The 115,343-nt window shown below is 39.2% G+C and carries 102 protein-coding genes and 2 tRNA genes (1 of these 104 running past the window's edge); 61 read left to right on the top strand and 43 right to left on the bottom strand.

From position 1 onward, the window contains the following. The 15 genes from ACKTS5_RS18740 to ACKTS5_RS18670 form a co-directional block, all read left to right on the top strand. Window positions 1–478, top strand: partial view of a c-type cytochrome gene (locus tag ACKTS5_RS18740; RefSeq protein WP_408045421.1) — the end only. It extends 818 nt beyond the left edge of the window; 478 of the gene's 1,296 nt are visible here — the last part of the coding sequence; its start codon lies beyond the left edge, outside the window; the stop codon is at window positions 476–478. Between the two features lie 31 nt (window positions 479–509). After that, window positions 510–3,728: a TAT-variant-translocated molybdopterin oxidoreductase gene (locus tag ACKTS5_RS18735; RefSeq protein ID WP_408045420.1), complete on the top strand. Its 3,219-nt coding sequence runs from the start codon at window positions 510–512 to the stop codon at window positions 3,726–3,728. Between the two features lie 26 nt (window positions 3,729–3,754). After that, window positions 3,755–5,155, top strand: a complete 1,401-nt coding sequence (gene nrfD, locus ACKTS5_RS18730) for an NrfD/PsrC family molybdoenzyme membrane anchor subunit (RefSeq protein ID WP_408045419.1) — start codon at window positions 3,755–3,757, stop codon at window positions 5,153–5,155. Beyond that, window positions 5,145–5,672 carry a DUF3341 domain-containing protein gene (locus ACKTS5_RS18725; protein WP_408045418.1) on the top strand — a complete coding sequence of 176 codons (528 nt, stop codon included), beginning with the start codon at window positions 5,145–5,147 and terminating at the stop codon, window positions 5,670–5,672. Before nrfD ends, ACKTS5_RS18725 begins: the two co-directional genes overlap by 11 nt. Before the next feature lie 10 nt (window positions 5,673–5,682). Further along, a complete protein-coding gene (locus ACKTS5_RS18720) occupies window positions 5,683–6,228 on the top strand; it encodes a c-type cytochrome (RefSeq protein ID WP_408045417.1) in 546 nt (181 codons plus the stop codon). A 24-nt stretch (window positions 6,229–6,252) separates the two neighbouring features. Further along, on the top strand, window positions 6,253–7,878 hold the full coding sequence (locus tag ACKTS5_RS18715; protein WP_408045416.1) for a quinol:cytochrome C oxidoreductase: 1,626 nt from the start codon (window positions 6,253–6,255) through the stop codon (window positions 7,876–7,878). 33 nt (window positions 7,879–7,911) lie between these two features. Further along, on the top strand, window positions 7,912–8,922 hold the full coding sequence (locus ACKTS5_RS18710; RefSeq protein ID WP_408045415.1) for a cytochrome c oxidase subunit II: 1,011 nt from the start codon (window positions 7,912–7,914) through the stop codon (window positions 8,920–8,922). 30 nt (window positions 8,923–8,952) lie between these two features. After that, window positions 8,953–10,722, top strand: a complete 1,770-nt coding sequence (locus tag ACKTS5_RS18705) for a cytochrome c oxidase subunit I (protein ID WP_408045414.1) — start codon at window positions 8,953–8,955, stop codon at window positions 10,720–10,722. Window positions 10,723–10,872: 150 nt separating this feature from the next. Further along, a complete protein-coding gene (gene ruvB, locus ACKTS5_RS18700) occupies window positions 10,873–11,904 on the top strand; it encodes a Holliday junction branch migration DNA helicase RuvB (protein WP_408045413.1) in 1,032 nt (343 codons plus the stop codon). Window positions 11,905–11,919: 15 nt separating this feature from the next. After that, entirely contained in the window at window positions 11,920–13,650 is a 1,731-nt protein-coding gene (locus ACKTS5_RS18695; protein ID WP_408045412.1) for a SulP family inorganic anion transporter, read from the top strand. Window positions 13,651–13,664: 14 nt separating this feature from the next. Then, window positions 13,665–15,068, top strand: coding sequence for an MBL fold metallo-hydrolase (locus ACKTS5_RS18690; protein ID WP_408045411.1), 1,404 nt, complete (start codon window positions 13,665–13,667; stop codon window positions 15,066–15,068). Between the two features lie 8 nt (window positions 15,069–15,076). After that, complete coding sequence (locus ACKTS5_RS18685) at window positions 15,077–15,466, top strand: rhodanese-like domain-containing protein (RefSeq protein ID WP_408045410.1); 390 nt, start codon at window positions 15,077–15,079, stop codon at window positions 15,464–15,466. After that, on the top strand, window positions 15,459–15,725 hold the full coding sequence (locus ACKTS5_RS18680; RefSeq protein WP_408045409.1) for a heavy-metal-associated domain-containing protein: 267 nt from the start codon (window positions 15,459–15,461) through the stop codon (window positions 15,723–15,725). The genes ACKTS5_RS18685 and ACKTS5_RS18680 overlap by 8 nt, the downstream gene beginning before the upstream one ends. Window positions 15,726–15,900: 175 nt before the next feature. Then, window positions 15,901–16,383, top strand: coding sequence for an RNA polymerase sigma factor (locus tag ACKTS5_RS18675; protein ID WP_408045408.1), 483 nt, complete (start codon window positions 15,901–15,903; stop codon window positions 16,381–16,383). Next, window positions 16,367–16,990: a hypothetical protein gene (locus ACKTS5_RS18670; protein WP_408045407.1), complete on the top strand. Its 624-nt coding sequence runs from the start codon at window positions 16,367–16,369 to the stop codon at window positions 16,988–16,990. The genes ACKTS5_RS18675 and ACKTS5_RS18670 overlap by 17 nt, the downstream gene beginning before the upstream one ends. A gap of 54 nt (window positions 16,991–17,044) precedes the next feature. Here the strand turns inward: ACKTS5_RS18670 and ACKTS5_RS18665 are convergent, their stop codons facing one another. Together ACKTS5_RS18665 and ACKTS5_RS18660 are read right to left on the bottom strand one after the other, a co-directional pair. Next, window positions 17,045–18,232 (bottom strand): pyridoxal phosphate-dependent aminotransferase, encoded by a 1,188-nt coding sequence (locus ACKTS5_RS18665; protein WP_408045406.1) that lies wholly within the window; start codon window positions 18,230–18,232, stop codon window positions 17,045–17,047. A 26-nt stretch (window positions 18,233–18,258) separates the two neighbouring features. Beyond that, window positions 18,259–19,350, bottom strand: coding sequence for a fatty acid desaturase family protein (locus ACKTS5_RS18660; protein WP_408045405.1), 1,092 nt, complete (start codon window positions 19,348–19,350; stop codon window positions 18,259–18,261). A gap of 144 nt (window positions 19,351–19,494) precedes the next feature. On the opposite strand from ACKTS5_RS18660, the gene rsmG reads away from it, so the two are divergent. Both rsmG and trhA read left to right on the top strand, forming a co-directional pair. Continuing rightward, window positions 19,495–20,124 (top strand): 16S rRNA (guanine(527)-N(7))-methyltransferase RsmG, encoded by a 630-nt coding sequence (gene rsmG / locus ACKTS5_RS18655; RefSeq protein WP_408045404.1) that lies wholly within the window; start codon window positions 19,495–19,497, stop codon window positions 20,122–20,124. A gap of 3 nt (window positions 20,125–20,127) precedes the next feature. Then, window positions 20,128–20,751 (top strand): PAQR family membrane homeostasis protein TrhA, encoded by a 624-nt coding sequence (trhA, locus tag ACKTS5_RS18650; RefSeq protein WP_408045403.1) that lies wholly within the window; start codon window positions 20,128–20,130, stop codon window positions 20,749–20,751. A 52-nt stretch (window positions 20,752–20,803) separates the two neighbouring features. Here the strand turns inward: trhA and pruA are convergent, their stop codons facing one another. After that, complete coding sequence (pruA, locus tag ACKTS5_RS18645) at window positions 20,804–22,429, bottom strand: L-glutamate gamma-semialdehyde dehydrogenase (protein WP_408045402.1); 1,626 nt, start codon at window positions 22,427–22,429, stop codon at window positions 20,804–20,806. Window positions 22,430–22,570: 141 nt separating this feature from the next. On the opposite strand from pruA, the gene ACKTS5_RS18640 reads away from it, so the two are divergent. Genes ACKTS5_RS18640 through ACKTS5_RS18625 form a run of 4 tightly spaced genes read left to right on the top strand, consistent with a single transcriptional unit; the run spans window position 22,571 to window position 27,071 of the window. After that, entirely contained in the window at window positions 22,571–23,269 is a 699-nt protein-coding gene (locus ACKTS5_RS18640) for an NRDE family protein (protein WP_408045401.1), read from the top strand. Window positions 23,270–23,326: 57 nt separating this feature from the next. Continuing rightward, complete coding sequence (locus tag ACKTS5_RS18635; RefSeq protein WP_408045400.1) at window positions 23,327–23,998, top strand: hypothetical protein; 672 nt, start codon at window positions 23,327–23,329, stop codon at window positions 23,996–23,998. A gap of 7 nt (window positions 23,999–24,005) precedes the next feature. After that, window positions 24,006–25,724: a hypothetical protein gene (locus tag ACKTS5_RS18630; protein WP_408045399.1), complete on the top strand. Its 1,719-nt coding sequence runs from the start codon at window positions 24,006–24,008 to the stop codon at window positions 25,722–25,724. Between the two features lie 3 nt (window positions 25,725–25,727). Next, window positions 25,728–27,071: a hypothetical protein gene (locus ACKTS5_RS18625; protein ID WP_408045398.1), complete on the top strand. Its 1,344-nt coding sequence runs from the start codon at window positions 25,728–25,730 to the stop codon at window positions 27,069–27,071. Here the strand turns inward: ACKTS5_RS18625 and ACKTS5_RS18620 are convergent. From ACKTS5_RS18620 to ACKTS5_RS18610, 3 genes are read right to left on the bottom strand one after another with little or no spacing between them, the layout of a single operon-like run. Beyond that, a complete protein-coding gene (locus ACKTS5_RS18620; protein WP_408045397.1) occupies window positions 27,068–28,195 on the bottom strand; it encodes a DUF3667 domain-containing protein in 1,128 nt (375 codons plus the stop codon). The two genes, ACKTS5_RS18625 and ACKTS5_RS18620, sit on opposite strands and share 4 nt — an antisense overlap. 2 nt (window positions 28,196–28,197) lie before the next feature. Further along, complete coding sequence (gene apaG, locus ACKTS5_RS18615) at window positions 28,198–28,584, bottom strand: Co2+/Mg2+ efflux protein ApaG (RefSeq protein WP_408045396.1); 387 nt, start codon at window positions 28,582–28,584, stop codon at window positions 28,198–28,200. 51 nt (window positions 28,585–28,635) lie between these two features. Continuing rightward, complete coding sequence (locus tag ACKTS5_RS18610) at window positions 28,636–29,850, bottom strand: type IX secretion system plug protein (RefSeq protein ID WP_408045395.1); 1,215 nt, start codon at window positions 29,848–29,850, stop codon at window positions 28,636–28,638. A 161-nt stretch (window positions 29,851–30,011) separates the two neighbouring features. Between ACKTS5_RS18610 and ACKTS5_RS18605 the strand changes: the two genes are divergently transcribed. From ACKTS5_RS18605 to ACKTS5_RS18565, 9 genes are all read left to right on the top strand, one after another. Next, complete coding sequence (locus ACKTS5_RS18605; RefSeq protein WP_408045394.1) at window positions 30,012–31,364, top strand: Na(+)-translocating NADH-quinone reductase subunit A; 1,353 nt, start codon at window positions 30,012–30,014, stop codon at window positions 31,362–31,364. Window positions 31,365–31,367: 3 nt separating this feature from the next. Beyond that, on the top strand, window positions 31,368–32,564 hold the full coding sequence (locus ACKTS5_RS18600) for an NADH:ubiquinone reductase (Na(+)-transporting) subunit B (protein WP_408045393.1): 1,197 nt from the start codon (window positions 31,368–31,370) through the stop codon (window positions 32,562–32,564). Between the two features lie 2 nt (window positions 32,565–32,566). Then, window positions 32,567–33,307, top strand: coding sequence for a Na(+)-translocating NADH-quinone reductase subunit C (locus ACKTS5_RS18595; protein WP_408045392.1), 741 nt, complete (start codon window positions 32,567–32,569; stop codon window positions 33,305–33,307). A gap of 2 nt (window positions 33,308–33,309) precedes the next feature. Next, the gene (locus ACKTS5_RS18590) at window positions 33,310–33,954 is read left to right on the top strand and encodes an NADH:ubiquinone reductase (Na(+)-transporting) subunit D (RefSeq protein ID WP_408045391.1); all 645 of its coding nucleotides are present in this window, start codon (window positions 33,310–33,312) and stop codon (window positions 33,952–33,954) included. A 50-nt stretch (window positions 33,955–34,004) separates the two neighbouring features. Continuing rightward, window positions 34,005–34,742 (top strand): NADH:ubiquinone reductase (Na(+)-transporting) subunit E, encoded by a 738-nt coding sequence (nqrE, locus tag ACKTS5_RS18585; protein ID WP_408045390.1) that lies wholly within the window; start codon window positions 34,005–34,007, stop codon window positions 34,740–34,742. A 2-nt stretch (window positions 34,743–34,744) separates the two neighbouring features. After that, on the top strand, window positions 34,745–36,052 hold the full coding sequence (gene nqrF / locus ACKTS5_RS18580; RefSeq protein ID WP_408045694.1) for an NADH:ubiquinone reductase (Na(+)-transporting) subunit F: 1,308 nt from the start codon (window positions 34,745–34,747) through the stop codon (window positions 36,050–36,052). Window positions 36,053–36,545: 493 nt separating this feature from the next. Then, a complete protein-coding gene (locus tag ACKTS5_RS18575; RefSeq protein WP_408045389.1) occupies window positions 36,546–37,904 on the top strand; it encodes a DEAD/DEAH box helicase in 1,359 nt (452 codons plus the stop codon). Beyond that, the gene (locus ACKTS5_RS18570) at window positions 37,904–38,266 is read left to right on the top strand and encodes a Na(+)-translocating NADH-quinone reductase subunit F (RefSeq protein WP_408045388.1); all 363 of its coding nucleotides are present in this window, start codon (window positions 37,904–37,906) and stop codon (window positions 38,264–38,266) included. Before ACKTS5_RS18575 ends, ACKTS5_RS18570 begins: the two co-directional genes overlap by 1 nt. A gap of 326 nt (window positions 38,267–38,592) precedes the next feature. Further along, the gene (locus ACKTS5_RS18565; protein ID WP_408045387.1) at window positions 38,593–39,156 is read left to right on the top strand and encodes a uracil-DNA glycosylase family protein; all 564 of its coding nucleotides are present in this window, start codon (window positions 38,593–38,595) and stop codon (window positions 39,154–39,156) included. An 8-nt stretch (window positions 39,157–39,164) separates the two neighbouring features. On the opposite strand, the gene polA is transcribed toward ACKTS5_RS18565, so the two are convergent. Continuing rightward, complete coding sequence (gene polA / locus ACKTS5_RS18560) at window positions 39,165–41,966, bottom strand: DNA polymerase I (protein ID WP_408045386.1); 2,802 nt, start codon at window positions 41,964–41,966, stop codon at window positions 39,165–39,167. Between the two features lie 104 nt (window positions 41,967–42,070). Here polA and ACKTS5_RS18555 point away from each other — a divergent pair, with 104 nt between their 5' ends. Together ACKTS5_RS18555 and ACKTS5_RS18550 are read left to right on the top strand one after the other, a co-directional pair. After that, on the top strand, window positions 42,071–43,294 hold the full coding sequence (locus ACKTS5_RS18555; protein ID WP_408045385.1) for a metallophosphoesterase: 1,224 nt from the start codon (window positions 42,071–42,073) through the stop codon (window positions 43,292–43,294). An 86-nt stretch (window positions 43,295–43,380) separates the two neighbouring features. After that, complete coding sequence (locus tag ACKTS5_RS18550; RefSeq protein WP_408045384.1) at window positions 43,381–43,674, top strand: thioredoxin family protein; 294 nt, start codon at window positions 43,381–43,383, stop codon at window positions 43,672–43,674. On the opposite strand, the gene ACKTS5_RS18545 is transcribed toward ACKTS5_RS18550, so the two are convergent. Continuing rightward, window positions 43,671–44,303 (bottom strand): polysaccharide deacetylase family protein, encoded by a 633-nt coding sequence (locus tag ACKTS5_RS18545; RefSeq protein ID WP_408045383.1) that lies wholly within the window; start codon window positions 44,301–44,303, stop codon window positions 43,671–43,673. The two genes, ACKTS5_RS18550 and ACKTS5_RS18545, sit on opposite strands and share 4 nt — an antisense overlap. 4 nt (window positions 44,304–44,307) lie before the next feature. Next, window positions 44,308–47,424, bottom strand: coding sequence for a glycosyltransferase family 117 protein (locus ACKTS5_RS18540; protein ID WP_408045382.1), 3,117 nt, complete (start codon window positions 47,422–47,424; stop codon window positions 44,308–44,310). Window positions 47,425–47,598: 174 nt separating this feature from the next. Here ACKTS5_RS18540 and ACKTS5_RS18535 point away from each other — a divergent pair. Further along, window positions 47,599–47,669 (top strand) — tRNA-Gln (locus ACKTS5_RS18535). A gap of 62 nt (window positions 47,670–47,731) precedes the next feature. Then, window positions 47,732–47,802 (top strand) — tRNA-Gln (locus ACKTS5_RS18530). Between the two features lie 490 nt (window positions 47,803–48,292). On the opposite strand, the gene ACKTS5_RS18525 is transcribed toward ACKTS5_RS18530, so the two are convergent. Both ACKTS5_RS18525 and ACKTS5_RS18520 read right to left on the bottom strand, forming a co-directional pair. Beyond that, window positions 48,293–48,952: a hypothetical protein gene (locus ACKTS5_RS18525; protein ID WP_408045381.1), complete on the bottom strand. Its 660-nt coding sequence runs from the start codon at window positions 48,950–48,952 to the stop codon at window positions 48,293–48,295. Continuing rightward, entirely contained in the window at window positions 48,952–49,209 is a 258-nt protein-coding gene (locus ACKTS5_RS18520) for a hypothetical protein (RefSeq protein ID WP_408045380.1), read from the bottom strand. Before ACKTS5_RS18520 ends, ACKTS5_RS18525 begins: the two co-directional genes overlap by 1 nt. Before the next feature lie 454 nt (window positions 49,210–49,663). Between ACKTS5_RS18520 and ACKTS5_RS18515 the strand changes: the two genes are divergently transcribed. Continuing rightward, the gene (locus ACKTS5_RS18515; RefSeq protein WP_408045379.1) at window positions 49,664–52,099 is read left to right on the top strand and encodes a DUF4114 domain-containing protein; all 2,436 of its coding nucleotides are present in this window, start codon (window positions 49,664–49,666) and stop codon (window positions 52,097–52,099) included. A gap of 62 nt (window positions 52,100–52,161) precedes the next feature. On the opposite strand, the gene ACKTS5_RS18510 is transcribed toward ACKTS5_RS18515, so the two are convergent. Continuing rightward, window positions 52,162–52,506, bottom strand: a complete 345-nt coding sequence (locus ACKTS5_RS18510) for an arsenate reductase family protein (RefSeq protein ID WP_408045378.1) — start codon at window positions 52,504–52,506, stop codon at window positions 52,162–52,164. Window positions 52,507–52,554: 48 nt separating this feature from the next. Here ACKTS5_RS18510 and ACKTS5_RS18505 point away from each other — a divergent pair, with 48 nt between their 5' ends. The 5 genes from ACKTS5_RS18505 (at window position 52,555) to ACKTS5_RS18485 (ending at window position 56,057) form a co-directional block, all read left to right on the top strand. After that, window positions 52,555–53,010, top strand: coding sequence for a DinB family protein (locus ACKTS5_RS18505; protein ID WP_408045377.1), 456 nt, complete (start codon window positions 52,555–52,557; stop codon window positions 53,008–53,010). Between the two features lie 32 nt (window positions 53,011–53,042). Next, on the top strand, window positions 53,043–54,191 hold the full coding sequence (locus ACKTS5_RS18500) for a cystathionine gamma-synthase (protein ID WP_408045376.1): 1,149 nt from the start codon (window positions 53,043–53,045) through the stop codon (window positions 54,189–54,191). Between the two features lie 311 nt (window positions 54,192–54,502). Further along, window positions 54,503–54,874: a Fur family transcriptional regulator gene (locus ACKTS5_RS18495; protein WP_408045375.1), complete on the top strand. Its 372-nt coding sequence runs from the start codon at window positions 54,503–54,505 to the stop codon at window positions 54,872–54,874. Window positions 54,875–54,924: 50 nt separating this feature from the next. Then, window positions 54,925–55,518, top strand: a complete 594-nt coding sequence (locus tag ACKTS5_RS18490; protein ID WP_408045374.1) for a TetR/AcrR family transcriptional regulator — start codon at window positions 54,925–54,927, stop codon at window positions 55,516–55,518. Between the two features lie 53 nt (window positions 55,519–55,571). Next, window positions 55,572–56,057: an acyl-CoA thioesterase gene (locus ACKTS5_RS18485; protein ID WP_408045373.1), complete on the top strand. Its 486-nt coding sequence runs from the start codon at window positions 55,572–55,574 to the stop codon at window positions 56,055–56,057. A gap of 74 nt (window positions 56,058–56,131) precedes the next feature. Here the strand turns inward: ACKTS5_RS18485 and ACKTS5_RS18480 are convergent, their stop codons facing one another. Genes ACKTS5_RS18480 through panB form a run of 5 tightly spaced genes read right to left on the bottom strand, consistent with a single transcriptional unit; the run spans window position 56,132 to window position 59,080 of the window. Beyond that, complete coding sequence (locus ACKTS5_RS18480; RefSeq protein ID WP_408045372.1) at window positions 56,132–56,401, bottom strand: TM2 domain-containing protein; 270 nt, start codon at window positions 56,399–56,401, stop codon at window positions 56,132–56,134. Between the two features lie 32 nt (window positions 56,402–56,433). Then, entirely contained in the window at window positions 56,434–56,823 is a 390-nt protein-coding gene (locus tag ACKTS5_RS18475) for a VOC family protein (RefSeq protein ID WP_408045371.1), read from the bottom strand. Further along, window positions 56,820–57,284 carry a DUF1801 domain-containing protein gene (locus tag ACKTS5_RS18470; RefSeq protein WP_408045370.1) on the bottom strand — a complete coding sequence of 155 codons (465 nt, stop codon included), beginning with the start codon at window positions 57,282–57,284 and terminating at the stop codon, window positions 56,820–56,822. The genes ACKTS5_RS18475 and ACKTS5_RS18470 overlap by 4 nt, the downstream gene beginning before the upstream one ends. 28 nt (window positions 57,285–57,312) lie before the next feature. Beyond that, window positions 57,313–58,248 (bottom strand): 2-hydroxyacid dehydrogenase, encoded by a 936-nt coding sequence (locus ACKTS5_RS18465; protein ID WP_408045369.1) that lies wholly within the window; start codon window positions 58,246–58,248, stop codon window positions 57,313–57,315. 13 nt (window positions 58,249–58,261) lie between these two features. Continuing rightward, entirely contained in the window at window positions 58,262–59,080 is an 819-nt protein-coding gene (gene panB, locus ACKTS5_RS18460; RefSeq protein ID WP_408045368.1) for a 3-methyl-2-oxobutanoate hydroxymethyltransferase, read from the bottom strand. Between the two features lie 127 nt (window positions 59,081–59,207). On the opposite strand from panB, the gene ACKTS5_RS18455 reads away from it, so the two are divergent. The 5 genes from ACKTS5_RS18455 to ACKTS5_RS18435 all read left to right on the top strand — a co-directional run bounded on the left by ACKTS5_RS18455 (window position 59,208) and on the right by ACKTS5_RS18435 (window position 62,208). Then, window positions 59,208–59,681 carry a nuclear transport factor 2 family protein gene (locus ACKTS5_RS18455; protein WP_408045367.1) on the top strand — a complete coding sequence of 158 codons (474 nt, stop codon included), beginning with the start codon at window positions 59,208–59,210 and terminating at the stop codon, window positions 59,679–59,681. After that, window positions 59,681–60,601, top strand: a complete 921-nt coding sequence (locus ACKTS5_RS18450) for a TolB-like translocation protein (RefSeq protein ID WP_408045366.1) — start codon at window positions 59,681–59,683, stop codon at window positions 60,599–60,601. Before ACKTS5_RS18455 ends, ACKTS5_RS18450 begins: the two co-directional genes overlap by 1 nt. A 15-nt stretch (window positions 60,602–60,616) precedes the next feature. Next, entirely contained in the window at window positions 60,617–61,189 is a 573-nt protein-coding gene (locus ACKTS5_RS18445) for a sigma-70 family RNA polymerase sigma factor (protein ID WP_408045365.1), read from the top strand. 3 nt (window positions 61,190–61,192) lie between these two features. Further along, window positions 61,193–61,453 (top strand): hypothetical protein, encoded by a 261-nt coding sequence (locus ACKTS5_RS18440; RefSeq protein WP_408045364.1) that lies wholly within the window; start codon window positions 61,193–61,195, stop codon window positions 61,451–61,453. A 113-nt stretch (window positions 61,454–61,566) separates the two neighbouring features. Next, window positions 61,567–62,208 (top strand): O-methyltransferase, encoded by a 642-nt coding sequence (locus ACKTS5_RS18435; protein WP_408045363.1) that lies wholly within the window; start codon window positions 61,567–61,569, stop codon window positions 62,206–62,208. Window positions 62,209–62,226: 18 nt separating this feature from the next. Here ACKTS5_RS18435 and ACKTS5_RS18430 read toward each other — a convergent pair whose 3' ends face one another. From ACKTS5_RS18430 to ACKTS5_RS18395, 8 genes are all read right to left on the bottom strand, one after another. After that, entirely contained in the window at window positions 62,227–62,508 is a 282-nt protein-coding gene (locus ACKTS5_RS18430; protein ID WP_408045362.1) for a Sec-independent protein translocase subunit TatA/TatB, read from the bottom strand. Window positions 62,509–62,600: 92 nt separating this feature from the next. Continuing rightward, entirely contained in the window at window positions 62,601–62,894 is a 294-nt protein-coding gene (locus ACKTS5_RS18425) for a FoF1 ATP synthase subunit delta/epsilon (protein WP_408045361.1), read from the bottom strand. Window positions 62,895–62,908: 14 nt separating this feature from the next. Then, entirely contained in the window at window positions 62,909–64,420 is a 1,512-nt protein-coding gene (gene atpD / locus ACKTS5_RS18420; RefSeq protein WP_408045360.1) for a F0F1 ATP synthase subunit beta, read from the bottom strand. Window positions 64,421–64,599: 179 nt separating this feature from the next. Continuing rightward, window positions 64,600–65,958 carry an OmpA family protein gene (locus ACKTS5_RS18415; protein WP_408045359.1) on the bottom strand — a complete coding sequence of 453 codons (1,359 nt, stop codon included), beginning with the start codon at window positions 65,956–65,958 and terminating at the stop codon, window positions 64,600–64,602. 118 nt (window positions 65,959–66,076) lie between these two features. Further along, entirely contained in the window at window positions 66,077–67,270 is a 1,194-nt protein-coding gene (gene kbl, locus ACKTS5_RS18410) for a glycine C-acetyltransferase (protein ID WP_408045358.1), read from the bottom strand. Window positions 67,271–67,321: 51 nt separating this feature from the next. Continuing rightward, window positions 67,322–70,453 (bottom strand): UvrD-helicase domain-containing protein, encoded by a 3,132-nt coding sequence (locus ACKTS5_RS18405; RefSeq protein WP_408045357.1) that lies wholly within the window; start codon window positions 70,451–70,453, stop codon window positions 67,322–67,324. 96 nt (window positions 70,454–70,549) lie between these two features. Then, window positions 70,550–71,386, bottom strand: coding sequence for a ZIP family metal transporter (locus ACKTS5_RS18400; RefSeq protein ID WP_408045356.1), 837 nt, complete (start codon window positions 71,384–71,386; stop codon window positions 70,550–70,552). 28 nt (window positions 71,387–71,414) lie between these two features. Then, window positions 71,415–72,077 carry a metal-dependent transcriptional regulator gene (locus ACKTS5_RS18395; protein WP_408045355.1) on the bottom strand — a complete coding sequence of 221 codons (663 nt, stop codon included), beginning with the start codon at window positions 72,075–72,077 and terminating at the stop codon, window positions 71,415–71,417. Window positions 72,078–72,182: 105 nt separating this feature from the next. Between ACKTS5_RS18395 and ACKTS5_RS18390 the strand changes: the two genes are divergently transcribed. The 4 genes from ACKTS5_RS18390 (at window position 72,183) to ACKTS5_RS18375 (ending at window position 79,089) form a co-directional block, all read left to right on the top strand. Next, a complete protein-coding gene (locus ACKTS5_RS18390) occupies window positions 72,183–74,414 on the top strand; it encodes a TonB-dependent receptor (protein WP_408045354.1) in 2,232 nt (743 codons plus the stop codon). A gap of 3 nt (window positions 74,415–74,417) precedes the next feature. Continuing rightward, window positions 74,418–74,906 carry a thioredoxin family protein gene (locus ACKTS5_RS18385; protein WP_408045353.1) on the top strand — a complete coding sequence of 163 codons (489 nt, stop codon included), beginning with the start codon at window positions 74,418–74,420 and terminating at the stop codon, window positions 74,904–74,906. Between the two features lie 134 nt (window positions 74,907–75,040). After that, window positions 75,041–77,791, top strand: a complete 2,751-nt coding sequence (locus ACKTS5_RS18380) for a TonB-dependent receptor (protein ID WP_408045352.1) — start codon at window positions 75,041–75,043, stop codon at window positions 77,789–77,791. A 95-nt stretch (window positions 77,792–77,886) separates the two neighbouring features. Further along, window positions 77,887–79,089 carry a hypothetical protein gene (locus tag ACKTS5_RS18375; RefSeq protein ID WP_408045351.1) on the top strand — a complete coding sequence of 401 codons (1,203 nt, stop codon included), beginning with the start codon at window positions 77,887–77,889 and terminating at the stop codon, window positions 79,087–79,089. Between the two features lie 51 nt (window positions 79,090–79,140). Here ACKTS5_RS18375 and ACKTS5_RS18370 read toward each other — a convergent pair whose 3' ends face one another. From ACKTS5_RS18370 to ACKTS5_RS18350, 5 genes are all read right to left on the bottom strand, one after another. After that, a complete protein-coding gene (locus tag ACKTS5_RS18370) occupies window positions 79,141–79,956 on the bottom strand; it encodes a DNA/RNA non-specific endonuclease (protein ID WP_408045350.1) in 816 nt (271 codons plus the stop codon). Further along, window positions 79,953–80,399: an acyl-CoA thioesterase gene (locus ACKTS5_RS18365; RefSeq protein WP_408045349.1), complete on the bottom strand. Its 447-nt coding sequence runs from the start codon at window positions 80,397–80,399 to the stop codon at window positions 79,953–79,955. The genes ACKTS5_RS18370 and ACKTS5_RS18365 overlap by 4 nt, the downstream gene beginning before the upstream one ends. A 72-nt stretch (window positions 80,400–80,471) precedes the next feature. Beyond that, window positions 80,472–81,548, bottom strand: coding sequence for an ABC transporter permease (locus ACKTS5_RS18360; RefSeq protein WP_408045348.1), 1,077 nt, complete (start codon window positions 81,546–81,548; stop codon window positions 80,472–80,474). Between the two features lie 263 nt (window positions 81,549–81,811). Then, window positions 81,812–83,506 carry a lysine--tRNA ligase gene (gene lysS / locus ACKTS5_RS18355; RefSeq protein ID WP_408045347.1) on the bottom strand — a complete coding sequence of 565 codons (1,695 nt, stop codon included), beginning with the start codon at window positions 83,504–83,506 and terminating at the stop codon, window positions 81,812–81,814. Window positions 83,507–83,770: 264 nt separating this feature from the next. Next, window positions 83,771–84,274 carry a DUF456 domain-containing protein gene (locus tag ACKTS5_RS18350; RefSeq protein ID WP_408045346.1) on the bottom strand — a complete coding sequence of 168 codons (504 nt, stop codon included), beginning with the start codon at window positions 84,272–84,274 and terminating at the stop codon, window positions 83,771–83,773. 136 nt (window positions 84,275–84,410) lie between these two features. Between ACKTS5_RS18350 and ACKTS5_RS18345 the strand changes: the two genes are divergently transcribed. The 6 genes from ACKTS5_RS18345 (at window position 84,411) to ACKTS5_RS18320 (ending at window position 90,148) form a co-directional block, all read left to right on the top strand. Beyond that, complete coding sequence (locus ACKTS5_RS18345; protein ID WP_408045345.1) at window positions 84,411–84,782, top strand: BlaI/MecI/CopY family transcriptional regulator; 372 nt, start codon at window positions 84,411–84,413, stop codon at window positions 84,780–84,782. 259 nt (window positions 84,783–85,041) lie between these two features. Next, window positions 85,042–86,562: a M56 family metallopeptidase gene (locus tag ACKTS5_RS18340; RefSeq protein ID WP_408045344.1), complete on the top strand. Its 1,521-nt coding sequence runs from the start codon at window positions 85,042–85,044 to the stop codon at window positions 86,560–86,562. A gap of 10 nt (window positions 86,563–86,572) precedes the next feature. Then, window positions 86,573–87,826 carry a tetratricopeptide repeat protein gene (locus ACKTS5_RS18335; RefSeq protein WP_408045343.1) on the top strand — a complete coding sequence of 418 codons (1,254 nt, stop codon included), beginning with the start codon at window positions 86,573–86,575 and terminating at the stop codon, window positions 87,824–87,826. Between the two features lie 36 nt (window positions 87,827–87,862). Then, window positions 87,863–88,342 carry a hypothetical protein gene (locus ACKTS5_RS18330; protein ID WP_408045342.1) on the top strand — a complete coding sequence of 160 codons (480 nt, stop codon included), beginning with the start codon at window positions 87,863–87,865 and terminating at the stop codon, window positions 88,340–88,342. Window positions 88,343–88,443: 101 nt separating this feature from the next. Beyond that, complete coding sequence (locus ACKTS5_RS18325) at window positions 88,444–89,361, top strand: ABC transporter ATP-binding protein (protein ID WP_408045341.1); 918 nt, start codon at window positions 88,444–88,446, stop codon at window positions 89,359–89,361. A 4-nt stretch (window positions 89,362–89,365) separates the two neighbouring features. Beyond that, complete coding sequence (locus ACKTS5_RS18320; protein WP_408045340.1) at window positions 89,366–90,148, top strand: ABC transporter permease; 783 nt, start codon at window positions 89,366–89,368, stop codon at window positions 90,146–90,148. On the opposite strand, the gene ACKTS5_RS18315 is transcribed toward ACKTS5_RS18320, so the two are convergent. The 3 genes from ACKTS5_RS18315 to ACKTS5_RS18305 all read right to left on the bottom strand — a co-directional run bounded on the left by ACKTS5_RS18315 (window position 90,126) and on the right by ACKTS5_RS18305 (window position 92,796). Further along, window positions 90,126–90,665, bottom strand: coding sequence for a hypothetical protein (locus ACKTS5_RS18315; RefSeq protein WP_408045339.1), 540 nt, complete (start codon window positions 90,663–90,665; stop codon window positions 90,126–90,128). The two genes, ACKTS5_RS18320 and ACKTS5_RS18315, sit on opposite strands and share 23 nt — an antisense overlap. Before the next feature lie 68 nt (window positions 90,666–90,733). Further along, on the bottom strand, window positions 90,734–91,279 hold the full coding sequence (locus ACKTS5_RS18310) for a Crp/Fnr family transcriptional regulator (RefSeq protein ID WP_408045338.1): 546 nt from the start codon (window positions 91,277–91,279) through the stop codon (window positions 90,734–90,736). Next, on the bottom strand, window positions 91,279–92,796 hold the full coding sequence (locus ACKTS5_RS18305) for a GH3 auxin-responsive promoter family protein (protein ID WP_408045337.1): 1,518 nt from the start codon (window positions 92,794–92,796) through the stop codon (window positions 91,279–91,281). The genes ACKTS5_RS18310 and ACKTS5_RS18305 overlap by 1 nt, the downstream gene beginning before the upstream one ends. Before the next feature lie 123 nt (window positions 92,797–92,919). Here ACKTS5_RS18305 and ACKTS5_RS18300 point away from each other — a divergent pair, with 123 nt between their 5' ends. Continuing rightward, on the top strand, window positions 92,920–93,711 hold the full coding sequence (locus ACKTS5_RS18300) for a DUF2797 domain-containing protein (RefSeq protein ID WP_408045336.1): 792 nt from the start codon (window positions 92,920–92,922) through the stop codon (window positions 93,709–93,711). A 55-nt stretch (window positions 93,712–93,766) separates the two neighbouring features. Here ACKTS5_RS18300 and ACKTS5_RS18295 read toward each other — a convergent pair whose 3' ends face one another. After that, the gene (locus ACKTS5_RS18295) at window positions 93,767–95,467 is read right to left on the bottom strand and encodes a formate--tetrahydrofolate ligase (protein WP_408045335.1); all 1,701 of its coding nucleotides are present in this window, start codon (window positions 95,465–95,467) and stop codon (window positions 93,767–93,769) included. 204 nt (window positions 95,468–95,671) lie between these two features. Between ACKTS5_RS18295 and secDF the strand changes: the two genes are divergently transcribed. The 3 genes from secDF (at window position 95,672) to obgE (ending at window position 100,923) form a co-directional block, all read left to right on the top strand. Then, window positions 95,672–98,680, top strand: a complete 3,009-nt coding sequence (gene secDF / locus ACKTS5_RS18290) for a protein translocase subunit SecDF (protein ID WP_408045334.1) — start codon at window positions 95,672–95,674, stop codon at window positions 98,678–98,680. Window positions 98,681–98,768: 88 nt separating this feature from the next. Beyond that, on the top strand, window positions 98,769–99,887 hold the full coding sequence (locus ACKTS5_RS18285; RefSeq protein ID WP_408045333.1) for an adenylate kinase: 1,119 nt from the start codon (window positions 98,769–98,771) through the stop codon (window positions 99,885–99,887). Between the two features lie 46 nt (window positions 99,888–99,933). Then, entirely contained in the window at window positions 99,934–100,923 is a 990-nt protein-coding gene (obgE, locus tag ACKTS5_RS18280; protein WP_408045332.1) for a GTPase ObgE, read from the top strand. A gap of 50 nt (window positions 100,924–100,973) precedes the next feature. Here the strand turns inward: obgE and ACKTS5_RS18275 are convergent, their stop codons facing one another. The 7 genes from ACKTS5_RS18275 to ACKTS5_RS18245 all read right to left on the bottom strand — a co-directional run bounded on the left by ACKTS5_RS18275 (window position 100,974) and on the right by ACKTS5_RS18245 (window position 109,115). Beyond that, entirely contained in the window at window positions 100,974–102,098 is a 1,125-nt protein-coding gene (locus ACKTS5_RS18275) for a T9SS type A sorting domain-containing protein (protein ID WP_408045331.1), read from the bottom strand. Between the two features lie 27 nt (window positions 102,099–102,125). After that, window positions 102,126–102,614: a C40 family peptidase gene (locus ACKTS5_RS18270; protein WP_408045330.1), complete on the bottom strand. Its 489-nt coding sequence runs from the start codon at window positions 102,612–102,614 to the stop codon at window positions 102,126–102,128. An 18-nt stretch (window positions 102,615–102,632) separates the two neighbouring features. Next, complete coding sequence (locus ACKTS5_RS18265; RefSeq protein ID WP_408045329.1) at window positions 102,633–103,139, bottom strand: C40 family peptidase; 507 nt, start codon at window positions 103,137–103,139, stop codon at window positions 102,633–102,635. Further along, the gene (gene lpxB / locus ACKTS5_RS18260) at window positions 103,136–104,257 is read right to left on the bottom strand and encodes a lipid-A-disaccharide synthase (RefSeq protein ID WP_408045328.1); all 1,122 of its coding nucleotides are present in this window, start codon (window positions 104,255–104,257) and stop codon (window positions 103,136–103,138) included. Before lpxB ends, ACKTS5_RS18265 begins: the two co-directional genes overlap by 4 nt. 19 nt (window positions 104,258–104,276) lie before the next feature. Further along, window positions 104,277–104,564, bottom strand: a complete 288-nt coding sequence (locus ACKTS5_RS18255; protein WP_408045327.1) for a hypothetical protein — start codon at window positions 104,562–104,564, stop codon at window positions 104,277–104,279. After that, window positions 104,552–105,322 carry a 5'/3'-nucleotidase SurE gene (gene surE, locus ACKTS5_RS18250; RefSeq protein WP_408045326.1) on the bottom strand — a complete coding sequence of 257 codons (771 nt, stop codon included), beginning with the start codon at window positions 105,320–105,322 and terminating at the stop codon, window positions 104,552–104,554. The genes ACKTS5_RS18255 and surE overlap by 13 nt, the downstream gene beginning before the upstream one ends. A gap of 433 nt (window positions 105,323–105,755) precedes the next feature. Further along, window positions 105,756–109,115: a hypothetical protein gene (locus ACKTS5_RS18245; protein WP_408045325.1), complete on the bottom strand. Its 3,360-nt coding sequence runs from the start codon at window positions 109,113–109,115 to the stop codon at window positions 105,756–105,758. Window positions 109,116–109,649: 534 nt separating this feature from the next. On the opposite strand from ACKTS5_RS18245, the gene ACKTS5_RS18240 reads away from it, so the two are divergent. Continuing rightward, window positions 109,650–111,770, top strand: coding sequence for a carboxy terminal-processing peptidase (locus ACKTS5_RS18240; RefSeq protein ID WP_408045324.1), 2,121 nt, complete (start codon window positions 109,650–109,652; stop codon window positions 111,768–111,770). A 71-nt stretch (window positions 111,771–111,841) separates the two neighbouring features. On the opposite strand, the gene ACKTS5_RS18235 is transcribed toward ACKTS5_RS18240, so the two are convergent. Both ACKTS5_RS18235 and ACKTS5_RS18230 read right to left on the bottom strand, forming a co-directional pair. Next, on the bottom strand, window positions 111,842–113,092 hold the full coding sequence (locus ACKTS5_RS18235; RefSeq protein WP_408045323.1) for a mechanosensitive ion channel family protein: 1,251 nt from the start codon (window positions 113,090–113,092) through the stop codon (window positions 111,842–111,844). A 5-nt stretch (window positions 113,093–113,097) separates the two neighbouring features. Then, the gene (locus ACKTS5_RS18230; protein WP_408045322.1) at window positions 113,098–113,802 is read right to left on the bottom strand and encodes a queuosine precursor transporter; all 705 of its coding nucleotides are present in this window, start codon (window positions 113,800–113,802) and stop codon (window positions 113,098–113,100) included. Window positions 113,803–113,861: 59 nt separating this feature from the next. Between ACKTS5_RS18230 and fabD the strand changes: the two genes are divergently transcribed. Next, entirely contained in the window at window positions 113,862–114,749 is an 888-nt protein-coding gene (gene fabD / locus ACKTS5_RS18225) for an ACP S-malonyltransferase (protein ID WP_408045321.1), read from the top strand. Window positions 114,750–115,343 lie beyond the last annotated feature (594 nt).

The following is a 115,343-nucleotide window of genomic DNA, read 5'->3' as shown; positions in this document are numbered from 1 at the left end:
TGCGAATGTTTGTATGAACTGTCACAAAAATATTTCTGAAGTAGCAGATGATACCCGTGTTGTCATGGAAGATCGCGTGCTAGGGAAGAAAGAATTAGATAAGGAAATCGCTAAGATTTACGAAGCAGTAGGATGGGATGCAGATAACCTGGAGTATACAGGAAAAACCAAGCCTATCAAATGGGTTAGAGTTCACAATTTACCAGATTTCGCATACTTTAACCACTCTCAGCACGTAACTGTAGCAGGAGTTAAATGTCAAAAGTGTCACGGTCCAGTAGAAACTATGGAAGAAGTATACCAGTTCTCTCCATTGACTATGGGATGGTGTATTGACTGTCACAAGGAAACTAAAGTTGACTTGAAAGGAAATGAGTACTACGCTAAAATTCACAAAGAATTGGCTGCTAAGTACGGGGTAGAGCAAGTAACAATTGCGCAGTTAGGAGGAAAAGAGTGTGGTAAGTGCCACTATTAATCAATTAGAAAGTAGAAAAACACGTATATAAATGGCTTCAAACAAAAAATACTGGCAAAGTGTTGAGGAACTAAAAGGTAGTTCTATTGTTGAAACGCTACGTAACAATGAGTTTGTACAGGATATCCCTACAGACGAGTTTTTAGGTGATAAAGAGACTTTAGAAACATCGTCAACTTCACGTAGAGATTTCTTAAAATATGTTGGATTTACCACGGCAGCAGCTTCGTTGGCAGCTTGTGAAGGTCCCGTAAGAAAGTCAATCCCTTATGTAGTACAACCTAATGATATCGTTGTAGGAGTTGCAGATTGGTATGCTACTACAATGGCAGATGGGTTTGATTTCGCAAACGTATTAGTAAAAACAAGAGAAGGGCGTCCTATTTTAGTGATGCCAAACAAAGAGGCAGGAGCAGATATCAACGCGAGAACGGTGGCATCTATTTTGTCTTTATACGATGAGAAATTACGCTTAAAAGAGCCTGTAAAAGCTGGTGAGAACACCACTTGGGAGGCTGCTGATAAGGCGATCATTGCTCAATTAGAGTCTTTTAAAGAGACGAACCAACCTGTGGTTTTATTAACAGGTACCTTGGCGAGTCCTTCTACTGAGAAGGTAATCGCTGATTTTATCGCAAAATATCCAAATGTAAAGCACGTAACTTATGACGCTGTTTCTGAGAATGCAACGTTAGAAGCGTTTGAAGCAATGTACGGAAAGCGCGCTTTGCCAAATTACGATTTTAGCGATGCAAAAGTAATTGCTTCGGTAGGAGCAGACTTCTTAGGAGATTGGCAAGGTGGTTTTGAAAAGAGCTACTTAGACGGAAGAAAAGTGAAGTCTGGTAAAATGTCTTACCACGTGCAGTTAGAGGCTAACATGTCGTTAACAGGTGCAAATGCTGACAGACGTATCGTTTTAAAGCCTTCACACCAAGTGTACGCTTTAATTACCTTATACAACGAGATTACAGGAGCTAACTTAGCAACCAAAGCAACGAAAGCTGATAAGCAAATCAAAGCGTTGGCTGTTGAGTTAAAGAAAGCTGGATCAAAAGGAGTAGTAGTTACCGGATTGAATGACAAAAACGCACAGTTACTTGCTTTTGCAATTAACAAGGCGTTACAAAGTGATATCATCGACGTAAATACGCCGTTGTACACGCGTCAAGGTAACGATACAGAGGTAGCGCAGTTAGTAGCTGATATGAATGCTGGAAAAGTTGCTGGTTTAATCACTTATAACGTGAATCCAGTATACACGCTACCAAATGCAACTGAGTTTGTTGCAGGACTTAAGAAATTAAAATTGTCAGTTGCTTTAGCAACACAAAACGACGATACGGCAGTTGCCATGAACTATAGCTTACCAACACCTCACTATTTAGAATCTTGGGGAGATGTAATGGTAGAAGAAGGTTCATACGGTTTAATGCAGCCAACAATCCAACCTATTTTCAATACGCGTCAACTTCAGGATATCTTATTAAAGTGGTCAGGTAGTACTGTTAACTACTACGATACTTTAAAAGAATTCTGGGCAACCAATGTTTTAGGAGGTAAATCTTGGAACCAAGCCTTGCACGACGGAGTATTCAAAGTAGCATTACCAGAAGTAGAAGCACCGGCAGAATTACCTGTTGTTGATATCGCACAAGTGGCATCAGCATTATTAGCTGCAAATAAGGAGTCTGACTTCGAATTGAACTTATTTACGTCAGTAGCTTTAGGAGATGGTAAACAAGCGAACAACCCATGGTTGCAAGAATTACCAGATCCGTTAACAAGAGCTTCTTGGGATAACTACCTAACCATGTCGATGACAGATGCGAAGAAGTTAGATTTTGATAATCCAGTAAAAGATAACGGAGCCATTGACGGAAACTACGCGGAGCTTACGGTAAACGGTGTTACTGTTACGGTACCGGTAATCGTTCAACCAGGTCAGGCGCCAGGATCATTCGGAATGGCACTTGGATACGGTAGAACACACGGATTAAAGAAAGAAATGCAGGTAGGTGTTAATGCATACCCGCTTTATAAAGATGGTAAGAACGTTCAATACAACGTTAGTATCAAAAAGGTTTCAGGATGGCATAAGTTTGCTTGTATTCAGGTACAAAGTACTCTAGCAGGTCGTCACGATATCTTGAGAGAAGCATCGTTAAAAGATGTAAACAATACTTCATTAGATCCTAAGCACACTTGGAACAAGCCGTTCATGGTGTCTTATGACCACAAAGAAGTTGAAGGAAGTACGATTGACTTATGGGACGAGCACGATCGTTCTATCGGACACCACTTCAAATTATCGATTGATTTAACTTCATGTACTGGTTGTGGTGCCTGTGTAGTAGCGTGTCACGCTGAAAACAACGTACCAGTTGTAGGTAAAGATGAAGTTCGTGTAGGTAGAGATATGCACTGGTTGCGTATCGATCGTTACTACTCATCAACAGTACAGAACGATATGACGCTTGACGAGTTTAAAGCGGCTTACAAGGAAAAATTAAGAGAGAAATACGCAACCTTAGCTACTGCTGAAAAGTACAAAGATTTAGATATCGAAGCTAAAGTTGAAAAGGAAATGTCTAGCATTGCTGATCAGGAGCTTGAAAGAAAGTATACTGAAGACGTGTTAGGATTGAGTAAAGGTGATTTATTTGATGCCTTGGAAAACCCAGCTGAGAATCCTCAGGTAGCTTTCCAACCAATGATGTGTCAGCACTGTAACCACGCTCCATGTGAGACGGTATGTCCAGTAGCAGCTACATCACACGGTCGTCAAGGGCAAAACCAAATGGCATACAACCGTTGTGTAGGAACGCGTTACTGTGCGAACAACTGTCCGTATAGAGTTCGTCGTTTCAACTGGTTTAACTATGCTAATAACGATGAGTTTGATTTCAACATGAACAACGAATACGGTAAAATGGTATTGAACCCAGACGTTGTTGTTCGTTCTCGTGGAGTTATGGAAAAATGTTCTTTCTGTATCCAGTCAACTCAAGAAGTAATCTTAAGAGCTAAGAGAGAAAATAGAGCCGTAAGAAAAGACGAGTTTAACGATGCTTGTGCTTGTTCTGCAGCTTGTTCTTCAGGAGCTATGGTATTTGGAGATGTTAACAATCCGGAAGATCCAGTAACTCCATTAGTAGAGGATAAGAGAGCTTTCCACGTGTTAGACTACATCGGTGCGCAACCAAACGTAGTGTATCAAGTGAAAGTAAGAAATACAAACGAAGCTTAATAATAAAATAAACAAGTATATAGATTATGTCGTCTCATTACGAATCATCTTATAGAGAACCTTTAGTGTTAGGTGACAAGAGTTACCATGATATCACAGAGGATATTGCAAGGCCTATTGAAGGTAAAGCAAACAAAAATTGGTATATAGCATTCTATATCTCTTTAGTGGCAATGCTTTGGGGATTTGGATGTATCTTTTACACCGTTGGAAAAGGTATCGGTGTATGGGGATTGAGTAAAAACATCGGATGGGCCTGGGATATCACCAACTTCGTATGGTGGGTAGGTATCGGTCACGCCGGAACCCTGATTTCAGCGGTATTGTTGTTATTCCGTCAAAAGTGGAGAATGGCAATTAACCGTTCTGCCGAGGCGATGACTATCTTCGCCGTATTCCAGGCAGGGTTGTTCCCAATCATTCACATGGGACGTCCTTGGAATGGTTACTGGGTATTGCCTATTCCTAACCAATTCGGATCGTTATGGGTTAACTTTAACTCGCCATTATTATGGGACGTATTCGCGATTTCTACCTATTTATCGGTATCATTAGTATTCTGGTGGACTGGTTTATTACCTGATTTCGCAATGATCCGTGATAGAGCAGTGAAGCCTTTCCAAAAGAAAATTTACGCTTTATTATCATTCGGATGGTCTGGTAGAGCTAAAGACTGGCAACGTTTCGAAGAAGTATCATTGGTATTAGCTGGTTTAGCAACGCCATTGGTATTATCGGTACACACCATTGTATCGTTTGACTTCGCAACTTCTGTAAACCCAGGATGGCACTCGACTATCTTCCCTCCTTACTTCGTTGCTGGGGCGATCTTCTCAGGATTCGCAATGGTACAAACCTTATTAGGAGTAATGCGTAAGGTAACCAATATGGAAGCCTATATTACGCGTTTACACGTGGAATACATGAACATCGTAATCATCTTAACAGGTGGTATCGTAGCCGTAGCTTATGCAACTGAATTCTTCATCGCTTGGTATACAGGATCTCCTTATGAGAACTATACCTACTTATCGTTTGGTGCAGAAGCAGGTGCGTACGGATGGGCATTCTGGTCATTAATGATCTTTAATATTATGATTCCACAAGTTTTGTGGTTCAAGAAAATGAGAAGAAGCTTTATCGTTTCTTTCTTAGTTTCGATCGCGATCAACATCGGTATGTGGTTTGAGCGTTTTGACATTATCGCAATTGTATTAAGTAAGGGACAATTACCTTCGACTTGGTGGCGTTTTGAGCCTACCTTCGTCGATGTAGGTATCTTCATAGGAACTATCGGATTCTTCTTTGTATTATTCTTATTATACGCAAGAACATTCCCGGTAATAGCACAGGCTGAAGTAAAGACTATTTTGAAATCTTCAGGAGAGAATTTTAAAAAAATAAGAGAGGAAAACAATGAGCACTAATAAAGTAATTCACGCATTATACAATGATGATGACATCTTAATGGATGCTGTTAAAAAGGTAAGAGCAGAACATCATCATATTGAAGAGGTTTTTACACCTTTTCCAGTACACGGATTAGATAAGGCTTTAGGTTTAGCACCTACGCGTTTAGCGATTACTGCCTTCTTATATGGAATTACTGGTACCGCAGTGTCAACTTGGTTGACCTGGTATACCATGATTGCTGACTGGCCTCAAGATATCGGTGGTAAGCCGAGTTTCTCTTGGCTAGAGAACATGCCAGCATTTGTTCCAATCTTATTCGAATTAACGGTTTTCTTCGCAGCCCACTTAATGGTAATCACCTTCTTTATGAGAAGTAGATTATGGCCGTTTAAAGAAGCGGAAAACCCAGATCCAAGAACTACAGATGATCACTTCTTAATGGAAATTCCAGTAGAAGGGAATGAAGACGAGTTAAAAGCTTTATTAGAAAGCACAGGAGCTGTAGAAATTAACGTAGTAGAAAAGCATTAATAAGGAAGATATGAAAAGTTTAAAATTTGTTTTAGCTTTAGTAGTGATTGCAAGTAGTATTTCTTGTAATAACAAAAGAAAACCACAGGTACAGTATATGCCTGATATGTATGTTTCTGTTCCTTATGATGCCAATGGACCTACGTCTGCAGGTGGTAAAATTGTAGATAGATTACCAGTTGCTGGTACAGTTAGCAGAAACGGTATTGTCGCTTATGATATTCCGAATACCAATGAGGGGTACGAAAAGGCAAAAGCTGAGTTAAAGAATCCATTAGCTAAGGACGAAAAGAACTTGGAAAAAGGGAAGGAACTTTATACTATTTATTGTGCGGCATGTCACGGTAAAAAAGGAGATGGAAACGGAGTATTATCTCAAAGAGATAAATTCAGTGGTATCCCTAATTACAAGGACAGAGATTTAACTGAAGGAAACATTTACCACGTTATCATGTACGGTAAAAACCTTATGGGATCTCATGCTTCTCAACTTAGCTATAAAGAGCGTTGGCAAGTAGTACAATACGTTGAGAAATTAAGAAGCGAATTAAAATAAGTCTATAATAGATAGTTTAAAGATATGTATCAGTTTACAGGAAAATTAAAAATATTTGCACTTGCTCTAATGGTTTTAGGGGTGTTGGGTACGGTTTATAACTTCGCAACCACTCCAAAAAACTTCCAGGAAGTTGAAAAGATATTGAATGATCAAGCTGCGCATCACGGAGGTCACGGAACAGCTCATGCTGCACCTGAACACAAAGAAGAGGCGCACGAGGAAGCTGCTCACAAAGAAGAAACTCACAAAGAGGAGGCAACGCACGAAACTGCTGCGCACGACACTAAGGAGGAGCATGCTGATGTAGCACATGATAGTACTAAGGTTGCAGAAACGGCACATGCAGAGGCTGCAACTACAGAGCACGCTGCAGATACTACTGCTGCTGCTCATCATACAGAAGATGCTCATGCAACTGCTGATAAGGCAGAAGTAAAGCACGCAGCTGTTGCTGCTCACGCTACGCATGACGACGCGCACGAAAAACACGTGGAACACGTAGAGCACGTAATGCACCAAATGCAAAACAGACCTTGGTCTGCATTTTACGTAGCGATGTTATTCTTTTTAGGAATTTCATTGTTGGTAATGGCATTTTACGCAGCTCAACGCGTTGCACATGCGGGATGGTCAGTAGTGTTATTTAGAGTAATGGAAGCAATCACCAACAACATTCACTACGTGAGTGCAATCATGGTGGTATTCATTATCTTAACCGCGATGCACATGAACCACTTATTCCCATGGATGGGTGAAGGTGTTGTAGATCCATTAAGCGATAACTACGATCCAATTATCGATCGTAAGAGCTGGTGGATGAATGTTCCAGGATGGACGATTAGAAGTATTTTCTACATCGCTGTTTGGAATGCATTGCGTTTTATTATCAGAAAGAAATCAATTCAACAAGATAACGGAGACTTAAAATTGCACAAGCAAATCTATAACATGAGTGTTGGGTTTGCAGCGTTCTTCATGGTTTCTGAATCAATGATGTCTTGGGATTGGATTATGGGGATTGACCCTCACTGGTTCTCTACCTTATTCGGATGGTATGTATTGGCTACGTTGTTAGTGTCAGCATTAACAGTGATCGCGTTAGTAACTATTTACTTGCGTTCAAAAGGAGCTTTACCATTTGTAAACGATAGTCACATCCACGATTTGGCGAAGTTTATGTTCGGTTTCTCTGTATTCTGGACGTATTTATGGTTCGCTCAGTTCATGTTAATTTGGTATGCTGATATGCCAGAAGAAACTACGTACTACGCACAGCGTTTTAACGAGTACCAATTACCGTTTATCGGAATGGTAGTATTGAACTTTATCTTCCCAGTATTATTATTAATCAACAGTGACTTTAAGAGCATTCCTTGGTTGGTAATTTTAGGAGGAGTAGTTATCTTAATCGGACACTACATTGATTTATTCGTGATGATCATGCCTGGAACTGTAGGAGGTCAATGGGGATTCGGAATTGGTGAATTAAGTGCGATATTATTCTTTATCGGATTGTTTATCTTTGCAACGTTTAGCGCTTTCGCGAAGGCAGCTCCACTAGCAAAAGGAAATCCGTTTATTCACGAAAGTGAAACACACCATTACTATAATATCGAACACAGAGGAGAAGATAGTAATCATCATTAATTAATAAATTAAAACAATAATAGTTTAGATATTATGCTCGCTTTATTTTACATTTTTATAGCAGTTGCATTGGGAGTAAGCTTTTGGCAGATCACCCGTATTATGAATTTCCGTTCGGTAATTGCTACTGATAAAGACAATGACACACAGGGAAAGTTAGCCATAGGATTCCTAGCATTCCTTTATGCAATGATGATTTACTGTTTAATTGCAATGAATGTTTACTTGTTGCCAGAATCTGCTTCTATTGAAGGAGAACACGACGATAGGTTATTCAATATTACCTTTATCTTAATTGGGGTAGTGCAGTTTGGTATGCAGTTTTTAATCTTTTTCTTCTCGTACAAGTACCGAGGAAACAAAGACAAGAAAGCTTTATTCTATGCAGATAGTCACAAATTAGAGTTGTTGTGGACAACCATTCCTGCGGTTACGATTGTATTGTTAATCGGTTACGGTTTATGGCAGTGGAACAACATCATGTACGTTGGTGATGATGAAAACCCAATTGTTATCGAAGTATACTCACAACAGTTCCGTTGGGATGCTCGTTATGCCGGTGCTGATAACGAATTAGGATTAGGAAACGTGAACTTTATCAAAGGAGTGAATACTATGGGTGTTGACATGTCTGACCCAAAAGCTCAAGATGATAAACAAGTAACGGAATTATACTTACCTAAAGGAAAGAAGATCTTATTCAAGTTCCGTTCGCAAGATGTGTTGCACTCTGCGTACATGCCTCACTTTAGAGCGCAAATGAACTGTGTTCCTGGTATGGTAACTCAATTCGCATTTACACCGAAATACACTACGGAAGAAATGCGTCAGAATCCTGAAGTAATCGCTAAAACTAACGGAATTAATAAAATACGTGCCGCTAAAGGTGAAGAAGAGTTATACGAGTTTAACTACTTATTACTTTGTAATAAAATTTGTGGAGCTTCTCACTACAACATGCAGATGAAAATTACTGTTGTAGAAGAGGATCAATACAACAAGTGGTTAGCTGATCAGAAAACCTTAGCGCAAGTAATTAAATAAGATATTTTTAAAATATATAAAGTATAGATTATGTCAGATCATCATCACAAGGAAACATTTGTAACGAAATACATTTTCAGTACAGATCACAAAATGATCTCGAAGCAGTTCTTGGTAACAGGAATGTTCATGGGTATCATTGGGGTATTTATGTCTATGTTATTCCGTTTGCAAATTGCATGGCCAGAGACTTCGTTCTCTATTATCGAGGCCTTTTTAGGTAGCCACCAAACAGACGGGGTTATGGACCCTGATATGTATTTGGCTTTAGTTACGATTCACGGTACCATCATGGTATTCTTCGTATTGACAGCCGGGTTGAGTGGAACCTTTTCAAACTTATTGATTCCATTACAGATTGGAGCACGTGATATGGCTTCAGGATTTTTAAACATGGTTTCTTATTGGTTGTTCTTCTTATCTTCTGTAGTTATGGTTGTTTCTCTTTTCGTAGAGGCAGGACCAGCATCAGCAGGATGGACAATCTACCCACCATTATCTGCATTGCCACAAGCAATTCCAGGTTCTGGTACGGGAATGACGTTATGGTTAGTATCGATGGCGATCTTTATCGCATCTTCGTTAATCGGATCGTTGAACTATATCGTAACTGTGTTGAACTTACGTACAAAAGGAATGAAAATGACGAGATTGCCTTTGACTATGTGGGCGTTCTTTATCACAGCTATCATCGGTGTGATTTCATTCCCAGTATTATTGTCGGCAGCCTTGTTATTGATCTTCGATAGAAGTTTTGGTACTTCGTTCTATTTATCGGATATCTTTATCTCGGGAGAGGTATTGCACTACCAAGGTGGATCACCAGTATTATTTGAACACTTATTCTGGTTCTTAGGACACCCAGAAGTATATATTATCTTATTACCTGCTCTTGGGTTAACGTCAGAGATTATTTCGACCAATGCGCGTAAACCAATTTTCGGTTACCGTGCGATGATCGGTTCTATTATGGCTATTGCCTTCCTTTCTACGATTGTATGGGGTCACCACATGTTCGTATCTGGAATGAACCCATTCTTAGGATCAGTGTTTACCTTTACTACGGTATTAATTGCAATTCCTTCGGCAGTAAAAGCATTTAACTATGTGACTACCTTATGGAAAGGTAATTTACAAATGAACCCAGCTATGTTGTTCTCTATCGGATTAGTATCGACGTTCGTAACAGGAGGATTGACAGGATTGGTATTAGGAGATTCTGCATTGGATATCAACGTACACGATACGTATTTCGTAGTGGCACACTTCCACTTAGTAATGGGAGTATCTGCATTGTTCGGAATGTTCGCAGGTATCTATCACTGGTTCCCTAAAATGTACGGTCGTATGATGAATAAGACTATGGGATACTGGCACTTCTGGATCACGATTATCTCTGCATATGGAGTATTCTTCCCAATGCACTTTATCGGATTAGCTGGTTTACCACGTCGTTATTATACCAATACGAACTTCCCAATGTTTGACGACTTAGCGGATATCAACGTGTTCATGACAGTAATGGCGATTATCGGTGGATTTGCTCAAATCATTTTCTTAGCAAACTACTTTATCTCTATCTACCGCGGACAAAAGGCTACGCAAAACCCTTGGAATGCCAATACTCTTGAGTGGACTACTCCAGTAGAGCACATTCACGGAAACTGGCCTGGGCCAATTCCTGAAGTTCACAGATGGGCTTACGATTACAGTAAGACTGACGAGAGCGGAGAGTACGTACACGGTAAAGATTTCGTATTACAGACTACACCGTTATTAGAAGGCGAAGAGCCATCTTAATAACCACACTATATTAGAAAAAGCCTTTCCTTGTGAAAGGCTTTTTTTTTGTGCTATCTTGTGGGGTAGCGAAGGCTTAACAATAGCACCGGTTCATTCGTAACTTATATTACAGAGTGAACTTATTATTTACAGTATATTTGTAATTGTATGAATGAGCATTTAAATCCAGAAAAAGACCATTATTCTAACGAAGAACTCGATGTAGAAAAGAAGTTGCGTCCGCTGTCCTTTGATGATTTTACAGGACAAGATCAGGCTATTGAGAATTTGAAGATTTTCGTTGAGGCTGCCAATCAGCGTGATGAAGCCTTAGATCATACCCTATTCCACGGACCACCGGGATTAGGTAAAACGACCCTAGCGCATATTTTGGCAAATGAGTTGAACGCAGGAATTAAAGTTACTTCAGGTCCTGTGTTGGACAAACCTGGTGATTTAGCAGGCCTCTTGACGAATTTGGAGGAACGTGATGTTTTGTTTATCGACGAGATTCACCGTTTGAGCCCTATAGTAGAAGAGTACTTGTATTCGGCAATGGAGGACTTTAAAATTGATATAATGATAGAGTCTGGCCCCAATGCCAGAACCGTTCAAATTAACTTGGAACCTTTTACGCTGGTGGGGGCAACAACGCGATCGGGATTGCTGACAGCTCCTATGCGGGCTCGTTTTGGTATCAGTAGTCGTTTGCATTATTATTCGACAGAGTTATTGAGTACCATTATTCAACGAAGTGCACAAATTTTACGAGTGCCTATTTCTATGGAAGCAGCCATTGAAATTGCTGGACGAAGTAGAGGAACTCCGCGTATTGCCAATGCATTGCTTCGCAGGGTGCGTGATTTTGCACAAATTAAAGGAGATGGTCGCATTACCATAGAAATCGCTAAATACGCTTTAAAAGCATTGAATGTAGATGCCCATGGTTTGGATGAAATGGATAATAAAATATTGACCACCATCATTGAAAAGTTTAAGGGCGGCCCCGTAGGTCTTACTACTCTCGCAACTGCAGTTGCCGAGAATGCGGAAACCATAGAAGAGGTTTATGAACCGTTTTTAATTCAACAAGGATTTATAATGAGGACGCCGAGAGGTAGGGAAGTGACAGATTTGGCTTATCAGCACCTCGGAAAAATCAGAGGTGTTTCAGGAGCTGGACAAGGAGAATTATTTTAATAGATACCTTAGAAAATGAATAAGATTCAAAACTTGATACCTATACTCGATTGGCTACCTAAGTACAAAAGGTCGCAATTGTTCGGAGACATCCTAGCAGGTATTACCGTAGGAATTGTTCTTATTCCCCAAGGAATAGCCTATGCACTTATTGCGGGCTTACCACCGATTTACGGATTGTATGCAGCCTTGATGCCTCAATTGGTATATGCTGTTTTTGGATCGTCTAGGCAGGTGGCTATTGGGCCCGTTGCCATGGATTCACTCATCGTTGCAACAGGAGTGTCTACTTTGGCACTGGCAGGATCGGAAAGTTATATTGCCATTAGTATTTTGTTGGCCTTGCTCGTCGGAAGTATACAGTTTGCGATGGGGGTATTTCAACTGGGTTTCGTGGTTAACTTTTTGTCGAGACCGGTGATCACAGGGTTTACTTCGGCTGTAGCGCTGATTATTGGACTCAATCAATTTAGGAATCTGTTCGGAGTCGATTTTGTTCAAAGCGATCAAATTCACGTTCTCCTACAAGATATCAGCACGAGAATCGGTGAATTGCATGTGCCGACCACAGTAATTGGCTTGGTAGCCTGTGGAATTATCGTATTCTTTAGACGTTTAAATAGAAAAATTCCCAATGCCCTTATTGTCGTGGTGTTTGGGATCGTAACGGTACGTTATTTCGGTGCGAATTGGGAGGGGATTGCCATCGTTAAAGAAATTCCATCGGGATTGCCTGGTTTTGCGATGCCGGTTATTGATATTGCCTTAATTCGCGAATTGATGCCCATTGCATTGACCTTAGTGATGGTAGGGTACCTAGAAACGATTTCTATTGGGAAAACCCTAGAATCTAAACAAGATGAATACAGAATACGTCCCAATCAAGAACTGATTGCATTAGGACTGAGTAATATTGTAGGCTCACTCTTTAAAGCCTACCCGTCGGCATCTAGTTTTTCTCGTTCTGCTATCAATGCAGAATCGGGCGGGAAAACAGGAATAGCGGCGTTGACCGCTGCCATATTAGTGGTCTTGACCTTACTGTTTTTGACACCGGTATTTTACCACCTCCCGAAAACAGTACTCGCTTCGATTATCGTCGTTGCGGTTTTTAACTTAATCAATGTAAAAGAAGCTCGGCGCCTGTGGAGGGCCGATAACCTCGATTTTTGGTTGTTGTTGGCCACCTTTTTAGCCACGCTTTTTTTGGGTATTGAGTACGGTATCATTACCGGAGTTGGACTGTCGTTGGTCTTATTGATCTTCAGAACTTCCCGACCTTATGTTACCGAATTGGGCAAAGTACCAGAATCTGACTTTTTTAGAAATAAAAATAGATTTAAGGAGGTTATTTTGGAACCTGAAATTTTGGTGTTCCGTTTTGACGCACAATTGTTTTACGCCAATGCCAGTTATTTCAGAGATCGACTCGACGAAATGGTGTTGGATAAAGGAAAGCAATTGCAATTAATTGTACTCGATGCAGAGAGTATTAATAGGGTAGATAGTAGTGGTGTTGAAATGTTGAAAGACAGAATTCGCTATTATCGAAAACGCGGGGTTACGTTCTATTTTGCTGGCGTAAAAGGTCCCGTAAGAGATGCTTTGTTCAGAGGAGGACTTTTGGAAGAAGTGAGCTTAGATCACTTTTTTATGAGAGCGAATGGAGCAGTACTATTTTTTAAAACAGGAGATAATATTAATCAAAGAAAATACGCTCAGTACATTCATCAGGCGTATCAATAAGTGAAAAGTGAATTATGAAGATAGAACAAATTTATACAGGTTGTCTAGCGCAGGGAGCTTATTACGTAGAGAGTAATGGTGAAGTAGCCATTATTGATCCTTTACGTGAAGTTCAATCCTACATAGATACTGCCGAAAAGAACAACGGAACTATAAAATACATATTCGAAACCCATTTTCATGCCGATTTCGTAAGCGGTCATGTTACCTTGGCTGAAAAAACTGGGGCTACCATCGTTTACGGACCTACGGCGGCACCTAAGTACGATGCACATATCGCTACTGATGGAGAGGTGTTTCAGCTAGGAGATATCAGTATTACCGTGTTGCATACGCCAGGTCATACCATGGAGAGTACCACCTATTTGTTGAAGGATGCCGAAGGAAATAATCATGCGATCTTTAGTGGGGACACCCTGTTTTTAGGAGATGTTGGACGTCCGGATTTAGCACAGAAGGCGGCGAGCATGACTCAAGAAGAATTGGCTGGGTTATTGTACGACAGTCTGCGTACTAAAATCATGACGCTTGAAGATGATGTTGTGGTGTATCCAGCACATGGTGCTGGTTCTGCTTGTGGGAAGAACCTAAGTAAAGAAACAGTGGGGACCATAGGAGAACAGAAAAAAACAAACTACGCGTTGCGCAAAGACATGACCAAAGAAGAGTTTGTAGTAGAGGTTACAGAGGGCTTGTTACCTCCACCTGCTTACTTTCCACTCAATGTTAAAATGAATAAAGAAGGCTATCAGTCTATCGACGATGTTTTAAAAGCTGGATCCAAGGCGTTATCTGTTGCTGAGTTTGAAAAAGTAGCCAATGAGAATAGCGCAGTTATCCTCGATGTACGCCATCAATCGGAATTTATTAAAGGATTTGTACCTCAAGCGATATTTATTGGCTTAAAAGGAACCTTTGCCCCTTGGGTTGGTGCGTTGATCAAAGATGTTTCGCAACCGATTGTGTTAATTACACCGGTAGGAGAAGAGGAAGCGACAATTACCCGCCTTTCACGCGTTGGTTTTGACAACGTTTTAGGGTATTTAGACGGTAGTTTTGAGAGTTGGGCTGCTGCCGGAAAAGAGATAGACTCACTGGAATCAGTTTCTGCCGAAACCATGGCCGCAGATCATGGAAAACTACCCATATTTGACGTTCGAAAGCCTGGTGAATACGAAAATGAACACGTAGTGGATGTACCTAATACACCGCTTGACTTTATCAACGATCACCTAACGGAATTTCCGGAAAACCAACCGTTTTACGTGCACTGTGCCGGAGGGTACCGTTCGGTAATTGCAGCTTCAATACTTAAGGCGAGGGGAATTCACGGAGTGATTGATGTTGCGGGTGGATACAAAGCCATCAAAGAAACCGCTGTGACTAGAACGGCAACAGTATGTCCGAATTCACAATAAATTTAGATATGAAGTTTAGACAATTCATAGCAGTATTGCTTTTACAGTTAGGTTTGTTCAGTTGTACTGGGCAGCAAGCAGGAGTTCGTGAGGTAAGTGTCACTGCCTTGGCAGAACAATTACAGAAAGTAGAATCGATGCAACTCGTCGATGTTAGAACGTCACAGGAATGGGCAGCTGGAGGTATTGACGGAGCTCTTCAAATAGAAGTCACCGCTGACGATTTTGAACAGAAGGCACTGCAACTTCTCGATAAAGAGCAACCAGTGTACCTGTATTGTCGATCTGGTGGACGAAGTATGAAAGCAGCGAAAATACTAGCTTCAAAAGGTTTTGAAGTTTACAATGTTGCTGGTGGTTATACAAAATGGAAACAAAAAAACGCGACACATGAATAGTGAAATATACATAGAAAATTTAAAGTGTGGCGGCTGCGCTGCTACCATTACCAAAGGATTGCAATCTATTGATGGAGTGCAGGCTGTCTCTATTTCAGTAGAAGACGCAAAGGTAGTCTTAGATGCAGAAGCTGCATCGCTCCCAGCGGTAAAAGCAAAATTATCGAGTATGGGATATCCGGAAGTCGGAGATAAAAATACTGTCCTGCACAAAGCGAAATCTTTTGTTAGTTGTGCGACTGGAAAAATGAATAGTTAACAATTAACTAGAAAAAAGGGAGGTTTTTTATACCTCCCTTTTTTTGTGCCTTACTCCCAGTGTTATCGGGTAAAGGGATGGTAATAGCAAAGCGGTGAATGGAGGTGGATTGAAAAAAATCACTAGTTGTTGTAATATTTTTAAAACTGAGATTACTAACTGATAAAACCAAATTTTGAGTAACGATTTTTATACGACATCGATAGTGCCCTATGCGGGAATCATTATCAAAATCTGCCGAGCGTACACGGATTCTCAGGAAGATTTTGAAGACTTTTATCAGGAAGCTTGTTTGCAAATTTGGAAGAGTAGAACAGCTTTCCAAGAGAAATCAAAGTGGTCTACCTGGGTATATCGAATTACCTTGAACGTGTGTCTAACACTTCGTAAAAAGCAGAATAGAAAACCGTATAACAACGATGTGATTCCGGAACTTTCAGAGCAGAATACCGCATTTGAAAACGAGCATTTAAATTTGTTATACGGAGCTATCAAGCAATTATCGGAGGTTGATAGAGCGATTATTTTACTGTATTTAGAAGAAAATCCTTACAAAGAAATTGCTGTAATTATTGGAACTAGCGCTAACAATATTGCAGTTCGTATCAACAGAATAAAAAAACAATTAAAGACTTTATTAGATGGAAAAATCAATTGAGAAAATATGGAACGAAGCCTTTGTTGAAGAGCAGGCGTTAATCGCTCCAAAAGTAAACGATTTGTACAATAAAAAATCCAAATCCCTAATTCATAAAATACAACGCACCTACGAAATAGATAACAAAGGCTTGATTCCTATGGCGATTTTAGTAGCCGGAGGGATGGCGGCATTTTCCGAAGCCATTATCGGTTTTTACGGCGCTTTTTTGATCTTGTGCTTGTATTTTTTTAACAGGCGGTTGCTCAAGCAATTCGATATGATTGACGTAAAATCAGACAACCTTACTTATTTAAAGAACTACAAGAAGGTCATGATGTCGATTATAAAAGCGACTAAAAAGATGTTTATGTACGCCCTTCCTGTGGCCGTATTGTCCATCTTTGTTTTGGCTCATAGCATTAGTGAGCAGAGCTTTTTATCTAAATTTATCACCCGAGATATGAACTTCCTGCAAATTGTGGGTATCGGAGTAGTGTTAGGGGTTTTGATCTCTATTTTTTGCACCTTGGTGTATATGATTTCGACTAAAATACTATACGCAACACTCGTTTCAAAGCTCGATGCGATTATTGCCGAATTGGAAGAACTCAGAGAAGACTTATAAAAAAAGGGATGCTTACAGCATCCCTTTTTAGTATGTGAAATTTGAATGTTGGGGTTATCCCACAACTTCTTGTATGCGTTTTACAGCTTCTCGCAATTGTTCTTCTGAAGCAGCGTACGATAAGCGGATACAGTTAGGAGCTCCAAAGGCTTCTCCAGTAACGGTAGCTACATTCGCTTCTTCCAATAATAACATTGAAAAGTCATTGGCATTGGCAATGGTTTTATTGCGGATGGTTCTTCCGAAGAAACCAGAAATATCTGGGAAAATGTAGAAGGCTCCCTCCGGAACGTTGAGTTTAAACCCGTCAATAGCTCCTAAGAGTTCCAACATCATATCTCTTCGTTTCTTAAACTCATCGACCATGTATTGCACGGCACTTGGTTCAGCAGAAACCGCTGTAATAGCTGCGCGTTGCGCTATACAGTTTGTTCCCGAAGTAATTTGTCCTTGCATTTTGGTACAAGCTTTGGCAATCCATGCAGGAGCACCGATAAACCCAATTCTCCATCCTGTCATGGCAAATGCTTTTGCTAAACCATTTACGGTAATGGTACGGTCGTACATGCTTTCGATGGCAGCAAAACTAAACAACGGACTTCCGTAGTTGATGTGTTCGTAAATCTCATCAGACAAGATGTAAATCTGCGGGTGTTTTTCTAATACCGCCGCAAGTGCTCTGTATTCAGCCTCGCTGTAAATAGTACCACTCGGGTTGTTTGGCGAGTTAAAAAAGATCATCTTCGTCTTAGGAGTAATCGCTGCCTCTAACTGTTCAGGAGTAATTTTGAAATCGTTCTCGATACTCGATGGGATTTCCACAAATTTTGCTTCACAAAGGGTAGCGATAGCAGAATAACTCACCCAATATGGAGCCGGAAGTAATACTTCATCTCCTGGGTTTAACAATACCTGCGCTACGTTGGCAATAGACTGCTTAGCTCCGGTAGAAACTACAATTTGATTTGGGGCGTAGTTCAAGTTGTTGTCGCGATTAAACTTCGTGCAAATCGCCTCTTTTAACTCTGCGTAACCATCTACGGGAGTGTATGAGTTGTAGTCCTGTTGGATAGCTTCTATTGCTGCGTCCTTGATAAAGTCAGGAGTGTTAAAATCAGGTTCTCCTAAACTCAAGCTGATGATGTCTTTTCCTTCAGCCTTTAATTCTCTCGCTTTAGCGGCCATGGCTAAAGTTTGTGAAACAGGTAAACTGTTAATTCTGTTTGATAATGCGTTTGACATTGTTTGTTATTAATTGTGTTGTTGATTTATGCCAATTGAGGTTTTTTTCCCAATTCGGCAAGGTGTTTGAAGTGCTCGATAATAGCCCTTCTCGTCGTTTTATATTCGTTGTATGGCAAGTTGAACTCTTCAGCAGTTTCCTTGACAATTTTCGCTAATTTCTTGTAGTGAATATGTGAAATATGCGGAAAAATATGATGCTCAACCTGGTGGTTTAACCCTCCGGTGTAGAAATTGATTAACCAATTTTTAGGAGCGAAGTTCGCCGTGGTGTACAATTGGTGAATTGCCCAAGTATTTTTCATATTCCCATTTTCGTCTGGAAGAGGCATTTCAGTTTTTGGTACTACGTGCGCCAATTGGAAAATAACACTTAAAATAATTCCAGCGGTATAGTGCATTACAAAAAAGCCGATGAGTACTTTCCACCATGCAATGTTGAGTACAGCAATCGGTAGTACGAGCCAAAGTGCGTAATACACGAGTTTAGAAATGACCAATTTGGTCCATTCCGTAGCTGGGCTCGGAAAACTTCCGTACGAAAGTTTGCGCTTCAAATAGCTGCGCATCTGTTTAAAATCAGTAGTAATGGCCCAGTTAATGGTTAAAAGTCCGTAGAGAAATACGGAATAGTACTTTTGAAACTTGTGTATCCACAACCATTTAGCGTGCTTTGAAAAACGGATAATTCTACCAGCGTCAATATCTTCGTCATGGTCTTGGATATTGGTGTAGGTATGGTGGAGTACATTGTGCTGTACCTTCCAGTTGTACACGTTTCCAGCGAGGATATAAATACTACTTCCCATTAATTTGTTTACCCATTTGTTGCTCGAAAAAGATTCGTGGTTGGCATCGTGCATTACGTTCATTCCAACTCCAGCCATACCAACTCCCATGACTACAGTTAATAGTAGCTTAACCCATTGTGATAAGTCTATGGTGAGGATGATGATAAAGGGGATGAGGAAAAGCCCAAACATTACGATGGCCTTCGAGTACAACTTCCAATTTCCTGTTCGTTTTAAATTATTCTCTTTAAAGTAATTATTCACTCGTTTGTTAAGTGTCCTAAAAAACTTTTGCTTGTCTATGCGTGAGAAGTTTATTGTCTTCATTTGTCGTTTGTTATGAAAAGCAAAAATAAACGTTTTTGCCAGATGGCTAGTGCCTTCCCAGTACTTTTTAACATTTATAAGTTCTTTTGCTTAAAAATTAACAATACGAATTTGTTTTTTATTTTTGCAGTGAAAAATCGAGGCATGGAGATCATTAAAAAATACTTTCCGAATTTATCGGAACAACAACTGGAGCAATTTGCGAAATTACAAGAACTTTACCAGGATTGGAACTTGAAAATCAACGTGGTTTCACGTAAGGATATTGACGAGCTGTACTTACGACACGTACTGCACTCGTTGGGAATTGCAAAGGTGATGCAGTTTGCTCCGGGGAGTAGCATTATGGATGTAGGAACGGGAGGAGGATTTCCAGGAATTCCCTTGGCAATCATGTTTCCTGAGTGTAAGTTTCACTTAGTAGACTCTATCGGGAAGAAAATTAAAGTAGTTAATGAAGTTGCTGAAGGCTTAGGGCTAGAAAACGTAAAAACAACCCATGGTAGGGTTGAGGAAGTTCCGGAAACTTATGATTTTATCGTAAGTAGAGCCGTTGCCCAAATGGAAACTTTTCACCGTTGGATCAAAAATAAGGTACACAAAAAACATCAAAACGAGTTAAAAAATGGTATCTTGTATCTCAAGGGTGGTGATTTATCAGAAGAGTTAGCAAAGTTTCCGAAAGCCGTTATTTACGATTTACCGTCGTATTTTGAAGAGGATTTCTTTGAAACGAAAAAGGTAGTTTACCTACCCGTCAAATACAAAGGATAGCTTATGAGTACACAAACAGCAGTTGAAGAAAAGTTAAACGCTTGGTCTCACGGAGTGGGAGCAGTGTTGGGAATAGTGGGCTTGTTTGTGTTATTAGCCAACAGTGATCACAAGCCTTGGAGTTTGTTTAGCATATGGGTATACGGAGTGTCTATGATTGTATTGTTTACGGCATCGACGCTGTACCATGCAGTTCAATCTGAAGCGCGCAAACACCTATTTCGCATTGTAGATCACCTGAGTATCTACCTGTTGATTGCAGGAACCTATACGCCAGTGCTACTCTTACTCCTATTACACAGTAAGGGATGGACTCTGTTTTACGGAGTGTGGGGGATTGCGCTAGTCGGAATAGTACTAAAGCTCTTTTTTACGGGTAAATTTGAGGTAGTTTCAACACTGCTATACCTGGTTATGGGATGGTTAATAGTATTTGATTTTGAAGCATTGGTGAATGCTATTCACCCTGATGGACTGGCCCTATTAATTGCAGGTGGTATTTTTTACACGGTGGGGATCGTATTCTACGCGATTAAAAAAATCCCTTACCACCATGTAATTTGGCACTTCTTTGTTTTAGGAGGAGCCGCCTGCCATTACTTTATGATATTAAATTACGTGATATAAAAAAAAACCAAGCTAAATGCTTGGTTTTTTTTATGATTGATTAAGTCGTTTCTTATCCTAAGAAAGGGTAACGGTAATCCGTTGGAGAAACAAAAGTTTCTTTGATTAATCTCGGAGATACCCAACGCAATAAGTTTTGAGCAGATCCTGCCTTATCATTCGTTCCTGAAGCACGTGCTCCACCAAATGGTTGCTGTCCTACAACAGCTCCTGTTGGCTTGTCGTTGATATAGAAGTTACCAGCACAGTTTTCCAATGCTTTTGTCGCTTCTGCAATAGCGTAACGGTCTGTAGAGAATACAGCTCCTGTCAATGCGTACTCAGAGGTTCCATCTACTAATTCTAAGGTTGCTGACCAATCGGCATCTTCGTATACGTAAATAGTAACTACAGGACCGAACAATTCAGTTTCCATAGTAGTGTACTTTGGATTCGTAGTTAAGATAACAGTTGGCTCTACAAAGTAACCTTTTGATTTGTCGTAGTTACCTCCAGCGATGATCTCAGCATCAGCATCGTTTTTCGCTTGGTCAATATACTTCGCTAATTTGTCAAACGATCCTTCGTGAATTACAGCAGTAATGAAGTTACTCATATCTTCTGGTGATCCCATTTTGAAAGAAGCGATATCTTCTTTTACAAAATCTAATACCTCAGTAGCTATTGATTTTGGTAAGTACACTCTTGAAGCAGCTGAACACTTTTGTCCTTGGAATTCAAAAGCACCGCGAGAAATACCTGTTGCTACTTGACGTGGATTTGCAGAAGGATGTGCAACGATAAAGTCTTTTCCTCCAGTTTCTCCTACGATACGTGGATATGTTTTGTAAGTGTGGATGTTTTCACCTATTTTTTTCCAAAGTTCTTTGAATACATAAGTCGATCCAGTGAAGTGGATTCCTGCGAAATCTGGAGACGATAATACAACGTCAGTGATTTCAACGGGATCTCCGTAAATTACATTGATAACTCCGTCAGGAACTCCTGCTTCTTTAAAGATGTCAACAATTACTTTCGCTGAGTAAATTTGACTATCTGAAGGCTTCCAAACAACTACGTTCCCCATCATGGCAGCAGATGCTGGTAAGTTCGCAGCAATAGCCGTAAAGTTAAATGGAGTAATAGCGTATACAAATCCTTCTAAAGGACGGTATGATACACGGTTCCAAATACCGTCGTCAGAATTTGGTTGCTCGTTGTAGATGTCAGACATGTACTCTACGTTGAAACGCAAAAAGTCAATTAACTCACAGGCAGCGTCAATCTCTGCTTGGTGAATGGTTTTTGACTGGGCAATCATGGTTGCAGCATTAATTTTTGCACGGTAAGGTCCGGCAATTAATTCGGCAGCGCGCAAGAAAATTGCAGCTCTTTGCTCCCATGGCATTTGCGCCCAAGCAGCACGAGCTTCTAAGGCATTGGCGATAGCTTTTTCAGCATGGCTCTTGTCTCCTACGTGGTACTGACCAACCACGTGTTGGTGATCGTGTGGAGGCGTCATGTTACGCGTGTTTCCAGTGCGTACTTCTTCTGAACCGATGTACATTGGTACATCAACAGATCCGTTGAAGTATTCTTTGTACTGTTTTGCAACAGCTTCTCTCTCTGGTGAACCCGGAGCATACCCTTTTACCGGCTCATTAATGGCAGTGGGTACTTGAAAAAAACCTTTTCCCATTTTTGTATGTTGTTTGTTATTAAATTTATTTCTTTGTACGAAAGTCTAGTGTCATCTAGACTAGTAGCCCACAAAGTTACACTTATTTTTAGTAAATATGAGTCGGTTTTTACGTCTTATTTATACAAATGATAATACCTTATGTGTACAGTAACCTATTTACCTTTAGAAAATAACGATTTTATATTGACTTCTAACCGCGATGAAGATCCTCATCGAGTAACTGTTCCGCCAAAACAGTATACAGAAAACGGGATTGCAATAGAGTATCCAAAAGATAAAGTTGCCGGAGGTACTTGGATTGGTTTACGCAGGGATCAACGATTGATTTGCCTATTAAATGGAGGCTTTGTTAAGCATCAAAGAGCCCAATCGTACCGTATGAGTCGTGGGTTGGTGGTAAAACAGTTGCTTACAGCAGTAGATGCCGTTGCAGCTGTTGAAGCTTTTGATTTTGAAGGTATTGAGCCTTTTACCATCGTGCTCGTCGATTGGCAAACGACCAGAAAAGCCTACGAATTGGTGTGGGATGGTGAGCAAAAGCACTTTTCTAAATTAGAAGACGAGCCTCGTATTTGGTCATCCGCTACGTTGTATACACACGAAATGAAAGCGCTACGAGAGCAGTGGTTTGCTACTTGGTTAGCAGGTCGTACGAGCTTTGAAAAATCCGAAATTTTTGCCTTTCATCGAGATCGAAGTTTAGGAACTCCAGAGACAGCCGTATGTATGAAGCGAACTCAAGTTCAGACAGTAAGTACCACAGTTGTAACGAAAAAAGGTACTCAGGCACTGATGGAATACCACCCTATTGAAAAACTAGCGGATAGCTGTTATTAGAATGCAATTTTTAAGTGTTTCATAGCTCAAATTAGTATATTTGCACAAAATTGTGATATGAGCAAATTACGCTATTTCTTTTTAGTTATTGCTTCTACCTTACTTTTAACCAGTTGTTTTGAGTTTGTTGAAGAAATAAAGCTGCGCGAAGACGGTTCCGGGCAAGCTACATTTACTTTAAACTTGAGCAGGAGCAAAACCAAGTTAGCTTCCATTATGTTGCTCGATAGTGTCAATGGGTATAAGGTTCCTTCAAAGATCGATATCCGAGAAGGAGTCCGTAAGATGTTGACGAAAATAAAGGCGACGAAAGGAATCTCTAATGTCAAGCACGAATTGGATTTTGAAGAGTTTATTCTCAGTGTTTCTTGCGACTTTCAAAGTGTAGAAAACCTCAATCAAGTACTCATCAATTTTAGCTCTAAAAAGCAAATCGCTCAGTTGAAAAAACACCGACACTTTTCGTTTGATAAGGGAAAGCGACTCTTCAAAAGAAGTCATCATTTCGATATCGCACGTGAGTTTCGCAAAGCTAAAAAAGACGATCAACAAATTTTTGAATCGGCGAGCTTTACAGGGGTCTATCGTTTTGACGAGGCTGTTGCGAAGGCTTCGAATTCATTAGCGAAGATAGCTAAGAGCAAGAAAGCAGTGCTCCTGCGTGTAAAGGCGGCTGATATCATATCAAATAAGCAAACAATAAAAAACACTATACAACTTCAGAATTAATTAAACAATGAAAAAAATTATTGCTACACTACTGTGTTTACAAACCCTTAGTATTGCTACTGCGCAACAACTCGAAAATAAAGTGCCTAAGGAGGCAGACGTGGTGGTTAGCTCCAATGCAGACAATGTATTTGAGTTGATCAAAATGTCGGATATTGATTCGAGTATCATCGGGGAATCTTTATTGAAAAAGATGAATAGAAAAAGAAAAGACGACGCGTTTAGTTCTGTAGGAGATATGGGCGTAAACATAAACGCTAATGCGTATTATTTTTACAAAAAGACCGATAGTGTTGGATACCATGGGTTTATGGTGGAGCTCAAAGACCGAGCTGTTTATGAAAGCACCGTAAAAACTAATAAATACAAAACCATTGAACAGGAGAGAGGGTTTAGTTATGTACAAGGCTACAGTAACTTCACTATCTGGAATGACGGAATGTTATTAAACCTGTCAGGCGACAGAAATCGCGATTACTTTAAGAAGCACAAAGCGCGTTTCGAAAAATTAAAGGAAGAGAAGGAATCGAACTACCGTTTGCAAAAGCGCTTAACAAAGACTTGGGTCAAAGAAGAAGCTATGCGCGTGATGAACCTACACAGAAATCAGTCGATTGCCGTGAATTCTGAATTCAAGAAAGCTGTAAAGAAAGGTGCTGCCATGACATTTTGGATGGGACACTACGGAAGTTTTATGGGGAAAATGATGGAGTCGTATGGAGGAATGAATGAATTCAGTACGATGTTTGGAATGATCGATACTAAAAATCCAAATATCTACGGGATTGAGTCGATTTCAGCGAATTTATTTTTCGAAGAAAACCAAGCCAAAGTACTCATGGAAACTAAGGTGAGTCCGTCGTTCCAAAAGAGCTTCAAAAAGATCTATGGGAAGCGTATGGATAAAAACCTTTTAAAAGGGTTTGACGGTACCAACGTGATGGCTTATTGGGGAATGTCTGTGGACACAGAAGCTGCCCTAAATGAGTATCCTTTGATGTTGAATAGTATTTACGGAGCTATGTTCCCGAAGTTCAAGGAAGAAATTGATGTTGCCGGAGGAATGGTTGCTATGTTGTTGGATGAAAAGGCGATTTCAGAATTGATTACCGGAGATGCTTTGTTTGTATTAAACGATTTCAAAAAGGAGAAAGTAAGCTATACCACGTATAAGTACAACGAGGATTACGAGCGTACCAAGGTTACCAAAACTAAAGATGCCTTTGTTCCTGATTTTACGGTGATGGTAGGTTCGAAAAGACAAGATATGTTGGCAAAACTCTTAGGAATTGGGCAAAAGTACAAGTTGGTGTCTAAGGAGGCAAAGGTGTATAAAGTAGACCTTCCGAAGTCAGAATTACCGATTGATTTATACGTTGTTTTAAAGAACGAGGTATTGTATGTAACCAGTTCAAAAACGAGAGCTTTTGCTATTGAAAGAGGTGTTAGCTACAACAGCGGAAAGCACGGAAAGGATTTGCGTAAAAACGCAACAGTGGTTTATTTGAATCCTAATAGAGTGTTATCGGCAGTACCGAAGAACATGATCGGTAAGTCGAATGCGAAGTATTTGAAATTCTCGGAAGAGCACGTACAATCAATCACCTTGAAATCGGAGCGATTTAGAGGAAATACGATGAAAGCAGCCTTGAGTTTGAATACGACGGGTAAAGAAGAAAATACGTTGAAGTTATTACTGAAAATGATTAATACTTTTGGAAAATAATCAATGGTAAAAAAAATAAGTTATACAATAGTTACTGTACTATTGATATGCACAGCGGTTGGGTATTTTAGATATTACCCAACCGTTGATGTTTCTGGGCAAATTCCGAAAGGAGCTACGGAGGTAGTGAAAGTAAATCTAAGGCAGTTAGAATGGGCTTTTGTAAAAGAGGCCTTGCAACATCCTTCGCAGTTCATGAAGTCAGGAGAGCAAGCCGATAAAGGCGATCCTAAAACTCCCAGTTCGTTTGAATTGTTGAGGAAAGCGATTGATATACCGGCAAATCTGATGTTTTATCGCGGAGCTAACGATTCGTTTTGGTTGAGTACAGCCATCGCAATAAAGGATGCTGATCGCTTTGAGGAATTTACAGCCCAATTACCAAAGTACGAGGGTGTTTCGGGGTATCAATGCTTCAAGTTTAATGCGTTATTTGTGATACGAGCAAAGGCGACCTGTCACGTTGTATATACTTTTCGTAAAAGCGGTTGGCAAACAGAGGTAGCTAGGTTTTTGACGGCAGAAGAGTACGAGCATGATGAGCATAGCGCATGGCTTACACCGATCCTAGAAAAATCGAGTATACTGAGTTTTACCAGCACTGATGGTGGTCATGGAAAGCTGCAAATACAAGGGAATTCCCTGGTTGTAGAAGGTAATCTAGGGAGGTATGGAGCTTTGTTTTTACAAGGAAACAATGCGTTGTCAACAGAGGCTATAGCGAGTATTTCGGGGAAAATAGATACGGGTGTTTTGTCGAGTATGCTCGATAACAATAGCAAACAACGCTTGAAGAAAGTTACGGGCTTGGACGCAGATTCACTGATGTTTCACTGGACAGGGGCACTGTCAGGGAAGCTCGCTAAACTCGAAAAAAAGCGTGATACCATTGTGAGCTATGAATATGATGATGACTTTAATAAGGTAGCGGTAAAAAAGGTAGTGGAACGATGGTTACCCAGTGGTGCTTTACAACTCCAAGGAACTGGTTTATCAGGGTATTTGGAGCGTCAGGGAGCGATTAAAACGGTCGATGGTGAAACGAGGTTTGTTTGGAGTCCCTTGTTTAAAACCACTGCAGTGACAACAGCTGCTGGGCTGAGGTTTCAAGTAGGGGAAGTTATGGCTCCACAAGAGGGTACAGAAGTAGATCGAAAAGATTGGGTATTTAACTTCACGTATAAGGCAGATCCACAAGGAGTGATGCAAGGACTGATCGCTAAACCATGGTGGCAGCATTTAGACTCTTTTGAGTGCCGTATCACTACAACAAATACTATTCGTTGTGAGCTACAATTCGATACGCAATCACAAGGGGTTCTAGGACTGTTACGAACGAGTTTTTAAAATAGCGCGAATACGATGGTTGATAAAACAGCTACTCCCATGCTCGTGAGAATCAGGAAAAAAGTATTCGCCATGCAATACTTAACCAAGGTTCTAAAAAAGCTTTGATTATAAAACTTTTTCATGGCTAAAAACAAATAGATTCCAAACAGACCAACAAAAACAATCGCTGTGTCTGCAATGTCGGTACTGCTAAAGATATCGATTAAAAAGAACAGACTCAACAGCAAAAAGAAAACCGTTTGGATGTGAAATACAAAAATTAAATGTTCGATATACGTGAACGCACGACGGATATAAATAATTTTGAGGCTCAGGGTGAAGAGCGGCAGTAAGATAAACAAGGCAATGGATCCTAGAGAAACCATTTGCTGAATAAATTTGTCGCGTTCTTCTTTGCTCTTTGCAATTTTATTGATGACTACTGCCCGAGAGTACCAAAAGTTATTGGAAAAGTTTTTCTCTACACCGAGTATGCTTAACGCCTTGCTCGTGTTGTGCTCTGGGTAGAGTTTGTTGTATTGTAAAAAGTATTGTACGTATTCGTTGCTAAAAGAACTTTCCGCATTTTTGGGGCGGATTCTGTTCGAGATAAGTCCTAAAGTATCGGTGTTTTGACGAGTGGTTAGGCTGTCTTTTACCAAGCCTTTTTGCACTTTTATACGGTGTATAATTTGTTGGGTAATGGAATCTTTGTTCTGATTTTTTTGAGGAGTTTCAAAGTCGAGCTCCAACAAGTTTACTTGTTCTTCATCTTCTTGGACATATCCTTGGAGCTTGTCTATTTTTTTATACGTTTCATTCAAACTCACTAGTAAGAAAAACAAAATCGAAACCGAAAGGTAAAATCGAAAGGGGTTGGAATAGCGATTGCGCTTCCCAGAAATATAATTGGCAGAAACTTGACCGGGTCGGATGAGTAAGGGAATCAACGTTCTCCAAAATTTCGCATCCCACGAGAAAAATCCTCGAAACATCTCGGCGGTAAAATTGATAAAGGTAATTTTGCTCCCTTTGTTGTCTTGTCCACACTCTGGGCAAAATTTTTCATCCCTTGTAAATGGGTAGCCACAGTTTAAGCAGTTGGGGTCTTTTACAACCAGTGCTTTCTTCTTTTTGAGCATGCTTAGTTTAAAGTAGGTGTAGTTGTTAGTTGAAAAGTTGGGATTTCAACATGGAATTCCTCTGAAGTTTCCGTGTCAATCATTTTGTATTTTCCGCCCATAGCACCAATAGGAGACAGTAAAAAACAATTGGATTTGTAGTGGTAGCTCTCTGAGGGTTTGATAATGGGGGTTTGCCCCACAACTCCCTCTCCATGCACATAATCCGTGTAATTGAGTGCGTCGTATATAGACCAAAAACGTTCTAGTAATTGCACGCTGTGTTCAGAGCGATTTTCAATGCTGATAAAATAGCTAAATGCGTAACAAGTAACGTGGCCGCGATGTACGACTCCGTTATACGTTGTTTTTACTGAAATTTTAATGCCTTTCGTCACTTGCTGAAACATGAACTAAAAATACTATAAAATTCAGCTTTTTACAAGTTTCAGGCGAATTTATTAGTTGTTTTGGTTAAAAAAACCATAGCCAACTCCAATTACACGATCGTAAAAGCCACCGATTGGACGGTAGTAGATGATTGCAGTGTATTCATTTTCAGTTTGAAAGAACGATCCGTCTACGCTGTGTAAAGAGAGGTTCCCATCGCGCACTAAAGCGTAGCCGTAATTGTAAAATCCTTGTTTTAGTACCAATTTTGCTTCATAGGCCTTGGCTTCCTCGTTATAGGTCATTAAATTTTCTTCATTGAGGTCGAAATTGTTAAACCCACCGTAAACGTATACGCTTGCTTTTGAGTATGGCTCTGGGATGGCCAAGGAAAAATGAACGACTGAGTAATCGGCTTCTGTACTCGGCTCTTTGGTATCCAAGGTATGGATAATATAGTGCCCGTTAATATCTGGATTGTAGCGGTAAGGAAGTTTGGCGCGAGGCTCGTTGCTAAACAAGTAGGTATTGTACAAATCGTCGCGCACTACATTTGCAATGTTGAGACTGGTACTGCGAATGTACTTGGTGTCAAAATTTAAAAACTCGTTGTTTCCCTTAAAATTGGTGAGTTGTGTGTGGTTGTAAATCAGTTGGTTGGGCTGTATGAAAACGGGAGGGATGTCGTTGATAGCGGTGTTCCAATTACCGTTTTGAATGAGCGTGGCTTTAATTTCTTGATTTGGATTGTTCAAAATTATTTTGGGGTGATTGACCTTGAACTGTACCGTTTGGTCTTGATCGTTTAACTGATTTCTACTTCTGTAAACAGCGACTCCCACAGTGCTGAGGTCTTCGTAAAACACACAACGTCTTTGGAATACCTCATTGTAATCGTCATCTAAGATAGTGATGAGGTAATTACCGCTTTTGGTTATTTGGGTATTGGCATTCGGAAACCTTACGGAGTAATGAGTATATCCCTGTAAAGTATTGAAGGAGTTCGTCATTTGTTGAATATTATTCTGGTCAAATCCTTCGATGTACTGATTACTACTCATGGCGCTGGGTTTCCACTGATAAGTCATGTGGGTTATTTGATAGTAATATTCTTTACTATCGGCCTCCAAATCGTCAAAAGAGAGCTCTAAAATTTCTCCTAAACGAACAATAGGATGAAAATTTTTAGGATTATTTAGGGGTCGAAGTTGGATGCTTTTAACCTGTTGAGCATGCGATTGGTATGCGCAAAAAACACTGACTACAAAAAATAAAATTCGCTTCATAATGAACAAAAATATCAAAATATACGCCAAAAAGCTCTTTTTTATTTAGAATAGATATAAATAAACTGGATAATAGAAGATAAAAAAGGTTTTACTCTTAAGTGGTTTTCAAAATTTTTAAATTTGCGTGTTTTTTAAGAAAATCAAATTAATCAGTTACTATGTCAAAAGACATCCGTATAAAAAAAGGCTTGGATATCAAGCTTGTTGGTGAAGCAGAACAGGTAACTACCGAACTTTCTTTAGGTAGTGTTTTTGCCATTAGACCAGACGATTTTCACGGCGTAACTCCTAAAATTTTAGCAAAAGAAGGAACAGAAGTAAAAGTAGGTGAGGCACTTTTTTATGACAAAAGTGACGAGCGCATTTTATTTCCTAGTCCGGTAAGTGGTAAAGTTTCGGAAATCGTTCGTGGAGCAAGAAGAAAAGTATTAGCTATTAAAATCGCTGCTGATGGAAAGCAGGACTACAAGGATTTTGGTAAAAAAGAAGTAAACGCCATGTCAGGAGAAGAGGTGAAAAATCACCTTTTTACTTCGGGTTGTTGGCCGTTTATCAAGCAACGTCCTTACGATGTTGTTGCCAATCCAAATCAAGCACCTAAAGCGATTTTTGTTTCAGCCTACGCAAGTGCTCCTCTCGCAGGGGACTACGACTACTCACTTAAGGGTAAGGAAGCTGAATTACAGGCAGGATTAACTGCACTTACAAAATTAACGGAAGGTAAAGTACACGTTTCTGTTGCGAAAGATTCAACACTATCGCCGTTTAAAGACGCGAAAGGAGTGGAATTACACCGCGTTTCAGGACCACACCCAGTTGGAAATGTAAGTACGCAGATTGCTCAAATCGATCCGATTAACAAAGGAGAGGTAGTTTGGGTAGTAACGCCACAGGACGTAGCGATTATCGGTGAATTATTACTTACTGGTAAGTTCAACGCAACGAGAACTGTAGCCTTGACAGGATCTAAATTCGGAAAGCCTCAGTATGTGACTGCTTTAGCGGGAGCGCAAATTGCTGACGTGGTAAAAGGAAATTTAGAAGCTGAGGGAGCGCGTGTTATCAGTGGAAATGTATTGAGCGGATTACAAGTAGCACAAGATGATTTCTTAGGATTTTACGACAATCAAATTACGGCAATTCCAGAAGGAGATGATTATGAATTCTTCGGGTGGAACAAGCCGATTTTTAACAAGATATCTACTTCTCGTGCTTTGACATTCTCTTGGTTAAATCCAAAGAAAAAGTACGACTTGAACACCAACACTAACGGTGAGCACAGAGCTTTCGTAGTAACGGGGTCATATGAAGAGGTATTCCCATTAGATATTTACCCAATGCAATTATTGAAAGCGTGTATGTACAAAGACCTCGACGAAATGGAAGGGTTAGGAGCTTACGAAATTGCACCAGAGGATTTTGCCTTAACAGAATTTATTTGTGTATCAAAACAACCTCATCAGAAAATCGTTCGTGAAGGATTGGATTTAATGAGAGCTGAATTAGGATAAGACATGAGCTTAAAACAAAACTTACATAATTTAAAAGAAAAATATAAAGGGACGAAAATGGCCCCTGCATTTAATGCAATCCATACCTTTTTATATTTGCCAAATGAGACGACTCACGGAGGAACTCATATCAAGGCAGCAGATGATTTAAAACGTACGATGAATATCGTAATTATGGCATTGGTTCCATGTTTGATTTTTGGAATGTTCAATGCTGGTTACCAACATCACGCGGCAATTAATGGTTTTTCAGAAGGAATGTCTTTCTTTAGTGGAGACTTCTGGAACTTGGATAACTTTTTTATTGGATTCAAAAAAATCTTACCACTTGTTATCGTTTCGTATTTAGTGGGATTGGTTATCGAATTTATTTTTGCTGTAATCAAAGGACACGAAGTTGAAGAAGGATACTTAGTAACGGGAATGTTAGTACCGTTAATCGTTCCTGTTGATTTACCGCTTTGGATGTTAGCTGTAGCCGTAGCTTTCGGTGTAGTTATCGGAAAAGAAGTGTTCGGAGGAACCGGGATGAACATCTTAAACCCGGCATTGACTATCCGTGCTTTCTTATTCTTCGCATATCCTACTTGGATGTCTGGAGATAAGGTTTGGGTACATGATGCAGTAAACCATGCAGATGCTATCTCTGGAGAAACAATGTTAGGTAGCTTAGCGCAAAATGCTACACCTAGCTTCTCTGTTTCAGACATGTTCTTCGGGTTTATTCCTGGATCTGTTGGAGAAACATCTACTTTTTTAATCCTTTTAGGAGCCTTATTCTTAATCTTTACAAAAATCGGAAGCTGGAGAATTATGTTGTCTTCGGTAATCGGTGCTTTGGTTATGGGATTCATCTTCAACCAAGTGGTTGCGACAGGATGGATTACAGAATCGAGTAAGTTCTTTGGATTGATGAGCTTGGATTTCTGGAAACATTTATTAATCGGAGGATTTGCTTTTGGAGCTGTATACATGGCTACTGACCCAGTAAGTGCTGCGCAGACAAATAAAGGAAAGTGGATTTACGGATTCTTGATCGGATTTATTTCTATCATGATTCGCGTATTCAACCCTGCCTACCCAGAAGGAGTAATGTTAGCCATTTTATTGATGAATGTGTTTGCTCCAACCATCGACCATTACGTAGTGCAAGGAAACGTAAAAAGAAGATTAAAACGTTTAAAAGCTAAAACTGCTTAATTATGAGTAAGAAGACAGACAGTAATGTATATACAATACTTTTCGCCATTGGAATGGTGTTAGTAGTAGGAGCGTTGTTAGCTTTTACAGCGTCTTCATTACGCCCGTTAATCGATGCCAACAAGCGTATTGAAAAGCAACAAAATATTTTGTATGCTATGGGAGTAAATGAAAATGATGAAACAGGTGTCGTATTTGTTTCTAAAGATAAGGTTGCAGAAGTGTTTGCAAAGAACATCAAAAAACAATTGGTAATTGAAGGGGCTAATACCTCTGAAGATGCCTCAGCGTATTTAATTGATGTTAAAAAAGAACAAGCATTAGCAAAAGAAGGTAAGACGAGAAAATTACCTTTGTTTATCGGTGAAAAAGACGGTAAGACCTTTTATATCGCTCCAATCCGTGGAAAGGGATTATGGGATGCTATTTGGGGATATGTTGCTATGGACAAAAACATGGTAGTTCAAGGAGTATTCTTCGATCACAAAGGAGAAACACCAGGTTTAGGTGCTAACATCAAGCAACGTTTCTTTATGGATGACTTTACAGGTGAAGACTTGATGAGCAACGGTAGTTTCAAAGGAATTACTGTAGCAAAAGGAAACGGTGATCCAAAAAATGAAGATAAAACAGATAATGAAGTTGACGCTATTGCTGGAGCAACCATTACCGGTGACGGAGTATCAGCAATGATTAAGTCGGAATTAGCACTTTACGTGCCTTACTTTAAAACTTTAAAATAATTATGGGACTATTATCAAAAAAAGACGCCGCTTTAATAACAGATCCATTAGCAGATAACAACCCTATTACTATTCAGGTATTAGGTATCTGTTCTGCATTGGCAATTACCGCTGAGTTAAAAGCAGCTATCGTAATGTCTATCTCGGTATTATTCGTTTTAGGTGTAGGTAACGTAGTGATCTCATTGATGAGGAATATCATTCCTTCTAAAATTAGAATTATTGTACAGTTAATCGTGGTTGCTGCTTTGGTAATCATCGTTGACCAGGTATTGAAAGCTTTTGCTTACGAATTGAGTAAAACGTTATCGGTATTCGTCGGTTTAATTATTACCAACTGTATCATTATGGGACGTTTTGAGGCTTTTGCTTTAGGAAACGGACCTTGGAAATCATTCTTAGACGGAATTGGAAACGCTTTAGGATATGCAGTAATCTTGATTATTGTAGGATTTTTTAGAGAGTTATTAGGTTCAGGAACCTTATTGGGGATGAAAGTGTTAGGAGATCCTATCGAGAAAACTGGATTGTATGCTCTTGGGTATGAAAACAATGGATTTATGTTGTTATCTCCAATGGCCTTAATCGTGGTAGGAATCATTATTTGGGTGCAACGTTCTAGAAACAAAGCATTAATCGAAGACTAAACTGTAAACACAGATCAACAATCTTCCAGATTGTTGAAAATTGAAAGAATATGGAACATATAGAATTATTTTTCAAGTCGATCTTTATAGATAACATGGTATTCGCAACCTTCTTAGGGATGTGTTCGTACTTAGCGGTATCTAAAAAAGTATCGACGGCTGTAGGACTTGGAGCGGCTGTAATATTCGTATTGGCAGTAACCGTTCCGGTAAACTGGTTATTAGATCAGTACATCTTAAAACCAGGTGCGCTAGTATGGCTTGGAGCTGAATACGCAGATTACGATTTGAGCTTCTTATCATTTATCATGTTTATTGCAACCATTGCAACCATGGTACAATTGGTAGAAATTATCGTAGAGAAATTTGCTCCTGCTTTGTATAACTCCTTAGGTATTTTCTTACCACTTATCGCAGTAAACTGTGCGATTTTAGGAGGATCTTTATTTATGCAGTCACGTGAGATTCCTACTTTAGGATTGTCTTTCGTATACGGTATTGGATCGGGAATCGGTTGGTTCTTGGCTATCTTAGCCATTGCCGCTATTCGTGAAAAAATCCGTTACTCACAAGTGCCACCAGCATTACGTGGGTTGGGAATTACGTTTATTATTACTGGATTAATGGCTATCGGATTCATGAGTTTTGGTGGTATGTTAACAGGTGGTGATGATAGTAAGAAAGAGGAGAAAACAGCAGCTACCGAAGTGAAGGTAGAGAAGAAAGTTGAAACTCCTAAGAAAGAAACTGAGGAAGTAGCATCTAACACTAAAGAAATAGCAGAATAATGATAGTATTACAAGCAAGTACAGGAGGAACTGTCCTAATTACAGTGTTAGCATTTTTAACTGTAATTTTATTATTGGTCGCTTTGTTATTATTTGTAAAGCAAAAGTTAGCACCATCTGGACCAGTTAAAATCACCATTAATGGTGATAAGACAATCGAAGTACCTTCTGGAGGTACCTTATTGTCTACCTTAGGAAATGAAAAGATATTTTTACCATCAGCTTGTGGTGGAGGTGGATCTTGTATTCAGTGTGAGTGCCACGTGCACGCTGGAGGTGGTGAAGCACTTCCTACTGAAACACCACACTTTACGCGTAAAGACTTACAACACGGAGCGCGTTTAGCATGTCAGGTAAAGGTAAAACAAGATATGGATATCTCAATTCCAGAAGAAATTTTCGGAATTAAAAAATGGGAAGCTGTTGTTGTACGTAATTACAACGTAGCATCATTTATTAAAGAATTCGTAGTTGAGATTCCTGAAGATATGAACTATAAGGCAGGTGGGTATATCCAAATCGAAATCCCTCCATGTGAGGTAAAGTTCGACGATATGGACATTACTGCTCACCCTGAAGAGCACGACGATCCTAAGAAATTCCAAATGGAATGGGATAAGTTTAAGCTTTGGCCTTTAGTGATGAAAAATCCAGAAACTGTGGAAAGAGCGTATTCGATGGCTTCTTACCCAGCTGAAGGTCGTGAAATTATGTTGAACGTACGTATCGCTACTCCTCCATTTGACAGAGCTAAAGGAGGATGGATGGATGTGAATCCAGGAATCGCTTCTTCGTATGTATTCTCGAGAAAGAAAGGTGATAAGGTAACCATTTCTGGTCCTTATGGAGAGTTCTTTATCAATGAGTCAGAAGCTGAAATGTTATACGTAGGTGGTGGAGCAGGTATGGCGCCAATGCGTTCGCACTTATACCACTTGTTCAAAACCTTAAAAACAGGAAGAAAAGTATCGTATTGGTACGGTGGGCGTTCTAAGCGTGAATTGTTCTATTTAGAGCACTTCTGGGCCTTAGAAAAGGAATTCCCTAACTTCCGTTTCCACATCGCTTTATCAGAGCCTTTACCAGAAGATAACTGGAAGGTAAAAGATACGATCGATGCAGAAGGTGATGGATTCGTAGGATTCGTTCACAACTGTGTTATCGATAACTATTTGAAGTTACACGATGCACCAGAAGATATCGAATTGTACTTCTGTGGACCTCCATTAATGAACAAAGCCGTTGAAAAGATGGGACAAGATTTTGGAATCCCTGATGAGAATATCCGCTTTGATGACTTTGGTGGATAAACCGAAACAACTATATAAAAAACCAATACCGCGAGGTGTTGGTTTTTTTTATACCCCGAATTTTGACGTTGGTAAGTTCATATTCCCCTTTCGGAAACTTAATTTTAAATTAGTTAAACAATTTTGTAATTTGTTAGTGTCTACGTGTTTTTCGTTCTTTTTATCTGGTGGCTATTCGGGAAAGTAGCTCCATTCAACTAAGAGGAACTCCCACTTTCTATAGAGTGAAGCACGCAGCACGGTAAATTTAATTTGTCAACCAAGGGAAAAATTGAAAATTATGAACTGTCCAAGCTGTCAATCACAGTATACGCGCAGAAAGCGCAGAACTGTACTACAACGTATGTTTTTTGTGTCGAGTAAGAAATACAAGTGCTTTCATTGCAGGTTAACCTTCTTATACGTACCGCTGCTCAATAAGTTTTTTAAACTTACCTAGGGCTATAAAAGCTTTGTGAAAACTAAACCGTACCTTTGTCAAAATTTTTACGACATGGTATTGTTCCAAGATTTAGATTTATCAAATCCGCTTAGAAATGCAATTGACGAACTCGGGTTTGAACAAGCCACTCCAATTCAGGAGCAGGCTTTTCCTGCAGTGCGTTCAGGTAAAGACTTAGTAGGTATCGCTCAAACCGGTACCGGGAAAACATTTGCCTATTTACTACCGATTTTAAGAGATTTGAAATTCTCTAAACAACAGCATCCACGCGTATTAATTATGGTGCCAACTCGTGAGTTGGTAGTTCAGGTAGTAGAGGAGATAGAAAAGCTCGCAAAGTATATCACGTTGCGCGTAATTGGAGTGTATGGAGGTGTCAATTTGAACAGACACAAAGAAGCTGTAGCGCAAGGAGCAGACATTATCGTCGCTACTCCAGGTAGGTTGTATGATTTGGCTTTGAGCAAAGTGCTAAAGCTAAAAGCGATCCAAAAGTTGGTTATCGATGAAGTAGACGTCATGCTCGATCTCGGATTTAGATTTCAGTTGTTGAATATTTTTGATCTCTTGCCTCCTAGACGCCAAAACATCATGTTTTCCGCAACGATGACCGAAGATGTGGAGCAATTGATTGATGACTATTTTATAGCGCCTAAAAAGATCGCTATTGCGGTGAGTGGTACTCCTTTGGACAATATCGAACAAAAAGCTTATGACGTGCCTAACTTCTACACGAAGATGAACGTGTTGATCGATTTGTTGTCAGATAAGCAAGTTTATGGTAAAGTGCTGGTTTTTGCACCGAATAAAAGAAATGCTGATCGCATGTTTAATTTGGTGGAAGAAGAGTATCCGGGACAAGTTTGTGTAATTCACTCGAACAAGACCCAGAACTACCGTCTTCGTTCTATTGAAGAGTTTAACAGCGGTAACCACCGTATTTTAATTGCAACCGACGTTATTGCTCGTGGTTTGGACATGGATGAGATTTCTCATGTAGTAAGTTTTAATCCTACCCAGTACCCTGAGAACTACATGCACCGAATTGGACGTACCGGTCGTGCAGATCACAAAGGAACTGCCATTTTGTTCGCTACGGAAAAAGAACAAGAGGCTAAAAAGCGTATTGAAGAACTCATGAAATACGAGATTCCTTTAGTTGCCATTCCTGAATACGTAACAATATCACAACAGTTAACTGAAGAAGAGCGTCCTCGTGAAGATCAGAAACAGTCAAACAACAGAACGTCTCAAGAGTACGTTCCCGGTGATGCCTTCCACGAGAAAAAAGAAAAGAATAAAAAAGTAAACTTAGGAGGTTCATACCGAAGAGAAATCGCGAAGAAGTACAAAAAACCGAAAACTCGCGGAGATAAGAATTACAATAAACGCAATAAGAAACGTAAGTAATGCAGGCCTTAACAGAACAGGAACTACACAATTTAGGAATGAATCACGTAGGCAAACGCTTGCAAGAAATGGGCTATGAGTTTGTCGCAGTGAACAGTGCGCTTAAACGACACCCACAGTTTGTGTTGTACAAGAAAGGGGAACCTACCATTTTTGTGTTGGTAAAAGTTTCCAACAACATACAGTCGCCCAGTGAATACGATGTACTTTGGATGGAGACCTTTAAAGAGCACGCAGTAAAGCAGAATGCGAAAGTCTGGTATGCCGGTGTGGGTATTGCTAATGCTGAAAGTATTGACCTTCCAGTATTGAAAAATCAGCCCTATTACTTTGCTTTTGAGGATTTTATAGAAATTTTGTAAAATTAATAGCCTACCAAATACCTTCGTTTTTGGTGTAATTATCATCAATTTTCGACCATTTATATAGTTTAGACCAAAAAAGGGGAAAAACCTGTTGGTTTTCAGGGAGTTGAGTCTTAACTTTGTTATGGGGAAAATTAATAATTAACTAAAAATGAAAAAAAAATTACTTAAGGGGATTCAAAACTTTTTAAAAAATTTATCATTCATCCTGTCAGAATTTGGCAAGGGTGCAGGATATGCTATCAATCACTAAGATAGAACAGTTTTGAATGGAAAACACTCGTTTTTAAGGAATAAAAGCGAGTGTTTTTTTATTTTTAAGCATGAGTAATTTATGGAAAGAAATTCGATCGTGTGAGCTATGTGCCGACACGTTGACCCCAAATCCCGTCATAGCAATACATCCCAAAGCGAAACTAGTGATCATAGGGCAAGCCCCCGGAACCAAAGTACATGACAATGGTATTCCGTGGAATGACGCCAGCGGTATACTATTGCGAAAATGGTTGGGTATGGAAACTGCCGATTTTTACGATGAAACGAAGGTGGCCATTGTTCCCATGGGTTTCTGTTATCCAGGAAAAGGAAAAACAGGCGATTTACCACCTAAAAAGATATGTGCGACTACTTGGCATCAGCGCGTTTTAGAAAGTTTGCCTGAAGCCAGATTGCTATTGCTTATCGGTAGCTATGCACAAAAGTATTATCTCAAAGATGTAGGAGGAAAGACACTGACGGAAAACGTCGGGAATTTTGAACAGTTTCTACCTACCTACTTTCCGTTGCCACATCCGTCAACGAGAAATCGATTTTGGATGCAAAAAAATAAGTGGTTTGAAACAGAAGTACTCCCCGAACTGCGCAAACAAATTCGGGAAGTACTGTAAGTTATTATTTAGTGGGCTTGAAGCCAGTTGTCACCAATGCCAATTTCTACATCTAAAGGTACGGCCATGCTAAACGCATTTTCCATTTCTTCTTTGATAATTGGACGAATGATGTCAAGCTCGTCTTTATGAGCGTCAAATACCAATTCATCGTGCACTTGCAGTAGCATTCTCGATTGGAAGTTTTCTTGCTCGAAACGCTTGTGGATATTAATCATGGCTAATTTGATGATATCTGCCGCAGAACCTTGAATAGGAGCGTTAACTGCATTTCGTTCGGCAGCGCCGCGTACGATGGCATTTCTAGAGTTGATATCTTTCAAATATCGACGTCGGTTCAATACCGTTTCTACATAGCCGTTTTCGCGGGCAAAGTCTACTTGCTTAGCCATGTAGTTTTTTAATTTAGGATAGGTTTCGTAATAGGCGTCAATAAGCGCTTTGGCTTCTTTTCTATCGAGAGAAGTCTGATTGCTTAATCCAAAGGCCGACACTCCATAGATAATTCCGAAATTAACAGTTTTTGCATTGCTACGTTGTTCTCTTGTAACCTCTTCAAGAGGGACGTTAAATACTTTCGACGCAGTTGAGGCATGAATATCTTCCCCGTTTTTAAAGGCTTCAATCATGGTTTCTTCTTCGCTCAATGCCGCGATGATACGGAGTTCAATCTGACTGTAATCGGCAGCGAGTAGCACGTGGTTTTCATCTCTCGGAATAAACGCTTTTCTAACTTCTTGTCCTCGTGGTGTACGAATAGGAATGTTTTGTAGGTTCGGGTTGTTCGAACTCAAACGTCCTGTGGCTGCAACTGCTTGGGCGTATACCGTATGTACCCGTTGTGTTTTGGGGTTAATTTCATTCGGAAGCGCATCTACGTAGGTGCTTTGTAATTTCTTGTATTGACGATATTGTAAAATATTAGCAACTATCGCGTGGTCGCTCAAACTCGATAGGACATCCTCAGCAGTAGAGTACTGACCTGTTTTTGTCTTTTTAGGTTTGTCAACCAATTTTAACTTCTCAAATAAAATAGGACCCAACTGCTTTGGTGAAGCGATGTTGAACTCTTCTCCGGCCAATTCGTAGATTTCACTTTCTAGTTTTTGTAGATCAGTGCTCAATTCTGTTGAGAGTTCTTTTAGGAAGCTCGTATTTAAATTGATTCCTTCAATTTCCATGGCAGTCAATACGGCTACTAATGGAATTTCTACTTCTTTGAATAGTTGGGTGAGCTTACCGCTCTCCAATTCTTTTTCAAAATGAGTTTTTAGCTGATAGGTGATGTCAGCGTCTTCAACTGCGTATTCGGTTTGTCGTTCGAGCGATACTTGTCGCATTGACAACTGGTTTTTTCCCTTTTTACCAATCAAGTCTACTATGGGTATGGGTTGGTAATTGAGATAGGTTTCCGCGAGTATATCCATGTTGTGACGCATGTCAGGATTGATCAAGTAATGCGCTATCATAGTATCGAATAAAGGACCTTTCACGCTAATACCGTAGTTAGAGAGTACCTTGTTGTCGTACTTTAAATTGTGACCCACTTTCTCAATGGTTTCACTTTCGAAAAACGGGATGAATTCGTTTAATAGCGCCTGTGTTTCTGCTTGATCTTCTGGAAAACTCAAGTAGTATCCTTTTCCTGGTTCCCATGAAAAGGCAATACCTATAAGGCTTACCTCTAGGGCTTTTAGTCCAGTGGTTTCTGTATCAAAACAAACGGACTTTTGTTGGAGTAGTTTATCGAGTAGCAGCTTTCTACTCAGAGGTGTATTGACCAATTGATAGAAATGCGGATTGTTTTCACTGTTCTTTTTACCGTCTATGACGATTTCTTGACTACCACTACCAGGAGTGGCAAACAAGTCAAATTGTTGTGTATTTCCACCAGCAACAGGAGCTGCAGCGGTTGGAGCTTCTGGAGTTTTATAGGTATTTTTTAAATTGTCGATCAAACGTCGGAACTCCAATTCATCGAAAATGGCCGCTGTTTCTTCGAGATTTGCTTGTTCAAAAATTAACTTGTCTTCTTCGAGTTCAACAGGAACGTCTAGCATAATGGTAGCGAGCTGTTTTGAGAGGATACCCAATTCTTGGTTCGCTTCCACTTTTTCTTTCATCTTACCTTTTAACTCGTGAAGATTTTCAAACAGCCCTTCCATACTCCCGTATTTGGCGATAAACTTTTTAGCTGTTTTGTCACCCACTCCAGGCAGTCCGGGAATATTATCAACAGAATCTCCCATCATCCCTAGGTAATCGATTACTTGTTCTGGACGTTCTACTTCGAACTTAGCTTTTACTTCTTCAACTCCCCATTTTTCGTAACCGTTCCCCATACGTGGTGGGCGGTACATAAAAATGTGCTCTGAAACCAATTGGGCATAATCTTTATCGGGAGTCACCATATAGGTATCAAAACCGGCAACTTCTGCTTTTTTGGCAAGTGTCCCGATAATATCGTCGGCCTCATAACCTTCTTTAACGATGGCTGGAATGTTCATGGCACCTAAGATACGTTCGATATAAGGCACTGCAATTTTGATGGCCTCAGGGGTTTCTTGTCGGTTCGCCTTGTATTCGGGAAAGGCGGCGACGCGATCAACACTTCCTCCTTTGTCAAAACAAACCGCTAAGTAATCGGGTTTTTCTCGCTTGATAACGTCCAGTAAGGAATTGGTAAAGCCCAATACTGCGGAGGTATCAAGTCCTTTTGAATTGATGCGTGGATTTTTGATGAATGCGTAATAACCTCTGAAGATCAATGCATATGCGTCTAATAAAAAAAGTCGTTTTCTTTCTGCCATGAATATAAAAATTGAAGCATGTAAAGCTACGAAACTTTAACAAGATGTTAAAAATAGATTTTGGCTTTTCCCAGTATCTTTACCGAGTTAAAATTTAATGATTTATGTCGCGTTGGATAATTCCCTTCTTAGTGTCTCTGACCTTGTTTTTGGTCATTGAAAGCTATGCCTTTCAAGTAATAAAAACGCTTACTAAAAATAGATGGTTGCGAGGATTGTGGCTGTTACCCAGCTTACTGGCTTACCTAAATTTTTATTGGGTGCTGTTCACTTATGATAGAAGTGATGGACAAACCAAACAGTTTCAATGGGCAGTGGGATTTTTGCTAGTGGTACTCTTACCTAAGATTTTGTTGGTACTAGTGCTGTTAGGAGAAGATATTGTCCGCTGGGTTCGAAAGGGTATTTCGGCAGTAGCTTCGTCTCCGACGCGCGAATTAGGAGGGAGAAGAAAAATTATATCACAGCTGGCGCTCGGTATTGCAGCCATTCCGTTGGCGAGTATTTTGTATGGGATTTTTAAAGGGAAGTACAATTTTAAAGTTCTGACCTACCAATTGAGTTTCCCAGATTTGCCCGAGGCCTTTGACGGGATGACCATCACGCAAATTACGGACATCCACTCTGGGAGTTTTGACAACAAGGAAAAAATAGAGTACGCCGTTGATTTGATTAATGAGCAGGCCTCGGATATGATTTTGTTTACTGGAGATATCGTCAATAATTTTGCGAGAGAAATGGATCCGTGGATCGACTCGTTTAAACGCTTAAATGCCCCTATGGGGAAGTATTCAATTTTAGGAAATCACGATTATGGTGATTATGCCGATTGGGAATCAAAAGAAGCGAAAAAAGCCAATTTCCAGGCGGTAAAAGACGTGCATCCAAAAATTGGTTTTGAACTGTTGTGTAACGAGCATCGTTTTATAGAAAAAGACGGACAACGATTGGCCTTGGTAGGAGTTGAAAACTGGGGAAAAGGTTTTAACCAAGCAGGTGATTTGGAAAAAGCGACGGTAGGAGTAGACCGTGAAGATTTTAAAATTTTAATGAGCCACGATCCTAGCCATTGGGAGTACAAGGTAAAAAAGAACGATTTCAATTATCAGCTTACTTTGAGCGGACATACTCATGGGTTGCAATTTGGAATTGAAATTCCTGGGTTAATTCGTTGGAGTCCATCGCAATACGTGTACAAGCAGTGGGCCGGTTTGTATGAGGAATACGGTCGTTACATCAATGTAAACAGAGGTTTTGGCTACCACGCGTTTCCTGGTCGTGTAGGGATTTGGCCTGAAATAACAGTGATAACATTAAAAAAAGCTTAATTTTAAGTCATTTTAAGGAGGGAATGTCAAAATACTAACAAAAAATTAGTATTTTTAGACAATTAGACTAAAATTAACTATTAATAATGACAAAGTTTGGTGAAATCATAAGCATTGACAAACCTGTGTTGATTGATTTTTACGCAGATTGGAGCGATACTGAACCGAGTTTAGATACGCTTCGAGATGTGGCTGCTGCTCTTGGTGACAAAGCGAAGGTGATTAAAATCGATATTCGCAAGAACGAGATTTTAGCAGAAGCGCTTCGCGTAAAAGGAAATCCCACGTTTATGATCTACAAAAATGGAGAAATGAAGTGGCGTCAAACAGGCGAACAAGACGCCAATACCTTGATCGGTTTGGTGCAGCAATACTTCTAAATTCCTTTGAATACATAGCCCCTGTCTGTAAAGTACTTCAATACCTTGGGTAAGCTGTATTCTAAATTTTTTCGAGCTTTTAAACTATCGTGAAATACGATAATACTACCGGGCTGTGCATGGCTAACTACGCGCTGGGTGCACTGTTCAGGACGTAACCGTTGGTCGTAATCAGCTGATAATACATCCCACATAATTATAGAAAATCCTTGGTCCGTTAAGGCAGCCGCTTGTTTGCGTGTTATTTTTCCGTAAGGAGGACGAAATAATTTACGAGAAGTAACTCCGTGCATCTCGAACTGTTCTTCTGTCAAATTCACTTCGTGCAGGTATCGGTATAAAGGTGTTTTCCATCCATTTACATGGTGGAAACTGTGGTTGCCTATGGTGTGGTTATCGCGTAGGAGTTGCTCGAAAATAGCGGGGTGCTTGGCGATATTATCACCGATGCAGAAAAAGCTTGCCTGTGCATTGAACTGTCGGAGTGTTGAAAGTACAAACTCCGTTACCTCGGGTATAGGACCGTCGTCAAAAGTGAGATATATGGTCTTTTCTGTAAAAGAAAAACACCAGGTAAATTGCGAGTAATACCGCTGAATTATACCTGGTGTTTTTGCTGGAAACCTCATGTCACTAAGGCTTAATACTATCTGCTTCGTTCATTTTTTCTAGCATCTCTTGATCCGGTATCGGTCTAAAAAGTTGGTAGTACTTGAAGTATTCGCGAAGTAGTTTTGATTTGTATTCGTCGTCAGTATCGTATTTGTCGATCTGTTGTAATAATTCTTGGAACATGTACAAATTCGTACTCGTATTTTCATTGACCATCCAGAAATCGTGTTCGTTGAAAGTATAGTAGTATTCCAAGTTTTGCTTGATGATTTTTAACAGGGTCTCCGCAGTTTTACGTGCCGAATCCTGATCGCCAATCTTGTAGTATAACTCAGGATACCCAAGTGATAAACTGAAGTGTCCAAAATCTTCTATAGGCAACTTATACAGCGATAAATCCAACACATCTTTAGCTTTTACTGAATCTTTTTTATCTAAAAAGGCTTCCGATAAACGCATGAGATTGTTACGCATAGAAATGGCGTTTCGCTTGCTCTGCTCATCGATGTAAATAGCACCGTTATTGATGGTTTTCCAATCCCACTTTTTAACGCTTTCATACATGCGCTCCGGATTGATACGTCCCATTTCAAACATTGACTTTCCGTTGTTGGGTGTTTTGATAGGAACGAGTTTATAGGCCATCCCATCTAGCTGTAAATAATCTTTTAACCAGATGTATTCATCCTCTGCGCTAGCACCTCCTGTAAAGTAGATTGGACGTTCCCAGTTAAAATTATTCAAGATGTCTAGCATGAGTATACGGTTCTTGGTAATGGCTTGCTCATCGATGGTAATGTCGATGTAGTCTACCATCTTATCCGCATCTTCTGGACGAACGATACCTGATTTAATGGCATTGGCTTTATTGACAGGGATACGGATTTTATTTGTAGGGTAGTACTTTTCCCTGATATCATTTTCTTCGTCAATATAGTAAGTTACATCGCTGTCGTGCTCTATCCAACGCATAAAATCGTTTAGCGACATAATGGAATCTTTATAGCGAGGGTGCGGGATGTGATAAGCTACATCAAGCGTACCGTATTTGTACTGATCGTGTTTTAAACGAGAAGGAATAGGCGCGGCCTCGTAGGTTTTCTTCTTCATTTGGTCAATATACCAATCCGTTTGAAACAAACTGGTGTTGACAATTTTGATATCGCGTCGAACGCCCTCAATTTGTTGCATGTACCACAGCGGGAACGTATCGTTGTCACCAATGGTAAAGATGATGGCGTTAGGGTCACAGCTTTCCAAATAAGTTTGCGCGTTTAATTGTGCAATATAGCGATCTGCACGATCGTGGTCATCCCAGTTTTGGAAGCCCATAAGTACTGGGACTGCCAGTAAGGAAATGGCCGATACAGCGATGGCAATACTGCGTTTATTTCCGTATTCTTTAAAGAAATTATAAAGTGATAAAACACCAAATCCAATCCAAATTGCAAATACGTAGAACGAGCCTACCACGGCGTAATCGCGTTCGCGAGGTTCAAAGGGTTTGGGGTTGGTATAGAAAATAATCGCAAATCCAGTAAAGGCGAAAAAGAGCCCCAAGATGTATAAGTTGTTTACATCTTTTCGAGCTTGATAGAACAGACCTATGATTCCTAAGATCAGCGGTAAGAAGAAATAGGTATTTCGCCCTTTGTTATTCTTAATATGATCAGGGAGGTGTTGTTGCGAACCTAAAAAGAACTCGTCAATAGGAGTGATTCCACTTAACCAATTCCCATTTTCCATGTCGAGGTGGCCTTGAATGTCGTTTTGACGACCTACAAAATTCCACATAAAATAACGCCCGTACATATATCCGAACTGATAACTCAGCATAAAGCGCATGTTCTCAGCAAAAGTTGGACGTCGTGTACTGCGGGCTGGAATACCGGCAATTTCTTTGTATTTTTTCTCTGCACCAGGATCTACCATACGAGGGATAAACCCTTTGTGTTTATTGGAGTAGTTAGGAAGTACGTTTTTGTACTTGTTTACAATAACGTATTTTCCGTCTTTCTTTTCGTATTTAGGTTTGTCATCGCGCAATGGATTTGCCGCGTCCTTCTCCTGACGGTACGCATAAGAATAGTACTTGTCGTAAAAAACATTGGCATCACCGTATTGCTCACGGTTGTAATAGGCCAGTAATTCACGAGCACTTGAAGGATTATTTTCGTTGATAATAGTATCTGCATTGGCTCTAATAGGTAACATTAACCAAGAAGAAAATCCAATCATGATGAATAAGATCGACAAAATAAGGGTGTTGGCAGTAACCATTCCTTTTTCACGAGTGCGTCGCAGGCCGACAATAAATAAAATGACTAAGACGATTCCTGCAATGATAGTTCCTGAGTTATAAGGCAAGGCAAAAGAATTCACAAAGAACAATTCCGAAACACTAAAGAATTTCAGCGTGTAAGGGAATAAGAGTTTAAACACAAAAGCCAAAACAAAAATAGCTATCACCGTTGCTATTGCGGTGGTTTTCAGTGTGATGTTTTTATAGGTTTTAAAGAAGTACAGCATTACAATGGCCGGAATTACCAAGAGCGATAAAATGTGCACTCCAAACGAAAGTCCGACGACAAAACTGATTAAAACGAGCCATTTATTTCCTCGAGGAGTAGATAGATCCGCTTCCCATTTGAGGCCTAACCAAAATAATAAGGCCATTAAAAACGACGACATGGCGTATACTTCTCCTTCTACGGCACTAAACCAAAAGCTATCTGAAAAAGTATAAGCTAAGGCTCCCACAACACCACTTCCGAGAACGGCAATGCCTTGATCTGCTGTGAGGTTTGCTTCTTTGCTTACCATGCGTTTTGCCAAATTGGTAATGGTCCAAAACATAAATAAAATGGTAAAAGCACTGGCGAGCCCTGACATAAAGTTCACCATATATGCCCAATTGCTAGGGTCGTTGGTAAACATCGCAAAGAAAGCTCCAAGCATTTGAAAAAGCGGGGCTCCAGGAGGGTGTCCTACTTCTAAGTTTACAGCTGTTGAGATGTATTCTCCACAATCCCAAGAACTAACCGTGGGTTCTAAGGTCAAGGTATAAGTCACTAAGGCCACGGCAAATGTCACCCATCCGAGAAGTAAGTTCCATTTTTTATAGTTGAAATCGTTCATATAATTTTTTAAAAATAAGTTATCGCGAATGTACTAATTACTAGCGTTTTTTAGGTAAAACAAAAATATAATTTTGAAAAACAACAGCAGAATAAAGTTCTGTTAAAAGAAAAAAGTCAAAAAAAATTTGTCAAAATAAAAATAGATGTTATATTTGCACCCGCAATGAGCAATTGGCCTATGGTGTAATGGTAACACACCGGTTTTTGGTACCGATATTCAAGGTTCGAGTCCTTGTAGGCCAACAATTTTTTTGTATCTTTGTACGAGAATTGTAAGGTTGCTCAAAGCAAAAAATACTTTACATTGGCCTATGGTGTAATGGTAACACACCGGTTTTTGGTACCGATATTCAAGGTTCGAGTCCTTGTAGGCCAACAAAAAAGCTTCTTAATCAGTAGATTTCGAAGCTTTTTTTGTGTTTTAGAAATTGCTGATTTTGTTTTGGATCATTCCTAAATGTTGCGGTTACGCAAAAACCAGTTTTAATCAGTGAAGGAAGAAAACTACATTTTTTCCTCTCTAAATTGTACTCTAAAAACGTTGATTTTAGCGTTGAAAGATTCCACTGAAATATTTATGCTATTATTATCAAAATAGCTGAGTATAGGAAATTTTGAGTTAGTTTCTTATTAGTTCTTCGATTTGTTTGGTTCAGTATTATTTCCCATGCAGACCTTTGAAATTGCATCGAGCAGTTTCACTTTTCTGAAAAGACTAGTTTTTTGTGGCAGTAAAGTGAAATCACCGTTACAATGTACATCGGCAAAGAGAAATTATAGCATTGCGAAGAATGCTAGGTACAGCACTTCGTAGCAATTAATAATATGTCCTAATGGGTTTATTTATAGTTTTTTATAGGTTTAAATCATCGTATTTTATCATAAAGTTTATAAGTAAATCCATTCATTCCTTCATTTAGTAGGGTGGAGAGTAATCGTTCGCTAATAAGTGTGTTGAAATCAAATAACTGTGTTTCGTAAACGTCGTACTGGGGAAATGAGTTGGTAAATGATAATTGCTCCCATTTGATTTCTTGATACCAAGGAAGTGATGCATCTATTTCCTTTAGTTGTTCAAGATCTAATGATAGGTCAATATTTGAAACGGGTTCATTGGGTATTTTTTTTATGTTGTATATTGATGCTTTTGATATTGTTTTATCCAGTTGTGAGAAGAAAGATGTTACAATAAAATGAAACCAATAGTATTCAAGTTGTTTCCCTTTGTGGAAAACACATATAGGGTACAACTTGTAGGGAGGAAGATTAAATTGACAGAGAATACGTTTAAAATTTTTACTAATAATCATTCCAAAGTTAACATTTCGTTGAATAAAGTCTGTGGGATTTGCTTTTTTATGTATGGTCAGTTCTAAGTGTGGCGAAAAATTAGGGAATTCATTTGGGTTAATTTGCCAAAATCCATTAGGTAAGGAAGGATCATACCCCTTTTTGAATGTAGTTTGTGGATAATGTCCAATAACGGTTAAATTGCTGTAATCCCAGTCGATGGTATAATAGTTCATTATATCAAATTTTTAAAAAATTCATTTAGATTTAATCCTGAGTTTTTTGCTAAATCAATATATCGTAATAATTGAGGAATAAGCTGTATTTCTAAAAATTCCATTGATTTTTCTGGTGAAAAGTTAGGTTTTTTTCGAACGAATTCATCTAATTTTTTCTGAACAAAGGTATCATAAGCTGGGTGATTTCCATGAATACCAGTGCCTGTCAATTTTTTGAATTTTTCAAGAGCAATGCCATTAATCTTAGAATTCATATGAAATCCAGCTTTTGCTGCTTTTTTAATGATGGTTCGTTCGGTGTATTCAGGTCTCTATTTGATTATTGATAGGAAGGAATCTAGAGTTTAAATTCTCAACCTTTTTTCAAAACATGGCAGAACAGTTATTAAAGTTAACTGAAAACTGTCGTGTTGGAGAGGAGGTGTTGTTAACAACAGTTCTAATAGTTAGGGGAATACCTCAGGTATTTTCGTTGTAGTGCCGAGAGGCATTCTAAAAGCGCGCTAAGGAGTGTATTTTCTCAATTTTATACAATAAAGTTATGATTTTGTAGTGTTTTGTTAAAAGTTGTTGGGTGTTGATTATCAGTGTTTTGTCTGGATAACACGAATTTTAATCAGTTTATCGATAGAAAACTGCAATTCACCGAAAATCAATGAGTTAAATAGTGTTGTCCTTGTAATTTTGAAATTATCAAAACCGTGTATTATGAAAACAACTCTATTCTCAATCATTCTTATATTAAGTTTCTGGGCTGTCCCCGCTCAAAACTTTAATTACCTCGGAACTTACAGTTCCAACGGTACTCCAGATTACTTGGAAAGTCCAGGTGACAACGTTTCAACAGAAACGCTCGAACTTATTAACAATGCATTACCCGAAACCTTTCAGGTTCCCAGTTATAATCCACATTATATTACTTCAGGTTACGACAGTGATATTTTTGTAACGCAACAAACAGATGTATTCATGACCTTCGTTGACGAAGGAGCTGGTTTTCGAAATGTGATTGGTTTTTATACCTACGATCTTAATAATCCGCCAACAACGGCTCCAGAAGCAGAAGATATTACGATTATCTTTCCAAACAATTCTAAACTCGGAAGTGGAGGAGGATTGCAGGCTGGTGATAAGGTAAAACTCGGAACCTTTGATGCAGGTACTGGTATTGGTTTTGTGGTTTTGGCGAACGGGTGGAATGGAAGTCGAGTTACCAACGGGTACTGGCGTCTATTTTCGAATCCGAATTTTAATCCAGAAAGTGACATCTCTAAAAGACACCACAATGTGCTGATCAAAGATGACGATCACGAGTTGGTAATTCTGGGATTTGAAGATATCAACAGAGAGCATTCATGGTGTGATCATGACTTTAACGATGCACTTTATTATATTACAGCAACCAATTACAGTGATATCACGACGACCAATGTAATTAGCTCGGATACATCGACAGATGTGTATACAGCCAACCTTGGAGGGTTTGAAAGTAAAGGAGACCTCACAGGTAAAATGGCGTTGAAAAATATTTCTCGTTTGAAAGCAAGCGAAAAACAAGCGAGTACCAAAGCAAGACAATCAGCTTTGAAGAGCTACGCACAACGTGGGATGGGACTGGATAATTATTTCCCAGAAAAAGGAATGTTCGAAGTAGAAGAAGCCTTGGTGTCTACCTCTTCTGACCCTACGGCCTATTCCAACGCAACAGATGTATTTTCTGTCGATTATTATCTCAACAATGAACGAGTTTCAGCAGGTTTGGTAACCACAACAGATGCTAGAATTTACGATCATTCTAAACATATTTGTGACCGTTTAAATGGTTCGATACTCAAAGATGTACGTCCTGTAGTAATCAACAATCACAGAGTTATATTCTCGATCATCAAAAGAGCGAATGGCGCTATAGAATACACCGTGAGTTTCTCAATCAAGAAGGGAGCCTCTGAAAATACGCTGTATAGCTTGTGGAATATTGGTGATTATCCGGCAGGTGACTACATCAACTTCCAACTTTGGGGGAATTCAATGGGACAAGTAGCGCACTTGGTGCGTCATATTACAGGGAAATTAGCAGATGAAAAGACACTCGTATCCAATGCAGATGTGGACAAGTACATTCCGACGGTGTTTGTGAGTGCAGCAACCTATAGAAATAAAAAATTGAAAATTGATTTTATCAATAAATCGAAAACCAATCAGGTTACGATCAACGCAAATATTCGTAAATCAGAGCAAGCAGCTTACAATAATTCGGAACAAACAATTCCATTGACAGGAGCCTTTTATCAGTCAGTTGAGTTGGATACAGGATTTATGTTTGACGGTGGTTTTGCCATCATCAATAAAGACAATAACTCAGCAGATAATGTTTACCTCGCTGATGGTACTTGGGGATCGGATTACGATGCCGCGAAGGTGACATTGAATAAATTTGAAATTTTAGAACAGACAGAAGACCTGAGTACGGATGTTTATGAAATGGAGCGAAGTGTAGCGGTAGCTGCGGAGACGAAAGGTGTGTTTAATGTGTTCAGGTATCCAAAACCAGGAGATTTGTCGATGAATACCAAACAGTTTGAAAGTGTTCAGTTTAACTTGAAAAGTAATGTTGAAATTGAAGTATCGTTGGTAATTCCAAATCTCGATAAGTGGGAAAACAGGTGGAAGTATACCGTACCAGCAACTTCCGATGAGACCTTAATTAGCATTGATTTTAGTAAGTTCGAAAATCCGGGAGGTAAAAACAATGGTACCATTAATGAAATCAAAATGGTGATGTTCTCGGTGAAAGGAACAGATGCAAACCCTGTAAACTTTGCTTATGATGTCAAAAACTTAGCATTCAAATCATCTGGAACTTTATCAACAGATGAGGTAGTATTAGAGGCAACATCGGTTGTAAATTATCCGAATCCATTTAGCCAAACTACGTTCATACAGTTGCCACAAGCAGCAAATAAAGCAAGTTTATCTGTGTATGATATGCTAGGAAGACAAGTATTTGGAGCCGTCCTTCCAACTGTTAACAATGGGAAAACGATAGAGTACAATTCACCAAAAGTAACTCCAGGTGTGTATTTCTATCAACTCACAGATGATAACAAGCGTAAATACAAAGGGAAATTTATCATAGAAGAATAAGAAGAAAGAGGGCAGAGAATGAAAGGAAAGAGAGTATCGGTAAAAGGATGCTCTCTTTTTTATTACAAGGCGTTTTGTAAATTTTCGATAACCTTTTTGCTATTTCCAATAAAAATGTTTCCATCTACCAAGAATACCGGGCGCTTTAAAAAGGTATACTGTTCAAGTAAGTACTGTTTGTAGTCCTCTTCGGTAAGTGCTTGATTTTTTAAATCCATTTCGCGATACAATTTCGCGCGTTTGTTAAAGAGGGCTTCGTAACTCTGGCTAATAGCATACATTTCTTCCAACTGATCAGCGGTGATTGGGTTCGATTTTATTTCTTGTTTTTCAAAGCCTTCTAAGGGTACTTCTTTGAGTATTCTTCTGCAAGTGTCGCAGGTTTGTAAAAAATAAACTTTCTTCATTTTATATCAGTCTTTAAATAATATATTTGAGCTAAAATAATCAGAAAAATGGATTCACAATTTAAGGTATTAAAAAAATCGAGAGAACTCGTTTTGCGTTTAATCGATGGATTGACATTAGAACAGTTACACGTTATTCCAACCGGATTTAAAAATAACATCGCTTGGAATGTAGCGCACTTGGTAGTTACACAACAGTTGTTACATTACAAATTATCGGGATTAGCTTGTTTGGTACCTGATGAGTTGATTGAAAACTACAGAAAAGGAACGGCTCCAACAGAAACGTTTACAGAGGAAGCATTTGAGGAAGTAAAGGACTTATTACTCGGATTGCCAGATACCTTGCAAGAAGATTTTGAAGCCGGAATTTTTACTGAGTATACTACCTATGAAACGAGCACCGGTTTTGTGTTGGACTCTATAGAGACAGCCTTAGCCTTTAATAATTTGCACGAAGGAATCCACCTCGGTGTGATTATGGCTTTGCGAAAGTTGGTGTAATGTTTTGTAAATTTGTAGACTAAATGAACGATATGAAATTTAATACAAAAACCATACATGGAGGACAAAAGCACGAAGAAGCCACTGGCTCAGTAATGCCTCCAATATTTCAAACCTCTACTTTTGCTCAATCGAGTCCAGGGGTTCACAAAGGATATGAATATTCAAGAGCGGCAAATCCGACAAGAACAGCATTAGAAGATGCTTTTGCAGCAATTGAAAATGGAACTCGTGGGTTCGCTTTTTCTTCGGGATTGTCTGCCGTAGATTGTGTATTGCGCTTGTTAAATCCAGGAGATGAGGTAGTCACAGGTGATGATTTGTACGGGGGTACCTACAGAATGTTTACCCGCTTATTTAGTAAGTACGGATTGAAATTTACTTTTGTAGATATGAATTCCGTTGAAAATGTAACCGAAGCAATTACGGATAAAACGAAATTAGTTTGGTTAGAAACTCCTACCAATCCGTTGATGAAAATTGCGGATATTGCCGGAATAACAGCGGCAGTAAAGGCAGTGAATTCGGAGATTATGGTTGCAGTAGACAATACCTTTGCAACACCTTATCTACAACGTCCTCTTGATTTAGGAGCGGATATCGTGATGCATTCAGCTACCAAGTACCTCGGAGGGCACTCTGATTTGGTAATGGGAGCATTGATGGTAAAAGATGCTGAACTCGCTGAAGAGTTGCACTTTATTCAGTTTGCAGGAGGTGCAGTAGCCGGACCTATGGATTCATTTTTAGCTTTGAGAGGTGTAAAAACACTTCACTTACGCATGCAGCGTCACTGTGAAAACGGGAAAGCAGTTGCAGCGTATTTGGTTAAACACCCGAAAGTAGCTGAGGTGTACTATCCAGGGTTGGAATCACATCCAAATCACGAAATCGCTAAGAACCAAATGGATGATTTTGGAGGAATGGTCTCTTTTAGATTAAAAGATGAAAGTCAGCAAGCAGCCTTTACCTTCCTTGAAAATACAAAGGTATTTACCTTGGCAGAGTCACTTGGTGGTGTCGAAAGTTTGGTTAACCATCCGAGTACGATGACCCATGCTTCTATTCCTGAACCAGAGCGTTTAAAAATCGGAATTACCGATTCGTTAATTCGCTTGAGTGTTGGTGTAGAGGATATTGAGGATCTCTTGGGAGATTTAGAAGCAGCCTTGGCGAAGTAAGTCATTAAAAAGTATAGAAAAGCGCATCTGAAAAAGATGCGTTTTTTTTGCTCTAATTCTTTGGAAATCTCATAAGTATGTATATATTTGCAACCAAGTTGCTTTTATAGTGTGTAAAAGTAATAGCAGAAGGCAATGTTCCCTATGAATTAGCTTTGTTTGGGTTTGAAGTTAATCAATTTTTTTATTGTCTAGAAGAGTGCCGTTTCCACGGCACTCTTTTCTTTTTAAGGTGGAAGTATTTTCCTAGAGTAGCTACCAATAGTTTTTGTTATTTTTGTTACTGAAGAACGAACAAAATTTGATGAAATATGAGAAAAACAGCTTCGTTACAGGCAATTCGTGCCTATTTGGGGAATAAAAGTACCGCGGTTAGTGCCGTTGAATTAGTCGATCATTTTTCGGAACGCTTTAATAAAACAACTATTTATCGTGTATTGACTCGGTTAGAAGATGAAGGAGAGGTTCATTCCGTTTTGGGAAATGATGCGACGATGTACTATGCCATGTGTCATTCGAAGTGCTCTAAAGAGGCACATCACGATCAACACGTGCACCGTCAATGTCGCAGTTGTGGCGAAGTTTCCTGCGTTGAGGTCGCCATTCCTGCATTGGAAGCTATGGACTTTCAAGTGGAAGAGGCCAAGGTATTGTTAATTGGGTTGTGTAAAAATTGTCAATAAAAAATATACCAAGTGGTATATTTTTGTATATTTGACTGGAATTGAATCAAATGTCGAAGGCAGCAAGAACAAAAGCATTTATCATTGAGACCGTAGCGCCGATTTTTAATAAAAATGGCTATGCGGCCATGAGTTTATCGAAAATTACGGAAGCGACCGGCTTAACCAAAGGGGCTATTTACGGTCATTTCGGAAATAAAGAAGAATTGGCTATGGAAGCCTATAGGTATTCTATTCGACGCTTTTTTATGCAGTTAAACGCCGTCGTAAACCAAGGAGAGAATTCTTTGGAAATGTTGTTAAAGATCGCTGATTTTTACTTGGATTACTACGAGTATAGTAAAGAGTTTGGTGGATGTCCGATTTTGAATATCGGAGTGGATTCTGAACATCAAAAAACAGGTATAGGAGATTTGGTACGAACTTATAACCAGCGAATTCTCGACAAGTTTAGCGCATTGATCGAACGTGGTGTTCAAGAAGGGGTAGTCGTGGAATCAGCGGATGCCATGCTGTACGCAAGGCGTTTTTTCTATATGATAGAGGGAGCAGTGTACATGACCTATATTATGAAGGATAAAAATTATTTGACGGAAGTTGCCCAAGCCATGACCGATATGATTCACAAAGAATTAAAGAAGTAAATTTTTTTAATCATAAATATACCGATTGGTATATTTTAAAATAAGAAATAACGATGGAATTGAAGAAAATTTTAGAAAGCAAGACGAAAATAAGATTTCAAGACTGTGATCCTTTTAATCATTTAAACAACGCAGCGTATTTTAATTATTTGATCAATGCGCGTGAGGACCAGGTGTTACAGCACTACGATTTGGACGTGTATGCTCACGGGAAGAAAACCGGAAGGAGTTGGGTGGTGGCGTCTCATCAGATTGCCTATGTACGTCCGGCCTTATTAATGGAAACGGTGACGGTAACAACTCAGTTAATCCACTTTAACGAAAAGAAGTTGTTGGTAGAAATTAAAATGTGGAATGAAGATAAAACGGAACTCAAGGCCGTGATGTGGAGTTCTTTTGTGTATTATAATTTGTTACAGCTTTCAGCTGATAAGCATTCAGAAGAATTGATGTCACTTTTTGAACAGGTGGTAGCACCGGTTAAACAAACAACTTTTGAAGAGCGCATGAGTGATTTGCGCTTGCAAAAAGTGTCTTAACACACATCAATAACGGTCATAAAAAAAGAGCAAGTTTTGGGCAACTTGCTCTTTTTGTATGGTGAAAGCTCAGTTTAAAACCAGCCTTTGTGATTGTTTTGATAGGTCGCTATAAATTCTTGATCAGATTTTGACAGATAGATGATTCCTTCGATAAAAGGAATGATCGTTGCTAAACCACAGGTGCAGATGTTGGCAACAATTTGAATAATGCCTTCCTTAGTATAGCCTAAAATGAATTTGTGAATGGCAAAGTACCCGAAAAGAATTCCCATTATTCCTGCTAAAATTCGTTTACTTTCCTGTTGTGGGATAGGATTCCCGTTGTTGTCTAGTATTTCCATTTAAATTTTCTTTTTACAAATAACGTAAAATATTATAAAAATGCCTCGTCTTTGGGTTCCCAAAGTTCAATTTTAGTTCCGTTGTTATCTAGTATCCAGGCAAATTTCCCATATTCGTATTCCGCTCGCTTATCGAGTACCTGTACACCTTGACTACGCAAATCTTCAAGGAGTTCTTCGAGGTGCTCAACGCGATAATTGATCATGAATTCTTGCTTTCCAGGTTCGAAGTACGCAGTGTTTTTAGGAAAAGGACTCCATTGGGTGGAAGCCTTGTTTCCGGCATGATCTTGCCACCAAAACGTACAGCCCCAGTCGTCTACCGGAAGTCCGAGGTGTTTTTGATACCACGCTTTGGTGGTTGCTGGATCGTCGGTTTTAAAAAAGACGCCTCCAATCCCTGTTATTCTTCCTTTTTTCATTTTTTGTGTTTTGCGAGGTTTTCTTCGTAAATAGTAATCCACTGTTCAGGAGTGAGTTTTCTAACCAACTCCCCTATAAGTGCATAAGGAATGTCATCAATTTTTTTGAATCGAACACAACTCTTGCCCATATCTAGTTTCCTACTACAGTGTTGGGGGTAGGCCGCTACAAACCAATCGTGAATTTCTGGCACCGCGTAAAGGCCACTGTGGTATAGGTTTATAGAGTTTTTTTGCGAGGCAAAGTTCATAAAGGGCAGTGGCTCCTTAGGATTACAGTGATATCCTTTAGGATAGCGGCTATGAGGAACGTAATACCCAATCATCCCGTATTGGATGCCTTCTTCGAATCCTTCAGGTAAATTGGTACGTATGGTTTCACGAAGTTTACGGAGCGCTGCTTGTCGCTCCGAAGGTACTTGTGAAATATAATCTTCTGGACTTGTAGCTTCGTATTTCATGGGTTGTGAATTAGGAAGCTACAAGTTACTAAAATTTTTCTTTGATTTTTGAGGCGATGGTTTGAGCGAGCTTTACATTACTCTCATGGGTCCATCCAGCTACATGCGGGCTGAGTAGCACATTGTCAGCAGTGACCAAGTAATCGAAGGCCGGTGGCATGCTTTCTTTGATAAATAAATTTTCAAAAGACTTTTTTTCGTATTCCAACACGTCCAATCCGGCGCCTAAAATTTGCCCCTTGCGCAAGGCCGAAACCAAATCAGAGGTCACTACGGCACTCCCGCGAGCGGTGTTCAGTAGCCAAAATGGTTTTTGAAAACGCTGTATAAAAGATTCAGAAATCATATGCTTGGTTTGAGGAGTTTGAGGGGTGTGTAAACTCAAAACATCCGTCGCTTGAAAAAGCGCTTCTAATGACACCTGTTGAGCGTTCTCATCACCAACACCTGCTTTGATATCGTAACACAGAACAGTTACGTCGAAACCACGGAGTTTTTTAGCAAAAGCTTTTCCCATATTTCCGTACCCGATGATGCCCACCGTTTTTCCGTCTAGTTCAATACCGCGGTTTGCTTCGCGTAGCCATTGCCCATTGCGGACTTCTCTATCGGCTTTATTTAACTTATTAAACAGCGATAATAACATCCCTAAGGTGTGTTCACCAACGGCATTTCTATTCCCTTCAGGAGCTGAAATCAGTGTTATACCTCTTTGAGCGGCATAGTCTGTATCTATATTTTCCAAACCAGCACCTACGCGCCCTATAAACTTGAGCTTCGTAGCGCAATCGAGAAAGGTAGGGTCTATGGTAAAACGACTGCGAATAATGAGTCCATCGTAATCGGCAATGCGTTCCATGATGGATTCTTTTGATTCTTGGTACGCTTCGTCATTTTGAAATCCGTAGTCGCGGAGTTCTTGTAAGAGTACTGGGTGGTTGCTGTCGACATGTAAAACTTTCATTGCAGTTCGCTGCTTAGTATTGTTCATTTTCATTCGGGAAATCCAATGATTTTACATCGCTGATGTAATTTTGGAAGGCTTTGGTCATTTCGGCGTACAAGTCTAAGTATCTACGAAGGAAACGAGGGCTAAATTCGTGTGTCATTCCAATCATATCATGGGTAACGAGTACTTGCCCGTCTACACCACCACCGGCACCGATTCCGATCACGGGAATGGTTAAGCTTTCAGCGACTTCCTGAGCGAGTTTTGCGGGTACTTTTTCCAGTACTAAAGCAAAACACCCGAGTTGTTCTAAGAGCTTAGCATCTTCTTTAAGCTTAGCTGCTTCCGCTTCTTCTTTAGCGCGAACAGTATAGGTTCCGAATTTATAAATAGACTGTGGAGTGAGCCCTAAATGTCCCATGACGGGAATTCCCGCGGTTAAAATTCGCGATACCGACTCTGCAATTTCACTTCCTCCTTCGAGTTTTACAGCGTGCCCTCCTGATTCTTTCATAATGCGAATGGCTGAATCTAAGGCGTTTTTTGAGTTTCCTTGATAGGTTCCAAAAGGTAAATCGACCACCACCAAACACCTGTGAATTGCTCTGATAACTGAGCTCGCGTGATAGATCATCTGATCGAGTGTGATTGGTAAGGTAGTTTCGTGTCCAGCCATCACGTTTGAAGCAGAGTCACCTACAAGAATTACATCGATTCCGGCACCATCTACTATCTTGGCCATGGTATAATCGTAAGCGGTAAGCATTGAAATCTTTTCCTTGTTCGCTTTCATCTCTACCAATGATTTTACCGTAACTCTCTTATATTGTTTTTTTGCTGTTGACATTAGTTTTTGAATTTTGGGTGTGGTAAAAATAGTCAAATTCCATCGATATTTCCCCCGTTAATCTTCTGTTAATTATATTTTTTACTGTTATAATTTCATTAGATTTAGCTCACCAAACTCAAATTTTATGCAAAAAATAAGTACCCTAATTGTAGCACTGATGCTGGTGTTAGCTGGCCATGCACAAGAGAACAAAGAAGAAGTGCAAATAAAGAATACGATTGAACGCTTTTTTGAAGGTTTGCATAAAGGAGATAGTAGCATCGTTGCAAAAACCTTGCACAAAGAGATCAAGATTCAAACGACATTTACGGATAAGTCAGGAGTGAAGCAACTTAAAACGCAATCGCGAACGAGTTTGTTGCGTGCAATTGCAAGTAAAAAACCCAAGGACGTTTATTTCGAAAAGTTATTGCGATATGACATTAAGATCGACGGTAATTTAGCTGCTGTTTGGACCCCTTATGAATTCTATTTTAATGGTAAGTTTAGTCATTGTGGCGCCAATTCTTTTCAGTTATTTAATAACAATGGCCGCTGGGAAATTATTTACTTGGTAGATATGAGAAAGCGTCAAGGGTGTCAATCAAACGATAATTAATGAGGAAGTTGTGGTTTATAGGGATGTGCATGCTAGTAATGAATGTACAGGCCCAAGGTCCGGTGCTCTTTGCGAAAGAGTTGTTTAACAACTTGCCAATGGTACGTGATTTATCACTGTCGCAAAGCAAGGATGAATTGTACTTTACGGTTGAGAGTTACCGAAAGGACATTTCGTTTATAGCCAGTAGCCACTTGGAAAAAGAGGGCTGGTCATCACCTGAAATCGTTGCCTTTTCCGGAAAGTTTAAAGACTTGGAGCCTTCGCTATCCCCTGATGGCCTGCGCCTGTTTTTTGTATCGAATAGAGCAGTAGGAGGGGGGACTAAAAAAGATATGGACATTTGGTATGTCCACCGCGTTGATACAAAAGCTCCGTGGTCTGCTCCCATACGGTTGGGGAATGCTATAAATACGGATCGGGATGAGTTTTATCCTGTCCTTACAAACAGTGGAAACTTGTATTTTACGGCGAACTATACCGAAGACACGAAAGGAAAGGAAGATATTTATTGCAGTCTATGGAAAAATGGTGCCTATCAAAAACCGTTTTCTCTGGGTAAGGCCATTAATTCGGAGAAATACGAATACAATGCCTATGTTGACCCTGCGGAAGAAAATCTGTTTTTTACGTCTTATGGTCGTGAGGAAGACTTAGGAAATGGTGATTTGTACTGGAGTGTCAAAAAGGACGGAGTATGGCAACCGGCAGTGCATTTGGGAGCGGAAGTTAACTCTAAGTATTCGGATTACTGTCCCTTTTACGACGCAGCAACAGGACGATTGTATTTTACATCGACGCGTAGCACCCCTTGGAAGCAGCGTTCCCAAGCCATTTCTATGAAAACTTTTTTAAAAGTATTAGGCGACCAGCCAAATGGCTTAAGTAGAATTTACTATGTCGCGCTAAATAAAAATTAATGTATATTTGGCACAATGAACCCAAACGAAAATAAATATAGTTTATCCCCTGACAAATGGGTAGATATGTACGCTGATTACCTGTTTAATTACGCGGTAGTAAGGGTAAATAACGAGGCCATAGCAAAAGATTTAGTGCAAGAAACATTTTTTGCAGGATTGAAATCGGCTAAGAATTTTGAAGGGAAATCAACAGAGAGAACGTGGTTAGTATCGATATTAAAGCGTAAAGTAATTGATTACTATCGAAAAATAAATTCAAAAAAAGGACAAGCTGAAGTAAAAGTAAACTTTTACGACAGTGGGGACAATGAAGGAAGTTGGTTAGAAGAACGCGTGCCTCAGTCGTGGAATAATCAGGCGGAGCAGCAGATTGAGAATCAAGAACTCAAAAGCCAAATTGACCGATGTATTGATGCGCTTCCGGAAAAATACGGAATGGTTTTTAGGATGAAAACGATTCAGGAGTTTGAAACGGAAGAAATTTGTAAGGAACTCGATATTACCCCGTCCAACTTATGGGTTATCATTCACAGAGCGAGGACCCAGCTCAGAAATTGTATGGAAAAGAACTGGTTTAATAAGTAAATTATGTTTAAAAGCTTTAAAATAACTTGTGATGAAGCGACGACCATCTGTGACAAAGCACAGTATGGTGAGGCTTCTTTTGTAGAGAAATTAAAACTGAATTGGCATATTTTAGTATGTAAAATATGTAGGATGTACTCACATCAGAACGGAATTCTGACCAAGGTGTACAAAAACCAAGCAGTTGAATGTAGATCTAAAAAGTTTAGCTTATCAGAGGATGATAAACTAGCTTTAAAACAAAAGATAAAAGAAATTAGTTAACAATATTTTTAGGTTTTTTCAAAAAAAACCATTTTTTGATTTTTTGTTAGATTGAAACGGAATTTGTTGTAAAGATGAATTCCGTTTTTTTAATTTTGTCCAAAAATAAAATTATGCACTTTTTACCTGAAGCAATCGATGAATACGCAGTACGTCACTCTCAATCTGAGCCAGAATTACTGCGACAGTTAACCCGAGAAACGTGGCAAACGGTACTGAATCCGCGTATGTTGAGCGGTGCTTTTCAGGGGAGGGTGCTCTCTATGATTTCCAAACTGATCAGACCCAAAACGATATTGGAAATAGGGACTTATACGGGCTATTCTGCTTTGTGTTTAGCGGAAGGTTTACAAGAAGGTGGAGTATTGCATACACTCGATAAAAACGAGGAGTTAGAAGAGCTACAGTACAAGTATTTTCAGAAATCTGATTACAGCGAGCAAATTCAGCAACACATCGGTTTTGCTTTGGATATCATTCCGACCCTAAACACGAAGTTTGATTTGGTGTTTATCGATGCAGATAAGTCCAATTATTTGAACTATGCGGAAATGATTATTCCTTTGATGAATAAGGGCGGGGTTATTTTGTCGGACAACGTGCTTTGGAGTGGTAAGGTAGTAGAACCCTTAGATCCTAAAGACAAGGATACGAAAGTATTATTAGCTTATAATAAGCTCCTGAATGAAGACGATCGTTTGGAAACGGTATTACTGCCTATTAGAGATGGTTTAACCATCAGTAGAGTACGTTAATGGAGCACTCGAAGGGTTTTAGCGGCTTCTTTTGATAGGTCCCGTTAAATCGTCTATATTTTCCTTTACCTTAGAAACTTCGTTGTTAATATCACTTACGATATCAGTGTCAATGCCGTGGTTTTTGGCACTGTTGTTAATTTCCTGCTTGATATCGTTGGTAGCATCTTTAATCTGACGCATTCCTTTACCGAGTGAACGTGCGATTTCAGGAATTTTATCGGCTCCAAATAGCATGACTACTACGGCGATAATGACAAAAATTTCTGGACCTCCAATAAATAAAAATACTGTACTCATAGTAGTGCAAAGATAACTAAAATCTGTGAAGTAGATTTAATAAAAAAGCCAAACCGGGAATGGTTTGGCTCTTTCATATAGTCTTAGGTAATTTAGTCTGCTAAGATAATTACCTTATTGTCTTTCATTTCAATAGTTCCTGACTTGATGGCTAAGGTTAAAATCTTATCATCAGCAGGTAACTTCTCGATGCTACCGTGTAAATCATCAAATGCAAGGTGATCTTGTGTATGTACGTGAACTTTTACAGTTCCTTGGCTTAAAATTGAAACTACCGGTGCGTGATTGTTCAGCATCTGGAAATCTCCATTAATTCCTGGTACAGTAACAGAATCAACTTCTGATGAAAATAAGATAGCCTCTGGACTTACGATTTCTAAAAACATATATAACTTGTTTTTTAAGCTTCCGCTAACATTTTCTCTCCAGCATCAATTGCTTCTTGAATTGATCCTTTTAAGTTAAATGCAGCTTCAGGATATTTATCTAATTCACCGTCCATAATCATGTTGAATCCTTTGATCGTATCTTTGATATCTACTAATACTCCAGGAATACCAGTAAACTGCTCAGCTACGTGGAAAGGCTGTGATAAGAAACGTTGAACACGACGCGCTCTGTGTACTACTAACTTATCTTCTTCAGATAATTCTTCCATACCTAAGATCGCGATGATATCTTGTAATTCTTTATAGCGTTGTAATAACTCTTTTACTTGTTGTGCACAGCTGTAGTGCTCATCTCCTAAGATTTCTGGAGTTAAGATACGAGAAGTAGAATCTAATGGATCAACGGCTGGGTAAATACCTAACTCGGCAATCTTACGAGACAATACTGTGGTAGCATCTAAGTGGGCAAAGGTAGTTGCTGGTGCCGGATCCGTTAAGTCATCTGCAGGTACGTAAACGGCCTGTACAGAAGTAATCGATCCTTTTTTAGTCGAAGTAATACGTTCTTGCATCGCTCCCATTTCCGTTGCTAAGGTTGGTTGGTAACCTACCGCTGATGGCATACGTCCTAAAAGTGCAGATACCTCAGATCCTGCCTGAGTAAAACGGAAGATGTTATCAACGAAGAAAAGTACGTCTTTTCCTTGTGCTTCACCAGCTCCATCACGGAAATATTCAGCGATCGTTAATCCTGATAAGGCAACACGTGCACGTGCTCCAGGTGGCTCGTTCATCTGTCCAAATACGAAAGTAGCTTTAGAGTCTCTCATTCCAGCTTTATCAACCTTCGTTAAGTCCCATCCACCATCTTCCATAGAGTGCATAAAGTCATCTCCGTATTTGATAATACCTGACTCTAACATCTCTCTTAATAAGTCATTTCCTTCACGAGTTCTTTCACCTACACCTGCGAATACAGATAAACCTCCGTGTCCTTTTGCGATGTTGTTAATTAACTCCTGAATTAATACAGTTTTACCTACTCCAGCTCCACCGAATAATCCAATTTTACCTCCTTTTGCATATGGCTCAATAAGGTCAATTACTTTAATACCTGTAAAAAGTACTTCAGTAGAAGTTGATAATTCTTCGAATTTTGGTGCTTGACGGTGAATTGGTAATCCGCTTTCACCAGTCTTTGGTAAGTCTCCAAGTCCATCGATAGCATCTCCAGTTACGTTGAATAAACGACCGTAGATATCGTTACCGATAGGCATTTGAATTGGGTTTCCAGTAGCTACTACTTCTTGACCTCTTTGCAAACCATCGGTAGCGTCCATAGAGATTGTACGAACTGTATCTTCACCAATATGTTGTTGAACTTCTAAAACTAAAGTAGACCCATCAGCTTTTTTAATTTCTAATGAATCATAAATCTTTGGTAATTCAGTATTTTCTGTATTAAACTCAACATCGATAACTGGACCAATAATTTGAGAAACTTTACCTGTTATTGTAGACATTACTATATGTAATTAAAGTTATTTAATTTGTTAAGTGAGTATTAACTCATTTTTTCAAGGTGCAAAGGTAATTTTTTAATAGCAATTTTAAAAATGATTGCTAGTATTTTTAAGAATAAAGCACAAAAAAAAGCCTCACGTGATGTGAGGCTTTGATTTTATTTAGTATAGATCGTAAATTACTTTACTAATTTGATCTCTACACGTCTGTTTTGTGCTCTACCAGCTCTAGTTTTGTTGCTAGCGATTGGATATTGCTCTCCAAATCCTTCAGATGATAATCTGTTAGCAGCGATCCCAGCCTTGCTTACTAAGTAATCTAAAACAGCCTTAGCTCTTTTCTTAGATAACTTTAAGTTAGTAGCTTCTCTACCAGCGCTATCAGTATGACCTTGGATGCTGAAGTTAGCTTTTGGATACTCCTTCATGATCTCAGCCATTAAATCTAATTTTCCAGTAACTCCTCTTCTAAATGAAGCTCTACCAGAGTTGAAGTAGATTGCTTTAGCGAACTCGTTTAATTTCTTGATAGCCTCTTTCTTGATTACAACTTCAGGACATCCGTTGTTAGAAGCAACACCTTTAACGTTAGGACACTTATCGTCTTTGTCTAATACTCCGTCTCCGTCAGTATCTGGCCAAGGACATCCGTTGTTAGCAGCAGGACCTGCAGTGTTAGGACACTTATCAGCGTTGTCAGCGATTCCGTCGCTATCAGCATCTGGACATCCGTTTAAAGATTTTAATCCAGCTTTAGTAGGACAAGCATCATCTTTATCAGCGATACCGTCTCCGTCAGAATCAGGACATCCGTTTAAAGCAGCTAAACCAGCAACTTCTGGACAAGCGTCATCAGAATCCTTGATCCCGTCACCGTCAGCGTCAGGACATCCGTTGAATTCTTTTAAACCAGCAACTTCTGGACAAGCATCATCCTTGTCATATACTCCGTCACCGTCAGTATCTTTTCCTCCAAACTTGAATACTAATCCAATAGAGTGTTGGAAGTGATCTTGTACTTTATCAGCAAATTCTTTCTTTGCTCCTGATTGGAAGTTTAAACCTAAGTTCTCGTTGAACCAAGTGTTAAATCCAACACCAGCATTTAAAGTTCCTTCACCTAAGTCACCTAACTTAGCGTAACCTCCCCCTAAATATACATAAGGATCGAACCATGCAGTATCACCAAACAAGTTGTTTAAGTCATACTTAACGTTCGCATCGATAGCCCAGTAAAGCTCATCCATGTCGTTCTCAGCACGGAAAGTTTCGATTTTGTTTAAAGAACCAGCTAATTGTAATGAGAATCCATCGTTTAAGTATCTGTCAACAGAAATTCTTGAAACTGATGGCAAGATGTTCCAGTCGCTAGTACCGATATAATCTTTTGCGTAGTCTCCAAATTTCTCTGGGATTCTAAAGTCAACCGCGTTAACTCCGAAACCAACTACCCATGGATTGTCTGAATCCTGTGCGCTTACCGTTCCAACTGTAGCGAACGTAAACAAAGCCATCACAGCTAATTTTAATTGTTTCATTATTAAAAATTTAAATTAAAAGTTCGTTTATATACAACGCAAATGTAAGTTGTTAAAACTTATTTACAAAAACAAATCTACAAAAACTTACTAGAAAAGCAAGTTTTTTGACCTATATCTATATTACTTTAAGCTCCTTACCAACTTTGATAAATGCTTGGATTGCTTGGTCTAAATGCTCTTTGTCATGTGCCGCTGATAACTGTACACGTATACGTGCTTGTTCTTTGGGAACTACCGGATAAAAGAACCCAATAACATAGATTCCTTCCTCTAAAAGTTTGTCTGCCATCACTTGCGAAAGTTTCGCGTCATATAGCATAACTGGAACTATGGCAGCATCAGCACCTACTAAGTCAAAACCAGCTTTTTCCATTTCAGTACGGAAGTAATTAGTATTCCATTCCAGTTTATCTCTCAATGAAGTGTCGTTCGATAATAGGTCAAAGACTTTTAAGGAAGCTCCTACGATGGCAGGTGCTAACGAGTTAGAGAATAAGTAAGGACGCGAGCGTTGGCGCAATACTTCGATAATTTCTTTTTTCCCAGTAGTATATCCACCCATGGCACCTCCGAGCGCTTTCCCTAAGGTTCCAGTAACGATATCTACACGACCGAGTACATTTTTGAGTTCCAAGGTACCGCGACCGGTAGCACCGATAAATCCTGCAGCATGACATTCATCTACCATCACTAAGGCGTCGTACTTGTCTGCTAAATCACAGATCTCATCGAGTTTGGCAACAATCCCATCCATAGAGAATACACCATCGGTAACAATAATTTTGAACCTGTGGTTGTTTTTGTTCGCTTCGATGAGTTGCTCTTCTAAAGCGGCCATGTCGTTGTTGGCATAGCGATAACGAGCAGCTTTACACAAACGAACCCCATCGATGATAGATGCGTGATTTAAACTGTCTGAAATAATAGCATCTTCTTTTGTTAATAAAGGTTCAAAAACCCCACCGTTGGCGTCAAAAGCAGCAGCGTATAAAATAGTGTCTTCTGTTTGGTAAAATTCTGCAATTTTTTGTTCCAATTGCTTGTGAATATCTTGCGTACCACAAATAAAACGTACTGATGACATCCCGAAACCATGCGTGTCCATAACGTCTTTAGCAGCTTGTATAACTTCTGGGTTGTTAGATAAACCTAAGTAATTGTTGGCACAGAAGTTAATAACCTGTTCTCCTGTAGCAATGTTGATTACGGCGTCTTGTGACGAGGTAATGATGCGTTCCGATTTATAAAGCCCAGCATCTTTGATGTCCTGGATCTCTTTTTGTAAGTGTTCTTTTATAGTTCCGTACATATTAAATGTATTTATGTTAAGTTGGATGTTTTGCAGGCCAAATGTACAGGGTTAAATTTCTTCAACCAAAATTTCTTCATCGATATATACCAAGAGTTTTTTGTGAATAGTGTACCCCATGGTTTGCAGTGCATGTGCGTATTTTAAAAGTTGTTGGTGGTATTGCTTTGAGGGCTTTCCCGTTTTGTAGTCGATAATAACAACACCTTCGCCGTGGCGGACCAAGCGGTCGGGTATGATAATTTGTTTGTCTACAGTAACGAGTTCTCGCTCATTAAACACAGTATTTGCATCTTTAAAGTAGTCTTGAAGTTGCGGGTGTGCGACAATCTTTTCTAAACTATCTTTAATTTTTGATCGTGTGCTTTTAAGGAATAATCCTTGTTGTTCATAGGTGTTAACAACAGGAGTGATATCCTCAGGAATAAAAATTTTCGAGAGCATTTCGTGCAGCAGGTTTCCAAATTTTACAGCTTCTTCTTGTTTGGTGTCCCAGAGTTTTGAGGCACTGGCAAGCATTTGTATATTGTGCTCATGCCATGGAGAAGAAATAAAAAGTTCCTGTTCCTCATTACTGGTATTTTCTTTGGGTTTCGTGCTTAACCGCTCGGGAGTACCGAATTCAAAAGAGGTTTGTTCGTCATTCCAACATTGCTGTTGTTTCAGGAAATTGATAAATAACCCTGAGTAATAATTCAAGTTTTCTCCAGTTTTTCCTATCCTCTTCTCAGTGATGATATAGAGCTGTTCTACAGGACGGGTCAAGGCTACGTATAGTAAATTGAAATTGTCCAATTCGAGCTCTTCTCGTTGAAAGTCATAGCGCTGCTTTCCGTGTTCACTAATAAAATTTAGCTCTTTGTTAAAAGGAATGAGGATCTCTTTAAAAGCGCCAAAACTAGGAGGAAGTTGATCTAACCAAATTTTAGGATTTATTTGTTGGTAAATGTCTAAATCACAGGGAAAAATCACTACGGGAAACTCCAGTCCTTTTGATTTGTGTATGGTCATGACCTGAACAGCATTGGCATTTTCAGGAGCGACTATACTGAGACTCTCCTTTTTGCGCTCCCAAAATTCCAGAAATTGTTGGATGTCGGTATCCTTTCGCTGTTGCTCTAATACGGTGTCTAAGAAAAATTGTACGTAGGCATCGGAGTTGTTGCTCAGTGAGAATACACGGATGAGCTCTTCCATTTTTTCGTAAAAAGGAAGTTGATTAAAATAGCTCAAGTCCAATTGAATACTATAGGGTTGTAAAGCGTCAAAAAACTCTTGGTGTGTCAAACGAATAAGCCTTGAAAAGAAGCTGTGTTTGTCTTCTGGGATTTTGAGGTGCTGATAGAGGAAAAATAATACTTCCAAAAGAGTTTCCTTATCCGAAGGGTAGAGTATGCACTGCAGTATATTGGTAATGAATCGAACCTTTTCATTACTGGCTAGCAAAAGTGTTTCTGACGATACGATTGGAATTTCGTGCTGAGCTAAGTAGTTGGCTACAGCAATTCCATCAGATTTTTTTCGAACAAGCACACAGATTTCCGATAAGTCGTAGGTTGTCTTTAATTGCTGAATGTGTTCTAAAACGCGTTCCGGATATCTCAGTTCTGGTGTTTCGCTCTGCGCAGCTGGGGGTACAAAGTCTAGTTGTACATAGCCGCCTTGCTTTTTGTTTTCTAATTGCTGATTTCCATCGATAAAAAGTTCTTGGTAGTCAGGGTTGTTGAGCAGTGATGCAACATGTTGAAAGAACTGGTTGTTAAACTGTATGATCTCACTGTAACTTCTGTAATTAGTGCTGAGTGTTTTAGTTTCTTTTTCAATAGAAAAAGGATTGTTGGTATAGCGTTGTCCGGTACCGAGGTTGATGAATTGTTCTGCTTTACCACCTCGCCATCGGTAAATAGCTTGTTTTCCATCACCCACTAGGAGTAGTTGGCTGTCTTCTTGAGCGAGTGCATTCCCAATAAGTGGGATCAAATTGTTCCATTGAAGTACGGAAGTGTCTTGCATTTCGTCAATGAAGTAATGTGTAAATCGCTGTCCAATTCGTTCGTAAATGAAAGGTGTGGGCTGCTGTTTGATATGGTCGGAAATCAGTTGATTGAATTCCGCATTTAGTCGAATGTTATGTTCTTCTTTTAGGTGGCTGAGTTCACTGTTAATATGGTTGAGTACCGCTAGCGGAATAATGCTCTTTAGGGTGAGCTCACAGAGTACGAGCTGTCCGTAAATGGCTTTGCTCGTTTGAAAGAGCTTGATCAGCTCGGGTAAAATAGTTTCGATTGCTCCTACTACTTCCGGACTGGCCGATTTGGTGTAAAAAGAGTTGGCTGCTATAGCCTTATCAATAGTTTCACTTCGTTTTTTGTAGTCGAATTTTTTTGAAAATTCACTGAGGTCCACTAGAAATTTAGGAAAAGTAGCTCTGATAAAGTTCTTGTGTTCGAGGTTTTGGCTTTCTATCAGTGCTAGTCCTATGCTTCCTAGTTGTTTGATGTCATGAGTAAGCTGTACTTTTTGGCTTTGTAATTCCTTGTGCAGTATGGTAAAGTCCTCTAAGGATTTTGTTTTGAGCCTTCGGAAGTGCTTGGCATCGTCTTCTGATAGGAGTATCCTTGAAATATCGTTCAGTTCCCTCGAAATATCCCACGATTTATCTTCGTCAGTTTTACTCAGTGCAAATTTGATGAGCAGTCGAGTAATGTCTTTGTCGCTACCGATCTTTGAAACCAATAAATCTACCGATTGTGCGAGCATGGAAACGGCGTCCATCTCGACTTCAAAATTTAAAGGCAACCCCAAATCAAACGCAAAACTTTTGACAATTTTATGGGTAAAACTATCGATGGTAGTAATGGAGAAAGCCGCGTAATTTTGCAGAATGACCTCTACTATTTTCTTGCTTTTTCGCTGTACGTGCTCCTTCGTTAAGGAGGTTTCTTTTAATATTTGCGTTAGCAAGTCATTGCTTTCCTCATTGCCAAATTCCTGTAAGTTTTTTAACACGCGTTCCTTCATCTCTCCGGCAGCCTTATTAGTAAAGGTGATTGCCAGGATGCGCTGAAACATGAATAGATCTTCTGATTGTAATAGGATTTTGAGGTATTCCTTAACGAGTGTAAAGGTTTTTCCACTTCCCGCAGAAGCATTGTAAACGGTAAAGGTAGAGGCTTGTTGCACCGGTGTAAAATTAATTAGGTTGAAAGTACTGCTTTTTTACGACTTGGCAAAGGTAGTGTTCGAGCAAAAAAAAATCTTACCGAAGTAAGATTTTTATTATCCAAGACCCACATCCAGTGACATCATGACGATAAAACCGCCGATGAAGCCTAGGGTAGCAATGTCCGTGTACTTATCTCGTTGCGTTTCCGGAATAACTTCTTCTACAACCACAAAGATCATAGCTCCTGCTGCAAATGCCAATGCATAAGGTAGTACTGGTGTGAAGAAAGAAACTGCTAGAGCACCAATAACTGCTGCAAAGGGTTCTACTATCGCTGAAAGCTGTCCGTACCAAAAGCTCTTGAATCGACTTACACCTTGTCTTCGCAATGGCATGGCTACCGCAAATCCTTCCGGAAAGTTTTGAATACCTATTCCGATAGCTAGGGAAATAGCAGCGATAATCATTTCGGTTTGCTCAGGTCCTACCATAGTAGCTGCCGCACCAAAGAGAACACCGACAGCAAGTCCTTCAGGAATGTTATGTAAGGTAATCGCTAAAACTAATAAGGTTGTTTTGTGCCAGTTGGTTTTTACACCTTCTACCTCGTCGTCTTTAAAGTTGATGTGCAGGTGAGGGAGCCATTTGTCCATACCGAACAAAGCTAAGGCACCTAAAGCAAATCCAACAGCTGATGGAATTACTTTTACAAATCCCTCCCCGGGACTGTTGTCGATGGCGGGAGCTAATAGGCTCCAAAAACTAGCAGCGACCATCACGCCACCGGTGAAACCTAGCATACCGTCGAGTACGGCTCTGTTAAGTTTTTTAAAGAAAAAAACTAGTGAGGCTCCGAGCCCAGTTAATCCCCAAGTAAACAATGAAGCGTATAAGGCTCCTTGTATAGGGTGGTCTTTGCAAAAAGCAATGAGTTGATCTAAAGTATTCATGGTAATAGGTACTAATTAAAAGGATGTGTTAATCCTTAGCAATTTGAATGTATAAATTGTTTGCAATCTTGTTTGAGATTGAAATGGTCTTTTCGTTTAGTTTAATTTGAAGCGATCCGTCAAAGGGTTCTTTGTCTAGAATTTCTATTTGTTTTCCGAGTGCGATACCTTGCTTGTCCAGAAATTGTAAAAATTCAGAGGAGCTGTCATCTACCCCGATACAAATACCGCGATCACCAACTTTTAATTGGGCGAGTAAACTCTTTTCAATAATTTGAAGATTGCCGTCTTTGTCAGGAATAGGATCTCCGTGAGGATCTCGTTTTGGAAAGTCTAAAAAAGCATCGAGCTCATCGATGAGCTTTGGCGATTTGATATGTTCGAGTTGTTCGGCTACTTCGTGAACTTCATCCCACGAAAAGTTGAGTTTGTTTACTAAAAATACTTCCCACAAACGGTGTTTGCGTATAATTGATACGGCCGTTTTACTACCGAACTCTGTAAGGGTCACTCCTTGATATTTTTTGTAGAGTACAACTTCTTTTTCAGAGAGCTTTTTAATCATATCAGTTACTGAGGAAGCCTTGGTGTCGAGTTTTTTAGCAATCGCATTGGTGCTGATTCCTTTACTTGAAAGCGCCTCTAAATGATAGATGGTCTTAATGTAATTTTCTTCTGCTTGACTAAACATGGGTTTGAAATATGAGGCAAACATACGAATTTTGTATAATATAAACATATTTTTAGGTATGTCTAAAAAAATAATATACATTTGCGAAAATTAAATTTAAATAAAATGAAAAATATAGGGGCTTTCCTATTGTTTTTTGCAGTAAATAGCTTGCTAGCGCAAACTGTAATTAAGGGTAAGGTTAGTTTTAACGGGGAGCCATTAGAAATGGCAAATGTGTATATTAAAGGGAGTAAATACGGAGTAACTACCAATGCACAAGGGCGTTATTATTTAGAGATGCCTCTTGAGGGGAAGCAACGCTTGGTAGTATCGTTAATGGGCTTTAAAACGCGTACAAAAACGTTACGGTTAACAAAAGGAGCTGTACAGGAGGTGAACATTTCGTTACAAGAAGATCATTCTGCCTTGGATGAGGTCGTGGTTTCAGGTACAATGAAGCCGGTAAAGCGCTTGGAAAGTCCTGTGCCAGTAGAAGTGTATTCACCGGTGTTCTTTAAAAAGAATCCAGCACCTTCCTTGTTTGAGTCACTTCAAAATATCAATGGAGTGCGTCCTCAGGTAAACTGTAATGTTTGTAATACCGGGGATATTCATATCAACGGTTTGGAAGGGCCGTATACTTTTGTTATGATTGATGGAATGCCGATAGTTAGTGGTTTGTCAACGGTATATGGCTTGACAGGAATTCCTCAGTCACTAATTGAACGCGTGGAAATTGTAAAAGGACCTGCATCAACTTTATACGGTTCAGAAGCTGTAGGAGGAATTATCAATATCATCACGAAAAAGCCAGCTGCGGCTCCTCAATTGAGTGCCGAGACATTTGCGAGTTCGTGGGGAGAGGTAAATACGGACTTGGGGTTAAAGTATAACCTCGGTGCTGTAAACGGATTACTTGGGATCAATTATTTTAATTATCAGAATCCTATTGATAATAATAAAGATGGTTTTACCGATCTTACGTTACAGGATCGTATCTCTATTTTTAATAAATTGAGTTTTGCACGTAAAAACAACCGATTGTTTACTGTTGGAGCGAGGTATGTATACGAAGATCGTTGGGGAGGAGAAATGAATTGGGCTCCAAAATTCCGAGGAGGCCGAGATGTGTATGGTGAGAGTATCTACACGAGTAGATGGGAGACCTTCGGGACTTATCAATTGCCAACAGACGAGAAGATCAATTTACAATTTAGTGCCAATGGACACGATCAGAATTCGTATTACGGAGATACCTTTTACAAGGCTACTCAGTACATTGGTTTTGGACAGTTAACTTGGGATACGCAGTTTGGTAAAAGTCACGATGTGTTGTTAGGGGTTGCATACAGGTATACCTATTACGACGACAATACGCCTGCTACAGGAACAACACTAAACAATCAGCCTTCAATAACTCATTTACCAGGTGTGTTTGCTCAAGACGAAATTACACTAGCTCCGAGAAATAAATTATTAGTAGGAGTGCGTTACGACCACAACAGTTTACACGGAAACATCTTTTCTCCACGACTGAACTACAAATGGAATTCAAAAGATAGTCGTGATGTTATCCGAATTAGTGTAGGAAATGGATTTAGGGTAGCAAATGTGTTTACCGAAGATCACGCTGCACTTACGGGTACTAGAACTTTAGAATTTAAAGAAGAGTTGAAGCCGGAAACTTCGTGGAATACGAATGTGAATTACGTGAAAAAATTTGTCACGGATAACAATACTATTATCAATATTGATGCGAGTACTTTTTATACCTATTTCGATAATAAGATTATTCCGGATTACGAAACGGATACTCGTAAAATTATCTACGGAAACCTCGAAGGGAATTCAGTTTCGAAAGGAGTTTCTGTGAATGTAGATGTCAATTGGACTAATGGCTTGTCGTTGATTGCCGGAGCTACTTTGATGGATGTGTCTGTAAAAGAAAATGGAGTAAAGAGACGTCAATTATTAACAGAGCGTTTTAGCGGTACTTGGAATTTGTCGTATAAGTTTGCCGACTTAGATGTAAAAGTCGATTATACAGGGAATGTATATGCTCCGATGGAATTACCTCTTTTGGGTGCTAATGATCCAAGAGCGCGCATGTCGCCTTGGTACAGTATCCAAAATATTCAGGTTACCAAAACCTTCGCGAACAACCTCGAGATTTTTGGAGGTGTTAAAAACTTATTAGATTTTACGCCTGCAGCCAATAGTATTTTGCGTGCGAATGATCCGTTTGATAAAAATTTAGATCCCGCAAATCCGAACTTGACCTTTGATCCAGCTTATGTATATGCGTCGAATCAAGGAATCCGTATGTTCTTAGGATTGCGTTATAAACTATTTTAAACAATGAGAGTCCCAGTATTCTTATGGTTATTTTTTGTATCACTGCCTTTGATTGCTCAATCAAAGGCGGTGTTTCCTAAAGTGTACTCACCTCAGGAGGCTTTTGATCAACAAGAAACACAGTACAGACCTATCGTTTTTTTCTTTCACGCAGATTGGTGTAAGTACTGTAAGGCTATGGAAATAAAGACATTGCAAAATAAAGAAGTGGTAAGGTTGCTTGATGCACACTACTATTTTGTGATGATGAAAGACACCTATGCCGAGGAGGTTCGTATCAAGGGTCAGGTGTTTCGTTTGCCTACCCAAGGTAAGCACGCAGGGGTACACGACTTATTGCGTTTGCTGGCTACCAAAGACGGTGTGTTAAGCTATCCTAGCACAGTTCTTTTGGGCAAAGATTACCAGATAGACGAGCAAATTTCTTCCTTTATGACTGCGAATCAGCTAGTCAGCCTACTTCAAAAATACTTAGAAAAATCTTCGAATTAACACAGGGGTAACATAGCTGTATCTCGTTAACATTTCCGAAACATTCTGATAAAGCAACAATAATTTCTAGCTAACATTAGCTTTACAACTTAGCTTCAATTTTGCGGGATAAATAAACAGAATTCAAAGTCGGAATGAAAAAATTATTATTCATAGCTTTTTTAAGCTTATGTAACCTTGCCTTTTCTCAGAGTAAAGGTACTGTATCGGGGGTAGTTACCGATAAAGATATGAACGGGGAGCCCTTACCCTTTGCAAATGTCTTTGTAAAAGGTACTTCGATAGGAGGAACTACAGATATTGATGGGAAGTACTCATTTGCTGTGCCAGCAGGAAACCAAACCATTGTTTTTAGTTTTGTTGGATATCAATCTGTTGAAAAAGCCGTACTTGTTAAGGCTGGAGAAACAGTAGTGGTAAATCAAGAAATTGGAGCCAGTGAAGGGGTTTCTCTTGATGAGGTTAAGATCAACGCTACAGTGAGTAAAGAAAAGGAAAGCGCATTGCTTTTAGAGCAAAAGAAAGCAACGGTAATTAAAGAGAGTATCGGAGCACAGGAATTGGCTAAGAAAGCGGTTTCTGACGCTGCCACTGCTGCTACTAAAGTTGCTGGGGTTACCAAGCAAGAAGGTTCGAATAAAGTATACGTTCGCGGTTTGGGTGATCGTTACAATTCAACTACCTTAAACGGGTTGCCATTGCCATCTAATGATCCTCGTTTTAAAAACATCGCATTGGAATTGTTCAGTACAGGGATGATTCAAAATATCGGAGTTTCAAAAACTTTTTCTTCGAGTTTGAGCGGTGATGTTGCAGGAGCAAACATCGATATAGTATCAAAAGAACACTCGGGAAAGCCAGCCGTAAACGTTGGGTTTTCGTCTAGTGTAAATACACAAACTACGGGTAGGAGTTTTAAAACTATCGACGGAGCGAATTGGATTGGTGTAGCAAAAAGCACACAACACCCTGTGACGCGTTTAGATAACTTACCGTTTACAGATAGCTTTACGCCTGAAAACGGACATGCAGCTCCTACAACCAGCTTATCAGTATCGGGAGGTAAGCGTTATACTATTGGAGAGGAATCTTCATTGTCTGTGTTTTTAGTAGGATCTTTCGGAAATAAGTACAGTTTTAGAGATGGTGTTTCGATCAACTTCTTGAGAAACGATGGATCTACCGGAAACAACTTTACATCGGCAAAACAATACGCTTACGAGACTTCGAAATTAATGATGGGGAGTTTTGCGTATAAGATTAATGAGAATCACAAAGTTTCGTGGAATTCATTATTTATCCACTCGAATACTCAAAACATTCAAGACTACTACGGTAAAAAGCCAGACGTTGCGGATTCAGATGGGGTATTTGCGAGTATTATTTTACAGACGGAGAATCAAAATAATTTATTTGTAAATCAGTTGTTGTCTGAGCACAAATTAGGAGAGTCAATTGACGTAAGTTTAGGATTGGCTTACAATATCGTAGCAAACGATGAACCGAATCGTAAGAAAAACATGTTTGTTGTAAATAACAATGATAATACCATCAAGTTTGCGTCAGGTGCTGCCAGAAATAACAGTAGGTATTACCACAACTTATCAGAAGATGATTTTGCTGCTAAATTGAATTTCGTAAAGTACTTCGGAACTCGTATTCGCGGTGAGCACAAGGCGAAGTTAAGTCTTGGTTTCGATTTCAGAAAAACAGTGAGAGACTTTAGAGCTATTTACTTTGACTACGATTTAGCGGCTCCAACGATTGTTGATCCTAACAATGTAGATGCAGTATTGAATCAGCAAAACATGGATAACGGAGTGTTCAGATTGAAAACTGGATTCGGATTTGGTTCAGGAGCGTTAGATCCATTTACCTATGATGCTGAACGAATGATCGGTGCTGGATATGCGAGCTTGGATTACCAATTGACAGATAAATTGTTCGTTAATGTGGGAGCTCGTTTTGAAAATGTACAAATGGATGTGTCTTGGAGAACTAACTTATCGAGTTCTTTCCGTGATTACGGTGGGCCAAAAAAGATGAAAGATAGTTATTTTTTACCATCGTTAAACCTTAAATATACGATTAATGACGACAATTTGTTGCGTTTAGCAGCGAGTAAAACCTATACCTATCCACAGTTTAAGGAGGTGGCGCCGTTTGTATACGAAGGAATCGATTTCCAAGAAGTAGGAAACGCAAACTTAATGCCGTCTACGAATTATAACGTAGATATCAAGTACGAAATGTATCCGAGTAAAGGAGAATTGATTTCTGCAACGGTATTTGGAAAGATGATTCAAGATGGAATCAACCGCGTAGAATTACCTGCAGCTTCTGATAACTTCTTCTCTTTTTACAATACTGGAGACACCAAGATTTTTGGTGTAGAAACTGAAGTGCGTAAGAAGTTGTATTCGTTTGCAGGAGAAGATGCAGACTACGAAGAAGATTTAAAATTAGGGTTCAATGCGACCTATATGCATACGAAACAATCATTTAACAGAACGGCACAGTTTAATCCGACTAATGACGACGAACCTACTGAAGGAGCAGCGCCATTTTTAGTGAATACTGACATTACCTACAACTATAAAAAAGACAATAAAGAAACCTTGGCTGCACTTGTGTTTAACTACCAAGATGACAAGTTGTTTAGTATCGGGTCGGTGAATGGTTTACAGAGTATTTACCAACGTTCAATTCCGAGATTAGACTTCGTGTTTAAAAGACAGTTTAACAAGCGTTTGGGATTGAAGTTTAGCGCGAAGAACTTGTTGAATCCGAAGATTGAAATGTACAGAAATGTACCTAGAAAATTGGTGACGAGATCTTTCAAAAGAGGAATCGATTTATCATTGGGATTATCGTATAGTTTATAGGCGTTTTTATTAATGATTACTTAAACTTTAGGTAAACCTTATTTTAAGCATTAGCCCCACATTTGCAACACAATTTAGATAAACTTAAAACGAAAATGAAGACAATTAAATTATTATCAGCTTTAGCAGTTTCTGCTTCTTTAATGGTAGGATGTTCTAATGACGATCCAGCTCCACAACCGAATACTGGATTCGATTTAGAAATCAATAGTCAAAATGATTTTGACCCAAAAGATTTAAAAGGAAATGTAAATGCTGATATCACGTTAAAGGCGGGTACTGAGTATTTGTTAACGAGTTCTTTACGTGTTAAAGAAGGAAAGACCTTAACAATTGAAGCGGGAACTACAATCAAGTGTAAAGCTGGTGGTACTGATGTATTCGTTGCAGTTGAAAGAGGAGCTAAGTTAATGGCTGCCGGAACTGCTGCAAAGCCTATCGTATTTACTTCAGATGCAACTAACGGAAGACCAGGTGACTGGGGAGGTATCGTAATTGCTGGTAAAGCGAGAACTAACAAAGGAGCTGAAGCTGAAACTGAAGTTGCTGGTTTAAAGTACGGTGGTACTCAAGACGATGATAATTCAGGAGTTTTAACTTATGTAAAAACTCAGTATACAGGAGCTAAAATTAACGGTGATCAAGAATTTAATGGAGTATCTTTATATTCTGTAGGGTCTAAAACTGTAATTAACAACTTGTACATTGCTAACGGAGCTGATGATGGTATCGAGTTCTTCGGTGGTACTGTAAACGTTGAAAACATAATGTGTGTAAACATCAAGGATGATATGTTCGACTTTACTGGTGGATACACAGGAACTATGAACAATATGTTTGGAGTTAGAGAAAATGGATTTAACGATGCTACTGAAGATCCAAGAGGAATCGAAGGAGATAGCAACGGATCTGATCCTACTGCAGCACCAGTTTCTAAACCGACAATGAAGAATGTTACTATCTTAAACTTATCTCCAATCACTGCATTAAAAGCAGGAGCTGAGATCAGAAGAGGTACTGTAGCTACTATCGATAACGCATTGTTCGCTGCCTATAACGGAGCATCTTTCGGAAACTTAATCGATACGGATGATAGCAAAGGTAACGGTACTTTAACCATTACAAACTCATACAAAATGGGAACTGTAGGATCTAATAAAGTTGGAGGTACTATTACAGGAACTGTAACTGAAGATACTGCCGCTATCACTGCAAGTGGAAACAACTTGTCAATGAAAGCAGGAAGAGGAGCAGATTTTACTAAGTTCGCTTGGACTGGATACGCTTTAAAGAAATAAGTACTTACATAGTACATAAAAAAAACCGAGCTTAGCTCGGTTTTTTTGTGCTTATAAAAGCCATGGTTGGTAATTTCGCTGCGCTTCTAATTTATTTTCTAAAGAGTCATCTAGTTTTGAAAAGAAGTCGATTCCAGTGACTTTTTCAATTTCATCTATCGATACAACGTAGTTGTAAATACTTCGCTTAGAAGCCTTGTGAGGCATTAAAAATGCAATAGTTTTATACGGTTTGCTACTGTAGTCCAATACTATTTTATAAAAGTAGTTTGGAACGCTGACTTTGTTTCTCTTTCCTATCGTTTTTAATTCACCGGTCAATACGCCTCCAGTTACGATGTATAACTGTTTGTTTTTCGCGGCCCAATGACGAATTTTATTTTCTAAACTGTGCCAAATACCCGCATTGAATTCGTGGGTTTGTGGACTCACGTTTGAGGTGTAAAACGTTTCGTTATACGCTGCTTTAGATGATTTGCGATCACCTGCTGGGCACAAGTGGCCTTTGTCGTATCCCGATTTTTTATAGCTTTTCCAATCGGCCGATTTTGTGCGAACTTTAGGGTCGTTCGTAAAGTAAGGACGTTTGAATTTATTTCTGTTAAAGTCGTTTTTGTTTAAGGTGTAGGCTACCCATTCTGCTTGTTCGTGCTGTTCGTTGTACGACAGTTGGTAGCCTTGGTGTTTGATGTGGACTCCTGTGGTTGAATTGGGGGTAAACAATGCGCCGTGCTCATCGTGTTGTTGTACTGTAACTTCTGCAGTTTCTGTATTGGTAGCAACAAAGTGTTTTCCGTAGCGCTTCCAGGCAAAGTAGCCAACGCCAACCAGCGTAAGGCCTAGTTTAATACTTCGGGATAGGGTCATGCGTTTTTCATTGGGATTTCTTGAAAATCTTCTGTTCGTTCAACATCGCTAAAAATAGCTTGGAATTTTTCAGGGGGTGTTGTTAACTTTCGTTTTACCAAGTCGAGCCAAGCTCCGTATACAGTAATTACCGCTGAGAGTTGTCCTGCCTGATTAAAAACTTCGTGTTGGATTTTCCAGCGTTCTCCTTTGCTAGAAAGGCCGTTTACTTTTAGATTGACAGTAATGTCTTCGCCTAGGTGGATTTCACGGAGAAATTTGGTGTTCTCTTCAAAGAGAATTGGCCCTATTTTTTCCATTGAAAAATCGCGAATGGTAATGTTGTGTTTTTTAAAAAAGCGCAAGCGAGACTCCGCTGCATAGTCGTTATAGGCCGTGTGACGCATGTGTATATTGGCGTCGAAATCTGCCCAACGAGTTGTAAATTTTACAGAAAAACTCATGTAGTTATTTTTTTTGTGAAAAAACGAAATTAGTCAATTTCTTACGAGTTTTTTAAGGAATCCTTGTTAAGATTAGCCTTTGACGTCAAGGGTGTCTCGTAAGGTGTTTCCTAACAGCATAAAAGCCATGACGAGCATCATAATTGCCATGCCCGGTATCAGCGCTAAATAAGGTTTTCCAACGATGATGTAGTTGTAGTGGTTTTTTATAATTGCCCCCCATGAAGGTGTTGGAGGTTGTGCTCCGATACCTAAAAAACTCAAACCGCTTTCAATGAGTATGGCGGCAGCAAAATTGGCTGCAGAAATAACGATAATAGGAGCGAGTATATTGGGGAGTATATGTTTAAAGATGATGCGAACATCTGAATAGCCTAAGGCTCTGGCCGCTTCTACGTACTGCTGTTGTTTCGTGGTCATGACCTGTCCTCGCACTACACGAGCTACTTCTACCCACATGGTGAGGCCAACGGCGATAAAGACTTGCCAATAACCTTTGCCCAGCGCTAAAGTGATGGCGATAACTAGTAATAGCGTGGGGATAGACCAAGTAATATTGATAATCCACATAATGAAAGCGTCTACTTTTCCTCCGTAGTAGCCCGCTAAGGCTCCCAACGGGATCCCCACCAAAAGGGAAATAAAAACAGCGATAAAACCGATAAAGAATGAGATTCGAGCACCTACCAAGATTCTGCTTAATAGGTCACGACCGTATTTGTCTGTTCCAAACCAAAAGGTGCGCTGTTGCAGGTAGTTTTTCGGTTGCTGCTGAAACAGGCTAAGAGGATATTTTTTTTCGAGCTTGCTGTCGATTGCTGAGGTAATTAGGTGGGTAGTGCTTATGCGATAACTGTCAATGGCGATTTCAGTGTGCAGCGCACGTGTTCCGAACAAGATTTTTGACAGGGAGGACTGTGATTGTGCTGTCGTTCCTGGAATTGAAAGTATCGTCGCTTCAAAACCCGGAGGTTTCGAATGAATCTCTAGATGCATTTGATTGGCGCTGTTTGAGCTGTCAGGGGCAAATAGGTAGCAAAAAACAGAGAAGAATCCACAGAGGCAGATGTATGCCAAACTGATAAGCCCGGTAGTTTTTGTTCTAAACTTGCGAAGGGCAAGTTGCCAGAGTGAATTTTGTTGCATCATTGCTCAAAACTAGAGATTAGATTTAAGAGTAACAAATTTTGCAGGATTTTCAACAGTGATTTTCTCTTTTGCTGCTCGATTTAAAATAGTATTAATCTTGTTGAAACGTGCAAGTGCCTAGTTATTTGAAACTTCTTCTTCTAAATAGGCTATGAATTTTTCAATCTTTTTGGGTACTGTTGGCTAGCAAATGAAAACGAAAAAGAGAATCACCTTAAGCAATTCTCTTTCTCAATTTGTTTGATATTTTTCTGTATAGAATCTTAAACCACTTCAACAAAAAGTCCTTCTTCAGTCTTTTCAACTTTAGCCAATTTGTTTTTGGTCAATCCTTTGATGGTTTTATCCCATTTTTTATTCGATAATCCACTTGCTGCTTTTAGATCGTTTAAACCAATTTTTTCAGCTTTTTCTAAGAGGGCTAAAACAGCTTTTTCCTCATCGTTTAAAGCTACAGTTGGAGTTTTTTTCTCAGGCTTCATTTGTGGGAAGAACAATACTTCCTGAATTGATTGGTTGTTGGTTAAGAACATGATTAAACGGTCCATACCAATTCCTAATCCCGAAGTAGGAGGCATTCCGTACTCTAACGCACGTAAGAAATCGTGGTCAATAAATTCTCCTGCCTCGTCATCACCGCGTTCTGCAAGTTTTAACTGAGCTTCAAATCGCTCGCGTTGATCTATAGGGTCGTTTAATTCTGAATAAGCATTGGCGATTTCCTTTCCACAAACCATCAATTCAAATCGCTCTGTCAATTCAGGGTTTTCTCTGTGTTCTTTACACAACGGAGACATTTCTTTTGGATAGTCGGTAATAAATGTAGGTTGGATGTAGTTTCCTTCACATTTCTCTCCGAAAATCTCATCGATTAATTTACCTTTCCCCATAGTATCGTCTACTTCAATACCCATTTCTTTGGCTGCACTGCGAATTTCGTCTTCGGTTTTTCCGTTGATATCAAATCCGGTAAAGTGCTTGATAGAGTCAGCCATCGTAACACGAGCATACGGAGCTTTAAAGTCAACTTTGTGTTCTCCAAAAGTCGCTTCGGTAGTACCGTTTACTGCTAAAGCACAGTGCTCTAATAATTTTTCGGTAAAGTCCATCATCCAGTTGTAGTCCTTGTAAGCCACGTAAATTTCCATGGCGGTGAACTCTGGGTTATGGGTTCTGTCCATACCTTCGTTACGGAAGTTTTTTGAAAATTCATACACACCGTCAAATCCACCTACGATCAAACGCTTTAAATACAATTCGTTGGCAATTCGCATGTATAATGGAATGTCAAGAGCATTGTGGTGGGTGATAAATGGACGGGCAGCAGCTCCTCCAGGAATCGGTTGTAAAATAGGTGTTTCTACTTCAAAATAACCTGCATCGTTAAAAAATTGACGCATGGCCGTAAATAGTTTTGTACGCTTTACAAATACTTCTTTTACTTGTGGGTTTACTACTAAGTCGGCGTAACGCTGACGGTAGCGCATTTCTGGGTCGTTAAATTCATCGTAAACAACTCCGTCCTTTTCTTTTGGTAAAGGAAGTGGCTTTAATGACTTGCTCAATAAGGTGAAGTTTTTAACCAATACGGTAATTTCACCTACTTGAGTTTTAAACAACTCTCCTTCAATACCGATAAAATCTCCGATATCTAAAAGTTTCTTGTATACGTCATTGTATAGTGTATGGTCTTCACCAGTACAAATTTCATCGCGATTGAAATAAACCTGTACGCGTCCGTTGCTATCTTGCAATTCAGCAAAAGAAGCTTTACCTTGGATACGTCGAGACATTAATCTACCTGCAATAGTAACCTTTTTCCCTTCCTTATAGTCCTGTTTAATTTCCTTGGAGTTTGTATCTAAAGGATATAGGTTTGCTGGATAAGGATTGATGCCTAACTCGCGTAGTTTTGCGAGTTTTTCTCTACGTACAACTTCTTGTTCTGATAATTGCATTACTTTGTATTTTCTTGTTTCTATTAAAAGAGCAAAGATACAATCTATTGGAAAATAATACAATAATTCGACGTCTTGAACAGATTTGTTTTTTTTGAAAAAAAATGAAAAATATTTTGTGGTAATAAAAAACTTTGTATATTTGCAGGCTGTCTTTTTTTAAAGGCAGCGTTTAGTTGTGTTGTTAAGGTGCTGAAAAGCACCATGGTTTTGTTACCAATGGAAAGCTTCCCTGAGATGGGTTGCTTTTTTTTTGTGCCTATATCAACCCCAGAAATTGTGTTTGAATTCCCAAAAGGTCGTCAAAAAAAGTACGAAGTAAGTTGCCGATACGGTAAATTTAAGTACTACGGATACTAAAAATCCTAAGAACGCTCCAAACGAAGCCTTTATGGCTCTTCCTCCGTCTGAACTGTCGTAAAGCAGTTCGCCTACCAAAGCCCCGAGAAAAGCACCGATGAGTATTCCGAAAGGAATAGGAGATAATAAGCCTATAATGAGTCCAATTGTGGTACCATAAGCTCCGTACTTCGATCCGCCAAACCGTTTGGTACCCATGGCGGGTATAAAATAGTCAATGATAAATATAAAAAGAGCAATGACAAATGTAATAATGAGAAAGGTACTGTTGTTCGGAACCGCTTTGGTTAGATGAAGTAGTAGAAGGCCTACCCAGCCTGTAATGGGACCTGGTAATATCGGTAAAAAAGAACCTATCAATCCCAAAATGGCAAAAAGAAAGCCAATGAGTACTAGAAATGTGTCCATAGCATTAGTGTTTTTAAAGGTTGTATGCTTATTTGACGATTGAAAAGGAGGACTGTTACAAAAAAATAAAACTAAAAAATTAGTTTAAACTAAATAATTAGTTATATTTGTGAGGAATTAAATTTAATTACATAGTATGAGCAAGCAATTAACCAAAGCGGAAGAGCAGGTGATGCAAGTGTTGTGGAGGTTAGGAGAAGCCTCGGTTAAAGATGTCAGAGCCGAAATGGAGGATCCTAAACCTGCTTACAATACCGTATCGACGATTATTCGCATTTTGGAGGTAAAAGAGTTTGTAGCGCACAAGCCTAAAGGACGTGGTTATCTGTATTATCCATTAATTGAAAAATCAAATTACAGTAATCAAAGTCTGCACAAATTACTCAATGGGTATTTTGGAGGTTCGTTTAAGTCGATGGTTTCTTTTTTTATGAAGGAGAATAAAATGGATACGGCAGAACTTCAAAGTATCATGGAAGAACTTGAAAAGAGAAAAAGAAACGAGTAAAAAGGGAAGATTGCGGTGACAGGGAGTTTCGGGGTTTTTGATACTCGAGATTTCATTTGAAGAGGAGTTGTGCGGGGAATTGCCGTGAAAGAGAGGGGACTTTTTTAGAGTGAGAGCTCATAAAGAATTGCTACAGGGCTTTTTTTAGTGTGTATTGAGGTGTTTATGTGTTTCACAAGTAGGTGAATCGCAGTGCTCCGTAGCAATGAAAGGAGCGTCTATACTGTTTGTAATAACTATTGAAATAAAAAGATAAAAGATGATTAATTATATAATTCAGGTGGTAACCCTGCAGTTGTTGTTTTTAATGTTGTACGATTTCTTTCTGAGTAAAGAAACGTTTTTCACAAAAAACAGATGGTATTTGTTGATAACGGCAGTGCTGGCATTTCTGCTACCCTTGTTTAAGGTGTCGAGCGTTCAAGAAGCGTTTACTGTAGAGTATATGGTGGTTTTACCAGAGTTAGTGCTATCTCCTCAGTCGGTTATCGAAGAATCGAAGTGGTATCAGTCTATCGATTACTTTGGGCTTGTTTACAGTGTAGGGGTAGGGCTGTCTTTACTGGTTTTTCTATACAAGTTAAGTAAAATTATTCGATTTTATTTTCTTGCTGAGAAATCGGAAAAAAGAGGGAAGTATCGGATCGTAGAGCTTGCCAATAGTACCAAAGCCTTTTCTTTCTTTAATCTGATATTTATCGGTAGTGCCGTTCCCCAAAGTAAGCGGAGAGAAATCCTAAAGCACGAGCTGGTCCACAGTCGTCAAAAACACAGTTTAGATTTGCTAGTTTTTGAAACGCTTAAAGTATTGATGTGGTTTAATCCATTACTGTATGTATACCAAAAGAGAATCATTTTAGTTCACGAGTATATTTCTGACGCAGTCATTGCAGAAGAGTCTTCACCCGATCGTTATATCAATCAATTATTATCGGAAGTATTTGAGGTGGAAGGAATATCGTTTGTGAACCAGTTTTATAAACAATCCCAAGTAAAAAAGAGAATAGTTATGATTTTAAAAAAACAATCAGCAAGAACAAAGCAACTCAGGTATTTATTGCTGGTACCTGTTATGGTTTTCGCAATTATGTACACTTCCTGCTCGGAGGCAATCGCACAAAATACACAACCAGGTGTACAAAAAGATTTGATCGAGATTATTTTGGCGAGTAAAAATAAATCGAAGAGGATAACCACCAAAAGAACGGGGTATTTTAATCTTATGATGGGGACGAAACACCCTGATTTAAGAGAGGTGCCTCTTACGGAGTTGACAAAAGAAGAGTTAGCAGAGTACGAGAGGCTAGAAAAAGCGAGAGTGAAGCACGATGACGGAACCTTTTTACACAAGCCGTTGAAAGTACTAGAAGACAAAGGTGGACGAAAAATTTTGTTTATCTACTTAGATATGGAAGCAAAAGCATCGGATGATAATAGTGTCGCTTTTGGGAATTTAGAATTTTCACCAACTTTCCCTGGTTGTGAGGAAGGGAATAGAAAGTGTTTGTCGACTTCGATTAGCAAATTTGTGGTTGAGAATTTGGATATGAAATCTTGGACAAAATTAGGGCTTAAAAAAGGGGGACATCGCGCATATGCTATTTTTAGGATTACCAAAAAGGGAACCATCGAACATATAGGTGTTCGAGCACCCCATGAAAAAGTTAAGAAAGATATAGTAAAGGTGTTAAAAAAGTTGCCGAAACTAAAACCAGGTAAGGTTGACGGTAAGGAGGTATCTGTAAAGTATACCTTGCCTATTACGTTTACGATTTATTAAAAAAAGAAGGGTGAAGAAAATATTTTTAACGATTATCGTATTCTTGGTTGGCTTACCATTAGCCAGCCAAGAATCGCAGTTTAAGCAAATTGCAGAAACCTTAGAAAAAGGAAACTATATCGAGGTGCTTGGGAAGCTCGATAAAATGCCTGATTCATTTGAGAAGTACAATTACGTGGCTAAGGTGAATGCCTTACTCGATAGAAATCGATTGGCCATTGAGGCATATCAGCAAGCGCTAGCCTTGAGGTATGAACCAAAGGCAACGATGAAACTGGCTGCCTTATTGAAAAAGACGAAACAGTACGACGCCGCGCTGAGGTTGTATGAATCGCTGCATGAAAAAGAAGTAGAGAATATGTTAGTCGCTTATGAACTCGGAAAATTGTACCTGCTAAAGCGCAAGGCAAAGCAAGCGCTTTTGGTGTTTCAGAATCTTCAGAAAAGAGATCCTACAAATGCCAATTACCCGTATTACAAAGGGATCGTATTTGGGTTGTTGGGGAAGAATAATAAGCGTATTGATAGTTTTTTGGAGGCTTTTCAGCGCGACAGTTCGCATGTTAAGGTATTGGAAAAATTAGCTGTGAGTTACACTCTTTTAAACGATAGAGATTCTGCTGCGTTGTTTATGGAAAAGGGACTACGGCGAGCACCCCATCATTTCGAGTTAAACAAGCTACAAGCGAATGCCCGTTATCGCTCTGGGGAATTTGAAAAGGTTGTGGGGCAGCTAAAAAGTCTAGACAGCGTGCGGCCAAATGAACACTACATTAAAAAAATGTTGGGAAGAAGCCTGTTTAAGCTAAAGCGCTATCCAGAAGCAAGGGAGTATTTTATGGTAGCGCGTAATTTGGATAGAGGTGATCATAAAGTGTATACCTATTTAGGAGATATCGCATTTGAAACTAAAAATTACAAGCGAGCTGCACTGTATTACCGAATGGCAACATGGGTAGGGAAAGATAGCAGAGATGCGGAATATTACAGGTTAGCACGAACCTTAAGTGAGCAAAAAAAAGACCTAATGGCTATAAAAATGTATAAAAAAGCCATGGATGAGAACCGTGATAACTACAGAGCCTTGTACCAGCTGGCTACAAAATCGGAGTCGTATTACAAGGATAAAAAAATAGCTTACGAGTATTACAAAATGTATATCGATCGTTTTGAAAGTATCGATTCTCTGTTAACAGATCACGCTAAAAAGCGAGTACTCGTCATAAAAAAACATTACTTTCAAAAGGGAGAAATATTGGAATAGGATAAAATTTCGTACTTTCATCTCAAATAGAATGTCATGAGGTGGCCACAAACCGTCGTTTTCTTTGTTGTTATCGCTTTAAGCTTAGGAGCTTGTGATGGGTTTCCTAGGAAAACTACAGCTAAAATTGAGCCTGTAGTTATCGATACACTTACGGTGGATCAATCTCCAGCATTTGAATCGTGTAAGGATTTGTTGGGAACAAAGCGAGCCCGTTGCTTTGGAGAAACCCTAAAAAATCACATGGAATCGGTGATAAAAAGAGTCGATTTTACAGTGAAACAAGATCTTGATGCCGCTTTAGATATTTATCTGTTAATTCAGGCAACAGGAGTCGTTGAGTTGGATAAGGTGGAGGCTTCTATGGATTTAGCTGACAGTCTTCCGCAGCTCGACAGTATCATTGAAGTGGCAATACGGGAATTACCCGTAGTAATTCCGGCAACTAAACGAGGAATTCCAGTAAAAATTCAATACCGTCAACCCATTTTTATATCTACAAAAATTGAAGAGTAACCCGCTGTAAACAGATCGATTCTACAGCGGCGACTACTACTATTTCGTTACATTTTTTGAGCTTATTCGTTTAAGAGGTAATAAACTAATAAACCAAAATTATGAATAGTTTAATTGTAGAAACTAAAAACCTTGGCTTTTCTTATGGGAAATCAGGGAAGGATATCCAAGGAATGGATCTCCGGGTGCCTCAAGGAAGTATTTATGGTTTCCTGGGGCCAAACGGTTCAGGGAAGAGTACAACCATCCGCTTAATTTTAGGGCTGTTGAAGAAACACGAAGGCGAGGTAGCCATGTTCGGAGCTCCTATGGAGTCTAGAACTCGCTTAACGAACTTGTCAAAAGTGGGGACGCTTATTGAAAACCCGTCCTTGTACGGTCATTTATCAGCGTTAGAAAATCTGAGAATTGCTGCCAAATACAGAGGTAAAATCACCGAAGAGCGCATTTTTGAGGTATTGGAAATCGTGAAGTTAGCACACGTCGGTTCCAAAAAGGTAAAAGCGTTTTCTTTAGGAATGAAACAACGGTTAGGATTGGCGATTGCCTTGTTGAGTAATCCAGAGTTATTGATTTTAGATGAGCCAACCAACGGCCTAGATCCTAAAGGGATTATTGAAATGAGAACGCTGATAAAAGAACTCAATACGAAATACGGAACTACCGTTTTTGTGTCGAGTCATTTGTTGAGTGAAATAGAAAAGACCTGCTCTCATGTAGGGATTATTCGAGATGGGAAAATGCTATATCAAGATACCGTAACAGCGCTAAAAAATGCAAAAGGAGATCAGCTCCAAGTTGCCTTAGAGGTCGATAAGTTCATTGATGCCTTAGCTGTGCTAGAAACGCAAGGAGTGAAATTAGTAGAAAATGAAGACGGAATGTTGCTCGTGGAAATCGGTTGTAAAAGTGATATTGCCACATTGATAGATGGTTTGCGAACAAAAGACGTAGCTGTGTATCAAGTAGTAATTAAGAACAGTTTGGAGGACCTATTTTTAACACTAACCGAAAATTAAAACCATGACAGCAATAACGTATTACTTCGCAAATACCCAAAATGAAATGGCAAAGTTGAGAAGAACCTTTGCCTTTTGGTTAACTTTAATCAGTGCTCTGGTGATTCCACTGCTGTTTTTTATTGTGTATGCAGTAAAACACGCTGAACTTGCCCCAGCGGAAGGAGTAAATCCTTGGACTAAATTTATGGCAAACCAAGTGGAGAATTCCATCCCTTTTTTCGTGCCGATGTTTATCGTGTTAATAACGAGTTTGATTATTCAAGTAGAACACAAAGCTACGGGGTTAAAACAGTTGTTTGTACAACCCGTTCCTAAATGGAGTGTCTACTTCGGGAAACTTTCTGTGGTGCTAGTAACCATAGTGTTTACTTATGTAGTGTTTTTAACGGCGATTATCGGATTGGGGTACTTGTTGGGAATCTTATTTTCAGAACTGCAGTTTGTAAATTATCAACCGCATTACTTGAAATATGTGAAAATGCTATCGTTGTCATTTGTCGCATCTCTAGGAATCGTAGGGATTCAGTTCTGGATGAGTTTTCGATTTAAAAATTTTATCATTCCCATAACTGTCGGAATGTGTTTGGTGATTACAGGGTTGATTGTTTCTCAAGCTCCTGAGTCTATATATTTCCCATATGCATACAATGTGTTATCACTTTCTTTAGGTGATCAGCAACCTTTGTTGTTGGGCTTGTCTAAAGTTACGGTTTTCAGTTGTGCGTGTTTTATACTAACGGCTGGAGTCGGATATTGGGACATCAGTAAACGAAATATAAAATAACCAAGAGTAGAGGAAAGCTGACGAGTGTGATACTTGTCGGTATGGCCATACAAAAGAGTATCCATAGGCGGATTTTTCGTGAATTGGATGCTCTTTTTTTCATACTTCGAGTTAGCTGGTCAAGAGAGAGTTCTTTGATGTCTTCCACAGTCCAAGGAAGTTCGTAGAAATTTTTTGAGTGTATGCCCGCACGATAGCCGTGGAGTGTTTGGATCGGGTAGAGCACTATGCTCACGCCAAATGCCCACAAGCTCAGGAGTCCGATAGGGAACTTTTGCCACAGTCCAGTAGCAATTTCCCATCCTGCTATAAAGGCTTCTCCCTTCCAATCGGTGTTTCGTTGGTATAGCACGTGCGTTAAGTCGTGATAGATGAGCTGTTGTTTTCGAAACGTTGGGTTCGGGAGTTTCAGCGGTACATTTCCAATATACAAATTGAAGTGGGTATCGTTTACACCGCCATTTTCAGGGAGTTTATTGCCTTTGTAAAAAGCCTGAAGTAGTTCTTTGATTTTCATAAATAAATATCTTTAGTCAAAGATACTCAGGGGGATTGATGAAGTTCTTGACATTTGTCAAGACTTTGCTAATACCGAATTCTACTAAAAGTTTCCGCTGTCATACCCAAATACGAAGCGAGGTGCTTTGCGGGTACTCGCCGAAGCAAGTCGGGGTGTTTTTGTGTCAAAATTTGATAGCGTTCACGCGCGGTGTGCAATTGTAAATGGTGTAGTCGAGTCGCCAGTTCGATATAAATGTTTTGGGTAAAGAGGCGTCCAATACGCTCGTAATGCGGCTTTGAGCTTAACAATTGTTCGAGTGCTTCTGCAGATATTCGAATGAGTTCACTAGGCTCTAAGGTTTCTATACTGTAGGTGCTTTTTTTGTTTTGAAATAAACTGTCAATAGCGGTAAAGCTCTCTTGTTCTTTTGCCAAATGAACCGTGATGTCTTTGCCTTCTTTGAGGTAAAAAACACGAATAAGCCCTGTGTTTACCAAGTAGAGGTGATTGCAACGATGCCCTGCTTCGTGAATAGTGCTGTTTTTAGGATGTGACTGTACCTGAGCAATATCGTATAGATCACTACTAAAATCAGGGTTATCTAGGAGAAGTGCTGTGATGCTGGTCATTATACTTCTTGAAGACTGAGTAGTTCTTCCAAATGTTCTCTGGTATTGGAAAGTCTCGGGACTTTGTGCTGTCCTCCAAGTTTTCCTTTCCTCTTAAGCCACTCGTAAAATAGTCCTTCTTTTGCTTCGTGAACTTTGGGCATGGCAAGGGTCATGTTGTTATAGCGTTTTGCCTCGTAATCGGAATTACAATTCTTAAGCGTATTGTCTAGTAGCTCTGTAAAGAATGCTAAATTTTCCGGTGCTTTATCAAATTCGATAATCCACTCATGTGCTCCTTGAGTGTCACTGTTCATAAATACAGGAGCCACTGTATACTCTTTTACAGAAGCATTGGTTTTTTCACAGGCCGTTTTTAAGCTGATCTCGGCATTTTCGATAATGAGTTCTTCTCCAAAAACATTGATGTGATGCTTGGTGCGCCCAGTGATTTTTATGCGGTAGGGGCGTGTTGAGGTAAATTTAACCGTATCTCCAATCAAATATCTCCACAGTCCACCATTGGTCGTGATTACTACAGCGTAGTTTACGTCTTTTTCAACTGCTGACAAAGGAATGGCTTGCGAGTGTTCTCCGCGATAGTTGGCCATTGGGATAAACTCGTAGAAGATACCATAGTCCAACATTAGTAACATTTCGTCACTGTCGTTACGGTCTTGAATGGCAAAAAATCCTTCTGAAGCGTTATAGGTTTCGTAATAGCGAAAATCTTCTTTAGGAATGAGCTTCTTGTATTGTTCTCTGTAGGGATTGAAGTTGACACCTCCGTGAAAGTATACTTCTAAATTGGGCCAAACTTCTAGAATATTGTCTTTTCCAGTTTTTTCTAGTACTCTGTTTAGCAGTACGAGCATCCATGATGGTACGCCAACCAAACTCGTGATGTTTTCGTGAATAGTTTCTTCAATAATGGCCTCCATTTTGGTTTCCCATTCGCTCATTAAAGCAACTTCTTGTTTGGGAGCTGAGCTAAAGTCAGCCCAAAAGGGCATGTTTTCGATAATGATCGCTGACAAATCACCAAAATAGGAATTGTTGTCCTCATATACCGCAGAACTACCGCCAAGTCGAAGTCCTTTCCCTGTAAAGAGCTGTGCGTTTGGATTGTTATTGATGTATAGGCAAAGCATGTCTTTACCTGCCTTCATATGGCAGTTCTCTATCGCAGCTTCACTAACGGGAATAAACTTGCTTTTTGCATTGGTGGTTCCACTCGATTTAGCAAACCATCGGATGGGATGGGGCCAAAATATATTTTGCTCTCCTTTTCTACAACGTTCAATAAGCGGTTCTATACTTTCGTATTTCTGAATGGGAACCCGCTTAGCAAATTCTTCGTAACTTTTAATTTTGGAATACCCATATTGCTTGCCAAGTTCCGTGTTTTTTGCCGATTGAATTAGTTTTAGTAGCAGTTCATTCTGAACGTCAATAGGGTATTTTAAAAACAGTTCGACTTGGTGTTTGCGTTTCTTTAGAAACCAAGAAATGATCGAATTTATAAACGGAAACGCCATATATTTTTTAAGTTTGTGCTTTAAAGTCTATTCAGAACGGCTGTCGAAAAAAAAGCTACTAGGCTTCCAAGAGACAGCGAGTTCTAGTGTGAAATTTCAGCTAAAAGTAATAAAATTTAAGTTATGCAATATCAAGGAGTGTTAAAAAAAATGGCGACTGAAAATTTGGAGTCTGTGCAGTATTATCTCGATATGGGAGCCGATTTTTTAAATGTAAATCAGTTGCTTAACAAAACTGTGAGCTTGAGTTTTGTGGGGTATGAGTGTTTGAGCTGTGGAGAACCGAAAGAAATTTTTAGACAAGGGTTTTGTAAAAGCTGTTTTTTTGAATCAGCAAAGGCAGGAGACTGGATAATGAGACCAGAACTCAGTAAAGCCCATTTGGGGATTGAAGACAGAGATTTGGCCTACGAAAAACAAGCGCAATTACAACCTCATATCGTGTATCTGGCAAATTCTAGCAATGTAAAAGTAGGGGTGACCAGAAAAAGCCAGGTGCCTACACGTTGGATCGACCAAGGTGCCCATGAAGCTATTGAGTTGGTAGAAGTACCGAATAGATATCTAGCCGGAATTACCGAAGTCGCTTTAAAGGCAGAAGTGGCCGATAAGACGAACTGGAGAAAAATGCTTAAAAACGATATTGAAGACGCGGATTTAACAGAGTGGAGAGAAAAATTGAAACACCTGATTCCTGAAGAAGCGCAAGAGTATTACCGTGAGGAAGCCAAAGAAATGCACATCAATTTTCCAGTACATCAATACCCAGAAAAGCCAAAGAGTTTGAATTTGGTGAAAGAAGGAAGTTATCGAGGGAAACTCGTTGGAGTTAAAGGACAATACTGGATTTTTGAAGATCAAACAGTGTTCAATGTCAGGTCTAATGAAGGCTTGGTCGTAGCAATTAGCGTATAATAAAAAAACATCGCCAACCGGCGATGTTTTTTTTATTGTTATAAAGAGCAATTCTTTATGACAAACCAGAAATGATCCCTTGGTTGTCAATGCTCATACCTTCAGAGGCAGGTGTTGCTGGCAAGCCAGGCATACGCATCATTTTTCCGAGTATGGGAATGATGAATTGTGCTCCGGCAGCAATTTCAATTTCGCGAACTGTCACTGTAAAGTTTTCAGGACGTCCAATAAGGCTGTCGTTGTCAGAAAATGATTTTTGTGTTTTGGCCATACAAATAGCGAAGTCATTAAATCCTAAGCGGTCAATTCTTCGTAGGTTAAGCTGTGCTTTTTTACTGTATTCTACCTTGGTAGCACCGTAAATTTCGGTGGCTATTTTTTCGATTTTTTCTTTTACTGGACTGTTCCAGTCATAAATAGGACGGTATTGTGTTGCCTTGTTTTCAACGATGTCAACAACGGCCGCCGCTAAGTTTTTGGTTCCTTGACCACCTTTAGCCCATCCTTCTGATACCACTGCTTGCACGCCTAGTGCAGCACAAGTATCGATGACATACTGAACTTCTTCTGGTGAATCTGAAATAAATGAATTGATGGCAACTACGGGTTCGATGTTGAATTTTCGAACGTTTTCAATGTGTTTTTCAAGATTCTTAAATCCTGTAGCCACGCGGTCTAAGTCTGGAGTATTATAGGCTTCTTTTGGAGCACCACCGTGATGGCGAAGCGCTCGAATAGTAGCCACCAACACCACGCATTTTGGATTTAACTTTGCGTAGGCCGACTTGATGTTCAAGAATTTTTCAGCACCTAAATCGGCACCGAAACCAGCTTCGGTAACTACGTAATTTGAAAGAGAAAGTCCCATTTTAGTAGCGATGATAGTATTGGTTCCTTGTGCGATGTTTGCGAAAGGGCCTCCGTGGATAATCGCAGGGTTTTCTTCGAGTGTTTGAACGAGGTTTGGCTTGATGGCGTCTTTTAGTAAAATAGCCATGGCGTCTTGTGCCTTGAGGTCTCTTGCGAAAACGGGTTTTTTATCAAAAGTAAACCCGATAAAGATATTCCCTAAACGCTCTTTCAGATCGTCAAAACTTGTGGCCATACAAAGTATTGCCATCACCTCAGAAGCCGGAGTAATATTAAAGCCGTCTTCTCTTGGAATTCCGTTGGCAGTTCCCCCTAAACCTATGGTTATTTGACGCAGTGCACGGTCGTTCATATCGATTACGCGTTTCCAAAGGATGGTACGAGGATCGATGTTGAGGTTAGCGGTTTTGCTTTGTAAATTGTTGTCAATAAGAGCTGAAAGTAAGTTGTTGGCTTTCTCTACGGCATTGAAGTCGCCGGTAAAGTGGAGGTTGATATCTTCCATAGGAACTACTTGAGAGTGTCCTCCACCAGCGGCACCTCCTTTGATCCCAAATACAGGGCCGAGTGAAGGCTCGCGTAACACTACAGTGGCTTGCTTACCAATGGCATTTAAACCTTCGGTAAGTCCAATTGAAACGGTTGTTTTTCCTTCACCTGCGGGTGTTGGGGTAAGTGCGGTAACCAAAACGAGGTTGTTTTGAGCTACTTTGGTCTCGTCAATTAAATCTAGTGGAAGTTTGGCCTTGTACTTTCCGTACATTTCCAACTGATCTTCGTCGATTGATAATTTTTGAGCGATGTGTTTTATATGCTGTAAATCTTTGGCTTGTGCGATTTCGATGTCAGTCAAATGCACGGTTTCTGTTGCTGATGTATCTGCCATTTTTCTTTGTTGTATTAGTAAGTTGTTTGCATACTTAAAAAAGTAGGTAAATATACGGATTAATCATTTTACAGAATCTATAATTCTTTAGCAAGAATTTGCTAAATCCTTGCTAGAAACATAAATATGTCAAAACAATTGGCAAATCTTTTTTGAAATACTATATTTGCACGTTTTAAAAAAAGTCGATTTAAATTATAAAAGATGCAAAACAAAGGTCTTATTAAGGTATTTGCTATTCTTTTTGGTCTAGTAAGTTTATACCAATTATCATTTACCTTTTTTGCTAATGGCGTTGAAACCAAAGCAAAAGAGTATGCGAAAGCAAACGTTAAAGATAACAGTGGTAGAGCTTTAGCAGAGCTAGAAAGAAAGTACTTAGATAGTGTAGCAAATAAAGAAGTTGTAAATTTAGGATTTACTGAGTTCACTTACAATCAAATCAGCAGCCAAGAAATGAACCTTGGACTCGATTTAAAAGGAGGTATCAATGCAATTTTGCAAGTCTCAGTTAAAGACATTTTACTAGGGTTGTCAAACGGTTCTAAAAACGAAGTATTTGTAGAGGCGTTGAAAAAAGCCGACGAGGCGCAAAAAGATAGTCAAGATGACTACCTAGATTTATTCTTCAATCAGTTTGAAAGTTTGAGTAACGGAAACGTTAAATTAAGTGATCCGTCTATATTTGGAACCAAAGCGTTACGTGAAAAAATCGACTTAAACAAAACGGATGCTGAGGTAAAGGATGTATTAAGACAAGAAATCAATACTTCGGTAACGACGGCTTTTGACGTTTTACGTAGTCGTATTGATAAGTTTGGAGTGGTACAACCAAACATCCAGCGTATCGGAACTTCAGGAAGAATTCAAGTAGAATTGCCAGGAGCGAAAGATATTGACCGTGTTAAGAAATTATTAGAAAGTACTGCGGAATTACAGTTTTGGGAAGTATTTACCAATGCTGATGTGATCGGGTACTTGTCACAAGCGAATGTCAAATCTTTGGAGTTGTTAAACAAAAAAGAAGAAGCAGCTAAAGAAACTACCAACGCAGCAGATAGCACCAAGTCTGATAGCAAAATTAACGAGCTTTTAGGAGAAGAGGAAGCAAAAGAAAAAGCAAAGAAAAGCTTGTTCAGCTACCTTAGCGTTAATGGCTCTGCAGTAAGTCCACAAATTGGATATGCTAAGGTGTTAGATACTGCTCAAGTAAATAAATTACTCAAGAGTAAAGAATTAAGAGCATTGTTGCCGAGAAATTTACGTTATGTAAAGTTCTTGTGGGATTACAAACCGATCACTCCAAAGGAGAAACCAGGAGAAGAGAAAACGGAAGACGCTGATTTTATTGCTTTGTATGCAATGAAAGGAAACAGAGCCGGAACAGCTCAGATTGAAGGAGATGTTATCGGAGATGCAAATCAAGATTTCCACCCTACAAAAGCAAATCAGCCTGTAGTAAACATGCAAATGAATAGTGCAGGTACGAAGCTTTGGGCAAAAATGACTACTGAGAACTCAGGAAAGTTCGTAGCAGTAGTATTAGATGATTATGTATACACTGCACCTTCTGTAGACGAACCAATTCTTTCAGGAAATACGATGATTTCTGGAGGAAGCATGACCGTAAATGAAGCAAAGGATATCGCTACAGTTTTAAAGGCTGGTAAATTACCTGCACCTGCTCGTATCATCGAAGCACAGGTAGTAGGGCCATCTTTAGGACAAGAGGCAATCAACGCGAGTATGTGGTCGTTTGCCTTGGCAATTGTATTAGTATTGTTATGGATGATGTTGTACTACGGAAAGGCAGGAGCCTTTGCTAATATCGCGTTAGTAGTAAACATCTTGTTAATATTTGGTGCCCTAGCATCGTTTAATGCAGTATTGACATTACCTGGTATTGCCGGGATCATCTTGACCATCGGTATGTCGGTGGATGCAAACGTGATTATCTTCGAACGCATTAAGGAAGGATTAAACTCAGGAAACGATTTAATGACTTCAGTAAATGAAGGATTTAGTATCAAAGGAGCATTATCAGCTATTATCGATGCGAATATTACTACCTTATTAACTGGATTTATCTTATATGCATTCGGTACAGGACCAATCCAAGGATTTGCGTTAACCTTAATCATCGGTATCTTCACCTCGTTGTTTACAGCAGTATTCATTACGCGTTTATTTATTGACGGTGTTGTTGAAAAAGGAGGAAGCTTAACGTTTAATACAGGAGTGTCTAAAAATTGGTTTACCAACATTAGCATGGACTTCTTAAGCAAGCGCAAGGTTGCTTATATAGTTTCTGGAGCGTTAATCGCTGCGGGAATAGTATCGATGTTGACCATCGGATTAAAGCAGGGAGTTGACTTCAAAGGAGGACGTTCGTATTTAGTGCGTTTTGAGCAAGACATGAAGGCGAATGAAGTTGGTGAGGCATTAAAATCTGTGTTTGGTTCAGCTCCTGAGGTAAAAACCTACGGATCGGCAAACCAGTTGAAAATTACCACTGTTTTCAAAATTGAAGAGAAAACAAAAGAAGTAGACGAAGAAGTACAAGCAGCGTTATACAAAGGATTAAAGCCTTATTTAGGTACTTTAGATTACGAGAGCTTTAAACCAGGTTTCGAGAGATTAGAAAACCAAGGTGGTATCATGAGTTACATGAAGGTAGATCCTACCATTGCTGATGATATTAAGCGATCTGCTCTTTGGGCAGTATTGGGATCGTTAATCGTAGTATTCTTGTATATCTTATTGCGATTTAGAAAAGTTGCCTTCTCTATCGGTGCAGTAGTAGCGGTATTCCACGATGTATTAGTCGTTTTAGGAGTATTCTCATTATTGTACAAATTTATGCCTTTCGATATGGAAATCGGACAGTCATTTATCGCAGCGATCTTAACAGTAGTTGGATACTCGTTGAATGATACCGTAGTAATCTTTGACCGTATTAGAGAGTATGCTGACAAGAGTGATAGCTTAACAGCAAACCTTGTTGATAGAGCATTGAGCAGTACTTTAGGAAGAACAATCAATACCTCGTTAACTACCTTATTGGTAATGTTAGCTATTTTCTTCTTCGGAGGAGATAGTATCAAAGGATTTATGTTCGCGCTTATCGTAGGGGTAGTAGTAGGTACGTACTCTTCGTTATTCGTAGCAACACCAATCATGTTTGACGTAGCTAAAAAGAACGAGAAAAAATAAAATTAGTATAGACTAATTCAAGGACCGTTTTGAATATCCTTCAAAACGGTTTTTTCATTTAATATCAAGCAACTATCTTTGCAGTCTGATGAAAATTACAAAACTTCACGATTTATATTTTAAAGAGCTTGTTTCGGAAAACGAGCTTGGTTTGTTGGTAAAGCGTTTAGCCAATCAAGTAAAAACAGATTTAGCACCCGGAGAGGTGCCTTTGTTTATTGGAATCCTGAACGGTTGTTTTGTTTTTGCAGCCGATTTTGTTCGCGAGTTTAACGGCGATTGTGAAATCTCATTCGTAAAATTAGCCTCGTACGAAGGAACGAATTCAACGGATACTGTAAAGAAATTAATTGGTGTGAATGAAGACTTGACAGGACGTACCGTGGTAATACTTGAAGATATTATCGATACGGGAACCACCTTGCAAGAAATCTATGAAATATTTAAAACCAAAAATTTAAAAGAGCTGAAGATAGCAACGCTTTTCTTTAAGCCTGATGTATACAGAAAAGAACTGCCTATTAATTATATCGGAATGAATATCCCGGATAGTTTTATAGTTGGGTATGGCTTGGATTACAATGGGTACGGTAGAAATTTGCCTGCTATTTATCAGTTAACAACACAACCTAAAATGAAAAATATCGTATTATTCGGCCCTCCAGGTGCCGGTAAAGGAACGCAAGCAGAAATCTTAAAGGAAAAGTATAACTTAGTGCATATTTCAACTGGTGATGTATTCCGTTACAATATGAAAAACAACACGGAGTTAGGAGTACTTGCTAAAACGTATATCGATGCAGGTGATTTAGTTCCGGATGAAGTTACCATCAGCATGCTCAAGCAAGAAGTAGAAAAGAACGCAGGTGTAAACGGATTTATTTTTGACGGTTTTCCTCGTACAGAGTCTCAAGCAAAAGCGTTGGACGAGTTTCTTTCAGAAAAAGGAGAGCGTATCAATGGTATGGTAGCCTTAGAAGTTCCAGAAGATTTATTAGTTGAGCGTATTTTAGAACGTGGTAAAACCAGTGGTCGTACCGATGATACTGATGAAGAAAAAATCAGAAACAGATTTAACGAGTACAATACCAAAACAGCGATATTAAAAGATTTTTACCAAGAACAAGGTAATTACTTTGGAGTAGATGGTGTAGGGTCTATTGAAGACATTACCAACCGTCTATCTGAGATATTTGATAAATTATAATTCTAAAAAGGTACTGAAAGGTACCTTTTAATATAAATGAAACCCAATGACTGAAGGAAATTTTGTCGACTATATTAAAGTGTATGCTTCTTCCGGTAAAGGAGGAAGAGGATCTGCTCACCTGCACAGAGAAAAGTTTGTGGCGAAAGGAGGACCAGATGGTGGTGACGGAGGTAGAGGTGGACACGTAATTGTACGTGGCGACAAGAACCTATGGACACTCTTTCATTTAAAGTTTAAGAGGCATTTTAAAGCCGAGCACGGAGGTGATGGTGGAAGTAGTAGAAGTACAGGACAGGATGGAGCAGATGTGGTGATTCCGGTTCCATTAGGAACTATTTTTCGCGATGCAGATACCGATGAAGTGCTTTTTGAAGTTACTGAAGATGGTGAAGATGTCGTACTCTTAGAAGGTGGTAAAGGTGGCCGTGGAAATTGGCATTTTAAATCGCCAACAAATCAAACACCGAGATATGCGCAACCGGGTATCGAAGGTCAAGAACGCTGGTTCAGAATTGAGCTTAAAATTTTAGCTGACGTTGGATTAGTAGGATTCCCGAATGCGGGTAAATCGACCCTGCTGTCGGTAATTACTGCTGCTAAACCAAAAATCGCAGATTACGCATTTACAACCCTAAAACCTAATTTGGGAATTGTAGAGTATCGCAATCACCAGAGTTTTGTAATGGCTGATATTCCAGGAATCATCGAAGGTGCTTCTGAAGGAAAAGGATTAGGTCATTACTTTTTACGCCATATCGAACGAAATTCAGTACTGCTCTTTTTAGTGGCAGCTGACAGTGATGATATTAATAAAGAGTATCAGATTTTGTTAAATGAGTTGAAAAAACACAATCCAGAATTGCTCGATAAACAACGCGTACTGGCTATATCTAAATCGGATATGTTAGACGATGAGTTAAAGGAAGAAATTCGACAAGAGCTACCTGCTGATGTACCGAGTTTGTTTATTTCTTCAGTCGCGCAACAAGGACTTATGGAACTCAAAGACGAACTTTGGAAAATGTTACAATAAAAAAAAATCTGAGTGTTTACTCAGATTTTTTTTTATTCATGAATTTTTATCTAGTGTTTTACGAATTTCTTTCTAGAAACACCTGACGCCGTTTTAATCGATACCAGGTATATACCTGAGCTTAGGGTCGACACATCTACAGAATTTTGAACAGCCGCTTTAATAAGTAGCTTTCCTGAGATGTCATATACACCTAGTTGTGTGATGTCTTCTTGCAATCCTTGTACAGTAAGTGTATTGGCTACAGGGTTCGGCGTGATTTGGAAGGTTACCGAGTTGACTTCTGAGGTACTCGCAGCAGCACAGCTTTTACTAAAGCTCGAAGCACTGTCGAACTTATAACTGTTTCCTTTCCAAACAGCGGTGCTATAAGCAACATCATCTACCTGAACACAATCTAGTTTACCATTGGCATTGGCTTCTATCTCAACGATTTTTTTATTCTGCCCGTTGGCGAGATTTAAAAAAGTCATTTGGGTAACGGCACAATATACCTTCGTCAGTCCAGGATTTTGGCTTAAATCGAGCCTAGTAAGCTTGTTCCCTCCACAATTGATACTGCTGAGCTGTGGGTTTTTGCTAACATCGATGGAACTGATGTTACCGTTGTTGTAACAAAAGAACAAGCGAAGTGCTGGGTTCTTACTCACATCAATGGCCGATAATTTATTGGAATGACAGTAAATTTTTGACAATTTAGGATTGTTACTTAGGTCTATCGATGTTAAATCGTTAGTACTGGCATCAAAATATACCAAGTTGCTGTTTTTGCTAATATCGATTTGGGTAAGTTTGTTGCCATAACAGTACAAAGTTACCAATGCAGTGTTTTTACTAACATCAATACTCGTCAGCTTATTGCTATAAGCGTAGAGGTATTTTAAAGCGGTGTTTTTACTGAGGTCAAGCTGTGTCAAGTTATTGCTATAGCAGGCCAAACTAACGATGTTTGTAAACGCTTCAATACCGGTTAGGTTACTGATACTTTTGCTAGAAACATCTAAACTACCAGCGAAAGCGGCAGCTTCATTCACAGTAATTTCACCGTCATTATTGGTGTTGATAGAAGTGTTTGCAACAAGAGCTGCTTTAAAGTTTGCATCCGGAATGGACACATTTTGTGCCATACTGCTAATACTGGTTGCCATAAAGACTGAAAGTAATACTTTCTTCATAATAAAGGGAATTTAAGTTTAATATAATTATGGTGTAATGCGTTTTGCAATTACAAAGTTGTTGTTCCAATAAGGTTCATTTAATGAGTTTACACAAACGCCATTTTTTGTGCTGGAATGAATAAATTGTACATCACCATTGTTTGTTGTACTTACAATGCCTACGTGATTGATAGCGTTCCCTAATCTACGGATTGTAAAAAATACCAAATCACCTACCTTAATATCCATTCGTTGCACAAGAGTTCCTGCAGAGCTCATGGCTTTCGATGAACGCGGTAGTTCAATTCCTTCACGTTGAAAACATCGGTATATCAATCCTGAACAATCAAATCCACGAGCGCTAGTACCACCCGCTTTATAAGGAGTGTTCAAATAGCTGTTGGCCAGCTGAACAACCTTCGTAATTCGAGACCTTGGCGGTGATGTATCCGTATCTGAAAGCGCCGTGGGTTTACATAAAAAGTAAATCACGGTGATAAGTAAGGTGATTAAGAGGAGTATTTGTCGTTTCATAAAGGGGAAATTAACGAGTTATAGTACTCTTTTGGCTTTGATAAAAGCCCGGTTCCAATAACGCTCCCGCAGGGAACTTACCAAAACACCTCTCGAACTGGTGGAGTGTATAAAATAGATCGTTCGGTTTTTTACTGAGGTAACGAGGCCTACGTGATTGACCTTTCCGCGTTTGCGTGATGTCTTAAAAAATAACAGGTCCCCACGTTTTACTTTCTGTAAAGGTATGGGCTGCCCTTGTTGATACATAGCACGAGAAGTTCTGGCTAAGTTGACGTTTCTCTTTTTAAAAGAAGTATAGATCAACCCTGAACAATCCATACCGCTTTTTGATGTACCTCCAAGTCGGTAAGGCGTTCCTTTATAACTAACAGCGGTCCAAACGACCTTGTCGGCCAAGCTCGGTTGACTACTGCTAGTGCTCGTTCTCGGTTTTTTGTACGTTTTTTTAGGGGCTACTCGCTTTGTCGATCCACAAGAAACCATGGTGATTAAAGCAAATATCAATAGTAGTTTTTTCATCATAAGCGGTCATTATTAGCGTGGTTTACGATGAGCGACGCCGTGCGTGCTGAAGCTCCTTTACTTCCTAGTTTTTCTTCGAGTTCATAGTAGTCTTCAAACAGCACAGTCCTGCGTTCTTCTGTCAAAATAGAATCCAATTCATGACGAAGGTTCTTTTCATTGAAATCGTGCTGAATAAGTTCCGTTACTACAGGCTTGTCCATAATTAAATTGACAAGAGAAATGTATTTTAGCGTGATGATACGCTTGGCTATTTCGTAAGAAATTCTGCTTCCTTTATAACAAACCACTTGTGGTACTTTAAACAGAGCAGCCTCCAAGGTGGCGGTTCCTGAAGCAACTAGCGCAGCATGTGAGATACTTAATAAGTCATACGTTTTATTTGTAATAAACGGAATGTCTTTGCCTTCGATAAAAGGAGCGTAAAAAGCGGCCGTTTGACTGGGAGCCCCAGCCAGCACAAATTGATAGTTAGGATATTGATCTTTAATCGCAACCATCACTGATAGCATTTTGGTGATTTCTTGTTTTCTACTTCCAGGCAATAGGGCAATAATATCTTTTTCTCCCAATTGGTGCTCCTGTCTAAACAAGGTCTCATTTACTTGTGCTCTACCAGCGATACCATCGATTAATGGATGTCCTACAAAATGTACATCGTACGCAAACTTTTTGTAAAAGGCTTTTTCGAAAGGTAGAATGACATACATGTGATCTACATCCCTTTTAATATTTTTTACACGACCAGATCTACTAGCCCATACTTGCGGAGATATGTAGTAGTGTGTTGCAATTCCCTGGGTTTTTGCCCATTGAGCAATGCGTAAGTTGAACCCAGAATTATCGATTAGAAGCAAGACATCGGGCTGAAAATCCGCAATATCTTTCTTACACGAACTGATGAATTTGGTGATTTTTCGCAAGTTCATCAACACTTCCACAAAGCCCATAAAAGCGCGCTCCTTATAATGAGTTACTAAGGTTCCTCCAACTTCGGCCATTAAATCACCTCCCCAAAATCGAATATCGGCTTTTGGGTCTTCTTTGTAAAGTGCTTTCATGAGGTTGGCACCGTGTAAATCTCCTGAGGCTTCGCCTACTAGTATGTAATATTTCATAAATGAATAGGTGGCAGGTTTAAACAAACTTCAATACAAAAGTCAAAAGGGCAGTGATGATGGTACTGATCAATACACCTCTGGCTCTGTAATCTTGTTTCTTCTTGAGGAAAATGAAAAACACAAACAAGTTAGGGATGGCAGCTAAGGCTACAACGGTACTTAAAACACCGCCTTCTTTTATTTGTGTCAAGGTTTCGCTCAATGAATTTTCGGAAATATACTGCAGGTATAGGTAAAATCCACAGGCAGTAGCCGCCAGTGAAATTAGCATGCCAAGTGCAATCTCTTTTCTTATATGTCCCATGAGTTCAGCTTTTGAATGGCGTGGTGTGCAGTCATGTCAAACTGTACGGGAACGACTGAGATATATCCGTTTTCTAAGGCCCAAATATCAGTGTCCTGACCTTTGTCTTTATTAATAAATTCACCTGTTAACCAATAATATTCTTTTCCGTATGGACTTTTGCGTTTGTCAAAATTTTCTTTCCAATAGCCATTGGCTTGTCTACAAACACGGATTCCTTGGATGTCTTTTTCTTTGAGTTTTGGAATGTTTACATTGAGAACAACACCTTCTGGTAGTCCGTTGAGTAAGGTGTTCAGTGTAATTTGCTCAATAAATTTTTTGGCAGCTCTAAAATCAGCGTGCCAGTCAAAGTCTAACAGAGAAAAACCGATGGCAGGAATCCCCTCAATACCCGCTTCAACAGCAGCACTCATAGTTCCTGAGTAAATGACATTGATGGAAGAGTTAGAACCGTGGTTAATTCCAGATACACAAAGGTCCGGGGTTCTGTTTAAAATTTCATTCTTGGCCATTTTAACACAGTCTGCAGGAGTTCCTGAACAGCTGTATTCTATTTGTGGACCGTCATCTATTGTGATCGGATTACAGTGCAGCACATTGTTGACAGTGATAGCATGTCCCATACCACTTTGAGGACTGTCAGGAGCAACGACTACAACATCACCGATTTTATTCATAATTTCTATGAGCATTCGAATCCCTGGGGCTGTGATTCCATCGTCATTTGTAACTAATATCAAGGGTCTATCTTGCATGTTCAATTCTGTTTTACACAAATGTACTATAAAAAAAGGATACTTTTTTTAACATTTTGTAAAGATAGAAGTCTCGATATATTCTGTAATCTTGTAGTAATCAAAATGTAACTACTGTGGTACGGATAATAGTGAAAACAACAATTTTTTTGGTACATGTGCTCTTTTACGTATTGAATGCGTAAAAAAGTTCATCTTAGATAAGTAGCCTGTAATCGTGGCAATGGCCTCGTATACGGGGAACTCATCAGTGACGTAACTGCGTATTACTTGTAAATGCCATTCTTCTTTTTATGAGAAAGAAGCTCATTACCCTTATGTAATTCTCGGGAATGAAATATTTTTAAAGAAACCGATGCGAAACAAGAATTGGGAATCGCATTCAAAAAAACCACACCGATAACGATGTGGCTTTAAGTTGTAATAGAAGATATTAAACGTTGAGTTCGTAGTCTTCTTTGTATTTCATAAATATTTGATAGCCTTTTAATTTTTTTAAAGCTTGGTGTTTTTGAATTTCAGCTAAGCGTCTTAAAACTATTTGTGCGAAAAAGTTTTCTTCAAAATCTTGATGAACGCGCGATTTGTATTCTCGCAAGTAAAACCTAAACAAAGACAATTCATCGCAGCCTAACTGCTGCGCCCAGTCGTCGAATTCAAAAATGGCATTATCACTTTCGGCTCGGGGTTTGTTATAACGAATAGCATTGTAAAGTCCGTAATAGTCTCCTTCATTACCATACGTGAAAAGTAAGTTAAAACACTTGGTGAAAAACTCCTTATCATACCCATAACAGAATTCAGATATAGGGTCAATGTGTAAATCCACGTTCGATTTATAGTGTTCTCTGATAATTGCTAATGCGTTTTCAAGAGAGGTTTCCTCCCAAAAATAGGCATACAAGGTATCAGTAACAAGTTTGGCTTTGGAGAGTAGTAGTGTTTTCTCTTCTTCATTAAGTTCCCAACTTGCCTTGTCCGGACGCTGTACATTTCTCTTGGCAGCTTGCCATAGTTCTTCTCGAAATTGAGTTTGAGCTAAACGGATATAAACATTCGAGGGCTTGATTAGATGAACTTGTTTTAGGAATTTTAGTGCTCTCGGAACTTCTAAGTATTGGAAGCTCTCTTGCATGGCTTCTTTGCGTTTCTTTTCCATGGCGGCGAACATCGGCGATTGGTCTTCGTCCACGATATCCATCTCGGAAAACTGGGTTACCAAAGAGTGATAATATTTTTTTAATGGATCATCGTCTTCTAAGTTTTCTAGCTCGTTATAGTCCAGTCGTTTTTCTAAAACCAGTATTTGAGTAGCGAAAATCAAGGACCTCGGTATTTTTAAATCCATCATCATATCTTCAAATCGGATGATTGCTTCTGGTTGTGCATTGTAAACTTCACCACTTTCTGTAAACTCTTTAAAAGAGGTGTACAGTAACTTTAGCGGAGCCGAATCTGTAAATAACAGATAGGCTTTTAGTAAGTTTTTAGCGACGTTTGCTGGTGCAACACGGGCTACCCATGGAATAGAACTCAATGCCATAACAGCGTTTTCAGAGTGAAAAATTATATTTCGTGCTTTAACCAGACTACTGTCGTGGGCATCTTCATCTTCTTGTACTACCAGTAAGGTATTGATAATTTCTTGAGCAGTGGCTAACGTGGTGCTAGGAGCAGTATTACCCTTGCGCAACGATTGAATTAGCTGTTGTTCTTCTGCTGTTAAACTTGCGATACCGTCCGTCATCAATTTTTGCATAAGGGCTTTTGGAGGCATCGCCGGAGTAGGAGGGATGAGATAGTTTCGCAACTGCTCCATTGACGTTTCCAAATAAGTTTTGGTTTCAGGTTGGCTGTAATGAACGTGCTGTTCGTTAGAAGCAATTTGCCAGAGGATGGTTTCAAACAGGTGTTCCTGGTAAAAATCGATGAGTTCAATCAGGTGCGGATCATTAGTGTTACCTAGGTCTTGAAGTTCTGTGTAAAGTACAAATGCAACGGCCATTAATTGCGACCCCATAGCGTATTGCTCTTGACGCATGCCTGGAGAAACGGCTAAGATATCCGGATCTTGCAACGCCACTGCAGCCTTTTTTATTTGTGTAAATGCTTTCGTAAACCATGCAGGGTTTTTTTGATAGAGTCGGTGTATACTGCGAAGTTTATTTTGACCAAAAGATTCCGTAAATGCATCGTTTACCAGAGCGTATACTTCTGAAACAAACTCCTCTTCACTGAGTTCTTTAGTGTCGTATTGTTGGAGTAGCGTTGCTTCGTCCATTAGCTCCAGTCGGTCACAAATTTCTTCAATATCAGCTGGGCTAAATCTATTTTTACCTGTGAGTTTTACCAATACTTGAAAACAACGAAGTGCCTTTGGGTGATTATTTTGTTCATCACCGTCCAATCCGTAGCTATCAGGGTTTAAGTATGGAGCCACAAAATGCTCCAAGATATCGAGTAAACTTACCTCCTGTGCCAGATTTTCTGAAAGTCGGAAATCGCCACTTCCGTAATACTCTAATCGTTTAAATAATTGTAGCTTGTGATCAAATGCTAACTTTCGTATCGGAACCTGTTGTAAACTCTGTAATACCTCAGACGGTGTCCCCTTTTCGATGAAGTCCAGTATTTCTTGGCCGTTCGCAAAGCAGGTAAGGAAAAATTCATTGTTGATTTCGTAATCGTATTCTGCTTCGTATTCTTGGTAAAAACTGTCGCTAGAAATTTCCGCTAGAGTTTCTTCTCCATAGTTCTTTCCGCTGCTGTAGTAAAAATCTTTTCGAGGGATGTCTTTAATCGCGTTGAAAACGTCACGATCAAATTGTTGAATTTCTTCCTGTAAAGTTTTTCCGTGAAATTCAAAGCTGTCTTCTCGGTATCGTAAAGCTACGTATTCGGCTTCTTCATCTGACTGCGGTTGTTCTTCAAAACGCGTTTCCATTTCGACATCGTATTGATCGACGATAATATCGAAAAACCGCTCAATAACGGTTTGCTCTTCTTCGAAATCTGGGGCTAAGCTTTGAGGATACTTTTTAAAGGCATTGACAACACATTCTTTGTAGTATTCGTAATTTTCTCGATGCTTTGTAAAGTATTCTAATAGCGTTTCTTTTTCTCGGTCGTCCTCTGTGTAAAAATTATCGTCTAGGGCAATGTGGAAATCGTTGAAGCGCACGTGTGCTAGCAGCTTTAAATTGTCTCGTGAATACCCGAATTTTTGAAGGAGGAAATAAACAGAAGGAGCAACGTGGTATTTTATCTGGTTGTAATCACTGTCTCTGGCAATGAAATCCCCGATGAGATAGCTGTATTCCTGTGAATGCAGTGCTAAGATTACGAGTATACCTATTCCGAAATATTGATTGGTACTAAAAAAAAGCTCGTTGGATGAGTTAACTTTCATGGCGTACGCAATGAGCTCCTCACAGATGTCAAGAACTAGCGGAAGCAAATCGTCATAGGCCAATGCATGTTGAAACACTAATAAGTGTGAATACGCTGCGTAAAAATCAGGGCGGTTTAGTTGTTCCAATGTCAAATGTGCCAAGTGCTCCATCTGATCAAGGTCAGGATCGTTGTGGTTTAGAAACTTCGAATACTCTTGTAGTTGTGGTAAGTTTTTAAAGTCTTTGTTCTCAAATAGATTTTTGTCCTCAGGAATAAAAGCAGGAACCAAATCGATTAGTTGTCCTGTGGCATAGGCCTCCTGCATTTGAGATTGAAATTGAGCTAAGGCCTTTTTAATAGCGTCGTGTTCTAGCGTTAGGCTAATGGTTTTGAGTTTCATTTAATAATAGTAAATGGGGTTTTGGTATGGAAAATTTAGTATCTGTTAATTTTCGGAATAGCGTAGACTATCCCGGTATGGCAATTTTTTTTACTGTGTTATTGAAAATTCATACAGACCAGGGTTCTCTGCTATCACGGAAAACTCAACGGCAAATAAGCGCTGAGGCAAGCAGTGAAAAGCTGCCGAATAGGCCTGTTGTCTCGACTAAATTTATGAGGAAAGTTGAAGGGTAATTAATGGTAAATCCCCTCAGGGGTCAAGGACAAAACAAAGATACGCTAGCCAGAGAAATGTTACAGTATGGAACGTAGATAAAAACAAAGAAGGAGCTCATTACTTAACCTAGGATAAGACGATGACGTCAAAATGAAGTTTTGTGAGCGCTGTAAAAATAAACCCACCGATACAATCGTTATAAAAAGGCGGCCAAAAACAGCTTTTGTTAAAAAATCAAAAGTTAGTAAAATTGGCATTATTTTAGTAGCTTAGCAAGTGATGTAATTGAAAGCGTATTAAAACGACAGAAGATATATGAAGACGAAAATTTTTATTCCAATAGCAGCCTTTTTGTTGGTTGCTCAAGGCATGTTTGCCACCAATACTTCATCAAAGGGGGACCCAGAAAAAGACAGAGTAATTGTATATGTTTTAAAGAACATATTAAGTAGGTATCACTACGTCCAGAAAAAGATTAACGATGATTTTTCTGAATACGTGTACACAGACTTTATCGAAAGCTTAGATCCTAGTAAAAGGTATTTTACCCAGGCCGATTTAAAAGAGTTTTCGCAATACAAGTACATGATTGATGATCAATTGAGAAATACCAATATCGATTTTTATAAATTGGTGTACGGTCGTTTCTTGACGAAGTTAGCAACGGCAAAAACAACCTACAGAGAGTTGCTTAAACAACCTTTTAACTACAATAAGAAGGAGCTAATCAATGTAGATTACGAAAAGTTGCCCTACGCGGAAAATGAAAAGGAGTTGGTGAACTATTGGAGAAAACAACTTAAACTATCGGTTATCGGACGAATCGATGACTTGGAAGCCGAGCAAGAAGCAAAGTTTAAAAAAGACAAAAAATTTAAAAAGAAAGGATTTGCTGCATTGGAAAAAGAGGCGAGAGCCAAAGTATTGAAGAATATGGATGAGTTATATGCTCGTATCGATGAGTTAGAAAACTCAGATTGGTATTCTACCTTTTTAAATAGTGTGGTAAGTGGTTTTGATCCGCATACAACTTATATGTCACCGCGCGTAAAATCAAGATTTGATCAGGATATGTCTGGTAAGCTTGAAGGTATTGGGGCACGTCTACAGAAAAAGGGAATGTATACCCACATAGTAGAGCTTATTTCTGGTGGACCAGCATGGAAGCAAGGAGAACTAGAAGCAGGCGATATTATTTTAAAAGTAGCGCAAGGAGAAGAAAAACCGATTGATATTGTCGGGATGCGTTTGGATGATGCTATTAAATTTATCAAAGGAAAGAAAGGAACTGAAGTTCGTTTGACGGTTAAGAAAAAAATCGATGGATCAACGAAAATCATTCCGATAGTTCGCGATGTTGTTGAATTGGAAGAGACTTTTGTGAAATCTAGTATTGTTGAAAAGAACGGTAAGAAATACGGAATCATCAACCTACCTAAATTTTATATCGATTTTAGTGACTTAAATAGGAGAGATGCAGCAAAGGATATGGAAAAAGAAATTGCTCGTCTTAAAAAAGAAAAGGTAAGCGGATTGATTATAGATTTACGAGATAATGGAGGAGGTTCTCTCAAAACAGCCATTGAAATCGGAGGTTTGTTTATTGATAAAGGACCTATAGTACAAGTGAAGTACAGAGGTGAAGATCCCTTGGTAAAAAACGATACCGACGAACGTGTGCAGTGGGATGGTCCTTTGGTAGTTATGGTCAATGAGTTTTCAGCTTCAGCTTCAGAAATTTTTGCCGCAGCAATGCAAGATTATAAGAGAGGAGTGATTATTGGAGGAAAGCAAACTTACGGAAAAGGAACTGTACAGAATATTCTGCCCATCAACCGTTTTTATCAACAGTACCCAGGTGATTTAGGAGCCTTGAAAATGACGATTCAAAAGTTTTACAGAATTAATGGAGGCTCTACGCAAAAAGAAGGAGTTTATGCGGATATCGCATTACCTTCTCGTTACAGTTATATGAAATTTGGGGAGAGAGATTTAGACGGAGCTTTGCCTTGGGACCGAGTTGCTCAAGCCAAGTATACCACGGCTGATTCGTATAGCAATTTTGCAAATGTTGTTTATGAAAGTAAACAACGAGTACTCGCAGATAAAAAATTCCAAAAAATTAATGAGTACGCCAAGTGGTTAAAGGCTAATCAGGATAATAATGAGTACTCATTAAATTATAAGGAGTTTAAAAAAAATACGGCTAATAAAACCAAAGAGAGTAAAAAGTTTACTGAGGTTTTTAAATTTACGTCTAACCTGACATTCAACTCACCAAAATACGAGTTTGAATTGATGAAAAAAGACTCCGTGTTAAAAGACAAGCGCGTTGCATGGCATAAAAATCTTAAGAAAGATATTTATATGAACGAAGCGCTAAATGTTCTTAGTGAGCTTAAAATGAAAAATGATCACCACTTGGTGAAACACTAGAGAAGATACTAGCACTCGAAACGAGATTTATAAACTGCCCCCAAAATGTTAAATACAATTTGGGGGTATTTTTATGAGTGAATATTACTCAGGTCTTTTCCTGTAGGGTGCTCAAACAGTTCTAAATCGAAAAAAGGAACACTGGCTAAGAAATGATCAAAGAGGTCAGCTGCAATCCGCTCGTAGTTCAACCAAATTTTATTTTTACTAAAAGCATAGATTTCTAAGGGAATTCCATGTGTTGTTGGTGCCAACTGACGAGCCATAAAGAGTAATTCTTTGTTGATTTCTGGATGGTTCGCTAAGTAGCGTTCCACGTAGATGCGAAATACACCTAAGTTTGTGAGGTTTCTTCCGTTTATTATAAGGTCCTTGTTAATCTTGTTAGCAGTATTGAATTGCTCAATGTTCGTTTGAGTTTGTTGTAGGTAGTCTGAAATCAAATCAATCTTGGATAATCGAGTAATATCGTCTTCGTTAAGAAATCGAATAGAATTAACTTTAATATACAAGGCTCTCTTAATTCGTCTTCCCCCTGAGTTACTCATGGCTCTCCAGTTCTTGAAAGATTCTGATATCAGTGAGTAGGTTGGGATACTCGTTATTGTATTGTCAAAATTTTTAACAATAACAGAAACCAAGTTGATTTCAATAACATTACCGTCAGCAGCGTATTTTTCCATGGTTATCCAATCGTTTAGGCGCACTGTATCGTTAATTGAGATTTGTATGCTGGCTACAAAACCAAGGATGGTGTCTTTAAATATGAGAAGGAGAACAGCTGAAAATGCCCCGAGGGCTGTGAGAAATTTGAGTAACGATTGGCCAGTTAAAATTGAAAACACGACAAGCGTTCCCAGAAGCCAAACAAAAATCATAAAAATCTGTACATAGCTTTCTAGAGGTTTGTCTTTAAAGGAACTGAAGGTTCGTAGAAAATCTTTAAGGGTAAAGAGAATACTTCTAATAAACCATATGATAAAGAAGCTAATCAAAAGTAATACTAATTTATCAGCGTAAAAGAGTAGGCGTGGAGCTCCTTTAAAGATATTGGGCAGCGATAAATCGAGTAGAATCAGTACGATGATTCTGGTAAATCCTAACAAAACTTTATTCTTAATCAATAAATCGTCAAAAGAGGTCTTTGTACGAATGACGAACCTACTTAAATAACGTCGGCTGAATATGTGAACCAAGCGAAAAAGTAAAAACCCGATAAGAAGGATCAAAACCAGCTTGGTGAGTATACTAAAATATATTGCAGTATTGGTGCCTACAGAAAAATGATCTCTGTAGAGATTGAAAAAGTAATTTTCTTTCATGTGTTTTAAATTTCAGTCAGTTCTTCTCCAGTAGCTAAATCGAATTTCTTTCTGAAGAAGTAAACAAATAAGTATAATAAAGGAGTATCCAATGCGGCAATGAGCATTTTAAATAGGACGCCACTAATTAATAAGCCCCAAAATTTGCTCCATTCGATAATCTCAAAATTACACAATAAGATTAAAACGGTAAGAGTATCTATGAATTGTGAGCTAAAGGTTGAAAAGTTGTTGCGTAACCAAAGGTGTTTACCTTTCGTGAGATTTTTCCAATAGTGGTAAATGCGAATGTCAATAAATTGGGCAAACAAATACGCGAGCATCGAAGCCAATACTGCTAGTGGTGCCGCACCAAAAACTAAACTAAATGTATCGTTGTTTACTTTAGACCATGACGTAGCTGGAGCTTTTTGTGATACATAAATAATCGCTAAAGAAAATAAAGAAGCAAATATTCCTGCCACGACAACTTGATTGGCTTTCTTTCTTCCGTAAATCTCTGATAAAAGATCTGTAATCAAAAACGTAATAGGATAAGGTAATAGCCCCACAGATATTTCGAATAACTTTACATCAAAGATTTCTATATCCCAAGGATACCAGTAAAAGAACTTTTGGAAAATTAAATTGGAAGTTACCAATGATGCGATAAAGAGAGCAGCTAAAATTAAAAATATGAGTTGTGCTTGCGATTTTTGTGCTGTAGTCATAAAACGAAGATAGTAATTTTAAAAATTGTATGTTTGCATTAAAACAAACAATAAAGCAAATGAAAGCGTATATTTTTCCAGGTCAGGGAGCACAGTTTACAGGAATGGGATTAGACTTATATGAAAACTCGCCTGTTGCTCAAGAACTATTCGAAAAAGCAAATGATATATTAGGTTTCAGTATTACTGATGTGATGTTTGAAGGTACTGCTGATGAATTGAAGCAAACTAAGGTTACACAACCGGCAATTTTCTTGCATTCTGTTATTCTGGCCAAAGTGTTAGGTGACGATTTTAAGCCTGAAATGGTAGCAGGACATTCTTTAGGTGAATTGTCAGCATTAGTGGCAAATGGAGTATTGTCTTTCGAAGATGGTTTAACTTTGGTGTCGAAAAGAGCTTTAGCAATGCAAAAGGCCTGTGAATTACAAGATTCTACGATGGCAGCAGTACTCGGATTAGAAGATGCTGTTGTAGAGGATACTTGTAAAGAAGTAGAAGGAGTGGTAGTAGCCGCAAATTACAACTGTCCAGGACAACTTGTTATTTCAGGAGAAGTAGCTGCTGTAGAAAAAGCCTGCGAGCTATTGAAGGAGAAAGGTGCTAAAAGAGCATTGTTACTCCCAGTAGGAGGAGCGTTTCATTCTCCATTGATGGAACCTGCTAGAGAAGAATTGGCAAAGGCCATTGAAGAGACTACGTTTAATACACCTACCTGTCCAGTATATCAAAATGTGGTGGCTAAGGCAGTGACTAGTCCAGACGAGATAAAGGAAAACTTAATAGCTCAGTTGACGGCACCAGTGCGATGGACACAGTGTGTGCAAGCGATGATAGCGGATGGAGGAACCGAGTTTGTTGAGGTTGGACCAGGAAAAGTGTTGCAAGGGTTGATGAGAAAGATTGACCGAAGTGTTGCCGCAAGCGGTGCAGCAGTAAGTATGTAATACAAAACACATATAGCAAAACATATATAGAGTGAAGAAGCAGGGAGGTCCCTGCTTTTTTTTAGTTTATATGTATAGTAATCCAAGAGGTATTTGGAGGAATTAAAAAAACATAAACAGATAACTGGTTGTTAAGTAGTGTTTTGACTTTTCTGTGTCAAAAAACGATAAAAATAGTAAGGTAAACCCATTGTCAATTCAAAAAGAGCTTCTATATTTGCACCCGCTAACGGAGAAACGCAAGTTTAAAAAGTAGCAAAGTTCATTAAAATATCGTGGCAAAGAGAGGTTAAGAAAAGATTAAAAATAAGTTTCAAAAAACTTGTATAAGTCGAAAAGAAGTGAGTATCTTTGCAGTCCGATTTTCACAGGAAAAACAAAGTGTTTGGCTAGTGAAAAGAAGAAAAAAACTTCAAAAAAAGTTTTGCAAAATCGAAAAGTATTTTCTAGTTTTGCATCCGCTTTTGAGAGCGACACGATCTAAGAAATTTTGGAAAGGTTTAAAAAAATCAGTTAGTTCGATTCTAACATTTCTACAAGAGGTTAACGAGAGTTAACAAAGTTCATTGAAAATATTGAAATTGACAGCGTAAT

Source organism: Tenacibaculum litopenaei (genome assembly GCF_964514025.1).
GTDB lineage: Bacteria > Bacteroidota > Bacteroidia > Flavobacteriales > Flavobacteriaceae > Polaribacter > Polaribacter litopenaei.
This window is presented reverse-complemented; position numbering and strand designations above follow the sequence as displayed.

Bases quoted from the DNA above. Each gene is read 5' to 3' on its own strand.
- trhA (WP_408045403.1), top strand. From the start codon at position 20,128: ATGAGTACACAAACAGCAGTTGAAGAAAAGTTAAACGCTTGGTCTCAC.
- ACKTS5_RS18265 (WP_408045329.1), bottom strand. From the start codon at position 103,139: ATGATGAAAAAACTACTATTGATATTTGCTTTAATCACCATGGTTTCT.
- ACKTS5_RS18510 (WP_408045378.1), bottom strand. From the start codon at position 52,506: ATGAAGAAAGTTTATTTTTTACAAACCTGCGACACTTGCAGAAGAATA.
- ACKTS5_RS18385 (WP_408045353.1), top strand. From the start codon at position 74,418: ATGAGAGTCCCAGTATTCTTATGGTTATTTTTTGTATCACTGCCTTTG.
- ACKTS5_RS18725 (WP_408045418.1), top strand. From the start codon at position 5,145: ATGAGCACTAATAAAGTAATTCACGCATTATACAATGATGATGACATC.
- ACKTS5_RS18690 (WP_408045411.1), top strand. From the start codon at position 13,665: ATGAAGATAGAACAAATTTATACAGGTTGTCTAGCGCAGGGAGCTTAT.
- ACKTS5_RS18660 (WP_408045405.1), bottom strand. From the start codon at position 19,350: ATGAAGACAATAAACTTCTCACGCATAGACAAGCAAAAGTTTTTTAGG.
- ACKTS5_RS18540 (WP_408045382.1), bottom strand. From the start codon at position 47,424: ATGAACGATTTCAACTATAAAAAATGGAACTTACTTCTCGGATGGGTG.
- ACKTS5_RS18425 (WP_408045361.1), bottom strand. From the start codon at position 62,894: ATGTTTTTAGAAATCGTAAGTCCAGAGGCTATCTTATTTTCATCAGAA.
- ACKTS5_RS18500 (WP_408045376.1), top strand. From the start codon at position 53,043: ATGAAATTTAATACAAAAACCATACATGGAGGACAAAAGCACGAAGAA.
- ACKTS5_RS18545 (WP_408045383.1), bottom strand. From the start codon at position 44,303: ATGAGGTTTCCAGCAAAAACACCAGGTATAATTCAGCGGTATTACTCG.
- ACKTS5_RS18430 (WP_408045362.1), bottom strand. From the start codon at position 62,508: ATGAGTACAGTATTTTTATTTATTGGAGGTCCAGAAATTTTTGTCATT.
- ACKTS5_RS18720 (WP_408045417.1), top strand. From the start codon at position 5,683: ATGAAAAGTTTAAAATTTGTTTTAGCTTTAGTAGTGATTGCAAGTAGT.
- nrfD (WP_408045419.1), top strand. From the start codon at position 3,755: ATGTCGTCTCATTACGAATCATCTTATAGAGAACCTTTAGTGTTAGGT.
- ACKTS5_RS18705 (WP_408045414.1), top strand. From the start codon at position 8,953: ATGTCAGATCATCATCACAAGGAAACATTTGTAACGAAATACATTTTC.
- ACKTS5_RS18490 (WP_408045374.1), top strand. From the start codon at position 54,925: ATGTCGAAGGCAGCAAGAACAAAAGCATTTATCATTGAGACCGTAGCG.
- kbl (WP_408045358.1), bottom strand. From the start codon at position 67,270: ATGTACGGAACTATAAAAGAACACTTACAAAAAGAGATCCAGGACATC.
- ACKTS5_RS18670 (WP_408045407.1), top strand. From the start codon at position 16,367: ATGGAAAAATCAATTGAGAAAATATGGAACGAAGCCTTTGTTGAAGAG.
- ACKTS5_RS18245 (WP_408045325.1), bottom strand. From the start codon at position 109,115: ATGAAACTCAAAACCATTAGCCTAACGCTAGAACACGACGCTATTAAA.
- fabD (WP_408045321.1), top strand. From the start codon at position 113,862: ATGAAAGCGTATATTTTTCCAGGTCAGGGAGCACAGTTTACAGGAATG.
- ACKTS5_RS18610 (WP_408045395.1), bottom strand. From the start codon at position 29,850: ATGAAGCGAATTTTATTTTTTGTAGTCAGTGTTTTTTGCGCATACCAA.
- rsmG (WP_408045404.1), top strand. From the start codon at position 19,495: ATGGAGATCATTAAAAAATACTTTCCGAATTTATCGGAACAACAACTG.
- ACKTS5_RS18455 (WP_408045367.1), top strand. From the start codon at position 59,208: ATGCAAAAAATAAGTACCCTAATTGTAGCACTGATGCTGGTGTTAGCT.
- ACKTS5_RS18330 (WP_408045342.1), top strand. From the start codon at position 87,863: ATGAGGTGGCCACAAACCGTCGTTTTCTTTGTTGTTATCGCTTTAAGC.
- ACKTS5_RS18320 (WP_408045340.1), top strand. From the start codon at position 89,366: ATGACAGCAATAACGTATTACTTCGCAAATACCCAAAATGAAATGGCA.
- ACKTS5_RS18620 (WP_408045397.1), bottom strand. From the start codon at position 28,195: ATGCTCAAAAAGAAGAAAGCACTGGTTGTAAAAGACCCCAACTGCTTA.
- ACKTS5_RS18360 (WP_408045348.1), bottom strand. From the start codon at position 81,548: ATGATGCAACAAAATTCACTCTGGCAACTTGCCCTTCGCAAGTTTAGA.
- ACKTS5_RS18240 (WP_408045324.1), top strand. From the start codon at position 109,650: ATGAAGACGAAAATTTTTATTCCAATAGCAGCCTTTTTGTTGGTTGCT.
- ACKTS5_RS18565 (WP_408045387.1), top strand. From the start codon at position 38,593: ATGAGTAATTTATGGAAAGAAATTCGATCGTGTGAGCTATGTGCCGAC.
- ACKTS5_RS18480 (WP_408045372.1), bottom strand. From the start codon at position 56,401: ATGGAAATACTAGACAACAACGGGAATCCTATCCCACAACAGGAAAGT.
- ACKTS5_RS18270 (WP_408045330.1), bottom strand. From the start codon at position 102,614: ATGAAACGACAAATACTCCTCTTAATCACCTTACTTATCACCGTGATT.
- ACKTS5_RS18440 (WP_408045364.1), top strand. From the start codon at position 61,193: ATGTTTAAAAGCTTTAAAATAACTTGTGATGAAGCGACGACCATCTGT.
- ACKTS5_RS18435 (WP_408045363.1), top strand. From the start codon at position 61,567: ATGCACTTTTTACCTGAAGCAATCGATGAATACGCAGTACGTCACTCT.
- ACKTS5_RS18590 (WP_408045391.1), top strand. From the start codon at position 33,310: ATGGGACTATTATCAAAAAAAGACGCCGCTTTAATAACAGATCCATTA.
- ACKTS5_RS18695 (WP_408045412.1), top strand. From the start codon at position 11,920: ATGAATAAGATTCAAAACTTGATACCTATACTCGATTGGCTACCTAAG.
- ACKTS5_RS18575 (WP_408045389.1), top strand. From the start codon at position 36,546: ATGGTATTGTTCCAAGATTTAGATTTATCAAATCCGCTTAGAAATGCA.
- ACKTS5_RS18555 (WP_408045385.1), top strand. From the start codon at position 42,071: ATGTCGCGTTGGATAATTCCCTTCTTAGTGTCTCTGACCTTGTTTTTG.
- ACKTS5_RS18255 (WP_408045327.1), bottom strand. From the start codon at position 104,564: ATGGGACATATAAGAAAAGAGATTGCACTTGGCATGCTAATTTCACTG.
- polA (WP_408045386.1), bottom strand. From the start codon at position 41,966: ATGGCAGAAAGAAAACGACTTTTTTTATTAGACGCATATGCATTGATC.
- ACKTS5_RS18485 (WP_408045373.1), top strand. From the start codon at position 55,572: ATGGAATTGAAGAAAATTTTAGAAAGCAAGACGAAAATAAGATTTCAA.
- lpxB (WP_408045328.1), bottom strand. From the start codon at position 104,257: ATGAAATATTACATACTAGTAGGCGAAGCCTCAGGAGATTTACACGGT.
- surE (WP_408045326.1), bottom strand. From the start codon at position 105,322: ATGCAAGATAGACCCTTGATATTAGTTACAAATGACGATGGAATCACA.
- ACKTS5_RS18315 (WP_408045339.1), bottom strand. From the start codon at position 90,665: ATGAAAATCAAAGAACTACTTCAGGCTTTTTACAAAGGCAATAAACTC.
- ACKTS5_RS18640 (WP_408045401.1), top strand. From the start codon at position 22,571: ATGTGTACAGTAACCTATTTACCTTTAGAAAATAACGATTTTATATTG.
- ACKTS5_RS18515 (WP_408045379.1), top strand. From the start codon at position 49,664: ATGAAAACAACTCTATTCTCAATCATTCTTATATTAAGTTTCTGGGCT.
- ACKTS5_RS18450 (WP_408045366.1), top strand. From the start codon at position 59,681: ATGAGGAAGTTGTGGTTTATAGGGATGTGCATGCTAGTAATGAATGTA.
- ACKTS5_RS18735 (WP_408045420.1), top strand. From the start codon at position 510: ATGGCTTCAAACAAAAAATACTGGCAAAGTGTTGAGGAACTAAAAGGT.
- ACKTS5_RS18415 (WP_408045359.1), bottom strand. From the start codon at position 65,958: ATGAAACAATTAAAATTAGCTGTGATGGCTTTGTTTACGTTCGCTACA.
- ACKTS5_RS18680 (WP_408045409.1), top strand. From the start codon at position 15,459: ATGAATAGTGAAATATACATAGAAAATTTAAAGTGTGGCGGCTGCGCT.
- ACKTS5_RS18310 (WP_408045338.1), bottom strand. From the start codon at position 91,279: ATGACCAGCATCACAGCACTTCTCCTAGATAACCCTGATTTTAGTAGT.
- apaG (WP_408045396.1), bottom strand. From the start codon at position 28,584: ATGTTTCAGCAAGTGACGAAAGGCATTAAAATTTCAGTAAAAACAACG.
- ACKTS5_RS18600 (WP_408045393.1), top strand. From the start codon at position 31,368: ATGAGCTTAAAACAAAACTTACATAATTTAAAAGAAAAATATAAAGGG.
- ACKTS5_RS18595 (WP_408045392.1), top strand. From the start codon at position 32,567: ATGAGTAAGAAGACAGACAGTAATGTATATACAATACTTTTCGCCATT.
- ACKTS5_RS18295 (WP_408045335.1), bottom strand. From the start codon at position 95,467: ATGGCAGATACATCAGCAACAGAAACCGTGCATTTGACTGACATCGAA.
- atpD (WP_408045360.1), bottom strand. From the start codon at position 64,420: ATGTCTACAATAACAGGTAAAGTTTCTCAAATTATTGGTCCAGTTATC.
- ACKTS5_RS18710 (WP_408045415.1), top strand. From the start codon at position 7,912: ATGCTCGCTTTATTTTACATTTTTATAGCAGTTGCATTGGGAGTAAGC.
- ACKTS5_RS18465 (WP_408045369.1), bottom strand. From the start codon at position 58,248: ATGAAAGTTTTACATGTCGACAGCAACCACCCAGTACTCTTACAAGAA.
- ACKTS5_RS18475 (WP_408045371.1), bottom strand. From the start codon at position 56,823: ATGAAAAAAGGAAGAATAACAGGGATTGGAGGCGTCTTTTTTAAAACC.
- lysS (WP_408045347.1), bottom strand. From the start codon at position 83,506: ATGCAATTATCAGAACAAGAAGTTGTACGTAGAGAAAAACTCGCAAAA.
- ACKTS5_RS18375 (WP_408045351.1), top strand. From the start codon at position 77,887: ATGAAGACAATTAAATTATTATCAGCTTTAGCAGTTTCTGCTTCTTTA.
- obgE (WP_408045332.1), top strand. From the start codon at position 99,934: ATGACTGAAGGAAATTTTGTCGACTATATTAAAGTGTATGCTTCTTCC.
- ACKTS5_RS18715 (WP_408045416.1), top strand. From the start codon at position 6,253: ATGTATCAGTTTACAGGAAAATTAAAAATATTTGCACTTGCTCTAATG.
- ACKTS5_RS18370 (WP_408045350.1), bottom strand. From the start codon at position 79,956: ATGACCCTATCCCGAAGTATTAAACTAGGCCTTACGCTGGTTGGCGTT.
- ruvB (WP_408045413.1), top strand. From the start codon at position 10,873: ATGAATGAGCATTTAAATCCAGAAAAAGACCATTATTCTAACGAAGAA.
- ACKTS5_RS18400 (WP_408045356.1), bottom strand. From the start codon at position 71,386: ATGAATACTTTAGATCAACTCATTGCTTTTTGCAAAGACCACCCTATA.
- ACKTS5_RS18340 (WP_408045344.1), top strand. From the start codon at position 85,042: ATGATTAATTATATAATTCAGGTGGTAACCCTGCAGTTGTTGTTTTTA.
- pruA (WP_408045402.1), bottom strand. From the start codon at position 22,429: ATGGGAAAAGGTTTTTTTCAAGTACCCACTGCCATTAATGAGCCGGTA.
- ACKTS5_RS18520 (WP_408045380.1), bottom strand. From the start codon at position 49,209: ATGAATTCTAAGATTAATGGCATTGCTCTTGAAAAATTCAAAAAATTG.
- ACKTS5_RS18685 (WP_408045410.1), top strand. From the start codon at position 15,077: ATGAAGTTTAGACAATTCATAGCAGTATTGCTTTTACAGTTAGGTTTG.
- ACKTS5_RS18625 (WP_408045398.1), top strand. From the start codon at position 25,728: ATGGTAAAAAAAATAAGTTATACAATAGTTACTGTACTATTGATATGC.
- ACKTS5_RS18350 (WP_408045346.1), bottom strand. From the start codon at position 84,274: ATGGACACATTTCTAGTACTCATTGGCTTTCTTTTTGCCATTTTGGGA.
- ACKTS5_RS18285 (WP_408045333.1), top strand. From the start codon at position 98,769: ATGAAAATTACAAAACTTCACGATTTATATTTTAAAGAGCTTGTTTCG.
- ACKTS5_RS18325 (WP_408045341.1), top strand. From the start codon at position 88,444: ATGAATAGTTTAATTGTAGAAACTAAAAACCTTGGCTTTTCTTATGGG.
- ACKTS5_RS18505 (WP_408045377.1), top strand. From the start codon at position 52,555: ATGGATTCACAATTTAAGGTATTAAAAAAATCGAGAGAACTCGTTTTG.
- ACKTS5_RS18275 (WP_408045331.1), bottom strand. From the start codon at position 102,098: ATGAAGAAAGTATTACTTTCAGTCTTTATGGCAACCAGTATTAGCAGT.
- ACKTS5_RS18550 (WP_408045384.1), top strand. From the start codon at position 43,381: ATGACAAAGTTTGGTGAAATCATAAGCATTGACAAACCTGTGTTGATT.
- nqrE (WP_408045390.1), top strand. From the start codon at position 34,005: ATGGAACATATAGAATTATTTTTCAAGTCGATCTTTATAGATAACATG.
- ACKTS5_RS18470 (WP_408045370.1), bottom strand. From the start codon at position 57,284: ATGAAATACGAAGCTACAAGTCCAGAAGATTATATTTCACAAGTACCT.
- ACKTS5_RS18665 (WP_408045406.1), bottom strand. From the start codon at position 18,232: ATGTCAAACGCATTATCAAACAGAATTAACAGTTTACCTGTTTCACAA.
- ACKTS5_RS18395 (WP_408045355.1), bottom strand. From the start codon at position 72,077: ATGTTTAGTCAAGCAGAAGAAAATTACATTAAGACCATCTATCATTTA.
- ACKTS5_RS18380 (WP_408045352.1), top strand. From the start codon at position 75,041: ATGAAAAAATTATTATTCATAGCTTTTTTAAGCTTATGTAACCTTGCC.
- ACKTS5_RS18305 (WP_408045337.1), bottom strand. From the start codon at position 92,796: ATGGCGTTTCCGTTTATAAATTCGATCATTTCTTGGTTTCTAAAGAAA.
- ACKTS5_RS18605 (WP_408045394.1), top strand. From the start codon at position 30,012: ATGTCAAAAGACATCCGTATAAAAAAAGGCTTGGATATCAAGCTTGTT.
- ACKTS5_RS18390 (WP_408045354.1), top strand. From the start codon at position 72,183: ATGAAAAATATAGGGGCTTTCCTATTGTTTTTTGCAGTAAATAGCTTG.
- ACKTS5_RS18495 (WP_408045375.1), top strand. From the start codon at position 54,503: ATGAGAAAAACAGCTTCGTTACAGGCAATTCGTGCCTATTTGGGGAAT.
- ACKTS5_RS18445 (WP_408045365.1), top strand. From the start codon at position 60,617: ATGAACCCAAACGAAAATAAATATAGTTTATCCCCTGACAAATGGGTA.
- ACKTS5_RS18235 (WP_408045323.1), bottom strand. From the start codon at position 113,092: ATGAAAGAAAATTACTTTTTCAATCTCTACAGAGATCATTTTTCTGTA.
- panB (WP_408045368.1), bottom strand. From the start codon at position 59,080: ATGTCAACAGCAAAAAAACAATATAAGAGAGTTACGGTAAAATCATTG.
- ACKTS5_RS18635 (WP_408045400.1), top strand. From the start codon at position 23,327: ATGAGCAAATTACGCTATTTCTTTTTAGTTATTGCTTCTACCTTACTT.
- ACKTS5_RS18345 (WP_408045345.1), top strand. From the start codon at position 84,411: ATGAGCAAGCAATTAACCAAAGCGGAAGAGCAGGTGATGCAAGTGTTG.
- ACKTS5_RS18630 (WP_408045399.1), top strand. From the start codon at position 24,006: ATGAAAAAAATTATTGCTACACTACTGTGTTTACAAACCCTTAGTATT.
- ACKTS5_RS18570 (WP_408045388.1), top strand. From the start codon at position 37,904: ATGCAGGCCTTAACAGAACAGGAACTACACAATTTAGGAATGAATCAC.
- ACKTS5_RS18300 (WP_408045336.1), top strand. From the start codon at position 92,920: ATGCAATATCAAGGAGTGTTAAAAAAAATGGCGACTGAAAATTTGGAG.
- ACKTS5_RS18230 (WP_408045322.1), bottom strand. From the start codon at position 113,802: ATGACTACAGCACAAAAATCGCAAGCACAACTCATATTTTTAATTTTA.
- ACKTS5_RS18365 (WP_408045349.1), bottom strand. From the start codon at position 80,399: ATGAGTTTTTCTGTAAAATTTACAACTCGTTGGGCAGATTTCGACGCC.
- ACKTS5_RS18525 (WP_408045381.1), bottom strand. From the start codon at position 48,952: ATGAACTATTATACCATCGACTGGGATTACAGCAATTTAACCGTTATT.
- secDF (WP_408045334.1), top strand. From the start codon at position 95,672: ATGCAAAACAAAGGTCTTATTAAGGTATTTGCTATTCTTTTTGGTCTA.